Here is a 115,191-nt window from a genome sequence, read left to right on the forward strand (position 1 = left end):
GTGCGAAGGCGTAGGCCTCGTCGTAGCTGTTGCCGTGCTGGCGCACGGTGGCGCCCCAGTGGGCCACGCCTGCGATCTTGGTGGCCGGCGCGCCATGCGGCATCACCGTGATCGCCGGAATGTTCAGTCGGTAGGCCGCCCAGGCAACGCCCTGGGCATGGTTGCCGGCCGAGGCGCAGATCACCGGCCGATCATCGCCGCGTTCGCGCCCGGCCAGCAGTGCGTTCAATGCGCCGCGCACCTTGTAGGAACCAGTGCGCTGCAGGTTCTCCAGCTTCAGCCAGGTGCCGAAGCGCTCCGCGTAATGCAGCGGCGTGGGCGGCAGGAAACGGCGCAGCCGCGCCTGTGCGGCCAGCACGTCGGCGACGCTTACATCGCCTACCTCCGGTTCCTGCGCGGCGCGGCTAGCCGGCATGGCCGCTCCAACACGCGCCGGGTAGAGCCACGCCCTGCGTGGCTGCGCGGACCCACAGGCACGCCGGAAGAAGACCCCTCCGTACCGGCACCGGAACCACGGCGCGGGCGTTCATACGGTTACTCCAGCACCGGGCTCCAGCGCACTGATCCGCACCGAAACACAGTCGTAGATCTTCTCGATCTGCCGGCACAACGTCTCCGGCGGGCGGGTGCTGTCCACCACCAGCTGCAGGTGCCAGCGGCCCTCATCAGCGGCATTGGGTGCGCCGACGATCGCGCGCGGCGCGAAGCCGCGGCGTTCGGCCATGCCGATCACGCGCAGCAGCGCGCCCTCGGCGGGAACCAGCACCAGGTCAAGCCGGTATTGCATTGGGGAACTCCTGGGACTGATGGGCAGGGTTGCTTTCCAGCATGGTGCTGTTGGCGTTGTTGGGCGGCACCAGCGGCCACACGTTGGCGCGCGCGTCGATGGCCACGTGCAGCAGGGCCGGGCCGGGCTCGGCCAGCAGGGCGGCCAGGCCGCCCTCCACATCGTCGCGGGCGTCGATGCGCGTGGCCGGAATGCCGAACACCTTGGCCAGCGCGGCGAAGTCCGGGTTGTCGGACAGGTCGATCTCGCTGTAGCGCTCGGCAAAGAACAGTTCCTGCCACTGACGGACCATGCCCAGCGAGCTGTTGTCCAGCAGCACGATCTTCACCGGCAGGCGGCAGCGGGCGATGGTGACCAGCTCCTGCACGTTCATCATGAAGCTGCCATCACCCGAGACCAGCACCACGGTGCGGTCGGGGCAGGCGAACTGCGCGCCCATCGCGGCCGGCAGCCCGAAGCCCATGGTGCCCAGCGCGCCGCTGGTCAGGTGGTTGCGCGGGTGGTTGAACCGGCAATGCTGGGCCACCCACATCTGATGCTGGCCGACATCGCAGGCGATGATCGCGTCGGACGGGGCCAGTTCGCTCAGCCGCTTCAGCAGTGCCGGGGCGTAGATGTGCTTGCCCGGTGCGTCATAGCGCGCGGTGAAGCGTTCGCGATGGCCAGCGCAGCGCTTGCGCCAGGCAGCCTGGCTGGCGTGGGCACTCGCGGCGGCGGTCAGTGCACGCAGTGCGGTGCCCACGTTGCCGGGCACGGCGATGTCGGCGCTGCGCAGCTTGGAGATCTCATACGCGTCGGCATCGATGTGGATGACGCGCGCGAACGGCGCGAACTCGTTCAACTTGCCGGTGGCGCGGTCGTCGAAACGCGCGCCCACCACCACCAGCAGATCGCTTTCCTGCACGGCCATGTTGGCCGCGCGGGTGCCGTGCATGCCCAGCATGCCCAGGTAGTGCGGGTGCTGCGGCGGCAGTGCACCCAGCCCGCGCAGGGTCAGCACGGTGGGAATGGCACTGGCGTCGACGAAGGCGCGGAAGTCCTCCACCGCATCGCCCAGCGCCACGCCGCCACCGGCATAGATCACCGGCTTCTCGGCGTTGGCGATGGCCGCGATCGCGTCGGCCAGCGCGGCATCCTGCGGTGCCACCGGCGGATTCACCGCCTCGGGCACGTGCACCGGCAGGTGCGAGGCATCGGCCACCTGTACGTCCTTGGGCAGGTCGATCAGGACCGGTCCGGGACGGCCTTCGCGGGCGATACGGAAGGCTTCGCGCACCACGCGCGGCAGGTCATCGACCGAACGCACCAGCCAGCTGTGTTTCACGATGGGCAGGGTCAGCCCGAACACGTCCAGTTCCTGGAAGGCGTCGGTGCCCAGCAGCGGGGTGGCGACCTGGCCGGTGATGCAGACCATGGGCACCGAATCCAGCATCGCATCGGCGATGCCGGTCACCAGGTTGGAGGCGCCCGGGCCGGAGGTGGCCACGCAGACGCCGACCCGGCCGCTGGCGCGGGCATAGCCGTTGGCGGCCAGCGCGGCGCCCTGTTCGTGGCGTACCAGGATGTGCTTCAGCCCGGAATCCACCAGGGCGTCGTAGAAAGGCATGATGGTGCCGCCCGGATAGCCGAACAGCGTATCGACGCCCTCGGCTTCCAGGGCCTGCGTCAACCAGCGTGCGCCGTTGCGGGGCGCGGTGCTGTGTGCGGAGGTGTTCATGCGGTGACCTTTGCGAAAGCGGGTGGGGGAGCCGCGCGGTTACGCGGCTTGACCTTGCAACCAGACCATCTTGGCGCGCAGTTCCTTGCCTACCTTCTCGATCGGGTGCTCCAGGTCGGCCTGCTTGAACTTGTTGTAGTTCGGCAGGCCCGCTTCGTATTCGGCCACCCAGTTCTTGGTGAAGGTGCCGTCCTGGATGTCGGTCAGTACCGCCTTCATGCGCTCCTTGGTGCCGGCATCGATCACGCGCGGGCCGCTCACGTAGTCGCCGTACTGGGCGGTTTCGGAGATGAATTCCAGCATGCGGGTGATGCCGCCTTCGTAGAACAGGTCGACGATCAGCTTCAGTTCGTGCAGGACTTCGTAGTACGCGATCTCCGGCTGGTAACCGGCTTCCACCAGGGTTTCGAAGCCGGCCTGGACCAGCGCGGAGGCGCCGCCGCACAGCACGGCCTGCTCACCGAACAGGTCGGTTTCGGTTTCTTCCTTGAAGGTGGTCTCGATCAGGTTGGCACGCGCACCGCCCAGGCCGGTGGCGTAGGCCAGCGCATACTCGGCGGCCTTGCCGCTGCGGTCCTGGTAGACCGCCCAGATGCACGGCACGCCGCGGCCGATCTCGTACTCGCGGCGCACCAGTGCGCCCGGGCCCTTCGGCGCGACCAGCACCACGTCCAGGTCATCGCGCGGGGCGATCATGTTGAAGTGCACGTTCAGGCCGTGCGCGAACAGCAGCACCGCGCCCTGTTTCATGTTCGGTGCCAGCACGTCTTCGTAGAGCTTCTTCTGCACCATGTCCGGGGTCAGCACGGCGACCAGGTCGGCGTCCTTCACCGCGTCGGCCGGCGCTTTCACGGTGAAGCCGTCGGCCTGGGCCTTGACCTCGGTGGGACCGCCCGGACGCAGTCCGATGACGACGTCGAAGCCGGATTCACGCAGGTTGAGTGCGTGCGCGCGGCCCTGGCTGCCGTAGCCGACAACAGCGATCTTGATCTGGGGCAGGTCGTTGGTGCTCATGGGGGAGGTCCTTTGGAGGAAGAATCGGAGGGTTCTGAAACGAAAAAACCCGCACCTGGCGGGGTGCGGGTTTTGATGGATACCTGGCAGTTCTACTTACACGCCGGTCCGTCCCGCACCTGTTGGTTGGGTAATAAGTACGAGGACGAGAAGCGAATGGATGGAGGCCGCGCCGGGACCGGCGTGCTCGATGGATTCGCGAATGGGCGTGTGGCGCTGCAACATGTGATCGAGAAAACCACAGCGGTTTTGCCGCTGTCAACCGTCGCACCGCATTTTCCAACAGTTTCGCCTGTATCCAGCGCAAAGCCCCGTCGCACAACGATGGTTGCGGCTGAAATCGTTCGGGTGAACCCCGATTCAAGTTTTGAAGCAGGGTTTCTGCGCGGATTTCAGGGCGTTCTGCCTGTCGTGCATGACCATTGTCGGATGTGCACGGTGTAACGAAGGGGCGACCATCCACGGGCTACCACCCTCCAGGAAGACCCCGTGTCCCGACCCTTTGCCCGCGCCCTGCTGGCCACCGCCCTGCTGTGTGCCTTGCCCACGCTGTCCACCGCCGCCGACCGGGTGACCGGCCATGGCTTCGCCACCCGCTCGGAGGTGATCGCGCCGCACGCCATGGCGGCCACCTCGCAGCCGCTCGCCACGCAGATCGCGCTGGACGTGATGAAGGGCGGCGGCTCGGCCGTGGATGCGGCGATCGCCGCCAACGCGGCGCTGGGCCTGATGGAGCCCACCGGAAACGGGGTCGGGGGCGACCTGTTCGCGATCGTGTGGGACCCGAAGACGCAGAAGCTGTACGGCTACAACGGCTCGGGCCGTTCCCCGAAATCGCTGACGCTGGCCGAGTTCCAGCGCCGCGGCCTGAAGGAGATCCCGGCCACGGGGCCGCTGCCGGTGTCGGTACCGGGCGCGGTGGACGGCTGGTTCGCGCTGCACGACCGGTTCGGCCGCAAGCCGATGGCCGACAACCTGGCACCGGCGATCCGCTACGCCCGCGAGGGGCATCCGGTGGCGGAGGTGATCGCTTACTACTGGGATCGTTCGGTGCCGAAGCTGTCGCAGTACCCGGGTTTCAAGGAGCAGTTCACGGTCAACGGGCATGCGCCGCGCAAGGGCGAGCTGTGGAAGAACCCGAACCTGGCCAACACGCTGGAGCAGATCGCGCAGGGCGGTCGCGATGCGTTCTACAAGGGCGACATCGCGCGCACCATCGGCACGTATTTCAAGGCCAACGGCGGCTATCTGAGCTATGACGACATGGCCAGCCACCATGGGGAGTGGGTGGAGCCGGTCAGCAGCAACTACCGGGGCTACGATGTGTGGGAGCTGCCGCCGAACAGCCAGGGCATCGCGGCGCTGCAGATTCTCAATGTGCTGGAGGGCTACGATTTCTCGAAGATCGCCTTTGGCTCACCCGAGCACGTTCACCTGTTCGTGGAGGCCAAGAAGCTGGCCTTCGCCGACCGCGCGCGGTTCTACACCGACCCGGCCTTCCAGCCGGCACCGGTGGCGAAGCTGGTCTCGAAGGCGTACGCGGCGGAGCGTCGCAAGCTGATCTCGATGGACAAGGCGTTGCGCGAGGTGCAGCCGGGCACGCCGAAGCAGCTGGAGGAGGGCGACACGATCTACATGACCGTGGCCGACGCGGACGGGATGATGGTCTCGCTGATCCAGTCGAACTACCGTGGCATGGGCAGCGGCATGGCGCCGCCGGGGCTGGGCTTCATCCTGCAGGATCGGGGGGAGATGTTCGTGCTGCGCAAGGACCATCCCAACGGCTACGCGCCGGGCAAGCGTCCCTTCCAGACCATCATTCCGGGCTTCGTCACGAAGGACGGCAAGCCGTGGATGAGTTTTGGTGTGATGGGTGGTGCGATGCAGCCGCAGGGGCATGCGCAGATCGTGATGAACCTGGTGGACTTCGGCATGAACCTGCAGGAGGCCGGCGACGCGCCGCGCATCCAGCACGAGGGGTCGACCGAGCCGACCGGGCAGGCGACCGCGATGAGTGACGGTGGCGAGGTGAATCTGGAAACCGGCTACCCGTATGAAACGGTGCGCGCGTTGATGCGCAAGGGCCACCGCGTGGTGTTTGCCGACGGCCCCTACGGCGGCTACCAGGCGATCATGCGCGACCCGGAAACGGGCGTGTATTACGGCGCCTCGGAAAGCCGCAAGGACGGGCAGGCGGCGGGCTATTGATCACCGGCGATCCTGGATCGCCGCATCGCCGGACCATGCGCGGCTGCTTCATGCATCAACAGCGTAGAGCCGGGCCCTGCCCGGCTGCTTCACACATTTTGGCGAACAGCCGTTGGTTCAATCGTGCTCTGAGCTGGGCCGGCGGGTGCGGGTTTGCGGGACACGCCGTGAATCCATCCCTGGAGGCTTGTAGAAAACATCCATGTTTTCTACAGTCCCGCAAATCCGCCCCCGCCGACCCTCGACGGTGTATTGGTGGCCACGGGAAGATCAACGGCGGCGCCGTTCAATACCATGCGTTACCGGACGGTGGCGCGTTCCGTGCGTTCGTTCGGGAACCGAACCTACCAGCGACACCGCGTAGAGCCACGCCCTGCGTGGCTGCCTTTTGCCACCGCACGCGGCCATCTGTCGGGGGCGGGCGGCGGGTGGCCACCGGAGGGACTGTCAAAAACATGGATGTTTTTGCCAAGCCTACATGGACATACTTGCGGCGTGTCCCGGAGCGTGGCTACCCGCCGCCCGCCCCACTACGTAGCAACTGAAACGCTGCTTCTATGCGCTAACCATCCGCCCGCGACGCCTCGTCTCGCGTTTCTTCCTGCGCGGCAATCTCACGCTCGATCCAGGCATCCATCATCCGCCGCGCGCGTTGGGCGCGGCGGCGCTGCAACTGGTATTCCATGTCCAGCACGCGGTACAGCGACCACATCACCGCCAGCATCAACAGTGCGAAGGGCAGGGCGGCGATGGTGATCATGCCCTGCAGCGCGTCCAGGCCGCCGGCGAGCAGGAGTGCGCCCGCGATCAGGGCGATGGCCACGCCCCAGGTGATCTTCCGCGACAGCGGCGGGTCGCCGGCTTCGTCGGTGGACATGCTGGCGAGTACCAGCACGGCCGAGTCGGCCGAGGTCACGAAGAAGATCATCAGCAGCACCAGCGCCAGCACCGAGAGCACGGTGGGCATCGCCAGGCTGTCGAACATGGTGAACAGCACGGTCTCGTAGCCGTTGCCCAGGGCCTGCACCAGGTCGACATGGCCGAAGATCTGCGACCACAACGCGGTGCCGCCGAAGACGGAGAACCACAGGAAGCCCAGCACGCTCGGTGCGATCACCACGCCCAGCACGAACTCGCGGATGCTGCGGCCGCGCGACACGCGTGCGATGAACGAGCCCACGAACGGGGCCCAGGCAATCCACCAGGCCCAGTAGAAGATCGTCCAGTCGGCCACCCAGGTGCTGCCCGAGAACGGCGACATGCGCAGGCTCATGGTCACCAGCTGGTTGAGATAGGCGCCGATCGTGGTGGTGAACGTGTCGAAGATGAAGCCGGTGGGGCCCAGCACCAGCACCAGCGCCAGCAAGACGGCGGCCAGCCCGAGGTTGAAGTTGGACAGCCACTTGATGCCGCGGTGCACGCCGCTGGTGGTGGAGGCCATGTACAGCACGAAGGCCACCGCGATGATGGTCAGCTGCAAAGGGGCGCCCGCGTGCAGACCGAAGACGCGCTCCAGGCCGGCGGCGATCTGGATCGTGCCGAAGCCGAGCGTGGTGGCCACGCCGATCGCGGTGGCGACCACGGCGGCCACGTTCACGACTGTGCCGATCCAGCCGCGGTGGTGCGCGCCGATCAGCGGCTGCAGCAGGTCGCTGATCAGCCCGCGCCCGTTGCGGTTGAACTGGAACCATGCCATCGCCAGCCCGATCAGGGCGTAGATCGCCCACGGATGCAGGCCCCAATGGAAGAATGCGTACCGCATCGACGCGCGCGCGGCTTCCATGCTCTGCGGCGGCAGGCCTTCGGGTGGGGTGACGAAGTGCGAGACCGGTTCGGCCGCACCCCAGAACACCAGGCCGATGCCCATGCCGGCGGCGAACAGCATCGACATCCAGCTGGCGTTCGAGAACTCCGGCTCGGCGTCTTCACCGCCGATGCGCAGCGAGCCCAGCCGACCGAAGGCCAGATAGAGCAGGAACGACAGGGTGATGAACACCACCAGCAGGTACAGCCAGCCGGTGCTGCGGATGATGTGCACCAGGCCGCTCTGGACCACGGCATTGAAGGGGCCCGGCGCGACGCCGGCCACCAGCACGAGCAACAGGACCAGTGCAATCGAAAGTCGGAACACCATGCAGGCGTGTCTCCGTACGGGGGACGAGCCGGGGCTCGCGGTCTCCAGCGGCACGACGGCAACGACTGGCGTGATTCGGGCCGGTCGAGCCGGACACAGCGGACAGCGGAACAGCGGTGTCGCTGCGCGGCAGTCTAGCCAATGCGACATGACCACCCCGTTCACGTTACGCCATCGGCGGCGCGGGACGGCGCACATCGGCCGTGGGTGTGCTTTAATCCGCCCCGAAGCGGGGGTACCGCGGCCACATGGCCAAGGTTGAGACAGTCCCTTCGAACCTGATCCGGTTGATACCGGCGTAGGGAAGCTTCGCCGTTGCCGATGCATTGCGCCCCGGGCTCTCCGTGCCCGATCCACGTGCGCGATCCGTCTGCCGTGCGCCGCCGCTTCGTCCCTGCCCGTGAAATTAGGACGATGCCCGATGAACGCACAGCTCTCTGCCCTGCAGCAACAGGCCCAACAACTCTCCACGTCCGTCACCCGGCCGATTCCCGGGTCGCGCAAGATCCACGTGCAGGGCTCGCGCAGCGACCTGCAGGTGCCGATGCGCGAAATCGCGCTGACCCGCACCCCGACCCTGTTCGGCGGCGAGGAGAACGCACCGGTCACCGTCTATGACACCTCCGGCCCCTACACCGACCCGGAGGCCCGCATTGATCTGTCCAGCGGCCTGCCGGCCCTGCGTGCGGCATGGATCGCCGAGCGTGGTGATACCGAACTACTGGATGGGCTGAGCTCGGCGTTCGGCCGCTCGCGGGAAGATGACCCGCGCCTGGATGCGGTGCGTTTCCCGGCACGCCTGCAGCCGCGGCGCGCCGTCGGTGGCGCCAACGTGACCCAGATGCACTACGCGCGGCGCGGCATCATCACCCCCGAAATGGAGTTCGTGGCGATCCGCGAGAACCAGCGCCTGCAGGAGATCCGCGACACCGCGCTGCTGATGCAGCACCCCGGGCAATCGTTCGGCGCCGCCATTCCCACGCTGATCACGCCGGAATTCGTGCGCTCTGAAATCGCACGTGGGCGTGCGGTGCTGCCCAACAACATCAACCACCCGGAAAGTGAGCCGATGATCATCGGCCGCAACTTCCTGACCAAGATCAACGCCAACATCGGCAACAGCGCGGTTTCCTCCGGCATCGCCGAAGAGGTGGAGAAGCTTGTGTGGGCCATCCGCTGGGGCGGCGACACGGTGATGGACCTGTCCACGGGCAAGCACATCCATGAAACCCGCGAATGGATCGTGCGCAATTCGCCGGTGGCCATCGGCACGGTGCCGATCTACCAGGCACTGGAGAAAGTGGACGGCCGCGCCGAGGAGCTGAGCTGGGCGATCTTCCGCGACACCCTGATCGAACAGGCCGAACAGGGCGTGGACTACTTCACCATCCATGCCGGCGTGCTGCTGCGCCATGTGCCGCTGACCGCAAAGCGCGTCACCGGCATCGTCTCGCGCGGCGGCTCGATCATGGCCAAGTGGTGCCTGGCCCACCATCGCGAGAATTTCCTCTATACGCACTTCGAGGACATCTGCGAGATCATGAAGGCGTACGACGTGACCTTCTCGCTCGGCGACGGCCTTCGCCCGGGGTGCATCGCCGATGCCAACGATGCCGCCCAGTTCGGTGAGCTCGAAGCGCTGGGCGACTTGACGAAGATCGCCTGGAAGCACGATGTGCAGACCATGATCGAGGGTCCCGGCCATGTGCCGATGCAGCTCATCAAGGAGAACATGGACAAGCAGCTGCACGAATGCGGTGAAGCGCCGTTCTACACGCTGGGGCCGCTCACCACCGACATCGCGCCGGGCTACGACCACATCACCAGCGCGATCGGCGCGGCCATGATCGGCTGGTTCGGGACGGCCATGCTCTGCTACGTCACGCCCAAGGAGCACCTCGGCCTGCCCAACCGCCAGGATGTGCGCGACGGGATCATGGCCTACCGCATCGCCGCACATGCCGCCGACCTCGCCAAGGGCCATCCCGGCGCGCAGGTGCGCGACAACGCCTTGAGCAAGGCCCGCTTCGAGTTCCGCTGGGAAGACCAGTTCCACCTCGGGCTGGATCCAGAGAAGGCGAAGGAGTTCCATGATGAAACCCTGCCCAAGGACGCGCACAAGCTCGCCCACTTCTGCTCGATGTGCGGGCCGCACTTCTGTTCGATGAAGATCACCCAGGACGTGCGCGACTATGCGGCGGGGCAGGGGCTGGACGCGCAGGCGGCGCTGGCGGCCGGCATGGCCGAGAAGTCCACGCAGTTCCGCGAACTCGGCGCCGAGGTCTACCAACCGGGGTAGGTCACGACCGTTGGTCGCGACGCCACGGGTCGTGACTGGCCAAGCGCGGGTACCGGGGCGGCCGTCATGCCGCCTCGGTGCGGGCTCCGCTAAGCTTCGGCGCACCGATACAGGGACAGGGACTGGACGATGGCGATAGCACGCACCACCAAATGGCTGGCCATCGCCCGCCGGCATCCGTCGGCATGGCTGCTCGGCGTGCAGCTGCTGGGCGTGCTGCTGTACCCGGCCATGGACGAGGCCGGTGCCAGCCGCGCGCTGTTCGGTGCGTTCGGCATCGCCGTGCTCGGGTTGGCGCTGTGGGTGGTACGGCGCAGCCCGTTGGGCATGTGGGTGGCGCTGGTGCTGGCCATCCCCTCGGTGGTGTTCTCCATCACCGGGGCCGTGCTGGGCCGCCCGGCCCTGGTCACCACCGCACAGCTGCTCGAATGCCTGCTGTACTTCTACACCGCCGGCAGCCTGATCGCGTACATGCTCCAGGACCACAAGGTCACGCGCGACGAACTGTTCGCGGCCGGTGCCACCTTCACATTGCTGGCGTGGGCCTTCGCCTTCGCGTTCGCCGTCTGCCAGCAGTGGTATCCCGGCAGTTTCGTGGCGACCAGCGAGAACGAACTGCGCACCTGGATGGAGCTGCTTTATCTCAGCTTCAGCTTACTTTCGGGGGTAGGGCTGAGCGACGTCGTGCCGGTGCATCCGCAGGCACGCGCGCTGGTCATGCTGGAACAGTTCGCAGGCGTGATGTACGTGGCGCTGGTGGTGTCGCGACTGGTCGGACTGACGATGATCCGCAATGCGCGAAACTGAATCGAAGATAAAGTTATTCTGAATCGCAGATAAAAAATTCGCGCCAAAGGGCGCGAATAGTGAAGCAGTTTATGTGGATTCGTCGGCGAGAGAGGGCCTGATGTTGTCCCGGCGCACAGGCGCGGTTTAACCGCTATAGGCTAGGCTTATCAGCATTGGCAGAATTTGCGCGTTGCGCTGATGCTGTTTGCATAATTTGGCGGTTGGTTTGTCCAGCGGTTGGACGGATCCCGCGCACCTGAAGTTGCTGTTTCACCGGAATGTCCCTCATAGAAAGTGTGACACCCCTTGCTGACCGCCTCCGGATCGGAGAGTGCACCCTGACGCTGTCATCGCGTGAGGTAGCGGTGGACGGTGCGCGTCGTCCGCGTCGGCTTACTCCCAAGGCGTTGGGCGTGTTGAAGGTGTTGATGCGCGTCCCCGGCGCCGTGGTGACCCGCGACGAGTTGTTCGCCGAAGTCTGGCCGGACACGCTGCCCACCAACGATGTGCTCACCCAGGCCATCACGCAGCTGCGCAAGGCGTTCTCACGCGACGACGAGGCCGGTACGGCCTATATCGAAACCATCGCCAAGACCGGCTATCGATTGCTGCAGCCGGTAACCGGCGTGGTGGAGGCGGACGTCGATGTCGACGCGGCCCCGAACCAGGACGAACGCCATGCGCTGGCGGCAGAATTTGCGGCGGCCACACCTGCCCCGCGCCCACGCAGTCTCTGGCGGCGCATGCGCCGCTACGTTCTGCTGGCGATCGGGCTGGGCATGGTCATTGCGCTGCTGGTGATGACGGCGCTGCTGCTGCAACGCCCCGCCCAGGGCGCCGCAGGCAGTGGCGTGCTGGCCGACGGCAGCCGGGTGGTGGGCAGCCCGCAGCGCCCGTATCGTCTGATCACCGCTACCGCAGGGTTTGAAACCTATCCCACGGTGTCGCCGGATGGCTCGCAGGTTGCCTATGAGGCCGACGGCAATGGCCACGCCGGCAGCACCATCAAGGTCCAGACATCGGGCAACTCGCCGGCACGCGCGCTGGCCGATACCCCGCCGGGTCATTCGGATCGCTTTCCCAGCTGGTCGCCCAATGGCCGCGAGATCGCGTTCGCCCGCGTCGGCCCGGACGGCAGCTGCGAGGTGCTGATCGGCAGCGCCACGGGCGGCGCGGTCCGCCACGTGACGCGCTGCGACGGCACCGAGCTGCTCAGTTTCGATTGGACCCCTGACGGGCGTGGCCTGGTGTTCGGCTCCCTCGCCGGTCGCCACGCGTACCGGGGCATCCGGGTCCTGGACATCGCCAGCGGTCAGTGGCGCCCGGTGAACTATACGGTTGCCGAGGACAGTTTCGACTACGCCCCGCGGTTCTCGCCGGACGGGCGTTGGATCGTGTTCGTGCGCAATCCGCAGATCGGTGACCTGTGGCGCCTGCCGGCGCAGGGCGGGGTGCCCGAGCAGCTCACCAATGATTCGGCCGAGATCCGCGGCTGGGCCTGGCGCAGCGACAGCCGCCACATCGTGTTCGGCCGCCGCGTGGACAGCGAGGCGCGCCTGTACGAGCTGGATACCGACACCCGCACGCTGCGTGACGTGGGCATCGACGACGCGCAGTCGCCGGCGCTGTCGCGGCACAACAACATGCTGGCCTTCGTGCACCGCAAGGCGCAGTTCGGCCTGTTCCGGGTGCCGGTCACGGACGGACGCCCGGGCACACCGGAACGCCTGTTCCCGTCCAACGGCCGCGATGGCCAGCCGATGCTGGCGCCCGATGGGCAGCAACTGGTCTTCACCTCCGACCGTTCCGGCAACTACGGCCTGTGGTGGGCGGATCTGTCGCGCCCGGATTCGCTGCGCCCGGTCGAGGGCCTGCGTCCGGAAACCCGGCAGGCCGCAGACTGGTCGCCGGACAGCAAGCATCTGCTGGTCTCCGGCCGCGACGCGCAGGCGCAGCCGGTCATCTATGAGGTATCGCCGCGCGACGAGCAGGTGGTGGCGCTGCCGGTGCCGGTGGCACAACCGCTGCAGGCGCTGTACGCCGGCGACAACGACCACGTGCTGGTGGTCGAGCGTGACGAGGACGAGCGCATGCGCCTCTCATTGTTCGACCGGCGCAGCACGCCCTGGAAACTGCTGGCGCATATTGATGGCGTATCGCAGGCGCGATTCGACGCGGCGCACCAACGTGTCCTGTTCACCCGCCTGTCTGCGGGTGGACTCTGGTCAGCCGATGCGCGCCTGGATCCGTCCAGCATCCAGCAGGTCAGTGAGGATCGGCCGTCGCGCTGGCGCTACCGCACCTGGGCCGTGGCCCGCGACGGCAGCCTGGACTATCTTTCCACCCGCGCAGACTGCGCGACGGTCTTCGCGCGGATCAACACGCCGTCCGATGGCGCCGAGTACTGCCTGGATACCGATCGGCTCAGCGCCGGCAACGGATTCAGTGCGCAGCCCGATGGCAGCGCGCTGTACCTGGCCCTGGCCGTCGCCGACGGCGCCGACATCGGGGTGATGACGCTGCCGGAGCCGCCGCGGACGGTGTTTTCGGTCATCCCCAACCCGTTGTTCTGGAAGGGAAAGTAAGCATCGTGTTTCCTTCGTGTTGGTCTCGTGTCGAATTCGGATCAATCTCGTAGTTCGTTCCTGACGCTGCCCGCCTGATTTGGCAAAACGGTTGCCCTGTAATGGCAAACACCGGTGCACGTCATGCGTCAGCTTTCCCTGGCCGATCGCGGCCAATCGCTCTCCCTGGACAAGATCGTCGACGACGGTCCGCTGCCCACCTGCCTGGGCGTGGCCCGGCTGGGCAGCCTGCAGACCGCAGGCACCACCTTCACCGTGTGGATGCAGCTGCGCGGCAGCGCCTGGGTGGAGTCGAAGGAGGGCAGGTTCCGGCTGCGCCAGCGCGAATGGATCGCGTTCGAGAAGGAATCCAAGCCGATGATCCAGGCCGGCCGCGATGGCCTGTGCATCGGCCTGAGCCTGGCACCCGAAGCGCTGCGTGCGCTGGGTGAGCTGGCCGACTGCAGCCTGTATGCGGGCCGTGGCACCATGAGCCGCGGCGAACTGCGCGTGGCATTGCGGCTGTGGCGCGATGCGCTGGCCAGCGGTCAGCCGGCGCAGGCACTGCGCCCGGTGCTGCTGCACCTGGCGTCGCTTCAGCGCGTGCTGGCCACCGGCGTACAGCGTTGCCCGGGACGTTCGCGCATCCGCAAGCGCCAAGTGTTCGGGCGCATGCAGCGCGCGCGTCTGTTCCTGGAAGGCAACAGCCACCGCGTGGTACGTATCGGCGAGCTGGCGGAGCTGACCAACTTCTCCAGCTGGTACCTGTCCAAGACCTTCCAGAGCCTGTACGAAGAAAGCCCGCAGTCGCTGTCGGCGCGCCTGCGCCTGGAGCGCGCCGCCGATCTTCTGCGCGATACCGACATGATGATCGGCGAAGTCGCCGCGGCCAGCGGATTCGACAACTGCTGCAGCTTCGCGCGGGCATTTCGCGCACGTTATGGGCAGTCTGCGTCGGGCTTCCGCCAGGCCGGTGGAATGCTTCCGCCAAAGTCGGCAAAGAGTCCGGTGGCATCGCGCAAATAATTAACGGTAACGCAATCGTAACTTTCCGAGGCGGTTTAACACGCTACTAACGTACCTTGGAGAGATTGATGAATTTTCGTACTCCCGCAGTGCGGCTGGGTCTTCTGCCGGCCAGCATTGCGCTGGCGCTCGTGCCGAGCCTTGCCTCGGCACAGGAAGCAGCCTCCGGCACCACTGACCTGGATCGCATCTCGGTCACCGGCTCGCGCATCCGCCAGGCCAGCATGGAAACCGCTCAGCCGGTCATCGCGCTGACGCGTGCCGACATCGAGAAGCAGGGCTTCACCAGCGTTGCCGATATCGTGCAGAACCTGTCTGCCACCGGCTCCCCGGCCATCAGCCGCGCCGACGCACTGTCGTCGGGCGAAGAAGTGGGCGGCCAGTACGTCGACCTGCGCAACCTGGGTCCGGAACGTACCCTGGTACTGCTGGACGGCAAGCGCATGGGCGTCAGCTCGGGCGGCTACACCGACCTGGCGTCGATTCCGACCTCGGTGGTCGAGCGCATTGAAGTCCTGACCGACGGTGCTTCGGCCATCTACGGCTCGGACGCGATCGCCGGCGTGGTGAACATCATCACCCGCAAGAACTTCGACGGTCTGGAAGCCAGCTTCTACAAGGGCCAGTACGGCCAGGGCGACGGCGACAAGACCACCTACAACTTCGTCTATGGCCAGACTGGTGAGCGCGGTTCGCTGACCTTCGGCGCCGAGTACAGCGAAGAAGAGCCGGTCCTGGCCAAGGATCGCCGCTACAGCGCCTCCGCCAACGGTTACCGTCATCCGACTCCGACCGACGACAACTCCAACGGCTGGAGTGCCATCACCGAGAACGGCGTGCTGGTCACCCCGGGCGGCAACTACACCCTGAATCCGGGTGGCGATCCGACCAACTTTGCCGATTACCACGGGCTGACCAACGCCGACCTGTCGAATCCGTCGCAGCAGATGTTCCTGTCGACCGGTATCAAGCGTCGCTCGGTCTTCAGCAACGGTCAGTTCGACTTCACCGACAGCATCCGCGGTACCGCCAGCGTTCTGTACACCGAGCGCGAAGCACTGCAGCAGATCGCCGGTTATCCGTACCGTTCGGTCGCGTATGACACCCCGCTGTCGGCCGACAGCGTCTTCAACCCGCTGGATACCGACGTCAATTTCATGCGTCGTACCTGGGAAATGCCGCGCCAGACCAAGTCCGAGCTGAACACCTTCCGTTTCAGCGGTGGTCTGGAAGGGTCGTTCGAGTTCGCTGACAAGTACTTCGACTGGGATGTGGGCTACGTCTACAACCGGAACAAGGGCGTCAAGACCGGCACCGGCAACCTGTTCATTCCGAATGTGCAGAACGCCGTGGGTGCGTCGTACATCGATGCCAATGGCGTGGCTCAGTGCGGTTCGGCCGCCGCCCCGATCGCTGGCTGCACCCCGTGGAACCCGCTGCTGCCGTACGGCACCGCAGGCCAGGGTTCGCTGGACAACGAGGCACTGCGGAACTACCTGTTCCTGCCGAGCCACGACACCTCGGTTACCACCAGCAAGGTGTACAGCGCCAACCTGAGCGGCTCCATCGTGACCCTGCCGGCGGGCGACCTGTCGTTCGCAACCGGCTACGAGCACCGTGAAGAGGATGCCAACTACAGCCCGGACGCCCTTCTGCAGTCGGGTCTGAGCACCGATCTGGCCGGCGCGCCGACCACCGGCGGCTACAAGCTGGACGAGTACTACCTCGAACTGAACGTGCCGATCCTGGCTGACCTGCCGTTCGCCAAAGAACTGTCGGTCGACATGGCTGGCCGTTACTCGGACTACAACACCTTCGGCGACACGATCAACAGCAAGTTCGGCCTGAAGTGGAAGCCGATCGACGACCTGCTGGTCCGTGGCACCTACGCGACCGGCTTCCGTGCGCCGACCGTGGCTGATCTGTACGGCGGCACCTCGGAAACCTTCGACAAGTACACCGATCCGTGCGACACCACCTTCGGTGCAGCCGTGCGCAACGGCGACGTTGCGGCTCGTTGCGCGGCTGTCGTGCCGGCCAACTTCCGTCAGGAAGCGTCGGGCGGTGTTGACGCCTCGGGCGCCGGTGCGCAGTCGAACTACGCGTACCTGTCCGGCTCCAATGAAGAGCTGACCCCGGAAACCTCCAAGACCTGGACCGTCGGCCTGGTCTACAGCCCGAACTTCGTGCAGGGCCTGGATATCAGCCTCGACTGGTGGAAGATCCGGATCAACAACGTCATCGCGGCGGAGTCGGTCACCTCGATCCTCAACCAGTGCTACGTGCTGAACAACGCCAACGCCTGCAACCGCTTCGTGCGTGACGCCGATTCGGGCCAGGTTGTTGACGTGACCCGTACGCTGATCAACGGCGGCTACCAGGAAACCGCTGGCTACGACCTGGGCGTCAAGTACCGTCTGCCGGAACTGTCCTTCGGCAACATCCTCATCGACTGGAAGACCACCTATGTGGACTACCTCGAGTACAAGCGTGACAACGAAGACCAGACCGCCGTCGAGCAGCACACCGGCTGGGGCACGGGCGACTGGGGTGCGAACTTCCGCGTCCGCTCGAACCTGAATGTCGATTGGAGCTACGGCAACTTCGGCGTCAACTGGGGCGTGCGTTACTACTCCGGCCTGAAGGAAGAGTGCGCGTACGACATCGACGGCGGCCCGGAGTGCAACAACCCGAGCTTCCAGTCGGCGTACACGCTGGCCATTCCGGTGCGCAACACCGGTTCGAACACGTTCCACGACCTGCAGGTGCGTTACAACACCCCGTGGGATGCCACCATCTCGGCCGGCGCGAACAACGTGTTCAACCACGAAGGCCCGGTCATGTACAGCCAGCCGAACTCGAGCTTCTCGTACTACGGCGGCTTCGACATCGGTCGTTTCTACTACCTGAAGTACACCCAGAAGTTCTGATCCATCGAACTGCTGTAGCAACACCCGGAGGGCGGACCGCAAGGTCCGCCCTCTTTCTTTGCCCGACGGGCAAAAAAAAACCGACCTTCACGGTCGGCTTTTCCGGTAGCGCCGGCCGTTGGCCGGGCCGTTGATTTTCGCAGGACGCCTCAGGCGTCCGCAGTAGCCAACCCCATCAACCCGTTGGCGTGGTCGCGCCACTGCGGCAGCTTCGCCAGCACGCCGGCACGCTGCAGGTACTCTTCGTCCACCGGGTCGCCGTTGACCAGCGCCAATGCCACGTGCACCGCACCGGTCACCCAGAAGCTGCGCGTGTTGGAGCGCTGCGGCTGCAGGTGGAACGCCACCGCTTCGATGATCGGCATCGGCAGGCCCCACAGGCCGAGCAGGTAGGCACCGGCTTCGCTGTGGCCCGGGCGCAGGTCGTCGTTCTCAGCCTCGGTGCGTTCATTGCGCACACCCGGCAGCAGCAGGCCGATGTCGGCCAGCAGCGCGGCGGTGGCGCCCAGTTCGGCGCTGGATTCGGGCAACAGCTTGGCCGCCAGTCGTGACGCGAGCAGCGCACGCTGCTGCAGCGCATTGCGCTCGGCACCGGACAACGGCGAAGCCGAGAACACTTCGCTGGCCAGCACCAGGTCGCGCAGGGTCGCCAGACCCAGTCGGTTCACCGCGCTGCGCAGGTCGGAAATGGTGCGGCCGCTGTTGAAGAAGGCCGAATTGGACAGTTGCAGCACCTTCGCCGCGATGGCCGGGTCGGCCGAGACCAGCTTGGCTATATCGGCGGTGTCGGTGTCGTCGTCGTGCTCCAGGGCCTGGGTCAGGCTCAGGTACAGGTGCGGCGGCGAGGGCAGCTTCTCGATGCGGCCGATGGCGCTGCGCAGGCGCGCGCTGTCGAGCAGTTCGCGCAGCTCTTCCAGGCTGGTCAGTGCCTCAAGCAGCACTTCCGGTGCCAATGGCAACGGCAGGAAACGGTGGGCCACGCCAATCAGGCGGGCCGGCGGCGGGCGGTTGCCCTGGGCCGCATCCACCAGCGCGATGCGGATCGTCTCCGGACGCAGCGTCCGGATCTGGCCCAGCAGCGTGGTGGCCGTGAGATCGGCCAGAACAGGGCAGGCAATCACCGCATCGATCGGCGTGGACGCCACGATGGTCATGGCCGACTGGCCATCGGCCGCGGTCATCGGCTGCCACTCTTCCCCAAGATCGGCAATGAAATCCATCAGCTCAGCCGACAGGCTGGCTTCGTCCCCAACTAGCAGAATACGCACGACACAGTCCCCTGGGTGACCACGGTGAAACGCACCGTGGACGGTGTTGAAGTCGCAATGTACCCAATCCGGCACAAAGAGTGATGTGCCGCATTGTAGAAACGTGATGTCCATCGCTCCGGCGGCGGGCGCCGGAGCGTGGTGGTTCAGACTCAGGCGTTGCTGGAGAGGTAGCGCTGGTGCGCTTCGACCAGGATCTGCTTGGCTTCGGCGGCGCCGCCCCAGCCGTCCAGCTTGACCCACTTGCCCTTCTCGAGGTCCTTGTAGTGCTCGAAGAAGTGGCCGATGCGCTCCAGCCAGTGCTTGGACACCTGCTCGATGTCTTCCACGTGCGCGTAGCCGCTGAACACCTTGGAGATCGGCACGGCCAGGATCTTCTCGTCGCTGCCGGCTTCGTCGCTCATCTTCAGCACGCCCACCGGACGGCAGCGCACCACCGAACCCGGCACCAGCGGCAGCGGCAGCACCACCAGCACGTCGGCCGGATCGCCATCGCCGCACAGGGTGCTCGGCACGTAGCCGTAGTTGCACGGGTAGCGCATCGGGGTGGAGAGGATGCGGTCGACGAAGATCGCGCCGGTTTCCTTGTCCACTTCGTACTTGACCGGCTCCGAGTCCTTCGGGATCTCGATGATGACGTTGATTTCTTCCGGCGGGTTCTTGCCGGGCGAGACGAGTTCCAGACCCATGGTGTGCTCCGAGAGGGGGGATGGCGCGATAAGACCTCCCATTTTATGCGTTTGCCGCCCGCCGTGCTGGCCTGCCGCCACTGACCCCGTTCGGCGGCGCTTCCCGACCCTCCAGCGCGGTAGTGGCTGATCCTCACCGCCGTGGCCCAGGCGCACCGTGGAAGCCCCTGGAACCCCGAGGCCGTCCATGCCTGCTGCCCATTTCATGCTCCGCTGCCTGGTCGCCGGTGCCGCCGCGCTGTTGCCGCTCGCCGTGCAGGCCGCGCCGCCGCGCTACATCGACTTGGCCGACTGGCGGGGGCCCGGTGAGCCGATCGGCGATAGCCCATTTCATGGTTTCAATGGGTGGATCATCTATGAATTCAATGACATATGCCCGGACTTCTTCTGTGAGGGGGGCTACGATAACTACCGCCTCCTGCGCCTCAGCTGCGTCGTTGATACCCGCACCGACAGCATCCGGGAGTGCCGGCTGCCGGTCGCGGCCAGCCGCGACCACGTCCACCCCGGCACCGGCGCCCTGCGAACCGACATCCGCCACTGGCGTTGCCCGGTCCCGTTGCCGCGCGGGCTGCCGGTGACCACCTTCCTGGCCGCGATCGACTGGCAGCCGGGCAGCTCGGGCCACCTGTTCAACCCCCTCCCGGGATCGGGTCGTTCCATGTTCGACGCGTTGCAGGCCTGCCTGCCCTGATACCCGCTGTCCACCTTCAAGGAGTCATTCGATGATCAAGACGTCACTGCTGTTGCTGCCGGTACTGCTGGCCGCTGCGCTCACCCCGGCGCCGGCCGCTGCGGCACCCACCCACATCGACCTGGTCGATTTCCCCACGGTGCAGGCCAACTGGGACAGGTTCCATGACCTCCGTCGCCGGCTGGAACGCGGGTTCGACGATGTCTGTGCCGACACCTTCTGCGAAGGCGAGTTCAGCGACATCGAAGCCTTCCGGCTGCGCTGCGCGGTGGAGCGTGCCACCGGAACGGTCAGCGAGTGCCGCTGGGCGTTTGCCGCCAGCGAGGTCGAGGTGGACGAAGACACCGGCCGCATCGTGGCGCGGCAGCCCACCTGGCTGTGTCGGCTGCCGATTCCGGCAGGAACATCGATCGAGACATTGTTCAGCGCGTTGGCCGGACCGAACGCGATCTTCGCGCGCCTTCCCGGTGCCGATGCCAGTGTCTACGACGCAGTGGGCGACTGCCTCACCCTGCACCAGCCGCCGCGGACTCCTTAACGTGACTCATTCTCATTTGAGGGGTAACATGCCGCGGCTCCCTTCCCAGGCTTGACCGGCGCGGCCCGTCCCGCCGCAACCGCATGTCGTCCAACGCATCCCTCTTGACTGAACTGCTGATCCGCGAACGCCCGGCGCTGCTGCGCCTGGTGCAGCGCATCCTGGGCACCGATGGCAGTGCCGAAGATGTGATCCAGGCCATCTGGTTCAAGGCGCGCGGCGTGGAGGGCGGCGTGGCAATCGACAACCCGCGCGCCTATCTGTACCGTCTGGCCACCAACCTTGCCACCGATCATGGCCGGGAGCGCAGCCGCCGCGCGCGGCTGCTCGCCGACCACTACCTGTGGGGGCCGGATGAGGTGTTGTCTACGGAAGAGCAGGCGATGGCACAGGATGCGCTGCAGCGGGTACTGACCGCGGCCGATCATCTGCCCGAGCCCACCCGCACGATCTTCCGCCTCAACCGGCTCCAGGGGCTGACCCAGGCGGACATCGCCCGGCGTCAGGGGGTGTCGGTGACCACCGTGGAAAACCATGTACGTGCCGCGCTGCGACGACTGGCGTGGGCACGCAACGCCTGACGCCGCCCCTGCCACGCCAGCCATGAGCCCGCCGCACATCACAACGCCACCACCATCGCCGCCTCATTCCGACCTGCTCGCCGAACAAGCGCAGGCCTGGATCGCATGGCTTGCGTCCGGCGCGGTGGATGAGCCGCGCATGCAGGAATTCGAACGCTGGCTGTCGGCCCCCGGGCACCGGCGCGCCTTCGAATTCGAGCGCCAGCTATGGCGCGCCGTGGGTGAGGCGCCGGCACAACCGGTGCGGCCGCGTCGTCGTGTGGCGCGCATCGCCATGGCTGCAGCGGCGGCATTGGCGCTGGTCTGGGTCGCACCGGATGCCTGGCTGCGCCTGCGCGCCGACTACGTGACGACCACCGATGTGGCCACGGTTGCATTGCCCGATGGCAGCCGCGCGGTCCTGGATGCGGGGTCGGCGATTGCCGTGGATTACGACGACGCGCAGCGCAGCATCCGCCTGCTGCGCGGGCAGGCCTGGTTCGAGGTCGCGCCCGGCCACCCGCAGCCGTTCCGGGTCACCGCCCAGGGCGGCGTGGTGGAAGACATCGCGACCGCGTTCGTGGTGACCCGCACGGCTCACGGCGTCGACACCGAGGTCTCGCAGGGCCAAGTGCGGGTCGCGGCAACCGGCGACGGCGGCTGGACCTACCTGCTGGCCGGGCAACGCGCCGGTTTCTCGCCCGGCGGCACGGTCCTGCGGCGCAGTGATGTGGCGCCGGACCAGATCGCCGCCTGGCGCGAGGGGGAACTGCTGCTGGATGCCAGCCACGTGGACGCTGCCGTGGCGCAGATCGCGCGCTATCGCGCCGGCCCCACCTTCGTGCGTGGCGACCTGTCGGCGCTGCCGGCGGTCAATGCCGCGCTGCGGGTGGACCAGCCCGAGCAGGCGCTGGATGCCTTGGCCGTGTCTGCCGGGCTGCAGATCACGCGCCTGCCGATGGGCGTGGCGATCGTGGCGCCTGCGGCGCGCTGAAGTGGTCTTGGGGAAGCACCTTTTCCATCCGTCTTACCCCCGAACGTACCCGCCGCCGCCACGTACGTCGCAGCGCCCGCACCCCGTGCGGGGACGCCGTGTCCACGGCATCGCCTTTTCAACAGGTTTCATCATGCGACTTACTTCCCGACCGGGCCGGCTTCCGCGCCCGTCCCGTCTCTGCATCGCGCTGCTCGCCACCGGCCTGGCGTCGCTGACCGCGCTGCCGGCCCTGGCCCAGTCCGCTGACAGCGGCGTGATGGCCGCCGCGCATCGCTTCGACATTCCCGCCCAATCGCTGGCCGACGCGCTGCGCAGCTACATGCGCCAGTCGGGCGTGCAGGTCGCCTATCCGGCGTCCCTCGCCGCAGGCGTGAACTCCACGGCGGTGAGCGGCTCGCTCGATGACCACGCCGCGCTGGCGCAGTTGCTGCAGGGCAGTGGGCTGGTGGTGCGGCAGGTGGGTCCCGGCGCGGTGACGCTGGAGCGTGCGCCGCCCGTCGCGCAGGCCGATGGCGTGATCTTCACCGACACACTGCGCGTGGCCGGCGACTTGATGGATGCCGGCAGCGATGCCGAACGCGCCTTGGATGTTTACCGCACCACCGGCTCGAGCGTGTTCGTGCCGCGCGCCACCATCGAGCGCTTCCGCGGCACCTCCACGGCCGACATCGTCAAGGGTGTGGTGGGTGTCACCGCAGGCGACCCGCGCAGCGCCAACGCCCTGGACCTCAACATCCGCGGCATCCAGGGCCAGAGCCGCATACCGGTGATCATCGACGGCGGCCAGTCCACGATGGATACCTATCGCGGGTATGCCGGGCAGTCGCAGCGCACCTACCTGGACCCGGACCTGATCTCCAGCCTCACCGTCACCAAGGGCCCGAGCCTGGGCGCCAACGCGTCCGGCGGCATCGGCGGCGTGGTGGACATGGAGACGCTCAAGGCCGGCGACGTGCTGCGCGACGGGCAGGACAGCGGCGTGCGCGTGCGCAGCGGCGTGTCCAACGGCAGCGCGCGTGACCTGCCGGCCTACGGCGGTACGCCGGGAACCCACCGCAACAGCCTGGGCGGGCAGTTTTTCAACATTGCCGGTGCCAAGCATTGGGACCGGTTCGACCTGGTCGCCGCCTACGCCTGGCGCGACACCGGCAACTACTACGCGGGCAAACACGGTTACGACGATTTCCCGCAGACCCGGCGCACGCTGGCACCGCTGAATCCGCCCAATACCGAGGTCTTCAACACCTCGTCCAAGTCCAACTCGGTGCTGCTCAAGGGCACCTGGCGGATCGATGACAGCCAGACCCTGGAAGCCGGCTACCGCCGTTACAGCGGCCGCCAGGGCGAGATCATGGCGTCGCAGATCATCCGTGTGGACCGCGACCGGGTGCCGCAGTGGGAGCCGGGCAGGGTGGACATGGATGCCTACAGCCTGCGCTACCGCTTCAATCCGGACAATGACGCTGTCGATCTGAAGGCCAACCTCTGGTACACCGACGCCAACAGCCTGATGTACAACGGGCTGACCGGCATCACTCCGTGGTATTTCGACCGCCGCACGGAGTGGTATGACGGCCCGACCTTCAATACCGACCCGGGCTACAAGGACGCCTACCGCAACGACATGACGCAGGAGCGGTTCGGCCTGGACGTGTCCAACACCACCCACGTGGCCACCGACAGCGCCGGTCTGTTCACCTTCGACTACGGCGTGTCCTACAGCGACGAGGACGTCGGCCCGGGCCGCAACGCGCCGATCATGCATGACGACCTGATCAACAACCGGTTCCTGCGCAACGCCGGGCGCAAGGAATACAGCGCGGTGGCCTCGATGAAGTGGCTGCCCGACGCGCATTGGGAACTGCTGGTGGGCGGGCGCTTCAACCGCGTCAGCATCCATGACCGCAACCGGCTGGCCACGCCGGACGGCGAGGAGGTGATCGGCCAGTACCGCTACACCCAGCTGCTCAACGGCAACCCGGCGCTGCCGGCGTGGCGTGCGCAGCGCATCGCCATGCTCAACTGGTACCCGGATGCGAACGGCCAGTTCACCGAAGCCTCGCTGCTGGCCTCGCCGTACAAGAAGGGCACCGTGGCCGACATCAGCGGCTGGAACTTCCACGATGTGACCGCCACCGAAGACCTGATCGTGCCCACCCGCTGGACCTGGTCGCAGCCGATCCGGCGCACCGACACCGCGTTCATGCCCACGGCCAGCGTCACCTACCGTTTCAATGACGAGACGATGGTCTACGTGAAGTACGCCGAAGGCGTGAAGCTGCCCAGTCTGTTCGAAAGCACGCTGGGCCTGTTCACCGCCGCCAAGCCGGTCGGCGACGAGCTCAAGCCGGAGCGCGCGGGCACCTGGGAAGTGGGCGTGAGCACGGTCAGGAATGATCTGTTCGGTGCCGGCGACCAGGCGGCGTTCAAGCTGGCGTACTTCAACACCCGCATCGACGACCTGATCACCCGCGACTACCGCACGCTGTCGGCGGGGTACATCCGCAACATCGACCGGTTCAAGGTGTCCGGCCTGGAATTCCAGTCCAGCTATGACGGCGGCAAGGTATTCGCCGACCTGTCGGCGCATTACTACTTCGAGGCCAAGACCTGCGCCCCGGACATCGCCGCCGAGCGTCGCGCGTACGGCGTGCAGCGCAGGATCGAGGAGCTGGCCAACACACCGGACTGCGTGGATGGTGGCTTCGAAGGCTCGTACAGCAACACGCAGAACCCGCCGCGCTACACCGCGAACCTGACGCTGGGCGCGCGCGTGATCGACCAGCGGCTGAGCTTCGGCACCCGCGTCATCCACAACGGCGGCCCGATCAGCACCCTGGACAAGGAATGGAACGTGGGCCTGTCGGCGATCCAGCAGCTCTACCGCCCGGCCACCATCGTCGATGTGTTCGCCAGCTGGCAGGCCAGCGAGAGGCTCGCGCTGGACGTCAACGTGGACAACCTGACCGATCGCTACTACCTGGACCCGCTGGCGCTGGGCGTGATGCCGGCACCGGGCCGGATCATGCGGTTGGCCGTCACCTGGCGTTACTGAGGGCGTAGGGCCACGCCCTGCGTGGCCGCATCAACAACAGGGCGTGGCACGGCAGCGACCGTGCCCCGCCCTTGACCCGCGTCAGTGGCCGGTCTGGGCCGCCACGGCATCGACATGCAGGGCTTCGTTGAGCTCGTCGACGACGATGGCCCACTCGGCATCCGCCTTGAGCTGCTCGTTGAGGAACTGGCGCTGGCTGTCGCTCCAGAACGCCGCCTCATGCACCCGCACATCGGCCGCCAGCTGGTGCTGCTCGATGAACGCGGCAATGGCCGCCTCGCTCTCGTCCAGGCCCAACTGCTGGAACAGGGTCGTCATGCGCGTCTCGGTGGTGTCCATCATGGCAATCCTCGTAGGCGTGGGTAGGCGCCATTATCCGCATTGCCAGGTGACGAGCGCATCGCCGGAATGGGGGAGCGGGCATTCCGTCTTGGGGCTGCGGCTCTGGCGCACGTCTTATCCGCGTGTGCACACTGTCGGGGCATCCCCGGCGGCGTGCGGCGCGGCCGATCCCTTCCAGCATGAATGCCATGATTGCCACCGATACCGTAGAAGCCACCCGCAGCCAGCGCCTGAAGGCTGCCACCCGCGACAGCCATGGCGCGCTGGACAAGCGGATCATGGCAGGCGACATCTTTGCCGACCGCGCGAACTTCGCGCGGTTCCTGCGCGTGCAGTTCCGCTTCCACCGCGACATCGACGCGCTGTACGCAAACGCGGCGCTGGATGCGCTGCTGCCCGACCTTGCCGAACGCCGGCGCCTGCCGCAGGTCACCCGCGACCTGCGCGACCTTGAGCAGAGCCTGCCCGGACCGGTGCCGCTGCGGCTGGCCCCGGACCTGCCGCTGGCCTCGGCGCTGGGCTGGCTGTACGTCGCCGAAGGCTCCAACCTCGGCGGCACCATCCTCTACAAGATGGCGGCGCGGCTGGGCCTGGATGCCGATTTCGGCGCGCGCCATCTGGCCGCGCACCCGGACGGCGCCGCGCGTCACTGGCGCGCGTTCACCGCCGCGTTGGATGGCGTGGTCCTCAGCGAGGCGGAGGAACAGCAGGTGATCGACGCGGCCGACGCGGCGTTTCGCAGCGTCCACGACCACGTCGAGCTGGAATTCGCATGACCGCGCGCCGCCGCTTCGCCTCACGCTGATGCGCTGGCTCTGGTTCTGCCTGGGGGGGTTGATGGTGGCGCTGGGCGTCATCGGCGCGCTGCTGCCGGTGATGCCCACCACCATCTTCCTGATCCTGGCGGTGGGGTGCTTCGCGCGCAGCTCACCGCGCTTTGAACGCAGGCTGTTGGAGCATCCGCGCTACGGTCCGTCGCTGCGGGCCTGGCGCGAGCAGGGCGCGGTGAGCCGCAAAGGCAAGGCATTTGCCGCCGGCGGCATGGCCTTCGGCTTTGCGATGTTCTGCTGGGGGGCAAGGCCATCGTGGCCGTTGCTGCTGGGGGTGGGCGTGTTCTTCGCCGCAAGCGCGGCGTATGTGCTCTCACGCCCGACCCCGCTACCGTAGAGCCACGCCCTGCGTGGCTGCTCTCCGCTCCGGCACTGCGCAGCCACGCAGGGCGTGGCTCTACCGGGCTCGGGCACTGCGCAGCCACGCAGGGCGTGGCTCTACCGGGTTCGGGCACTGCGCAGCCACGCAGGGCGTGGCTCTACCGGGTTCCGGCGCCGCGCAGGGTAGCCCCCGACCGTGGGTCGGGGGCCCCGGAACCTTCTACAACAACGGCACCAGCAACAGCGCCACGATGTTGATGATCTTGATCAGCGGATTGATCGCCGGGCCGGCGGTGTCCTTGTAGGGATCGCCGACGGTATCGCCGGTGACCGCCGCCTTGTGCGCCTCGCTGCCCTTGCCGCCGAAGTGGCCGTCCTCGATGTACTTCTTGGCGTTGTCCCAGGCACCGCCGCCGGTGGTCATCGAAATCGCCACGAACAGGCCGGTGACGATGGTGCCGATCAGCAGCCCACCCAGCGCGCGCGGCCCGAGCAGCAGGCCGACCACCACCGGTACTGCCACGGGCAGCAGCGAGGGCACGATCATTTCGCGGATAGCCGAGCGGGTCAGCATGTCCACCGCGCGGTCGTACTGCGGCTTGCCGGTGCCCTCCATGATGCCGGGGATCTCGCGGAACTGTCGGCGTACTTCTTCCACCACCGCACCGGCCGCCCGGCCCACGGCCTCCATCGCCATCGCGCCGAACAGGTACGGAATCAGGCCGCCGATCAGCAGGCCGATGATCACCGTGTGGTCGGAAAGGTCGAAGGCGAAGACCTCTCCGGGATTGGCCGCCTGCAGGTTGTGGGTGTAGTCGGCGAACAGCACCAGCGCGGCCAGTGCGGCCGAACCGATCGCGTAACCCTTCGTCACTGCCTTGGTGGTGTTGCCTACGGCATCAAGCGGATCGGTGATCTCGCGGATCTCCGGGGGCAGCTCGGCCATTTCGGCAATGCCGCCGGCGTTGTCGGTGATCGGCCCGTACGCGTCCAGCGCCACGATCATGCCGGCCATCGACAGCATCGCGGTGGCGGCGATGGCGATGCCATACAACCCGCCGTGGAAGTGTGCCAGCCAGATCGCCGCGCACACCGCGATCACCGGCAGCGCGGTGGACTTCATCGACACGCCCAGGCCGGCGATGATGTTGGTGCCGTGCCCGGTGGTGGAGGCCTGCGCCACGTGCTGCACCGGCTTGTACTGCGTGCCGGTGTAGTACTCGGTGATCCACACGATCAACCCCGTCAGGACCAGCCCGATCAGCGCGCAGATGTACAGGTTCAAGGCGCCATGCGCATTGTCCGGCATGAGCTGCAGGGTGATCGGATAGAACGCGATCGCGGCCAGCACGCCCGAGACGATCACGCCCTTGTACAGCGCGCCCATGATGGACCCGCCGGGCTTCACCTTGACGAACAGCGCGCCGATGATCGAGGCGATGATCGATACGCCGCCCAGCACCAGCGGGTACAGGATCGCGTTGCGGCCCGCTTCGGCGATCATCAGGCTGCCGAGCAGCATCGTGGCGATCACCGTCACCGCGTAGGTCTCGAACAGGTCGGCGGCCATGCCGGCGCAGTCACCGACGTTGTCGCCCACGTTGTCGGCAATCACCGCCGGGTTGCGCGGGTCATCCTCGGGAATGCCGGCTTCGACCTTGCCCACCAGGTCGGCACCCACGTCGGCGCCCTTGGTGAAGATGCCGCCGCCCAGGCGCGCGAAGATCGAGATCAGCGACGAACCGAACGCCAGCCCGACCAGGGCGTGCAGCGCCTCCGCCGTCTCCAGGCCCAGCCGCAGCAGCAGCGCGTAGTAACCGGCCACCCCGAGCAGGCCCAGCCCGACCACCAGCATGCCGGTGATCGCGCCGCCGCGGAACGCCACGTCCATGGCCGCACTCAGGCCACGGCGTGCGGCCTCGGCGGTGCGCACGTTGGCGCGCACCGACACGTTCATGCCGATGTACCCGGCCGCGCCGGACAGCACCGCACCGATGGCGAAACCGATCGCCGTGTACCAGCTCAGGAAGATGCCGACGAGCACGAACAGCACCACGCCGGCGATGCCGATGGTGAGGTATTGACGGTTGAGGTAGGCGCGCGCGCCTTCCTGGATGGCGGCGGCGATTTCCTGCATGCGGGCATTGCCAGCCGGTTGCCGGAGGATCCAGCGTGCCGACACGATGCCGTAGAGAATCGCGAGAATGGCGCAGAACAGCGCCAGAGAAAGCCCATAACGTTCCAGCATGTCCCCTCCCGGGTGATGGATGGCATCCAGTTGACGGATGAACCTCACCACGCGGGGCACAACGGGCTGCAACTGTGGACCAACCCGTTCAGACCGTGCCCGGTCATCAAGCGTGTGGCTTTGTTCAGCAATCCCTGGTGGCCCGAGTATGCAGTGAAATGGAGCGAAACGACCATCTCACGTCGCCAGACAACCCACCCCGCGCCAAAGGCAACACGCGCGAGGGGTAGTGCCAGCTCATGGCGGGCAACCAGACACGTCCCACCCGGCGCGACGCCTTGCCACACCGTTCATCCACCCAATGCCAGCCTCCCAGCACCCAAACGGAGACTTATCCATGTCCCCACGCCACCTCATCCTGCTGGCCCTGCTGCCCACCCTCACCGCCACCGCGGCCGAGACCCCCGAGCTGCAGCGCGCGGTCGGTGCCCCCCAGGCCGTCAACGCCGCCCACACCCTGCGCCAGATCCCCGAGGCCTGCGCCCGCCTGGAAGGTGTGTTTACCGGTGACGCCGCGCAGCCCTACAGATTTGCCGTGGTGCGCACCAGCGAGCAGTGCCAGCCGCGCGCCCGCTTTGTCGATTACGACAAGGCACAGCCCAGTGAAGCCAAGGGCTGGAAACTCAACGACGTGATCCGGGTCCCCAGCGCTGCGTGTCCCGCGCAACAGGCCGTGGTCCGGGTCTGGCGGATGCCGGTCGCGCAGAAGACTGAACTCGACGGCCAGGGCCAGTCGCGCATCTACCTGGAAGACGCCAAGAAGCAGGCCGCCGCCGGCAAGATCGCGCAGGTACCGATGTTCGCGGCGAAGCTGACGGTGGAAGGGAAGGCGTGCCGGTGAATGGAATCCCCTGTGCGTAGGGACACCCCACGCGTGTCTGCTCTTCGTTCCGGGGTCATGAACGCCTGACGCACGGCTTCGGGAGGTCTGAACGTCGGTGGGGTGGAGGTTCACCGACGTTTGACCCGCGCGTCCCTCAGGCCTCGAACGCAGGCAGTTTTTTCTTCACCGCCACGTTCTTCAGCGTCACGTACTTCGGCAAGCCATCGCTGCCATAGGGCAACGGTGCCTCGCCCTTGATCAACGGCGACAGGTAGGCGCGCGCCTTGTCGGTGATGCCGAAGCCATCGCGGCGGATGAAGCCGGCCGGCATCTTCTTCTCATGGTTGGCCACCTTGTGCAGCGGCGCCGGTTCGATCTTCCAGCGATACGGCGCGTCGCTGCTGCGCACGATCACCGGCATCACCGCGTTCTGGCCCTTCAGCGCGTACTGCACGGCCGCCTTGCCGACCGCCTGCGCCTGTTCCCAGTCGGTCTTCGAGGCGATATGGCGTGCCGAGCGCTGCAGGTAGTCGGGCAGGGTCCAGTGCACCTTGTAGCCCAGCGCGTCCTTGACCCGGGCGGCCAGTTGCGAGGCCACGCCGCCAAGCTGGGTATGCCCGAACGAATCGGTGCCGCCGCCGGCATCGGCGACGAAGCGGCCATCGGCGGTCTGGATGCCTTCGGACGCCACCACCACGCAGTGGCCCACGCGGTCGACCACCTGCTTCACCTTGGCCAGGAACGCGGCCTCGTCATAGGCGCGCTCGGGCAGCAGGATGATGTGCGGGGCCTCGTCGGGGCCGTTCCCGGCCAACCCGGCGGCCGCGGCCAGCCAGCCGGCGTGGCGGCCCATGGCCTCGTAGACGAAGACCTTGGTGGAGGTTTCCGCCATGGCGGCCACGTCCAGGGCTGCCTCGCGCACCGACACCGCCGTGTACTTGGCCGCCGAACCGAAGCCGGGGCAGGTGTCGGTCACCGCCAGGTCGTTGTCGATGGTCTTGGGGACGCCGATGCAGGTCAGGTCGTAATCGAAGGCCTTGGCCAGCTGGGACACCTTCCACGCGGTGTCGGCCGAATCGTTGCCGCCGTTGTAGAGGAACCAGCGCACATCGTGGGCCCGCAGCACCGCGAGCAGGCGCTCGTAGCGGGCACGGTCGGCCTCCAGCGATTTGAGCTTGTAGCGGCAGGACCCGAAGGCGCCGCCGGGGGTGTGGGCCAGGGCCGCGATGGCGGCGGCCGACTCCTTCGAGGTGTCGATCAGCTCTTCCCGGAGCGCTCCCAGGATGCCGTTGCGCGCGGCCAAGACCTTGATTCCCTTGGCCCTGGCGGTACTGATCACCGCCGACGCGGTGGCATTGATGACGGCGGTGACGCCGCCTGACTGGGCGTAGAGGAGGGTACCTTTGGACATGGTGTGGCCTTGGTCTGGGGGAAGGACATTGCAGCGACATTACCGGTATGAGGTAAAGTGCGTGTATTGCGGTGCAGCGTGATTGTGGACAATCCCGGGGCGCGCGCCCTTCCGTTTTTTACCAAGTTGGAGTCAGGTTGATGCGATTGGTTCTGTTGGGACCGCCCGGTTCGGGCAAGGGGACGCAGGCGACGCGCCTGAAGGAACACTTCTCCATTGCGCACATTTCCACCGGTGACCTGCTGCGGGCCGAAGTGGCCGCCGGCACCGAGCTGGGCAAGCAGGCCAAGGCCGTGATGGACGCCGGCAACCTGGTGTCCGACGACATCCTGCTGGGCATGCTCGAGTCGCGCCTGGGCCAGGCCGACGTGGCCAAGGGCTTCATCCTCGATGGTTACCCGCGCAACGTGGCCCAGGCCAACGCGCTGGATACCGTGCTGGCCAAGATCGGCCAGCCGCTGGACGCCGTGGTGCAGCTGGATGTGCCGAGCGACCTGCTGGTCGAGCGCATTGCCGGCCGTGCGGCCGAGCAGGGCCGCGCCGATGACAGTCCCGAATCCGTGCGCCAGCGCCTGCAGGTCTACACCGACCAGACGGCGCCGGTGGTGGATTTCTATGCGGGTCGCGGCACCCTGGCACGCGTCAATGGCGTGGGCGGGCTGGAAGAAGTGGAAGCGCGCATCCACGCGGCGATCAAGGGCTGAAGTCCTTCAACCTACACACGCACGCCCGGTCCTGTTGGATCCGGGCGTGCGGTGTAAGGCGCCAGCGATCGGGCTTGCTCAGAGCCCCACAATATGAGCCCCCCTGGGGATGGCCTCTTGGGGAGTAGGACCGTCGGGGGTATTGCGGCTGGCGCTGTGAATTGTGTCCGTCTTCACAGTACATCGCTATCGGGGATTCCCTGACAGGGGAGCGCCATCGCATGCGCGCTGTCGCCCCACGGTTCGCTGCGCAAACCATGGGCCCCTTCTTATCAGCCTCCAGACCCCGCCGCTTCGCGGCGGCCCCCTGACTCAGGGGGCACGGTGCGCTACAGCCTCATCTCCCCAACGTGGTGGGCTTTGGGCGACAATCGGGTATGAGCACGATCCACATTCTTGGTATTGCCGGCACCTTCATGGGCGGCGTGGCCGCGTTGGCGCGGGAACTTGGGCATACGGTCCGCGGCAGCGACCAGGCGATCTATCCGCCGATGTCCACCCAGCTTGAACAGCTGGGGATTGCACTGGACCCGGGCTATCGGGCGGACAGCGTTGGCCGCGACTGCGACGAGGTGGTGGTCGGCAATGCGCTGTCGCGCGGCAATCCCGCCGTGGAAGCGGTGCTGGACGCTGGCCAGCGCTACATCTCCGGTGCGCAGTGGCTGTCCGAGCAGGTACTGCCCGGCCGCGACACGCTGGCCGTGGCCGGAACGCACGGCAAGACCACCACCACCACCATCCTCACCTGGCTGCTGCAGGCGGCCGGCCGTGAGCCTGGCTTCCTGATTGGCGGCGTCGCCGAGGATTTCGGCGTGTCCGCGCGGGTCGGGCAGGGCCGCGAATTCGTGGTCGAGGCCGACGAGTACGACACCGCCTTCTTCGACAAGCGCAGCAAGTTCGTGCACTACCGCCCATTGGTGGCGATCCTCAACAATCTTGAGTACGACCACGCCGACATCTTCCCGGACGTGGCCGCGATCCAGCGCCAGTTCCACCATCTGGTGCGCACCGTGCCCGCGCGCGGTCGCCTGATCGTCAACGGCGAAGACGCGTACCTGGCCGAGGTGCTGGCCATGGGCTGCTGGACGCCGGTGGAACGGTTCGGCTTCGATCCGTCGCTGGAATGGCACGCCGAACTGGTGAATGCCGATGGCAGTGCCTTCATCGTGCATCACCGCGGCGTGGCCCTGGGCGAAGTGCGCTGGTCGCTGCTGGGCCGCCACAACGTGCTCAATGGCCTGGCCGCGCTGGCGGCGGCGCATGCGGTGGGCGTGGACCCGGCCACGGTGATGCCGGCACTGGCCACCTTCCGCAGCGTCAAACGCCGGCTGGAGGTGATCGGTACCGCCGCCGACATCACCGTGTACGACGACTTCGCCCATCACCCCACCGCGATCCGCACCACGCTGGAAGGCCTGCGCGCGAAGGTGGGGGCGCGTCGTATCGTGGTGGCGATGGAGCCGCGCAGCAACTCGATGCGGCTGGGCGCGCATGCCGACGCGCTTGCGCCGTCGCTGGCGCTGGCCGACGCGGTGGTGTTCCTGCACCGCCCCGAGCTGGCCTGGGATGCGGCCGGCGTGATTGCCGCGGTGCGCGGGCAGGCGCATGCCGTCCCCGATACCGACGCGCTGCTTGCACAGCTGGGGCAGGTCGCACAGCCGGGCGACCAGGTGGTGTTCATGTCCAACGGTGGCTTCGACGGCGCGCCGCGTCGCTTCTTGGCCCAGCTGCAGCAGGCCTGATGGCCATGACCGATTCCACCTTCACCCTGCCGTTGTTCCCGCTGCACGCGGTGCTGCTGCCCGGTGCCGCGCTCGGCCTGCGGGTGTTTGAACGCCGCTACCTGGACATGCTGCGCGAGTGCAGCCGGCAGGACATCCCGTTCGGGGTCTGCCTGATCCTGGAAGGCAATGAGGTGGGCGCGCCGGCGACACCGGCGGCGCACGGGGTGGAGGCGCGCATCGATGATTTCGACATGGGCGCCGATGGCGTGCTGGTGCTGCGGCTGCGCGGCCACCGCCGTTTCCATGTACGCCAGGTGCGGGTCCGCGACAACGGCCTGATCATGGCCGAGGTCGAATGGGCGCTGCCGGACCCTGACGACGAGCTGCGGCCGGAGCATGCGTTGCTGGCCACCGTGCTGAGCCACATCATCGAACAGGCGGGCAGTGCATTCGCCCCGACCCATCCGGCGCAGCTGGACGAGGCGGCGTGGGTGGGCTGGCGGTTGGCCGAGCTGCTGCCGCTGGAAGAATCGCAGCGGCTGCAGCTGCTGCAGCACGACGACCCGCACCAGCGTCTGGACGACCTGCTGCGCTGGATCCCGGCAAACTCGACCCGCATCGACGAAAACTGGTGATGCGCCACCCGGTCGATCACGACCGGGTCGACCATACCTGCTAAATCACAACCGAGTCGCCCCCCGGTAGATCACGGCCGTTGGTCGTGATGCCTCAATATGTCCTGACCCGCAACACCGGCATGCCGGTTTCCGGATGCGTTTCCACCTGCTGCGGCAGCCCCTCCAGCGCATCGCGCACCGCCTTCAGCGACGGATCGATGCCGCGCATAGGCCGCCACATGCCAATCAGGTGGAAGTGCTGCTGGTAGTGCAATGTCTGTGCGCTGCCCAGCCACAGCGGTTGGTCGCCGGGCTGCAGCTGCGCGGGCGCAGGCCACAGGCGCAACGCGAAGATCTCGTTGGGGGCGTTGCCCGCGCGCAGCAACAGCATCGATTCGACCTGGGTATCCAGCGTAGCGGGCAGTACCGGCACTTCGTCCGGCGTGGCCGACTTGTCCAGCATCAGCAGCGCCTGCTCCCAGCCGGCCTGCGGCTGCACGCGCCAGCCCTGGCTTTCCAGGCGCTGCCGCAGTGGCTCGAGCGGCCCGGCCACCTGCACATCCAGCGGCCAGCGCTGGTCATCGTCGAATTCATTGCGGCGCGACGGCAGCTCGCGCCACTGCTCGCCCCACCACGCCTGCGCGGCTACATTGACCGGCGCCGGCTGGGCCGGCTCGAACCGCTCCAGCTTCACGGCGATGTTGCGCGGCGCATACCACAGCGCCGCCACGGCGAACGTGCCGTAGAACAGCCACGACACTGGCTTGACCCAGAACGAGCGGTTGAAGCGGCGGCGGTAGGCGATGCCCAGCACCAGCAGCCAGAAGATGCCGAACAGCATGCCGCCGATCACATCGCTCAGCCAGTGCGCGCCGAGGTACAGGCGGGCAAAGCCGATCAGGCTGACGATGATGCCCGACAGCAGGTACGGCCAGACGCGCGTACGGCCGGGCAGCTCGCGGGCGATCAGCACCGCGAAGAAGCCGAACGTGATGGTGGCCATGGTCACCGACACCGACGGGAAGCCGAAGCCGCTGCTCGCATCCGGCGGGCGCACCACGTGCACGGTGGCACCCAGCAGCTTGGTCAGCGCCAGCCCGAAGGCCAGCGCGGCCAGCCAGTGTGCGGCCGCCATCCAGCGCCGGCGCCAGATCAGGTAGCCCATGGTCACCGCAGTGGCCGGCATCAGCACCTGCCAGGCCCCCAGCGAGGCCAGCGCGGCCATCGGGTAGTCGGCCAGCGGATTGCGCAGCGCCAGCATCGCGTCATGTACGGCCAGGTCCAGCGTCAGCGGCTCGCCGTGCGCGACCACCGCCATCAGCAGCGCGAACCAGCACCAGCCGAGCAACAGCAGCATCAGTGCCAGCATCGCCAGCGGCACCGACTCGCGGCGCTGCGGATCGAAGACGGAGACCGAATAGCGGCCCAGGGTGGGATGGCGCTGCGACCAGCGCAGCAGGCTGGCCAGCCAGCTGTCCATGCGTGCGGCCGACCAGCGGTAGCCGTACAGCACGATGGCCCAGACCACGCCCATGACCACGCCGACCAGGGCCAGCACCATCACCAGCCGCCCGGCCACCGCCGCCACGGCGTCGTAGGCCTCGCCGAGCACCCAGCCCGGGGCCAGGAACAGCACGGCCCAGGACAGGCTGGCAATGGCGCTGGCCTGCACGTAGCGCATCGCAGGCATGTCCATCATGCCGGCGATGGCGGGCACGAACGGGCGGATCGCGCCGACGTAACGGGCCACCAGGATGCTCTTGAAGGCATTGCGGCGGAACATCGTCTCGCCACGGTCGAGCAGTTGCGGGTAGCGGCTGAAGGGCCACACCCCGCGCAGCCGGTCACCCCAGCGGCGGCCGATCCAGTAGCTGATGCCGTCGCCGGCGAAGGCGCCCAGCGCCGCGCACGCCACCGCATACGGCCCTGAGATCTGGCCCAGGCCGATGAATACGCCCACTGCGAACAACAGGGGCAGGGCAGGCACGATGGCACCCAGCACGATCACCGCATCGCAGAAGGCGATGAGGAAGATGACCGCGCCGGCAAGCACCGGGTGAGCTGAGATCCACGCAAGCGTGGCATCGATCCATGACGAGTCCATCGGTCGATTATAGGGGGAGCAAAGTGACTGACTGCCGGCCAGCAGCGGTCAATGTGCGGCATCTGTCGTCAATGAACGTGATCTGCCGCCTAGAATGGCGACCATGAATCGCCCGCTCCCGCCCGCCGCACACGCCCTGAAGGCCGACAGCTTCGGCCGCATCCTGTTGATGGAGCAGGACGGCCAGCGCTTCGTCCGCCGCGATCTGGGCGCCACGCCGTGGTGGTTGCGGCTGCCGGCGTGGTGGCTGGCCCGGCGCGAAGCGCGCGCGCTGGCGCATCTGGATGGCATGGCCGACACCCCTTCGCTGTTGGCCTGGAACGGCCGCTGGCTGGACCGCAGCTACATGGCCGGCGACGCCATGTACCAGCGCCCGCCGCGCGGCGACCTGGCCTACTTCCGCGCCGCGCGCCGCCTGCTGCAACGCGTGCACCGCCACGGCATCGCGCACAACGACCTGGCCAAGGAGGCCAACTGGCTGGTTCGCGAGGACGGCTCACCGGCGCTGATCGATTTCCAGCTGGCGGTGATCGGCAACCCGCGCTCGCGCTGGATGCGCCTGCTGGCACGGGAAGACCTGCGCCACCTGCTCAAGCACAAGCGCATGTACTGCCGCGAGTCGCTGACCCCGGTCGAGAAGCGCCTGCTCAAGCGGCATTCGTGGGTGCGCGACCTGTGGTTCCGTACGGGCAAGCCGGTGTACCGGTTCGTGACCCGGAAGATCCTGCATTGGGAAGACAACGAGGGGCAGGGGCCGAAGCCGTGATCGGGTGGATCAACCAGCCGGCAGCGCTTCGTTCGGGGGCATGAACGCCTGACGGGCGCGGCATAATGCGTTCCTACGTCCCGAGGAATTCCAGATGGCCAGTCTGCAAGGCAAGACCCTGTTCATTACCGGCGCTTCGCGCGGGATCGGTCTGGCCATCGCCCTGCGCGCGGCGCGCGATGGCGCCAACGTGGCCATCGCGGCGAAGTCATCGGTGCCCAATCCCAAACTGCCAGGCACCATCCACAGCGCGGCTGAGGCCGTCACCGCTGCGGGCGGCCAGGCGCTGGCGCTGAAGTGCGACATCCGCGAGGAAGACCAGGTACGCGCGGCCGTGTCCGCTGCGGTGGATACCTTTGGTGGCATCGACATCCTGGTCAACAACGCCAGCGCGATCTGGCTGCGCGGCACGCTGGATACGCCGATGAAACGCTTCGACCTGATGCAGCAGGTCAATTCGCGCGGCAGCTTCCTGTGCGCGCAGGCCTGCCTGCCGCACCTGCTGCAGGCGCCCAACCCGCACATCCTGACCCTGGCGCCGCCGCCGAGCCTGGACCCGAAGTGGTGGGCGCCGCACACCGGTTACACGCTGGCCAAGATGGGCATGAGCTTCGTTACGCTGGGCCTGGCCGCGGAATTCGGGCCGCAGGGCGTGGCGGTCAATGCGCTGTGGCCGCGTACGGTCATCGCTACTGACGCCATCAACATGATTCCAGGCGTGGATATCGGCGGCTGCCGCACGCCGGAGATCCTAGCCGACGCCGCGCACGCCGTGCTCACGCGGGATGCGGCCGGTTTCAGCGGGCAGTTCCTGCTCGATGACGAGGTATTGGCGCAGGCCGGTATCACCGACCTCAGCGGCTATGCGGTGGATCCGTCGCGCCCGTTGATGCCCGACCTGTTCCTGTGACCTGCGCGCGGCGACCGGCATCGCCGTGGGCTGCTAGAATCACGTCTCTGGAAACGTTTTCAACACGGAGATGTTGATGAAGCACGTGGTATCTGCGGCCGTGCTGGCCGCTTCGATCGCCCTGGCCCTGGCGGCCTGCGGCGACAAATCCCCGGCCAAGGCCGATCCTGCCGCCGAGGCGGCTGCCGGGCAGTTGGACGCGCAGCAGTCGTTGACGGTCAAGCTCAACGACTACATCGACTGCTACAACAGCATGGATGCCAACCTGCATCGCGGCATCGCGCTGTATACCGATTGGATCAAGGACGTGAACGTCGGTCCGACCGGGCGCGAATCGCGCGGGTACGGCCCGACGGTGGTGGACGACTTCCGGCTGAAGCAGTGCGACGAAAGCATCGCGCGCGCGCTGGCTGCCGAGCCGAAGCTGCCGGCACTGGATGCCGCCGCCAAGGACTACCTGGCACAACTGCACGCGATGGCGCCGTTGGCCAAGGACGCGCACGACTATTACGACCGTGAGGATTTCCAGGACGACGGCTTCGCCAAGGGCAAGCAGATGCATGCGCCGCTGATGGCCGCGCTGACCGCCTTCGTCACGGCGAGCGAGACCTTCAGCGACGCGCTGGAGAAGCAGAACGACCAGGCCCAGCGCGAGCAGTTGGCCGCGTTGGAGAAGGCCGAAGGGCGCACGATGGAGTTCTATCGCCTGTCGATGATGCTCGAAGCCAAGACGCTGGTGGAGACGATGGGCGAGGATGGCTTCGACGTGGCCGAAGGCGCCGAGCGGGTTGCGGCGTTCAACGCGATCTCCGACGAGGCGCATGCCAAGGTCAAGCCGGCGCAGAACGACACCAAGTGGTCCACGTTCGAGATGTCGGCCGAGCAGTTCCGTCGCGAGAGCAAGGAACGGCTGGCGCGCGTGCGTGACAAGACCCCGTACAGCAAGCTGGAAACCCAGTGGCTGGATCACCCGACCCTGGCCCCCAGCGGCTCGCCGCTGAGGCTGTTGAACAGGTACAACGACCTCGTCCAACGCAGCAACCTGCTGTAAGCCTATCGGGCAGACACGCATGGCGTGTCCCTACGTGTTGAACGTCTCCGGCAACCCATGCCCACACCGCCGGCAATGCTTCGCATCCGGCTCATGCCCTTCCAGGCCGCACTTCGGGCAGCCGCGCGCATCGCGGCGCGCGGCCAGATCGGCATCGCGCATGGTGCTGGCCAGCTCGGCGGTATAGATGCCGGTCGGCACGGCGATGATGCTGTAGCCGATCAGGATCAGCACCGAGGTGACGAAACGGCCCAGCACGGTCTGCGGCACGATGTCGCCGAAGCCCACCGTGGCCATGGTCACCACGGCCCAGTACATGCTGCTGGGAATGCTGGTGAAGCCGTGGTTGGGACCCTCGATCACGTACATCAGGGTGCCGGCGATGATCGTGATGGTGATCACCGTGAACAGGAACAGCAGGATCTTGCGCCGGCTGCGCCACAGCGACTCCATCAGCACGCCGCTTTCTTCGATGTAGCGGGTCAGCTTGAGGATGCGGAACACACGCAGGATGCGCAGCGCGCGCACCACCAGCAGGCTCTGCGCGCCGGGAATGAACAGCGACAGGTAGGTGGGCAGGATCGAGGCCACGTCGATGATGCCCCAGATGCTGAACGCATACCGGAGCGGGCGCTTGACCACCGCCAGGCGCAGCACGTATTCGGCGGTGAACAGCAGCGTGAAGCCCCACTCGACCACGTACAGCCAGTCGGCATGTTCGATGTGGAAGCGCTGAACGCTGTCGAACATCACCACCAGCACGCTGGCGATGATGGCGTAGACCAGCAGCAGGTCGAAATTGCGCGACGGCCGGGTGTCGTGGCGGTAGATGATGTCGAACCAGGTCCGGCGCCAGCCGGTCTCGGTGGCGGGATTGAGCTGGGGGGCACGGAAGGGTTGCATGGGCCGCATTGTGCCCCAGCCGGTGGAGGGGGAGAATGGACGCTTTCCCGGACCCCTGACCGCCATGACCGCCGCTGCCGCCGACCCGCTCCTGTCCTTGTCGCATTACTACCTGCCGGTCTACAAGCCGCGCCAGGTGGTGCTCGAACGCGGCCAGGGCGCCCGCGTCTGGGACAACCAGGGGCGCGAGTTCATCGACCTGGCCGCCGGCATCGCGGTGTGTGGCCTGGGCCACAACGATCCGGATCTGACGGCGGCGCTGATCGAGCAGGCCGGCAAGCTGTGGCACACCAGCAATGTGTTCTACAGCGAACCGCCGCTGCGCCTGGCCGAAGAGCTGGTGACCAGCTCGCGTTTCGCCGAGCGCGTGTTCCTGTGCAATTCCGGCGCCGAAGCCAATGAAGTGGCGATCAAGCTGGTGCGCAAGTGGGCATCCTCGCAGGGGCGCCCGGCGCACCAGCGCGTGATCGTCACCTTCCGCGGCAGCTTCCACGGCCGCACCCTGGCGGCGGTGACGGCCACTGCCCAGCCGAAATACCAGGAAGGCTACGAGCCGCTGCCCGGTGGCTTCCGCTACGTGGACTTCAACGACGAGGTGCAGCTGGAAACGGCGATGGCCGCCGGCGATGTGGCCGCGGTGATGCTGGAGCCGATCCAGGGCGAGGGCGGGGTGATGCCGGCCAAGCCGGGCTTCATGAAGCGCATCCGCGAGCTGTGCGACCAGCACAACGCGCTGATGGTGCTCGACGAGATCCAGGTCGGCATGGGCCGCACCGGCACGCTGTTCGCGCACTGGCAGGATGAGATCAAGCCGGACATCGTGACCCTGGCCAAGGCACTGGGCGGCGGCTTCCCGATCGGCGCGATGCTGGCCGGCCCCAAGGTCGCCGAGACCATGCAGTTCGGCGCGCACGGCACCACCTTCGGCGGCAACCCCCTGGCGGCCGCGGTGGCCCGGGTGGCGCTGCGCAAGCTGTCCTCGCCGGAGATCGCGCGCAACGTGAGCCGCCAGTCGCAGGCGTTGCGCGATGGGCTGGCGAAGATCAATGACGAGTTCAAGGTGTTCAGCCAGGTCCGCGGTCGTGGCCTGATGCTGGGCGCGGTGCTGGACAAGGATTTCGCCGGGCAGGCCGGCGCGATCCTGGATCATGCTGCCGAGCAGGGTCTGCTGACGTTGCAGGCGGGCCCGGATGTACTGCGCTTCGTGCCTGCGTTGAACATCACCGATGAAGAGATCGCGGAAGGGCTGAAGCGGCTTCGCGCGGCGGTGCAGTCGTTTATTGCGTCTCGCTGAGAAGGGCGTGGCGGTTGCGCAGGCGGGGTACCACCCACCCTCACGCCAACGCGTAGCGCCGCAGCACCTTCCCCACGCTGCGGCTGTCGCGCGCGGTTTCGGCGTGCAGGCCTGCCTGCCGTGCGCCGCGCACGTTGACGAACAAGTCATCCACGAACAGGGTATGGCCAGGCCGTGCGCCCAGCCGTTCAATCGCCTGCAGGTAGATCGCTGGATCGGGCTTGCGCCCACCCAGCTCGCCGCTGCACAGGATACGTCCCGCCAGCATCGGGGCCAGGCTGGGCAGGATGCGCGGTATCGTCTGCGCCATCAGTCCGCCATTGTTGGTGAGGATCGCGATCGGCAGGGTGCGTGCGATCTGCTGCACGCGCTCGATCACGCCTTCCTGCGGTGGTGACGCTGCAATCCGCGCCTGCTGCCACTGCGCCACGCTGACCGGCACGCCCAGGGCGTCGCCCAGCCGCTGCAGGTACACCGCGCTGTCCAGCCCGGCGTCGTGCTCCTGCTCCAGGCCACTGTCGAACAACGCGGCGTGCACCTCCGCCGGCGTGCGCCCGCAGGCAGCGGCCAGATGGCGCACGCGCAGGTGCCGGGCGTAGTTGACCAGCACGCCATCGAAATCCAGCAGCAGGCAGTCCAGGGCGACCGGCATTGATGAGCTCACGGGCAGCGCGATGGTCTACGGTAACGCAGTGCTGCCCTGCGCTGCGACATCCCGTCGCACCTCACCTGCGCCGACGCTGTCTAGAATCGCTGCGACCGCTTGATGGAGAACGCTGTGAAACTGCTTGCCCCCGTGTTGCTCGCCGGCCTGATGCTTGCCCCTGTCGCGCATGCCCGTGTGTGTGCGGTCAGCGTCGACAGCACCGACCAGATGCGCTTCAGCCAGAAGGAGATCAAGGTCGCGGCCGACTGCAGCCAGGTGAAGCTGACCCTGCGCCATACCGGCACGCTGGCGGCCACGGCGATGGGCCACAACTGGGTGCTGACGAAGACCACGGACTACCCACCGGTGGCGATGGCCGGCATGCGCATGACGCTGGCCGACAGCTACCTGCCGAAGAAGGACGCGCGCGTCCTGGCCCACACCGCCGTGATCGGTGGCGGCCAGAGCACCAGCGTGACCTTCGCGACGGCCGCGCTGCGCAAGGGCGGCGACTACACCTTCTTCTGCTCGTTCCCCGGCCATTTCGCATTGATGAAAGGCCGCTTTGTCTTCGGGTGAACCCCGGAGACAAAGCGGCCGGTAGGTAGCGACCGCAAACCCGCCTGCCGTTACCCCTTGGCCACCTTGAACGCTTCGCGTGCGGCTTCAAGGGTCGCGTCGATCACGCTGTCGTCGTGTGCGTTGGACAGGAAGCCGGCCTCGTACGCGGACGGCGCCAGGAACACGCCGCGCTCCAGCATCGCGTGGAAGAAGCGGTTGAACGCGGTGGTGTCGCAGGCGATGGCCTGCGCGTAGGTGTCCACCTTCTGGTCGGTGAAGAACAGCCCGAACATCGCGCCGACCTGGTTGGTGGTCACCGCCACGCCCGCCTCGGCGGCAGCGGCTTCCAGCCCGGCGCACAGGCGCGCGGCGGCGGCCGACAGCCGGTCGTGGAACCCCGGTTCCTGCACCAGTTCCAGCATCGCCAGGCCCGCGGCCATCGCCACGGGGTTGCCGCTGAGCGTGCCGGCCTGGTAGATCGGGCCGGCCGGGGAGATCTGCGCCATCAGATCGCGGCGCCCGCCATAGGCACCCACCGGCATGCCGCCGCCGATGATCTTGCCGAAGGTGGTCAGGTCCGGGGTGATGCCGTAGTGGGCCTGCGCACCGCCCAGGGCAACGCGGAAGCCGGTCATCACTTCATCGAAGATCAGCAGCGTGCCGTGCTGGGTGCACAGCGCGCGCAGGTGCTGCAGGTAGCCCTCGCGCGGCGGAATGCAGTTGGCGTTGCCCACCACCGGCTCGATGATCAGGCCGGCAATGTCCGCGCCCTGTTCGGCGAACAGCGCGGTGGCCGCGTCGAAGTCGTTGTAGGGCAGGGTCAGGGTGAGCTCGCTCAGGCCGACCGGTACGCCCGGCGAGGTGGGCACGCCCAGGGTCAGCATGCCGCTGCCGGCCTTGACCAGGAACGAATCGCCGTGGCCGTGGTAGCAGCCCTCGAACTTGACGATGCGGCTGCGGCCGGTGGCGCCGCGCGCGAGCCGGATGGCCGACAGGGTGGCCTCGGTGCCGGAGTTCACCATGCGCACCATCTCGCACGACGGGACCAGCCGGGTGAGGGTCTCGGCCATGGTCACTTCGGCCGCGCACGGCGCACCGAACGACAGCCCGTTGTTGATCGCATGCTTGACCGCCTGGCGCACGGTCGGGTGGTTGTGGCCGACGATCATCGGGCCCCAGGAGCCGACGTAGTCGATGTAGCGGTTGCCGTCGACGTCATACAGGTACGCACCGTCGGCGCGCTCGACGAAGAAGGGCTCGCCGCCCACCGACTTGAACGCGCGCACCGGCGAATTGACGCCGCCGGGCAGCAGCGCCTGGGCGCGGGTGAACAGGGCGTGGGACTGGTCGTGGTTCATGCGGAAGGATCCTGGAAACAAGCGAGATAGGCGCGCTGGGCGGCGAGCGGGTCGGCAGCGGCGAAGACGCCGCTGACCACGGCCACCAGATCGGCGCCAGCGGCGATGATCGGGCCTGCATTGTCCGGCGTCAGGCCACCGATCGCCACCCGCGGTACGCCCAGTGCGGCGCTGTGCCGCAGCAGGTCCGGCGTGGCACGGCTGCGGGTGACCTTGGTGGTGGTGGGGAAGAAGGCGCCGAACGCCACATAGCTGGCTCCGGCGGCGATGGCCCGCTCGGCGTTGGCCAGCTGGTCATAGCAGGACGCACCGATGATGGCGGTCGGGCCGAGCAGGGCACGCGCGTCGCCGATGTCGCCATCGGTTCCGCCCAGATGCACGCCGGCAGCGCCGACGGCCTGGGCCAGCACGGCATCGTCGTTGATGATCAACGGCACGCCATGCCCGGCGCACAGCGCCTGCAGGGCGATGGCCTGCTCGCGGCGCAGGTCGGCGTCGGCGGTCTTGTTGCGGTACTGCAGCCACGTCGTTCCGGCCAGCAGCGGGGCCACGCGGGCCAGCAGGCGGGCGGTGTCCGCGTCGTCGGGGGTGAGCAGGTACAGGCCGCGCGGGCGGGCGGCGGGGGAAGCGGGGGCATTCATGGATGGCTACCGGTAGGGCGGCGGGAGTGGGACAATGACCATTCACCGTACTGTCCAGCCGCTGATTATCCGATGACCGACGCCACCGCCACCACCTTCCGCACCTGGATGTGCGTTGTCTGCGGCTTCATCTACCACGAGGTGGATGGCTTGCCCGAAGAGGGCATCGCGCCGGGCACCCGCTGGGAAGACGTCCCGGAGACCTGGACCTGCCCGGACTGCGGCGTGACCAAGGACGATTTCGAGATGGTCGAGATCTGAAGCGCCGCCGGCGATCCCCGCTCAATGCAGACGCGGCAGGCGCCCGCCCAGTTCCACCAGTTTTTCGCGTACCCACTGCGCGTCGGTGGCCTGCCCATTGCGCTGCAGGTACAGGCGCAGGTCGCGGTGCGCGCCGGCCTGGTAGTCCAGTTGCAGGTAGGCCAGGCCGCGGTCACGCAGGGCGTCGTCCTGTTCGGGGGCGAGCTTGAGCAGGCGGTCGGCGCTGCGTGCGGCGCGGTCCCATTCGCCGCGCTCCACGTACACGCCGTGCAGGTTGCGCAGCATCCGCATCAGGATCGCGCGGGCCGGGGCGGCATCCAGGATCTGTGCCAGCACCTGGTCGTCAGGCACCTCGCCACCCAGGTGCGAACGCGCACGCTCGCGCAGTTCCTCCACGTCCAGCGGGCGCCCGCCGTTGAACGGGTCCATCACCAGCATCCCGTCGTCGACCGGCAGCCGCACCAGGAAATGGCCGGGGAATGACACACCGTCCAGCGGAATGCCCAGCCGCCGGGCCACTTCCATCTGCACCATCGCCAGCGAGATCGGGTTGCCCAGGCGGCGCTCGAAGACCTGGTTGAGGTAGCTGTTGCGCGGGTCGTAGTACTCGCCGTGGTCGCCGCCGTAGCCCAGTTCGTCGAACAGGTGGCGGTTGACGGCGGCAATCTTCAGCGGCCAGGGCTCGATCGTGTCCACCTCCGTGCGGAGGTGGTCGGCATGGCTCTGGACCAGCGCGTCATACACCTGCGGGTCCAGGTCGGGGTACTCGTCCTGCGCGATCAGCAGCGCGGTCGGCAACAGCGGCAGCGCCTCGTCGTCCAGTTCGGCCAGGGAGTCCCACGCCGGCAATGTCATTCGCGCCTGCATGGGCACAGACTGGCGACAAATGCGCCGCGATTCAAGCGTCGTCGTGTGAAGCCGGCTCAGGGCCGATCGGCGATCCCCGGGCCGAAGGTGACAACGGCGCCGTCCTGCAGGCCCAGCTTCTCGGCCTGCCCGGCATTGAGCTCCAGCACGTACCGCGCCGGGCCACTGCTGGGGTAGGGCGGGCAGCGATCGCCGGCCGAGCACGGCGGCACGTCGCGCTGCTGGCTGACCAGGCGGCGCTGGTCGTCGAAATACAGGATGTCCAGCGCGATCTTGGTGTTCTTCATCCAGTACGCCTGCAGTTCCTGGCGGTCGTGCAGGAACAGCATGCCGTGGTCGGCCGGCATCTCGTCGCGGAACATCAGCCCGCGCGCGCGGGTTTCGTCATTGGTGGCCAGTTCGACCTGGTAGCGGGCACCGCCCAGTTCCACCCAATGGCTGGCGCCGGCACTGGCGCAGCCGGACAGGGTGAGCAGCAACAGCAGCGGCAGCAGCAGACGCATGAAGGGCATACGTAATCCTCGCGGTTGGGCCGGCACGGGCGTGCCGGCCAGGGCAATCAGAACACCTGGGGCGGTTCGCCGCCCACAATCACCACATCGGCCGGGCGCCGCGCGAACAGGCCCACGCAGACCACGCCGGGCAGCTGGTTGAGCTCACGCTCCAGCGCGACCGGATCGGTGATCTGCAGGTGGTGGATATCCAGGATGGCGTTGCCGTTGTCGGTCACCACGCCTTCGCGCCAGGCCGGCTGGCCGCCGGTCATGTCCATGATGCGGCGGGCGACCAAGCTGCGTGCCATCGGAATGACTTCCACCGGCAGCGGGAAGCGGCCCAGCACCGGCACGCGCTTGCTCGGGTCGATGATGCACACGAAGCGCTCGCTGGCCTCGGCGATGATCTTCTCGCGGGTGAGCGCGGCGCCGCCGCCCTTGATCAGGCACTTGTTGCCGTCGCACTCATCAGCACCGTCCACATACAGCGACAGGTTGCCGGTGTGGTTCAGTTCAAGCACCTCGATGCCGTGCTGCTTCAGCCGCGCGGTGCTCTGTTCCGAGCTGGACACGGCGCCCTTGATGCGGTGCTGGATGCGGGCCAAGCCGTCGATGAAGTAGGCCACGGTGGACCCGGTGCCGACGCCGACGATCATGCCGTCTTCAACGTATTCCAGGGCTTTTTCTGCGGCCAGGCGCTTGGCTTCGGACATGGCGGGACACTCTCTATGGCAATGGTGAAGAGAAAGGGGTCAGTGCTTTTCCAGCGACAGCAGCAGCTTCCACTGCGCCGCGGTCACCGGCAGGATCGACAGCCGGTTGCCGCGCGCGATCAAGGGGAAGCCCTCGCCCAGCGCGTCGGCATGCAGCTTGATTTCGTCCAGCGAAATGGTGTGGCGCAGCTTGCGCTCGAAGGCCACGTCCACCAGCAGCCAGCGCGGCGTTTCGCGGGTGGCCTTGGGGTCGTGGTAGTCGGAGGTGGGGTCGAACTGGGTTTCGTCCGGATAGGCCTCGGTGGCTACCGTGGCCACGCCGACGATGCCCGGCACCTTGGTGTTGGAGTGGTAGAACAACACGCCGTCGCCGACCTTCATGCCGTCGCGCATGAAGTTGCGCGCCTGGTAGTTGCGCACGCCGTTCCAGGGCTCCTGGCCTACGCGCTTCAGGTCATCGATGGAAAAGGCGTCCGGTTCGGACTTCATCAGCCAGTAACGCTTGCGTGCGGTCATGCGGGATCTGTCGTGGTGGGTACCGGCCGTGGGCCGGTACGCGGAAACTGGGTGAACGTCTCGGTGCAGATCGCATCCACACCCACGTCCCACGGTTGCACCGGCAGGTCGTCGACCTGCTGCAGTGCGAAGCCGGCCCCCACCAGCCACGGTGGCGCCGGGCGCTGGTGGCGGAAGGCGAAGCTGCGATCATACCAGCCGCCTCCCATGCCCAGCCGCCGGCACTGCGCGTCGAAGCCCACCAGCGGTGCCACCACCAGCGCCATCTGCTCGGGCGACAGGGTGTCGTCCAGCGCAAGGTCGGGTTCGGGAATGCCGAAGCGGTTGGCGGTCAGCGGCTGGCCCGGGCGCCACGGCGCAAAGCGCAGCGTGTCGCCGGCCAGCACGGGCAGGCAGTAGGTGGCGGTGTCGGGCAGGCGCATCTGCCAGCGGTGCAGGGCGATCTCGCCATCCAGCGCCCAATACCCGGCCACGTGGCCGTGCGATGGCGCGAATGGCAGTGCAAGCAGTGCATCGGCGAGCTGTTCGGCGGCGGCCAGGCGCTGCGCGGCGGGAATGTCTCGGCGGCGTTGGCGCAGCTGCTGTCGCAGTGCGGAGCGCGGGTCGGTCATGCCTGGGTCCGTTGGGGCCGGATAAAACAAGAGCGACGTCCCGATGGAACGTCGCTCTTGCAGGAATACTGCATTCTCCGCGGTGACGATGCGTGCGAAACGACCTTGAACCCGGGGTTCAAGTGGGTACGCTGGGCCTCCATTGGGCTTCCCGCTACAAGGCGGACTTGCACTCCCGGCGACGTCGCGCACCCGTGGTCGTAATTAAGGGACAAGGCGAATGTTTGCACACGCCGTCGTTCACAGCAGAGAACGCACGGCCATTATAGCCAACCGAGTCCCGAGCGATAGGCCGTTCGTCGGTCGGATTGCAGGTGAATTCAGATCAATGAAGACTGCGTATGCAGTGCCGGCGCGTCACGCGCCATCAATGGCACGATCCAGCCGCCGGTTCAGGTCGGTCAGCGTCTGCTGCAGGGCCACCGCCTGGCGCGCGTGTTCATCGCGCAGCTGCTGCAGTTCGTGTGCCAGGTTCAGCGCGGCCAGCACGGCCACGCGGTCCACGGCCGCCATGCGGTTGTTTCCGCGGATCTCGCGCATCTTGGCGTCGAGCAGGCGGGCGGCGGCGGTCAGGCTTTCGCGTTCCTCGGCGCCTACGCCCACGGTGTACTCACGATCCAGGATACGGACACTGACCGGTTCGGTCTGGCTCATGTGTGCTGCTCCAGGGATTTGAGCCGGGTGATCATCGCTTCCACCCGGGAGCGGGCCTGTTCGTTCTTGGCCAGCAGCTGTGAGCGCTCGGCGACCAGCTGCTCCTGCTGATGGCGCAGGCTGCGGTTCTCCTCGGCCAGGCGCTGGTTCCGGTCCAGCAACGCCTCCACCCGGGCGGCGAAGGCCTGCAATTGGGTAATGGCGTCGAGGGGTTCCATGTCCGGCACGATAGGCAAGGGCGGTGGAGGCGGTCAAGCGAATAATAAGCAGGGGCGTCCGCCATCCGGCTGCCACCAGCGGATTGGTACACTGTGACGCTGCCAACCCGGGGTCGCCGGCTGCGCTGGCGCCCCACCTGATCGAGCCCAAGATGACCGAACTTCCCAGTGTTGACGACGTAAACCAGGCCAGCCAGGCATCGGGCCTGGGCGCCAATGCCGCTGAGCTCCACGGCGGCCTGTGCGGCTGGCTGTCCGCCGGCGGCGCGCCGGTGCGTGAATGGCCGGCACGGGTGCTGGCCGATGACAACCTGCCCACGCCCGTCGAAGGCGATGCGCTGGACCGCCTGCTGCATGCCAGCGTGGCACAGCTGGAAGACCGCGACTTCGCCTTCGAACTCCTGCTGACCGATGCCGGCGATACCGCTGCGCAGGCCGATGCGCTGTTCACCTGGGCGCGCGCGTTCCTGGGCGGTTTCGGCCTGGGCGCGGGTCAGCAGCGTCCGACGCTGTCCGAGGAAGGCGACGAAGCCCTGAACGACCTGGCCAAGCTGGCCCAGGCGTCGAGCGAGGACTTCGAAAGCGGCAACGATGACGACGAGGATGCGCTGGCCGAGATCGAGGAGTTCATCCGCGTGGCCGTGCTGATCCTGCACGGTGACGGCGTGATGGCGGCGCGTCATCGTCAACGCCTGAATTGAAATGGATATCCAGCCGCTGACCGGCATTTCGGCTGCCGAGTACGCGCGTCGTCGCCAGCAGTTGATGGAGATGGCCGGCGATGACGCCATCCTGGTGCTGCCGGCCGCCTCCGAGCGTGTGCGCAGCCTGGATACGCACTATCCGTTCCGCCAGGACTCGGACTTCTGGTACCTGAGCGGCTTTCCGGAGCCGGATGCGGTGCTGGTGCTGATCCCGGGCCGCCGGCATGGCGAGGTGATCCTGTTCTGCCGCGAGCGCGATGCCGACCGCGAAGCCTGGGACGGTGCGCGCGCGGGCCAGGAAGGGGCGGTGGCGCGGTACGGAATGGATGATGCCTACCCGATCGACGACCTGGACGACATCCTGCCCGGGCTGCTGGAAGGCCGGTCGCGGGTGTACTACCACTTCGGTCGTGACGCGGACTTCGACCTCAAGCTGATTGGCTGGGTCAACCGGGTGCGCGCGCAGGTTCGCCATGGGGCGCAGCCACCGCATGAGTTCCTGGAGCTGGGCCACCTGCTGCACGAGCAGCGGCTGTTCAAGTCCGAGGCGGAAATCGCGTTGATGCAGCGTGCGGCGGACATCACCGTGCAGGCGCACCGCGTGGCGATGCGGGTGGCGCGGCCGGGTATCCACGAATACGAGCTGCAGGCCGACCTGGAGCGCGAATTCCGCGCCAACGATGCGTGGGCCGCGTACGGCAGCATTGTCGGCTCGGGCGCCAACGGCTGCATCCTGCATTACCGCGACAACAACGCACGCAGCCGTGATGGCGACCTGGTGCTGATCGACGCCGGTGCGGAATACCGCGGTTACGCCAGCGACATCACCCGCACGTTCCCGGTCAACGGCCGCTTCACCGCCGAGCAGCGCATCCTGCACGATCTGGTTGGCGCGGCGCAGGCGGCCGCGCTGGCGCAGGCGCGCCCGGGCGTACCGTACGAGGCCGGGCACCTGGCAGCGGTGCAGACGCTTACCGAAGGGCTGCTGCAGCTGGGCCTGCTCAAGGGCAGCCTGGAGGAAAACATCGCCGAGGCGCATTACCAGCGCTTCTACCGGCACAAAACCGGCCATTGGCTGGGCCTGGACGTGCACGACGTAGGCGACTACCGCTTGGCCGGCGACTCGCGCCTGCTGGAGCCGGGCATGGTGTTCACCATTGAACCGGGCCTGTACATCAGCGCCGACGACCGCAGCGTGGAAGCGCGTTGGCGCGGCATCGGCATCCGCACCGAAGACGACGTGGTGATCACCGACAGCGGCCACCACGTGCTGACGGCTGCGCTGGCACGAAGTGCCGACGAAATCGAAGAAGACATGGCGAGCCGCTGAGCGCCGTGCCGGCCGCTGGCCGGCTCCACGCAATGTTCGATTCCATGGCGTAGTGCCGGCCGCTGGCCGGCTCCACGCAATGTTCGATTCCATGGCGTAGTGCCGGCCGCTGGCCGGCTCCACGCAATGTTCGATCCCGTAGCGTAGTGCCGGCCGCTGGCCGGCTCCACGCAATGTTCGATTCCATGAAGAGCCGGCCAGCGGCCGGCACTACCGCGGCATGTTCGATTCCATGGGGAGCCGGCCAGCGGCCGGCACTACGGGGGTCATCTGGCAAATTCCGGGCGGGTCAGGTTGTCGGCGTCGCCGTCGGTGCACAGCACTTCGTCTTCGATGCGGATGCCGCCGTAGGGGCGGAAGAAGTCCACGCGGCTCCAGTCGATGCTCTCGGCCTGGCCACGCTGCTTCACTTCGTCCAGCAGCATGTCGATGAAGTAGAGGCCCGGCTCGATGGTGACCACCATGCCCGGCTCCAGCACGCGGGTCAGGCGCAGGTAGGGGTGGCCCTGCGGGCGCTCGACCCGGCCGCCGCGGTCGCTGGCGGCGAAGCCGGCCACGTCGTGCACCTGCAGGCCGATCAGATGGCCCAGGCCGTGCGGGAAGAACGCCGCGCTGACGCCGGTGGCCACTGCGGCCTCGGGCGAAACCCTGAGCACGCCGACGTCCTTCAGGATGCCCATCAGCGACAGGTGCGCGTCGACGTGCAGCTGCTTGTAGTCCACGCCCGCGCGCACGCCTGCGCCCATCTGCTGCTGGGCGGCATCCACCGCGTCGATCATCGCCTGGAATTCGTCATGTCCGGCGGCGGCATAGGTACGCGTGATGTCGCTGGCATAGCCCAGCGCGCTGGCGCCCGCATCGATCAGGAAGCTGCGCAGCGGCTGCGGCGCCGTGCGGCCCAGGTCGGTGTAGTGCAGCACGGCCGCGTGTTCGTTGAGCCCGATGATGTTGCCGTACGGCAGCTCATTGGCATCCTGGCCGACCGCGCTGCAGTAGGCCATGTGGATCTCGAACTCACTGGCCCCGGCGCGGAACGCCGCTTCGGCCGCACGGTGGCCGCGCACGCCCAGGCGCTGGGCCTGGCGCATCAGCGCGATCTCGTATGGCGTCTTGTACGCGCGGTGCCAATCCAGGTAATGCAGGACCGGCTCGGGATTGTTGGGGATGAACGCGCCCAGCGCGCTCTGCGGCTCACCCAGGATCGCGCACCGCGCAGCGTCGGCCGGCAGCAGTGCCAGCGCCTGGTCCGGCGTGCGGATGATCTCGATGTCGACGTGCTCCACCCACCAGCCATTGGGCGCGTCGGGCACCACGTGCCAGTAGTCGAACGGCTGGTGGAAGATCACCTTCGGGCGCTGGCCCGGGGTGTATACCAGCCAGCTGTTGGGCACCTTGGTCAGCGGCAGCCAGGCCTTGAAGTTGGGATTCACCGCGTACGGGTAATCGCGGTCGTCGAAGGCCTGGTAGTGCAGGGTGCCGCTCGGAATGACCAGGTGGTCGAATCCGCCGCGCGCCAGCGCCTCGTCGGCGCGCTGGCAGAGCACGCTGAGATGGTGGGAATACAGGGCGGCGAGGTCGGGCTGGTTCATCGCGTGGACTCGTTCAACGGTGCGGATTGCAGCCCCTGATTCTGCCGCAATCGGCCCGCGCGCGCTGTGCCGGAACCGGCACTCAGACCGCCGATGATTCCTGCGCGATCCAGCTCCGCAGCTGTTCACGGTGCTCGCGCGCCAAGGTCAGGAAGCGGAAGCCCACCCAGGCCTGGCCCGGCGCGTGGGTCTGCTCGCACCACAGCAGGTGGGCACCCACGTCCAGCAGCAGTGGCTGACCTTGTGGCCCAGGAATGGCGAAGCGCAGCTGGTACAGCGCGTCCTCGTTCATCGGTACCGAGGCCAGCATCAACATGCCGGTCTCGGACACGTTGCCCAGCCGGCCAACCACCGCCTCGGCCATCATGTCGGTGACCGGCACCAGTTCGGCGACCTGGCGACGTGGAGCGCGGCGGGTATCGGTGCTCATGGTGCGGCCTCCGCAGGGGTGCTGTTGCCCGCCAGTGATCGCAGGGTGCGCAGCGTGGCCTGCCAGGCGCGGTCGATCAGGCGGCTCTTGTCTTCACTGACGAGGCGCACCTGGCCGTGGGCCATGAGCCGCGCCAGCGCGTCCAGCGAATGCTCGCCGACCTTCTGCCCGCGCGGATTGACGAACAGCGCGTTGTCGGTGATCAGGCTGTACCAGGACAGGCGCTGGCGGCGCAGGTCGCCCTGCTGGTTGGTGGTGAATTCAAACCAGGTCCCGAACGGCAGGGTGCGCAGCTGGCGGTAGCAGTCTTCCTCGGCCGGCGTACGGGCCAGAGGCGCGACGCGACGGGTCTCGCCACCCTCGCTCTGTTCGCCCAGCCGGGTCCGCGCGCGGATGCGTGCGGTCAGCTCGGTGCGCGAACTGCTGTCGTCCTCCCCGCCCGGGGTGGACAGCCGGCGCGAGATCGCCGCGGCTTCGTCCTGGTGATACCCCACCTGCAGCAGCGCCGCTTCGACCTGCTGGCCGAGTTCGGCATCGCTGTCGGCGCTGCCGGGCGGCTGGCAGGTGACGTCGGCGATGCGCGCGGTCTCCTGTTCGCGCAGGTGCCACTGCTCCGAGCCCTCGCCGTTGCGCAGCAGGGTCAGGGTCAGCACGTCCGACCAGGCCTGCTTCAGCAGCGACTGCACGAAACGCGGCGGCGCGGTCTGCGCGCACAGCTGTTCAATGCTGGCGCCGGCCTGCTGCTTGGCGGATTCCAGCCGTTCCTTGCCGCGCGCGGCTTCCACGTGCCGGCGCTCGGCCAGCTCGGCCTTGTGTGCCAAGGCGCGGAAGTGGTGTTGGATCTCATCGTTGGCCGCTTCGAAGACCGCAGCGTCGCCCTCGTAGTCGCTGACCACCTTGTCGACGGCCCGGTCCAGCTTCTGCACCAGCTGCGGGTCGACGTCGTCCTCACCCAGCCAGTTGGCGCCGGCCTCGGCGACTGCATTGAGCAGCTCGCGTGCGGGGTGCTGGTCGCGGACGAAGAACGCCGGGTCCGACAACGCCGCGCGGGCGACCGGCACCTGCAGGCGCGTGAGCAGGTCGACGGCGGCCGCATCGGGCCGCACCTCGCGCTGGATCTGCCCGTACAGCATGTCGAGCAGGTCGAAGGTGTCGTTGTCCTTCACCGTCAGCGTCGCCTGCGGGCCGTGGTCGGCACGCATCTGGGCGAGCAGCGCGTTGTGCAGGTCGGCCATGCTGCGGCGGACGGTGCCGGCGCTGGCCGACTGCGCCTGCAGCTTGGCCAGGGTGGCATGCAGGGTGGTGCTGGAGATCGCCACCGGGGCCGGCTGTTCCGCCGCCGCAGGCGTCGCGGACGGCGCGCTGTCCGTCCCGGTGCCGTGCTGCGCTGTCGCGGACGTGCCGCCGGACGCAACCGGTGCCGTGCCGGACGCGGCTGCTCCCGGGGCGCCACCGGTTGTCTGGAGGGGCGCAAGGGCATTGGCGGCGCCTGCGTTGCCTGCGCCGCCCGTGCCGGCCTGGGCATGGCGTGCAGCGTCGAGCAGCTGGTGCAGCGCCGACAGCGCCGGCGCGTTCATGTCCGGGGTGGCACCCGTGTGCGCCGGCGCGGTGTCCGCGGCCGCGCCGCTCCCGACCGTGGCACCGCCCGATGCGGACGCAGGCGAGGAGGGCGGCGCACCCATCGCCTCGCTGGTCATCGCCGCCCAGTTGCCGGCGCTGGCCGAACCACTCCAGCCCGTGAGCGGTCGGCCGCCGGTGCCCGGCTCGCGGGCAGGGCTGGTCGTACTGGCCCGATCGGCGCCCGGGCCGGTGACGATCCGTCGGGTCGTGGCCGAGCGTGCCAGGTAGGGGGTGTAGACCAGGCCGGGCAGGATGCCTTCATGCGCCAGCAGGATGTTGGCGCGTTCCAGCAGTTCGCTCAGCCGCTCGATCAACTGGCGGTCGAACACCCGGTACAGGGCCAGCTGGGCTTCCAGGCCGAGTCCGAACTGTTCACCCAGTTCGCGGGTGATGCGGCACATCACAACGGGCCCGAACGGCAGGTCCTCGACATCGAACTCGGGGCCCGCAGCGAGTACCCCGAAACGCTGGCCGAGCAGCTGCAGCGCGCTTGCGGAGCGTTGGGCCTCGCGGCGGGTGATGTCGGCCAGCACGATGTCGCGGTCGATGTCGGTATCGGTCACCAGGGTCAGCGTGGTCGCCAGCACCGGTGCGTTGGCGACCGGCAGGTGGCTCACGCGCGGTTCGCGCAGTCCGGCCAGGGCGGCGGCCAGTGCGTCCAGGAAGCGCACGGCAAACTGCGCGTTGACCTCCTGCAGGCGCCGGGTCTGGGCGAGGATATCGGCCTGGATCTGGCTGTTGCGCGCGCGCTCGGCGTCGCGGAACAGCTCGCGTTCGAGCTCGACAATGGTCAGCTTGAGCGGGTTGCCCAGGGTCTGCGCGGCCAATGCATGCAGCGTGGCCAGCAGGCGGCGCACGCGCGGCGGTGCGTTGACGCCGGCGAAGCGGGCCATGTCGGGCGGTGTTGAAGGTGCGGACGCAGACATCCGTTGTAGTTCCGGCTCCCCTGAGACCCCGGAATCTACCGTTTTCACACGATTCCCGGTAGTGCCGGCCGCTGGCCGGCCGCCCGGGCCAGACCTACGGCAGGAACAGCTCCACCACGTCATTGGTGAACCGACGCCCCAGCTCCGTGGGCTGCGCGTGTCCGCCTTCCAGAGTCATCCAGCCGCGTGCGATGGCCGTCTGCAACGGTGCGGCGATCTGCGCGCGGTCCAGCCCGGTGCGCGACTCGAAGTCCTTCAGCGCGAACCCTTCATGCAGGCGCAGCAGGTTGAGCATGTACTCGAACGGCAGCCGGTCCGCGCTGATCACATCATCGCCCCCGATCGCCGCCGCCGTGCCGGCGGTGTCCATGAACGTCTGCGGGTGCTTGTGCTTCCAGCGGCGCAGCACGTGCTGTTCGGCGCCGGAACTGATCTTGCCGTGCGCGCCGGCACCGATGCCCAGGTAGTCGCCGAAGCGCCAGTAATTCAGGTTGTGCTGGCTCTGCCGTCCGGGCCGCGCGTAGGCGCTGACTTCGTACTGCGCATACCCCGCCTCGGCCAGCAGACGCTGGCAATGCTCCTGCATGTCCCAGGCCGAGTCGTCGTCGGGAATGCCCTGGGGCGGCCGTGCGAAGAACACCGTGTTGGGCTCCAGCGTGAGCTGGTAGTGCGACAGGTGGGTGGGCTGCAGGGCGAACGCGCGCTCCAGGTCGTACTCGGCCTGCGCCAGCGTCTGCTCCGGCAACGCGTACATCAGGTCGATGTTGAAGTTGTCGTAACCGGCATCCTGGGCCAGCTTCACCGCGCGCTCGGCTTCGCCACTGTCGTGGATGCGGCCCAGCCGCTGCAGTGCCGCGTCGTTGAAGGTCTGGATGCCGAAGCTGATCCGGTTCACCCCGGCCGCACGGTAACGGTCGAAACGGCCATGTTCGGCGGTGCCCGGGTTGGTTTCCAGGGTCACTTCCAGGTTCGGCGCGAAGCGCAGGCGTGCCGCGGCCGCCTGCAGGAAGCGGTCGATCGCCTCGGGCGGGAACAGGCTGGGCGTGCCGCCGCCGAAGAACACGCTGCTGACCACCCGTCCCCACACCAGCGGCAGGTCCTGGTCCAGGTCGCGGATCAGCGCATCGATGTAGGCCTCGAACGGCAGCTCGCCCTTGGCCGCATGCGAATTGAAATCGCAATACGGACACTTGCGCACGCACCAGGGCAGGTGCACGTACAGCGACAGCGGCGGGGTCACCAGCGACACACCATGGTCGTGGTCGCAGTGTTCGCCTGGGGGGCAATGGTCGTGTGCGGTGTTCACGGGTCGTGCCGGCCGCTGGCCGGCTTCCAGGAAAAGGTCAGCATTCCAGTCACATCAGGGCCGGCAGCTTCTGCTTCAGCAACTGCAGCGCCTTGGCGCGGTGGCTCATGGCGTTCTTCAGGTCCGGTGCCATCTCGGCCGCGGTCTGCTGCAGCACCGGGTCGAGGAACAGCGGGTTGTAGCCGAAGCCGTGGCTGCCGCGCAGCGCATCCAGGATTTCGCCTTCCCAGGTGCCTTCACAGATCAGCGGTTGCGGATCCTCGGCATGGCGCAGCAGCACGATCACTGCATAGAAGCGCGCGGTACGGCGCTCGGGCGGCACGTCGCGCAATGCCTCCAGCAGCTTGGCGTTGTTGGCGGCGTCGTTGGTGGGGCTGCCGGCGTAGCGCGCGCTGTACAGGCCCGGCGCGCCGTCGAGCGCGTCCACGATCAGGCCCGAGTCGTCGGCCAGTGCCGGCAGGCCGGTGCTGGCACTGGCGTGGCGGGCCTTGATCAGCGCGTTCTCGACGAAGGTCAGGCCGGTCTCCGGCACATCGCTCACGCCCAGGTCGCCCTGCGCCACGATCTCCAGCGGCAGGCCGCCGAGCATGGCTTGAAGTTCCTTCAGCTTGCCAGCGTTGCCGCTGGCCAGGACCAGTTTCATGGCTTGGGCTCCAGCAGGTCCCACGTGTTGCCGTACAGGTCGCGGAACACCGCAACCGTCGCGTAGGGCTCTTCGCGCGGGGGTTCGAGGAACGCCACGCCGCGGGTGGTCATCGCGGCATGGTCGCGGTGGAAGTCATCGGTATGCAGGAAGAAGGCAACCCGCCCACCGGTCTGGTTGCCGATCCGGCTGCGTTGTTCATCGTTGCTGGCGCGCGCCAGCAGCAGCGCGGCGGCGCTGCCGTCGGTCGGGCCGACCACCACCCAGCGCTTGCTGCCCTGGTCGATGTCCTCGATCAGGCTGAAACCGAGCATGCCGGTGTACCAGGCGATCGCCTCGTCGTACTCGGCGACCACCACGGTGGTCAGGGCAATGCGCCGGCTCACGACTGGGCCAGGGCAGCCTGCTGGGCCGCGAACAGGTCGGTGATGCCCTTTTCGGCCAGGGCCAGCAGCGCGTCCAGCTCGTCGCGGCGGAACGCGTGGCCTTCAGCGGTGCCCTGCAGTTCGATGAAGCCGCCGCCGTCGTTCATCACCACGTTCATGTCGGTATCGCAGTCGCTGTCCTCGGCGTAATCCAGGTCCAGCACCGGGGTGCCGCGGTAGATGCCGACCGACACCGCCGCGACCGCGCCGAAGATCGGGTTGCGCTTGATGTCGCCGCGCTTGAGCAGGAAGTTGACCGCATCCACCAGGGCCACGTAAGCGCCGGTGATGGCGGCGGTGCGGGTGCCGCCATCGGCCTGCAGCACATCGCAGTCCAGGGTAATGGTGCGCTCGCCCAGGGCGCCACGGTCCACGCAGGCACGCAGCGTGCGGCCGATCAGGCGCTGGATCTCCAGCGTGCGGCCGCCCTGCTTGCCACGGGCCGCTTCACGGTCGTTGCGGGTGTGGGTGGAGCGCGGCAGCATGCCGTATTCGGCCGTCACCCAGCCTTCGCCCTTGCCGCGCAGGAAGCCCGGCACGCGGTTCTCCACGCTGGCGGTGCACAGCACGCGGGTTTCACCGAAGCTGACCAGCACCGAGCCTTCGGCATGGCGGGTGAAGGCGCGTTCGATGCGCACTTCGCGCAACTGGTCGGCCTGGCGGCCGCTGGGACGGGGATCGGACATGGATGGCTTCCGGTATGACGGGGGATGCGGGACCGCGCCCGGACCGGTGACCGGCAGGCGAGGAGGCTCCAAAGGAACCGCTAGGGTACCATTTGCACTTTGAGAGCACCGGAAACCCCCCATGATTCGAAGCATGACCGCCTATGCCGGCGGCGAGCGCGCCACCCCGTGGGGCACGCTTGCCTGTGAGCTGCGCTCGGTCAACCACCGGTTCCTGGAGGTGGGCGTGCGCCTGCCCGAGGAGCTGCGTGCGCTGGAGCCGCAGCTGCGCGAACGTGTCGCGAACCGCTGCAGCCGCGGCAAGATCGATCTGGTCATGCGCCTGCGTGCGCCCGAGGTCACCGGCGCGCTGGTGGTCAACGACGCGCTGCTGGCCCAGCTCGGTGAGCTGGCCACCCGCCTGGCCTCGGGTTTCCCCAGCCTGCAGGTGAGCTTCACCGAACTGCTGCAGGTGCCGGGCGTGATGCAGGGCGAGGCGGTCGATGCCGCCGCGCTGCATGCCGAAGCGCTGGCGCTGCTCGATGCGGCCCTGGACGGCTTCGTCGCCGCGCGCGAACGCGAAGGCGACAAGCTGGCCACGGCGATCCAGGAACGGGTCGACGGTGTCGAGCGCATCGCCGCCGAGGTCACCACGCTGATTCCGCTGATCCGCGAGGGCCAGCGCAGCAAGCTGGCCGCGCGCTTGGCCGATCTGCCGCATCCGGTCGACCCCGGTCGTGCCGAGCAGGAGCTGGTGATGTGGCTGCAGAAGCTGGACGTGGATGAGGAGCTGGACCGCCTGCGCAGCCACATCGTCGAGATCCGCCGGGTGTTCACGCAGCGCGAGCCGGTCGGTCGCCGCCTGGACTTCCTGCTGCAGGAGTTCAACCGCGAGGCCAACACGCTGGGCTCCAAGTCGGTGGACAGCCGTACGTCCAACGCGGCCGTCGAGCTCAAGGTGCTGATCGACCAGATCCGCGAACAGGTGCAGAACATCGAATGAGCAGCCAGCCCATCCAGAGCCCGGAAACGGCCCGCGGCACGCTGTACATCGTGGCCGCGCCCTCCGGGGCCGGCAAGAGCAGCATCGTCAACGCGACTCTCGCGCGCGATCCGCAGATCGCCTTGTCGATCTCGTTCACCTCGCGGGCGATGCGGCCGGGCGAGGTCAATGGTGAGCACTACCACTTCGTCAGCGCCCAGGAGTTCGAACGGATGATCGCCGCCGGCGACTTCTTCGAGCATGCCTGGGTGCATGGGGACTGGAAGGGCACCGCGCGGCAGTCGGTGGAACCGCAGCTGGCCGCGGGCCAGGACGTGCTGCTGGAGATCGACTGGCAGGGTGCCCAGCAGGTGCGCCAGCTGGTGCCCGGCACGGTGACGGTGTTCATCCTGCCGCCGTCCAGGCAGGCCCTGCAGGACCGCATGCGCAAGCGCGGGCAGGACAGCGAGGCGGTGATCGCCCAGCGGCTGTCGGCGGCGCGCGAGGAGATGCTGCATTTCAACGACTTCGACTACGTCATCGTCAACGAGGTGTTCGAGACCGCCGTGGACGAGCTGTGCGCCATCTTCACGGCCAGCCGCCTGCGCCGGGAGGCCCAGAAGGTCCGCCACGCGGGCCTGATCCAGGCCTTGCTGACCCAGGATTCGGCGACAACTGACTGATTCATAAGGGGCGGGTAGCGGGTCGGCTTGATTTTGTCCAGCCCCCGCCGGTACAATCCGTCCCCTTTCCCTCATTCGATTGCGCAGCCCTTACCGGCTGCCGGGAGCCCGCATGGCCCGCATCACCGTAGAAGATTGTCTGGAAGTCGTGAACAACCGTTTCGAACTGGTCATGATGGCGTCCAAGCGCGCCCGTCAGCTGGCCAATGGCGTCCAGGCCACCCTGGACAACAGCGAAACCGACGACAAGCCGACCGTGCTGGCGCTGCGCGAAATTGCCGCCCGCAAGATCGACAACGCCCTGATCGACGAAGTCGAGAAGGCCGAGCGCGAGCGTGCCGAGCGTGAAGCGCTGGAGTGGGCTGCGGCGGAAGTCGTTGCCGACGAAGACATGTCCAAGAACGACGACTGATCGCTCACGCGATGGTTCGCTGGTATTCCAGACAGCCCGCCCTCGGCGGGCTGTCTGCGTTTCGTCTCGCGATTGACAACGCTTCTGCCCATCGCTCATGACGCAATAATTTGCCGATATCCCGTGGCTGGAATAGTCTTCCAGCCATGAACCCAGGCCCCTCTGCCAAGGTCGCCGCCTCGCCCGGCGCGGCTGTACCCGACTACGTCCTCCAGCTCGAGCGCGCGGCACACTACCTGCCGCCCGATCAGTTGCCGCTGCTGCGCCGTGCCTGGGAAGTGGGTGCGTCGGCGCATGCCGGCCAGACCCGCAAGTCCGGTGAGCCTTACATCACCCACCCGGTGGCGGTGGCGCAGGTGCTGGCCGAACTGGGCCTGGACGTGGAAGCGCTGATCGCGGCCATCCTCCACGACACCATCGAAGACACCCCGCTGACCCGCGAGGAGCTGGCCGCCGAGTTCGGCGAAGCGGTGGCCGAGCTGGTCGACGGCGTCACCAAGCTGGACAAGCTGAAGTTCCGCGACCGCCAGGAAGCGGCCGCCGAGAGCTTCCGCAAGATGCTGCTGGCGATGTCGCGCGACCTGCGCGTGATCATGATCAAGCTCGCCGACCGCCTGCACAACATGCGCACGCTGGGCGCGCAGAGCCGCGAGGCGCGCGGCCGCATCGCCCGCGAAACGCTGGAAATCTACGCCCCGATCGCGCAGCGGCTGGGCATGAGCCTGGTCAAGAGCGAGCTGCAGAACCTGGGCTTCAAGGCCCTGTATCCGTGGCGCCACGCCATCCTGGAAAAGCACATCCGCAGCCAGCCGGTGGTACGCCGCGAGGCCATGGCGCAGGTGGAGGTGCAGCTCTCGCAGCGGCTGGCCAAGGAAGGTCTGGAGCACCGTCTGGTGAGTCGGATCAAGACCCCGTGGAGCATCTACAACAAGATGCGCGACGAGAACAAATCCTTCGACCAGGTCATGGACGTGTTCGGCTTCCGGCTGGTGGTGCGCAGCGTGCCCAACGCCTACCACGCGCTCGGCTCGGTGCACGCCACGTTCAAGCCGCTGGACGGGCGCTTCCGCGATTTCATCGCCATTCCCAAGGCCAACGGCTATCAGTCGCTGCACACGGTGCTGTTCGGGCCCTACGGCTCGCCGATCGAAGTACAGATCCGCACCGAGGAAATGGACCTGATCGCCGAGCGCGGCGTGGCCGCGCACTGGACCTACAAGTTCGGCGGCGACAGTCCCAACAGTGCGCAGAGCCGCGCGCATGCCTGGATCGTGGAGCTGATCGATTCGCAGCGGGCCGCCGGCTCGTCGCTGGAATTCCTCGACAACGTGAAGGTCGACCTCTTCCCGGACGAGGTGTACCTGTTCACCCCGAAGGGAAAGATCCTGGCGTTGCCGCGCAACTCCACCGCGCTGGATTTCGCCTACGCGGTGCATACCGACGTTGGCAACATGGCGGTCGCCTCACGCGTGGACAAGAAGCTGGTACCGCTGCGCACCAAGCTGGTCAGTGGCCAGACCGTGGAAGTGATCACCGCGCGTTCGGCCACGCCCAAGCCGCAGTGGCTGGAATTCGTGGTGAGCTCCAAGGCCCGCACCGCCATCCGCCACCAGCTCAAACAGCTGGAACACGAAGATGCCGTGCAGCTGGGCCATCGCATGCTGGACCGCGCGCTGGAAGCGATGGACAGTTCGCTGGAGCGCCTGCCCAAGGGCCGGTTGGATGCGTTCCTGGCCGAGCACCGCTATCCGCGCCTGGAAGCCCTGCTGGCCGAAGTGGCGCTGGGCAACTGGATGCCCAACCAGGCCGCGCAGGCGCTCATGGCCTATGCGGAGCTGCGCGGTGGCGCGCATTCCAAGCATTCGCAGGAGAAGATCCTGATCAATGGCAGCGAGCGCGGCGTGGTCAGCTTCGCCAACTGCTGCCAGCCGATTCCCGGCGACGACATCATGGGCTACCACACTGCCGGCAAGGGCATCGTGGTGCATCGCCTGGATTGCCCGAACCTGGCCGAGCTGCGCAAGTCGCCCGAGCGCTGGGTGCCGATCGGCTGGGACACCACCGTGTCCGGCGATTACGACACCTCGCTGGTGGTGGAAGTGGAGAACGGTACGGGCGTGCTGGCGCAGCTGGCCGCGGCGATCGCGCAGAGCCACTCCAACATCGAGCGGGTGGACTACCTGGACCGCGACTTCAATGCCGCCGTGCTCTGCTTCAACGTGCAGGTCCGCGACCGCAACCACCTGGCCGAAGTGATGCGGCGCCTGCGCCGCCTGTCGGTCGTGCAGTCGGTAAGGCGCCAATAGGCGCGTTACCGACGGGGAGAGCCACGCCCTGCGTGGCTGGCCGCGCGAGGCGCGGCAATGATCGAAACCGATACAATGGCCACCATTGTTCGACATATCGAGGCACCCCATGTCCCGCCAGATCATCAACACCGAAAACGCCCCGGCCGCCATCGGTCCGTACTCGCAGGCCGTGCGCGCCGGCAACACCGTGTATTTCTCCGGCCAGATTCCGCTCGATCCGGCCACCGGCGACATCGTCGGTGCCGGTGACATCGAGGCGCAGGCACGTCGGGCCTTCGACAACCTCAAGGCCGTGGCCGAAGCCGCCGGCGGCTCGCTGGACAAGGTGGTCCGTCTGGGTCTGTACCTCACCGACCTGGCCGAATTCGCCAAGGTCAACGCGGTCATGCAGGACTACTTCCAGGCACCGTTCCCGGCCCGTTCCACCATCGAAGTCTCCGGTCTGCCGAAGGGCGCCAACTTCGAGGTTGACGCGGTGATGGTCATCGACTGACCTGCCACGTGGCGCGCAAGTCGGTCGCGACCCCGGCACTGGCGCCGGCCGGTGAAGCCACTTTGGCGATGCTGGTTGGGGTCGGCCCGGCCGTGGCCGGCAAGCTGCAGGCGCGGGGGCTGGTCACGCTGCAGGACCTGTGGCTGCACCTGCCGCTGCGCTATGAGGACCGCACCGCGCTGACCCGCATCCAGGACCTGCGCAACGGTGTGCCGGCCCAGATCGAAGGGCGGGTAGTGGCCGTCGAGCGCGGCATGCGCTACCGGCCGATACTCAAGGTGGCGGTGGAGGATGAAGGGCAGGGCACGTTGCTGCTGCGCTTCTTCCACTTCCGCCAGCAGCAGGTCGGGCAGTTCGCGGTCGGTACCCGGCTGCGCTGCTTCGGTACGCCCAAGCCGGGCCAGCTCGGGCTGGAAATCGTCCACCCCAGCTACCAGATCCTCGGCCGCACGGATGACCCGGCGCTGGGCGACAGCCTGGACCCGGTATACCCCACGGTGGAGGGCATGGGCCCGGCCACGATGCGCAAGCTGATCGGCCAGGCGCTGGACCGGTTGCCGGAAGAGAGCACGCTGGAACTTCTGCCGTCGGGCTGGCTCGACGGGCTGGCGCTGCCGTCGCTGCGCAGCGCGCTGTTGACCGTGCACCGGCCGCCGCCGGACGCCAACCTGGGCGCGTTGGCGGCCGGCATCCATCCGGCCCAGCGCCGGCTCGCGCTGGAAGAACTGCTGGCCCATCACCTGAGCCTGCGCCGTCAGCGCATCGCGTTGCAGGCGCACCACGCGCCGCCGCTGGCCGGGCCGGGGCGGCTGGCCAAGGCACTGCTCAAGCAGCTGCCGTTTGCCCTGACCGGCGCGCAGCAGCGCGTGTTCAAGCAGATCCGCGACGACCTCGCCCGGCCCAGTCCGATGCTGCGGCTGGTGCAGGGCGATGTCGGCTCGGGCAAGACCGTCGTTGCCGCGCTGGCGGCCATGCTGGCGGTGGAGCAGGGCAAGCAGGTGGCCCTGGCCGCACCAACCGAACTGCTGGCCGAACAGCATCTCAACAACCTGCGTGGCTGGCTGGAGCCGCTGGGCGTGCGCGTGGCCTGGCTGGCCGGGAAGGTCACCGGCAAGGCACGCACCAAGGTGCTCGAACAGGTGGCCAACGGCGACGCGCAGGTGGTGGTGGGTACCCATGCGCTGATGCAGGAAGCGGTGGTGTTCCAGGACCTGGCGCTGGCGATCGTCGACGAACAGCACCGCTTCGGCGTGCACCAGCGGCTGGCGCTGCGCGACAAGGGCGCTGGTGGGCGCAGCGTGCCGCACCAGCTGGTGATGACCGCGACCCCGATCCCGCGCACGCTGGCGATGTCCGAATACGCCGACCTGGATGTGTCGGCCATCGATGAACTGCCGCCGGGCCGCACCCCGGTGCAGACGGTGGCGCTCAACAATGATCGTCGTCCCGAGCTGATCGAGCGCATCGCGCTGGCCTGTCGCGAGGGTCGCCAGGTGTACTGGGTGTGCACCCTGATCGAGGAGAGCGAGGAGCTCGACGCCACCCCGGCCCAGGCCACGTTCGAATCGCTGCAGGCGCTGCTGCCCGGCGTGCGCGTGGGGCTGGTGCATGGGCGGCTGAAGGCGAGCGAAAAGCTGGCCACCATGGTCGCGTTCAAGGCCGGCGACATCGACCTGCTGGTGGCCACCACGGTGATCGAAGTCGGCGTGGACGTGCCCAACGCCTCGCTGATGGTGATCGAGAACGCCGAGCGCCTCGGGCTGGCGCAGCTGCACCAGCTGCGCGGACGCGTCGGTCGCGGGTCGGCGGTGTCGCGCTGCGTGATGCTGTACCAGGCCCCGTTGTCGTCCATGGCGCGTGAGCGGTTGGAAACCATGCGCCAGACCAACGATGGCTTCGTGATTGCCGAGAAGGACCTGGAGCTGCGCGGCCCCGGTGAACTGCTGGGAACGCGGCAGACCGGGCTGGCCGGCTTCCGCATGGCCGACCTGGCGCGTGATGCCGACCTGCTGCCGGGGGTGCATGCGCTGGCCGAGCGCATGCTGGCCGATGCGCCGGAAGCAGCCGACAGAATCGTCCATAGATGGATTGGCAGCGCTGTTCGATACGCGGGCGCGTAGAGCCGCGCCCTGCGTGGCCGCACCTGGACAGGGTCCGGATTTCTGATGCACTTCTTCGTTCTGGTCCAAACGTCGGCGAGTGGCCGTTTGCCTTGGTCTGCTGGCTCCGGAGGCGTGTGCCGCTGCGCGCGGTCTCCACGCAGGGCGTGGATCTACACCCGTTGTTCCGTGCCTGGCAGGCAGCATCAGCCGTCCGGGGCTTGCGCCCGGCTACATGGCCGGGGCTGGCCTTGTATTTGTCATGTAGGGGTGAGACATTCCGTTGCCGCTAATGAAGACGGCACGCATGACCAAGAAGATCCCGCTGTTGATCGACACCGATCCGGGCGTCGATGATGCCCTGGCCTTGTTGATGGCCTTTGCCGATGAACGCCACGACGTCGTCGGCCTCACCATTGCCGCCGGCAATGTCGGCCTGGACCACACCGTCCGCAATGCGTTGAAGCTGTGCGAAGTAGCCGGTCGTGACGACGTGCCCGTGTTCGCCGGCACCGCCGACCCGCTGCTGCACCCCTCCGTCGATGCCGCCCACGTGCACGGCGCGGACGGCTTCGGCGACGTCAACCTGCCGGCCGCAACGCGCCAGGCGGAAGCCGAACATGCCGCGCTGGCCATCCTGCGCCTGTCCCACCAGTACGCCGGCGAGCTGTTCCTGGTGGCGCTGGGCCCGCTGACCAACCTGGCCCTGGCACTCAAGCTCGACCCGACCCTGCCGCAGCGCGTGAAGCGCTTCCTGGTCATGGGCGGTGCGGTGACCTGCCACGGCAACATCACCCCGGCCGCGGAGTTCAACATCGCCTTCGACCCGGAGGCGGCGCACGTGGTGTTCACCGGCTTCCCGCATATCGAAGTGGCCGACTGGGAAGCCACCGTCGCCCACGGCCTGCTGCACGCGGACGTCGAGCAGTGGCTGGCCGCCGACAGCGACAAGGCGCGCTTCTATGAGCTGATCTCGCGCCAGACCCGCCTGTGGTCCGAAGACAGCCGGGGCGAGCGCTGGTTCGCCGCCGATGCCCTGGCCATGGCCTGGGCGCTGCAGCCCGAGGGCGCGCTGCGGGTCGAGTCGCGGCCGCTGAACGTGGAACTGGCCGGCGTCCACAGCCGCGGTGCTACCATTGTCGACTGGAACCGCCAGACCGGGCAGCCGGACAACACCCAGCTGCTGATGGCGTACGACCAGGGGCGCTTCGAAGCCCAGGTCCGTGCCGCCCTCGGGGTCCAGTAAGGCCGCCACGGCGCGCCTGTTCATGTAGCGGACATCCCGGCTTGCCCTTGCAGGGCGCTGGGACTATAATGCCGCGCTTACGTTTTTCATACTCTCTACGGTGTGTCCATGAAGGCCGATATCCATCCGAACTACCGTGACGTCGTGTTTCAGGACGTTACCTCCGATTTCAAGATCCTGACCCGTTCCACCATGGCGTCGAAAGAAACCGTGCAGTGGGAAGACGGCAAAGAGTACCCGCTCGTCAAGATCGAAATCTCCTCCGCTTCGCACCCGTTCTACACGGGCAAGCACAAGGTGATCGACACCAGCGGCCGTATCGACAAGTTCCAGAAGCGTTTCGGCAAGCCGGCTGCGGCTGCTGCTGCCGAGTAAGCTGTCGACGCTGCTGCATGAGAACAACGGTCGCCTTGGCGGCCGTTGTTTTTTTATGCCTGCGGTAAACCCTGCTGGCGGATGAACGGCGATTCATAAATTGTCCGGGCCTGCGCAACGCAGTGTCCATATCAGCCCGGCTGGAGGGCCGCCAGGCTTGCGCGGACAGGGTGGGGCGGCCCTTCGTCTACGACTTCCGTCCTAGGGCGTGGCAAATGTTGCTGTGCGATAATGGCGTGATCCACAGCACAGGCTGTGGACTTCTTTCACGTGCCTGCCCCATGCGCTTGGGTGGGCGCCTTCCCCTGAGGAGCGCACACAGTGTCCGATCTTGATCAGGTCACGCTCAACGCCGGCGAAAAGTCGGTTGTTCTGCCTGTCATCAAACCCACGCTCGGCAACGATTGCGTCGATATTTCGAAGCTGACCAAGGAAACCGGTCTCTTCACCTACGACTCCGGCTTCACCGCCACCGCCAGCTGCAAGTCCGCCATCACCTATATCGACGGTGACAAGGGCGTGCTGCTGTATCGCGGCTATCCCATCGAGCAGCTGTCGGAAAAGTCCAGCTACGTCGAAGTGGCCTACCTGCTGATCAACGGCGAGCGTCCGAGCGCCGAGCAGCTGAAGGCCTTCACCGACGAGCTGGCTGCCGAAGCCAACGTCGATGCGTCGATCAACACCCTGATCGGCAGCTTCGCCAAGGATGCCCATCCGATGGCCATCCTGACCGCCGCCATCGCGCAGCTGTCGGGTATCTACCATGCCTCGCTGGACCTGTCCGACGCCGAGCAGCGCCGCCAGGCCGCCGTGCGCCTGATCGCCAAGGTGCCGACCCTGTCGGCCCTGATCTACCGCCATGGCAAGGGCCTGCCGGCCAACACGCCGGACACCTCGCTGGACTACGTCAGCCGCTTCCTGAAGCAGACCTTCGAGTCGGCCGACGGCCAGTATGAGCTGAACCAGGATGTGGTGAAGGCGCTGGACCTGCTGTTCATCCTGCACGCCGACCACGAGCAGAACGCTTCGACCTCGACCGTGCGCCTGGTGGGCTCGACCGGTGCCAACCCGTACGCCTCGGTCGCCGCTGGCGTCACCGCGCTGTGGGGTCCGGCCCACGGCGGTGCCAACGAAGCCGTGCTGAAGATGCTCGAAGAAATCGGTTCGGCCGACAACGTCGAATCGGCCGTGCTCAAGGCGAAGGACAAGACCTCGGGCTTCCGCCTGATGGGCTTCGGCCACCGCGTGTACAAGAACTTCGATCCGCGCGCCAAGGTCATCGGCGAGATGACCGGCAAGGTGCTCAAGCAGCTGGGCGTGCAGGATCCGCTGCTCGACGTGGCCGTCAAGCTTGAGCAGGCCGCGCTGCAGGACGATTACTTCGTCGCCCGCAAGCTGTACCCGAACGTCGACTTCTACAGCGGCATCATCTACAAGGCGCTGCAGATCCCGACCGAGATGTTCACCGTCATGTTCGCCCTGGGCCGCACCTCCGGCTGGGTCGCGCATTGGCTGGAACAGCAGGTCGATCCGGAAATGAAGATCGGCCGCCCGCGCCAGGTCTACACCGGCAGCGACGTACGCGATTACAAGAGCTGATAAGCCCTCTGTAGTGCAGTAAAGAACGCCTCCGCACGGAGGCGTTTTTTTTGGGTAAAAGAAATTGCAGTGGCGCCACGATCGATTTGAGAATGATTGCATGGGTCGCTTCGGTGGCAATGACTACTCTGGTTTCGCTGCCGGTGAGGCATGCCTGCTCCGGCGGTGCTTTCGCAATGAAAGCTCCCATGTACATTTCGAGAGAGAAACCATGTCGCAACTCCTGAAGAAGGCTGCCTTGACGGTAGCGCTTGCCGCTGCCTCGTTGTCGGCCCACGCCGCCGTGGAAGCCAACATCACTGTCTGGGCGAATGTCGATCCGACGCTGTCACTGCTGAAGGCCGACGGCACCGCACTGCCGGACGCCGTTCAACTCGTCTACCGCGCAGGCGGGGCCGGTCTGGCGCCGTGGAGCGAGAACGTGCGCATCTTCAGCAATGATGTGGAAAAGAACGTCAGCGTGCGCCTGGCCGCCGCTGCCGTGCTCAGCCCGGACCTGGCTGCGCCCGGTGCCATCAACGTGCCGCTGACCGTGAGCCTCAATGGCCGCGCCCTGGATACCACCGCCATCGAGTTCAATGCGGACGACCTGTTCGAAAGCGCGATTCCGGGCGCGTCGATCGCCATGCCGCTGAAGGTGGCACAGACCACGTCCGGCGAAATCAATTTCGCTGGTCTGTACAGCGGCACCGTTGCGCTGGTCGTCGCCCAGGACGCCAGCAACCCGTAAGTCCCCCGTGCCGGCCCGTTCGCGGGCCGGCCGGCCATCGGTAATGCCCCCTGTGATGTCCCCATCTGCACCTGCCCTCACCCGGCTGGCGATGGCGCTTGCCCTGACGTTGGCCATACCGGCCGTCGCGGCGCGCCCGGCGCCTGCTGGTTTCGAAGACCTCGCCAGCGGCCAGTCCGAGCGCGTGGAGGTCCGCCTGTTCGGCCGCTCGGCGGGGCTCTGGTCGGCCTGGGTCACCCTCGACTCGGTCCAGCTGGACCAGCCCGTGCAGGTGATGGATGCCCTGCAGCTCTCTGCCGACGCGCAGCAGGCGCTGCGTGCGGCACTGTCGTCCCCGCTGCCGCGCAACAGCCACCTTGCATGTCCGTACGGGCAGCCCCAGCCGGGCTGCGGCTGGATCGACGCCGATGACGATCCGAACCAGCTGCGCGCCATCTTCGACGAGAGCGAAGGCGTGCTGATGTTGTTTCCTGCACGCCAATGGGTGCCGCAGGACGCTGCGGTGCGCTCCCCGTTCCACCAGGTCAGCGAGAACGCGCAGAACGCCTTGCTGCACCAGCAGACCCTCAATGTGAGTGGCGGCGATGGCTACCGTGCCCTGAATGTGCAGGGCAACGGCGCGCTCGGCGTGCTGCGCAGTGGCCACGTCGCGGGCAGCTGGAACTTCAGCCGCCAGGAACGCAGCGGCCACCTCGCACACGACCGCTTCCATCTGGATGACCTCTACTACCGTCACGACCTGGCCCAGCGTCACTACCTGCAGCTGGGGCGCATGGACCGGCGCAACCTGTCCAGCCAGCAGGGCGGCACCTTCAGCTTCGGCATGCTGCCGCTGGACCGCTTCGAAGGCCTGCGCGTGGGCACCACCCAGGCCTATGTCGACGCCGACGCCAGCATCGCCTCCACGCCGCTCACGGTGCTGCTCGGTCGCGACGCACGCGTCGACGCCTTCGATGGCGACCGCCTGCTGCAGACCTTCTACCTCCAGGCCGGCATCAACGACCTGGACACCCGCCGTTTTCCCGGCGGCACCTACACCATCACCCTGCGCATCTACGAGGATGGCCGCTTCGTGCGCAGTGAAGAAGCACCGTTCAGCCGCGGCGGCGACTGGTCCGACCGCAGCATGCAGTGGTTCGTGCAGGGCGGGCGGCGGCGCGCGCACAGTGCACGCGACGGCGACCCGGCCGCCTCCCATACCGCCGTGCAGGCCGGGCTGCGCATCCCGTTCGCGCGCGACTACGGCATGACTCTCGGCGTGGCCCGGCTGGCCGACACCGGTTACGGCGAAGTGCGGCTGGAAGCCCGGCAGCGGCTGCGCGATCATGACCTGCAGGCCACGGTCAGCGCGCTCAGTGGCGGCGATGGCAGCCACGGCACCCAGCAGCAGCTGAGTTACCGTCACTACGCCTCGTGGAACCTCTACCGCCAGCGCCTGCGCGGCGGCGCGTGCCGTGCCACCACGCCGGTGCGGGCGGACCGCTTCGGCTGCACCGATTCGCTCAGCGCGTCCGTGTCGCTGCCGTTGCTCGGCGGCAGCCTGTATCTGGGCCACACCCGGCGGCGCAGCTACACCCCGGAGTGGGCGCCTCCCGACGGCGCTGACGATGCCTGGAGCGGCCTGCCGCCGCCGTCGGTGCCGACGCTGCGGCCGGCGCAGACCGCGCGCAGCGTGCAGGCAGGCTACAGCCGGACCCACCCATGGCGTGGCCTGATTCTGGGCAGCCGGCTGGGCGTGTGGCAGCAGGACAACGACACCGGCAACGGCGTGGGGGCAAGCCGCGACCGCGGCATCTACCTCAACCTGGCCGTGTCGCGGCTGCGGCGGGCCGAGAGTGGCAGCCTGCAGCAGCGCATCGGGCTGGACATGCGGCGCCCGCAGCACGGCGCGGCGGACAGCCGCCTGAGCCTGTCGCAGTCGCTGCGGCAGGAGCACGACGGCGACAACCGCGAGCTGGGCGGTGAACTGAGCGGACGCAATGAAGACCGCTACAACGCCCTGCTCACCGCGCGCGTCGACAACGCGATGGGGCAGACCAGCGCCGCGGTGTCCTACTACCGGCAGCCCGGTGACGGCGAGATGTCCTACAGCATCAGCCACACCTCCGGCGTGGCGCTGTCCGCGCGCGGTCTTTACTGGGGTGGCGCGCACGGCGCCGATGCCGGGGTGGCGATCAGCGTCGGCGATGCGCAGGACCTGGACCTGCGCGGCGCTGCCGCCGACGTCCGCGCCGGCAGCCAGCGCAGGCGCACCCTGCGCTTCGGCGAGCGCCGCCTGCTGCCGCTCGGCGGCTACCAGCGCCATCGTGTCGAAGTGCAGGACATCAGCGCGCATGACAGTGACGCAGCCGTGCGCGTGGCGCGGCTGGGCGCGGCGCAGCATGCGTTCCTGCCGCCCGGCAAGGTGATCGCGCTGCCGATCGAACTGGAGGTGACCTACACCTTCATCGGCAACGCGCGTGATATCGCCGGCGCACCGTTGGAGGGCGCCCGCATTCTCAATGCGCCGGTGCCTTCACTGGGCAGCGACGGCGGCTTCATCGCCGAATTCCCGCAGCGGGAACAGGTGCTGTACCTGCTGCAGGCCGAACGCCTGCTGCAGTGCCCGCTGACCGTGCGCGACCGCCGCAGCGTGATGCTGCTGGTCGGTGAGGTGCAGTGCGAACCGCTGGCGCTGGACCGGTTGCCGGTGCCGATCCGCAGCCAGGCGCGGGTGCAGCGGCTGTTGAACGAACACACCCCGGTGGCGAGCCGGAACGATGGCAGTGCAATGGGAGAGGTGCGATGAAGACGTGGGTGCTGGCGACGGTGCTGGTGTGGAGTGTGTTGTCCAGCGCGGTGGCACACGCGCAGCGCCCGCCGCTCACCACCCCGGCAACGGGGGTGATTACCACCGAGGTGACGCGCACCTTCGACCGTTCCGCGCCGGAAGCGCTGGAGCTGTGGGCGCGGCGCACGATGCTGGGGTACGGCGAAACGAGTCTGAACTACGGAAAGCTCCATCTGACCTGTGGGTCGGATCCTTCGTTGGGACGATGCCCTACGCGGGATACGGGAGGACCTCCGTCCAGAAGCACGATTCCTCTTCAGTTCCGTGAACAACGAAGCGGTCAGCACACAGATGTCAACGTTACTGGCTGGCTGGAGCGTGCCGAATGGCAGCGCTACTGCAGCGCCGACTTCTGGGACCCGCGCGAGTACCCACTTTGGACATCGTTCAATGTCGATTGCCTGGTGCCACCAAGCGGTACTGCAGCAGCGCTTGGCGTGCAGCAAGAGGATCTCCATAAGCTGGTGGCAGGCCGCTGGCTGGCAGAACTGCACCTGCATCTGCGCATGGACCCGGATGGCCCGGTCATCGCCACCCATGTCTTCAAGTTCGACCTGACCATCACCGACCGCGACCGGGTAATGATCTACCTGCCCGAGTTCGGCATGGCGGCGCCGGTGGTCGGCCTCCAGCTCGACTATCGCCCGGTGCCGTACCCGGCCACGATCGGCGGCAGCACCGTGCTGGACATGTGCCTGTATGACGGCATGGGCTCGCAGAGCGAGTTCCTGGGCATCACCGCACGCGACATGGGCCCGGCCGCTCCCGGCCGCCCGGAGACGCAGTACTCGGTCTGGCATCGCGATGGCGGCCGTGAGCTGCACGACCGCGTGGACTACCAGCTCACCCTCGCCCACAACGGACAGCGCATCGCCCTGCGCAACAACGAGGAAGTCCTGCTGCGCGGGATCGACACCGCCGAACTGCGCCTGGTGATGCTGCCCGACATGAACCAGTGGGTGTACTGCGTGCCCACCCCGTTGACCCTCGACACGCCCCGGGTGCCCGCCGCCGACAAGCGCGAGGGCTACTACGAGGGCCGGCTCACCCTCGAGATGCGCCTGCCCACCGCCCGCCTGTGACCCCCCGACTGGAACCCCGTCCGATGATCAAGATCTGCCTTGCCGGCGCGCTTCTGCTCGCCCTGTTGCCCGCTGCCCCCGCGCTGGCCAACCTCAACGTCCACCCGATGCGCGTGCATGTCGAAGCCGGCAAGACCGCCACTGTGCGCGTGCATTCGCAATCACCGCAGCCGCAGTACGTGCAGGCCACGGTGAAACGCATCCTGGACCCGGCCACCGACCACGAACAGGAAGTCGATGAAGCCGTCGGCGCGGTCACGGTGATGGCGGTAACTCCCGGCAAGTTTGGTCTTGCCGGGGGCGGCAACCGTCTGGTGCGGATCATTCCGCTGCGCGCGGTGGAGGAGGAAACGGCGTTCCGCGTGTACTTCGAAGGCGTGCGCGGATCCGACGACAGCGACCCGGGGGTGACCGTACAGGGGGCCAACGCGACGCTGGGCGTCAGCCTGGTCTGGGGCGTGCTGGTCAACGTGCTGCCTGCCGATGGGCGTGTGGAGATGCAGCTGGAGGGCGACCGCCTGGTCAACCGCGGCAGCCTGCGGCTGGGCATCAACCAGGTCCAGGACTGCGACGCGGACGGTGCCTGCATCACGCACGAGGTGAAGCGCAGCCTGTATCCCGGTGCTGCCATGACGCTGCCGTTCGTGCCGCAGTCCGGTGGGCGCGTGGACATCGACTACCGGCTCAGTCGCGCCGGCTACCGCGATCACCGCCACACCCTCACACCCTGATCCCTTCCTTCTTCCATCACAGGAGCACATCGCGATGAATCGCATTTTCCGTCTGATCTGGAGCGCTGCCAGGCAAGGTTGGGTTGTCGCCAGCGAACTGGGCGCGCGGCGTGGCAAGGCACCGCAGCGGCTTGCGCTGGCCTGCGCACTGGTCTGCGCGTTGCCGTACGCCGTGGCTGCAGACGACACTGTGCCCGACGATGAATTCCACTCGTCCTTGCCGCCCGTGGCGCTGCCGTGGCACTCGCTGGCCCCGGTGTTTGGCGCACGCGCCGGTGCCATCATTGCCCAGAACACGGTGTATCAGTCCGCCATCGTCACCGACCTCGAGTACCGCAATGCGACCGCCAGTGGCGATCGCCTGATGGTGCTGGGCTCCCGTGCCAGCATCTCCGGCAGCCGCAGCGTGCTGTATGGCAACCATGCCAGCGTCAGCGGTTCGCGCTCGGTGGGCGTGGGCGACGGCGTGAGGGTGCAGGCTACCTCCGCAACGGCAGTCGGCCATGCGGCGCAGGCGCTGGGGGGGCACGGCGCTACCGCGCTGGGCAATGACACCATTGCCGATGGCGGCAACGCACTGGCCTTGGGCAGCGGCGCGCAGGTCAGCACCGGTGGCGGGCTCAACGGCATCGCCATTGGCGGCAACGCACGGGCAGGCAGCTACGGCTGGACCGGCGCCGTTGCGCTGGGCGGAGAATCCCTGGCCGGCCATGACAGCGTCGCGCTCGGCTATGCCTCCCAGGCGACCCACAAAAGCTCGGTGGCGTTGGGGCGCGACTCGGTCACCACGGGCGATCGACAGATCTCCGTCGGCAACGCCAGCACAAAGCGCAGGATCGTCAACGTCGCGGATGGCGCGCTGAGCACCAGCAGCAGCGAGGCGGTCACCGGCAAGCAGCTGCACGCCACCAACCAGAGCGTCAGCACGGCGACCAACGCGGCCAACACGGCCCGCACCCATGCCGATCGCGCATTGACCGCCTTGGCCAGTGCGAAGACGGCCATCGGCCAGAGCGCCACGGCCGCAGGCAGCAATGCGGTGGCCGTCGGTTTCGCCGCCAAGGCCGAGGGAACCCACAGCAACGCACTCGGTTACCAGGCCAGCTCAGCGGGTTCCAACGCGGTTGGCCTGGGGACGCTGGCGACTGCCGCCGGCAGCGCCTCCGTGGCACTGGGTAACCGAAGTGGAGTCGATACCGGCGCTGGCGGCGGCGTCGCCCTGGGTGACCGGGCCCAGGTGGGGGCACAGGCAGGCAACAGTGTGGCGCTTGGTGCAGGATCGGTGGCGACCGCAGCCAATCAGGTCTCCGTGGGTAGTGCCACCCTCAAGCGGAAGATCGTCAATGTGGCCGACGCGACCCTGAGCACCACCAGCGCGGAAGTGGTCACGGGCAAGCAGCTGCACGCGACCAACCAGAACGTCACCACCGCCACCACCACCGCCAGTACGGCGCGCACCACTGCCACCGATGCGCTGGCCAAGGCCAACGTGCTGGGCGGGCTGCTCAGCCAGAGCGCTGGCAACGGCGACGTGCGGGTGGGTGCCAGCAACACCGGTGGTGTCGTGGACATGCGCAATCAATCCAATGCCAACCGTCGGGTCACCGGCGTGGCCGATGCGGTACTGAGCACCAGCAGCACCGACGCGGTGAGTGGCCGCCAGCTCAACACCACCAACCTGAAGGTCAGCGCTGCCACCACGTTGGCCAATACGGCGCACACGGTGGCCAACCTCGCACAGACCACCGCCAACGACGCGCAGTCCAAGGCCATTGTGCTGGGGGGCCTGATCAGCCAGGTGGCGGCCAATGGCGATGTACGTCTGGGCGCCGGCAACGCGGGCGCGGTACTGGATGTTCGCAACCAGAACAACCAGAACCGTCGCATCCGCGGCGTCGCCGAGGGCGTGCTGGCTGCGACCAGCAACGAGGCCGTCAGCGGCCGCCAGCTGTTCGCCAGCAACGTGCAGATCGCGCTCAACCGGGAGGATATTGACAGCCTGCGCAGCGACTTCGCCGACTTCGATCCGGATCTCAGCGGTGTCGTGCGCTTCGACGAGGAGGGCAGTGTGAGTCTCGACGGTGGGCGTCTGGTCGCGCTTGCCGAGGGTGACCTCAGTGACGGCAGCCGCGAGGCCGTCACAGGTGGCCAGTTGTTCGTGACCAATGAGCGGGTCTCGGTGCTGGAAGACGCCAGCAAGTACGCCGTTGTGGGGCACGACGAATACAGTGAGGGCGCACAGGCCGGTCTCCTGGCCATTGCGATGGGCAGCGATACCATGGCAATGGAAGAGGGGGCTACTGCAATCGGTAGCTATGCCAGGGCATTGGGCAAGAACTCTGTTTCGTTGGGCCGTGCCGCATTGGTAAACGAAGGCGCTGAAGATGGGTTCGCATTGGGTGCGCGCGCCCAGGTGCACATTCGCAATGGCGTTGCCCTGGGCGGAGGCAGTCAGGTGCAACCGGGGGCTGCAAACAGTGTCGCACTCGGACACGATTCGATTGCCTACGGCGCCAATGAGGTATCGATCGGACATTCGGATCTCAAGCGTCGCATTACCAATGCAGCCAACGGCATCCAGCGGCACGATCTCACCACCGTCGATCAGCTCTCCGGCGTGGTCAACGCCCTCGGCGGTGGCGCGGGCTTTGCGGCCGACGGCAACGTGATCGCACCGTCCTACAGCGTGCAGGGCGTGGCACACGGCAGCGTCGGCGCGGCGCTGAGCGCGCTCGATGTGGAAGTGAACAGCACCCAGAACGGGCTCGACGCGGTGGGCGAACGCCTGCACGCACTGGACCAGGCGCGTGCAGCGACCGACGCCACCGCCGTGCGTTTCGACGCCGACCGAAGCACGGTCGATTTCGGCGGAGCACACTTGGGCAACGTGGCCAACGGCATGATCGCGGCGGGCAGCCGCGATGCGGTCAACGGTGGGCAGCTGCATGCGGTGCAGGAGCAGATCAACGGTCGCATCGACGGCTTGCGGTCGCAGATCGAGGGCCCCGCGGCGGCCGGCAGCCGGCACGCGGCGGTGGACAGTGCGGCTGCAGGCGATGCACCGGCCGGTGCGCAGGCCGCCACCGACGCGGAGGCGCCCACCGATGCACAGGCGCCCGCAAGCCCGGTCAAGGGGGTGCCAGCCGTGGCCTCCGCTGATGCGCCCACGCCGGCCCCGCAAGCCGATGACCCGCTGCCGGCGGTGGACTCGCGTGCGGTGGATGAAGCGGTCAACCAGGCCAACGCGTATACCGACCAGGCGATGGCCAGCGTGGACCGCAAGCTGGACCGCATGGACAAGCGCCTGAACCGGATGGCCGCGATGGGCAGTGCGCAGGCGGCGATGGCGATGAACACCGCCGGCCTGCAGACCTACAACCGCCTCGGCGCGGGTGTGGGCCATGCCGACGGCGAGTCGGCGCTGGCGGTGGGCTACCAGCGCGTGCTCAATGAGCGCGGCTTGGCCACCTTCAGCCTCAACGGCGCGTTCACCAACAGCGGCGAACGCACGATGGGGGTGGGCTTCGGCGTGGGCTGGTAAGTCCTGCAGGGGCGGCGTCGGCTGGCCGCCCCGGATCAATCGACGCCCCGTGCGGTCCGCCGCACCGGGCGTTTTCGTTTACGCGTCTCGGCCCGGTCGGCGATCACGCGTCGCCAAGGTAACCGGCGATCTCGCCCTCGCTGAGCAGCTCACGCAGCTGGGTCTGCGAGGCACGGCGCATCGGGCGTTCGTCGATGGCCGACAAGGGAGGCTGGCGCAATGCGTCATACGGCAGCACGGCGATGTCGAAGGTCAGGTCTTCGGCGCTGAACACCCAGACCGGCACGTCCAGGCTGCGCTCGCGGTCCAGGCGCAGGCGGCGCGAGCGCGACTCGGCCGGAATGCGGTGGTCTTCCAAGAAGCGCTGTACCGCATCGGCGTCGTCACTGTGCACCTGCAGCTGGACGGGGCTGTTCGCATCGGCGGTGCCGTCCAGTACCGGTCCACACAGCCGTGGCGCGAAGCCATGCAGGAACTCCATCGCGCGCAGGGCCGCTTCGCGGCGCTGGCGCAGCTGCGTGCCGTGGCCGGCGCCGGCAAACAGGCGCTGGTACTCACGCAGGGCGTCTTCGATTTCGCTGTTGCGCGGCAGCGAGGCATCGTCGTGGATGCCCAGCCGCCCGGCGGCCTTCAGCTTGGCCTGGTGGTAGTCGCGGATGCCGCCTTCGGCCATCAGCCGGGCGGCTTCGTGGGCCAGACGGTGGCGGCGTTCGCGGGTCTGGCTCTCAGCGTGCTGTCGTGCCCGATGCATGCGCATTTCTCCCCATCAGACCTGCCACCGAATGTACACCGATCATGTGACGGCCAGGACACGCATGGCGTGTCCCTACGCGACGGGTGCCTGCGTTCAGAAAATATCGAACGCCGCGTCGTCAGCCTGCGGGGTCTGCGTGTTGAAATCGTACTCCGCCAGCTTCTCCATATCCTCGACCTTGACCCATTCGGTGGCCCCGTTGAGGGTGGCCTGGACCATCCCCGACGGCGGTTCGTTCTGCGCCACCGGGGTGTCCTTCAACGCCACGCGCATGTAGTCGATCCAGATCGGCAATGCGGCGCGACCGCCGTATTCGCGGTAGCCGAGCGAGCGGAAGTCGTCGCGGCCCACCCACACCGTGGTGGCGTAGGTTCCGCCAAAGCCCGAGAACCAGGCGTCGCGGTGGTCGTTGGTGGAGCCGGTCTTGCCGCCCACGTCCTCGCGGCCGAGCACCTTGGCTGCGGTGCCGGTGCCGCGCTGGACCACGTCGCGCATCATGGAGACCAGCTGGTAGGCGGTGCGCGCATCGATCGCACGCGGTGCCACGCGGGCATCCGGATTGACCGGACGCGCCGGTTCCGGCGCCTGCTCCGGCTTGGCCGGACCCGTGGCGGCCGTGGCGGCCGGCGCGGCGGCCGCGCCGAAGTTGAACCCGTCGACCACCTGGCTCACCGGAGCGCCGCCACTGGTACCGGCACAATCGCGGCAGGCCAGCGCCGGGTTCTCCTTGAACACCAGGTTGCCATCGCGGTCGGTGACCTGGTCGATCAGCCAGGTGTCCACGCGCGACCCGCCATTGGCGAACACGGCGTAGCCGCGCGCGACCGACAGCGGCGTCAGCGACGCGGTGCCGAGCGACATCGACAGGTTCGGCGGCAGTTCCGCCTCGGCGAAGCCAAATTCGCTGATGTACTTGCGCGCGTAGTCCACGCCCATGCCGTCGAGCAGGCGCACCGAGACCAGGTTGCGCGACTGCACCAGCGCCTCGCGCAGGCGCATCGGACCGCGGAACCCGCCACCGTCGTTCTGCGGCTGCCAGGTCTTGCCGCGGCGGTCACGGAACACCACCGGGGCATCCAGCACGATCGAGGCCGGGTTGAAGCCCTTGTCGAACGCCGCCGCGTAGATGAAGGGCTTGAAGCTTGAGCCCGGCTGGCGGCGCGCCTGGGTGGCACGGTTGAACTTGTTGCCCGAGAAGCTGAAGCCACCCACCAGCGCCTTCAGTGCACCGCTTTCGGCGTCCAGCGAGACCAGCGCCGACTGCCCGCGCGGGATCTGGTCCAGCAGCCACTGGCCTTCCTTGTCCCCGGCGCGCACGCGCACGATATCGCCGCGCTGCACCAGCTTGGCCGGGGTCTTGTTGGTCCACTTGGCCGCCGACGCCGGCAGCACGATCTCGCTGCGGTTGGCCAGCACCACGGTGGCGCTGCCGTCGGCCGCCGTGCCGGCGACAATCGCCGGCAGCAGCCCGGTCTGCGCGGTAATGCCACGCAGATGGGCGGCGAGGGCGGCGCTGTCATCGCCCGCGCCCAGCGCCACCTGCTGCTCCACCCCGTGCCAGCCATGGCGGTGGTCGTAGGCCAGCAGGCCATCGCGCACGGCCAGGTTGGCTGCCGTCTGCAGGTCGCCGTTGATGGTGGTGGTGACGTGGTAGCCCTTGTTGAGGACGTCGCCGCCGAAGCGGGCGATCATCTCCTGGCGGACCAGTTCGGCCACGTAGGGGGCCTCCACCTGGACCGGCGGCTCATGCGCGCTGGCGTGCATGGGCACGGCCTTGGCCGCATCGGCCTCGGCCTGGGTGATGAAGCCCAGGCTGGCCATGCGCTGCAGCACGTAGTAGTCGCGGCGTTCGCGCGCCCGTTCCGGGTTGCTGATCGGGTTGCCGCTGGACGGGAACTTGGGGATGCCGGCCAGCGAGGCCATTTCGTCCAGGTCCAGCTCGCCCAGCTTCTTGCCGTAGTAGAACTCGGCCGCAGCGGCCACGCCGTAGGCGCGATTGCCGAAGAAGCTCTTGTTCAGGTACAGCTCGAAGATCTCGTCTTTGCTCAGTTCCTGCTCGATTTTGCGCGCCAGCAGGATTTCGGCCAGCTTGCGGGTGTAGCTGTACTCCGAACTCAGGAAGAACTGGCGGGCGACCTGCTGGGTGATGGTGGACCCACCCGGCACCCGCTTGTCGTTGGTCGTGGCCAGCAGCCACACCGCGCGCCCGATGCCCTTGTAGTCGACCCCCCCATGCTCGTAGAAGCGGGCGTCCTCGGTGGCCAGGAAGGCCTGCTTGAGGCGCTCCGGGACCTCCTTCATGGTGATCGGGGTGCGCCGGGACTCGCCGAAGACCGCCATCAGCTTGCCGTCGGCGGCATAGACGTACATGGGCTCCTGCATCTCGATGTCGCGCAGGGTCTGGACGTCCGGGAGACGGGAGGAAACGGCGTAGTACAGGCCCCCGGCGACCGCGGCGCCGATCAGTGCCAGGACCAGGAAGGCGACCAGCAACCAGCGCAGCCAGCGGCGAAGGCGAGTCATCAGTGTCAGATTCCGATTGCGAATTTCGTGGCCGCAGAGTATAGATTACGCAAGGGAACGGCTGGGGTTGTTCCCGGGGAGCGCATTTCGATCACCGTCAGGGGACGTGTGAAACGTGCCGCAGTGCACGCTTTGCATGTTGATGGTTGCGATTTGCAAAAAAAACGTTATTAATGCGCGGGCGCAGGTTATGCGTCCAAGTGCCCGTCGGCAGGGGAGAAACCGTGGGGCTTATCCCAAAAAGCCAGTCGCCGCTTATTGGCGTCGATATCAGTTCGACTGCAGTAAAGCTCTTGCAGCTTTCCCGCAGCGGCAATCGTTTCCGTGTGGAACACTATGCTGTGGAACCACTTCCGCCCAATGCGGTCGTGGAGAAGAACATCGTGGAAGTGGAGGCCGTGGGTGAGGCCATCCGCCGCGCGGTGAACCGTTCAGGCACCAAGGCCCGGCATGCTGCCGCGGCCGTGGCTGGCTCGGCGGTCATCACCAAGCTCATCCCGATGCCGGCCGACCTGGACGAGAACGACATGGAAGCCCAGGTCGAGCTCGAGGCGGTCAACTACATCCCGTATCCGATCGAGGAAGTGAACCTCGATTTCGAGGTGCTGGGCGCCATTCCCAACAACCCGGAGATGGTCCAGGTGTTGCTGGCGGCCTCGCGCTCGGAGAACGTGGAGCTGCGCCAATCGGCGCTGGAGCTGGGCGGACTGACCGCCAGGGTGATGGACGTGGAGGCCTTCGCGGTCGAAAACGCCTTCGCGCTGGTCGCCAGCGAACTGCCGATCGCCAGTGATGGCGTGGTCGCGCTGGTGGACATCGGTGCCACCATGACCACCCTGAACGTCCTCCGCGGCGGGCGCAGCCTGTACAGCCGTGAGCAGGTGTTCGGCGGCAAGCAGCTGACCGACGAGGTCATGCGCCGCTACGGGCTGACCTACGAGGAAGCCGGTCTGGCCAAGCGCCAGGGCGGGCTGCCGGAAAGCTACGAGATGGAAGTGCTCGAGCCGTTCAAGGAAGCCACGGTCCAGCAGATCAGCCGCCTGTTGCAGTTCTTCTATGCAGGCAGTGAGTTCAACCGGGTCGACCACATCGTGCTGGCCGGCGGTTGCGCGGCGCTGGCCGGTCTGCCGGAGATGGTGGAGGAGCAGCTGGGTGTGGCCACTGTGGTGGCCAATCCGCTGGCACAGATGACGCTGGGTCCGAAGGTACAGGCACACGCCCTGGCCCAGGACGCCCCGGCGCTGATGATCGCCACCGGTCTGGCGCTGAGGAGCTTTGACTGATGGCAAGAATCAATCTATTGCCCTGGCGCGCCGAGCGGCGCAAGCAACGCCAGCGCGAGTTCATGACCATGCTTGGCTTTGCGGCCATCGCGGGCGTCGTGCTGTCCGCGCTGATCTGGTTCTATTACGACCGCCAGGTCAGCGGGCAGGGGGATCGCAATACCTTCCTGCAGGCCGAGATCGACCGGGTCAAGGAACAGAACAAGGAAATCGACCGCCTGGATCGCCAGAAGGACCGCCTGCTGGCGCGCAAGAAGGTGATCGAGCAGCTGCAGGCCAAGCGTTCGCAGATGGTGCACCTGTTTGACGCCCTGGTCCGCACCATTCCGGATGGTCTGGTGCTGACCGGCATCAAGCAGGAAGGCGACATCCTGACCCTGGAAGGTCGTACCCAGTCCAATGCCCGGGTCAGCGCGTACATGCGCAACCTGGAGAATTCGGGTTGGATGACCAAGCCGGAACTGTCGGTGATCGAAGCCAAGAAGCCTGACGAGGACAAGGACAAGCCGATCGGCCCGGTCTCGGACATCTCGGCCCTGCCGTATATGTTCGTGGTCAAGGTGACCCTGCCGGCGCAGAGCGAAGCCGTTGACGGCATTGCGCCGGATGGCAGCGTGGTGGCACCGGGTACCGATCCGGCCGCCGCACCGCCTGCTGCGCCCGGTGTAGCGCCGCTGGCACCTGCACCGGCTGATGGCAGTGCGCCCGCAGGCCCGCCGCCGGCACCGCCGGCGCCATCGGGCAGCCGCATCGTCCCCGCCCCGACCGCACAACCGGCCGCGTCGAGCACGCCGCAGAAGGGGGCCGCATGAGCCAGAAGAAAGTCAATCTGAAGGACCTGGATTTCAACAACATCGGCAGCTGGCCGCAGCAGGCGAAGATCGTCTTCTGTGCCTTGCTGGCCCTGCTGATCATTGTTGCCTCCTGGTTCGTGCTGATCAGTGGCAAGCGCGACGAGCTGGCCTCGCTGGAACAGACCGAGGTCGGCCTGCGCGCGGACTTCGAGAAGGAGCAGGGGCGTGCAGTCAACCTGGAGCCGCTCAAGCAGCAGCTGGCCCAGATGGAGCAGGTGCTGCAGCAGATGCTGCGCCAGCTGCCCAGCAAGACCGAAATGCCGGACCTGATCATCGACATCTCGCAGACCGCGTTGTCCAGCGGCCTGGTCAACGAGCTGTTCCAGCCGGGTGAAGAAGTGCCGAAGGAGTTCTACGCCGAGAAGCCGATCGCTCTGCGCATGGTGGGCAGCTACCACCAGTTCGGTGCGTTCGTCAGCGGCGTGGCCTCGCTGCCGCGCGTGGTCATCCTGACCATGCACGACATCAACCTGAAGCCCAAGGACCCCAAGACCGGCATCACTGCCCGCAGCGGTGCGCTGGAGCTTTCCGGCACGGTCAAGACCTACCGCTACCTGGACGACGTGGAAATGGAAGCGCAGGAGAAAGCCGCCGCACAGGCAGCAGGCCCGAACGGAGGCAAGCCATGAACCTGGTTAGCACCGCGCGCATCTGCGGCCTGCTGATGCTGGTCCTGCTGGCGGGCTGCGCACGCAGCACCACCAGCACCCCGGGCGACGCGCCGAACCTGGAAAAGTGGGTCGCCGACGTGCGCGCCCGCCCGGCGCCGCCGCTGGAACCGCTGCCGGTAATGCAGCAGTTCGAGACGTTCGAGTATTCCGCGCAGGGCATGCGCGATCCGTTCACCGACGCCTGGGCCAACCCCCAGGCCGGTGGCTCGGGCCTGCGCCCGGATCCGAACCGCCGCAAGGAGCCGCTGGAAGCCTTCCCGCTGGACGCCTTGGACATGGTCGGTTCGATTGGCAAGGGCGGCGCACTCGTCGCGCTGGTGATGGCGCCGGACAAGGTCACCTATCGGGTGCGTCCGGGCGTCTATCTGGGGCAGAGCGACGGCCGGGTGACCGGGGTCTTCGAAGACCGGATCGAACTGATTGAACTGGTGCCGGATGGCGCGGGCGGCTGGCTGGAACGGCCTGCATCGCTTGCGCTTGAAGATCAATGAATGATTATGGGGATAGCACGATGACCTTTTCCAACGCCATGCTGCAGCGTCCCGCCCGGCGCCCGAAGCTGATCCACCTGTGCGCGCTGGGAGTCGCGCTCATGGTGGCCAATGGCACGCTGATGGCGGCAACGCCGGCGGCACCTGCCACCACTCCGGCGGCTGGCGCTGCGCCGGCCACCGCACCGGCTTCGCTGGCGGTGTCCAAGATCGACTTCAAGCGTGGTGAAGACGGCGCGGGCCGGCTGATCCTGCAGTTCGACGGCAAGGGCGCCAATCCGGACCTGCGCAACCAGGGCAACAGCGTCGTGATCGACGTTGGCAACGCGACCCTGCCGGAGAACCTGCAGAAGTCGATCAACGTGACCGACTTCGCCACCCCGGTGCAGCGCATCGAGCCCAAGCCCTATGGCGGCGGCACGCAGCTGGTGCTGAACACCAACACCGCGTTCGACTCGCTGGCCTACCAGACCGGCAATGAGTACGTGGTCGAGATCACCCCGCGCAAGAGTGCTCCGGCCTCCGGCGCGATGAACGCGACCACCGTGACCCAGGCCGCGGCAGCAGTGGCCCAGCGCGGCTACAGCGGCAAGCCGGTGACCTTCAACTTCCAGGACGTGCCGGTACGCACCGTGCTGCAGTTGATCGCCGAGGAGTCCAACCTGAACGTGGTGGCCTCCGACAGCGTCGAAGGCAATGTCACCCTGCGTCTTGTCAACGTGCCGTGGGACCAGGCGCTGGACATCGTGCTGCGCGCCAAGGGCCTGGACAAGCGTCGCGAAGGCGGCGTGATCTGGGTGGCTCCGCAGCCGGAGCTGGCCAAGTTCGAGCAGGACAAGGAAGACGCCCGCATCGCGATTGAAAACCGCGAAGACCTGATCACCGACTACATCCAGATCAACTACCACAACGCGGCGGCGATCTTCAAAGCGCTGACCGAGGCCAAGGGTATCGGCGGTGGCGGTGGTGGCGGTGGCGGCAGCGGTGGTGGTGGTGGTGGTTCGTCGCAGGAAGACAGTGGTTTCCTGTCCTCGCGCGGCCGTATCGTCGCCGACGAGCGCACCAACACGCTCATGATCAGCGACATCCCGAAGAAGATCGCGCGCATGCGTGAGCTGATCAACGTGATCGATCGTCCGGTCGACCAGGTGCTGATCGAAAGCCGCATCGTCATCGCCACCGATACGTTTGCGCGTGAGCTGGGTGCCAAGTTCGGCATCTCCGGCAGTCGCAACAACGTGTGGTTCGGCGGCAATACCGATCAGAACCACAAGAACATCAATGACAACTCCGAGGCCAATGCCGAGTACCAGGAAGCACTGGCCGAATACAATGCCAATGGCGGTCCGATTCCGGTGGCACCGGGCCGGGTCTTCAACACCCCGAACCTGAACTGGAACCTGCCGGTTGCGGCGGCCAGCAACCCGGGTTCGCTGGCGCTGTCGATCCTCAACGCGGGCTACCTGCTGGACGTCGAACTGTCGGCCATGCAGCAGGAATCGCGCGGCGAAGTGATCTCCAACCCGCGTGTGGTCACCACCAACCAGCGTGAGGCGGTGATCAAGCAGGGTAAGGAAATTGGCTACGTGACCATCACCGGCGGTACCGGTGGCCAGGCTGCCACGCCGAACGTGCAGTTCAAGGAAGTGCTGCTCGAACTGAAGGTCACCCCGACCATCACCAACGACAACCGCGTGTTCCTGAACATGTCGGTCAAGAAGGATGAAGTCGAGAGCTACATCGTGCTGGACGGCTACGGCCAGGTCCCGTCGATCAACCGCCGCGAAGTGAACACCGCCGTGCTGGTGGATGACGGCCAGACGGTTGTGATCGGTGGCGTGTACGAGTTCACCGACCGCAACAGCGTCAACAAGGTGCCGTTCCTGGGCGACGTGCCGTTCCTCGGCAACCTGTTCAAGAAGCGCAGCCGCAACAAGGACAAGGCCGAACTGCTGGTCTTCGTCACCCCGAAGGTGCTGCGCGTGGCCAAGACCAACTAAACCACTTCAGCGCAGTTTCTGATTGTCAGAGAATCCGATGCGGCTGTTGCTGCATCGGATTTTTTTTTAGCCATTGGCAGCCAAACCGGGCATGTGATGAAGGCTGGCTGGTGACCGCTTGCTCGGTTTGGCAGTGGCGGGTGGTTTCCCTACACGCTCGGAGGGCAAAGCCTTAGGAGAGCAAGTCGTCGTCATCAATAGCATCTCTGGATAGCACGCCGGAGATCCACATGATGAAGTCATCTTTGATCGCAGCGGCCGCTGCAGCTGTTTTGGTGGCATTGGTTCCAAACAATTCAGCCTCTGCGCAGTCTGCTGAGATCAGGGCTGCAGCGCTCAGCTGCGGTGCCGCCCAGTTCACGTCCATGTCGAGTCTTTCCGCAACACTCGCCACGCGATCCTGTAATGGTGCCCAGGTGTACGGCATTGGGGTGTCGCATGAGGAGGCCCTGCAGAATCTTGCAGGCTTCCTGGCGGTCAGGGAGGCCGGCCTCAACTGCTCGGCGAATACGGGCAGCGTTTCTACGGGAAGCTACGGAGTCGGTGTCTACGCAAATTTCTCGTGCGGCGGGCGTCCGATCACGGCAGTAGGCAGCTCCCCGACGATCGCAGCGAACAATGCGTTGGCGATCGCGACTGAAATGGCAGCAACGGGTGCCTATTGCAGTGCCCCCGCGCAGGGCGCGTATTACCCCGAGCTACATGGATTTCGATTCACCTACAGCTGCGGGAAGTCAGGAGGGGGCAGCTGGTCCGTCGCTGGCTTGGGGTCGAGTATTGATGATGCAAACGCCGCTGTGGTTCGCATGCTTCCGTCCAGTGCAGGAACCCGGCGTACGTGTCGGTTTGAGCCTGCAGAACTCAATGGAGTCATCTTCCGCGCTCGGCTTAACTGCAACAGCAACGCCAACAGCGGATACGGAAGTTCGATTACGTCTGCCGTGAATGACGCATTGGCGCAGGCCGGGGTCCCCTGATTCGACGTTCCTGATCGTTCGTGGCCGTGCGCCCGACCTGGTCGGGCGTACCCTTCGTGCCCACTCAGGGCCGTTCGTCCTCACCCGCGTGGCGGAACCGCGGGGAGGAAGTGCATGGATATGGCGGCAACTGCCTTGGGAAACCTCCGCGCAGCTCCTGAAATGTTGCCGAAAGTTGGTTGCTCCAACCCTCGAATACCTAAGGAAGTGAGAAGCCTGTCGTTTTCAACCTTGACCAGACAGCCCTTCGATTCATACCTTGCCGGCACTCGTCGCCGCCCAGCCGGAAAGCTGCGCACGTCGACTCAAACGCCCATCTCAATCAACGAGCAGTTCCCCTCCAGGAAGGAGCACCGGAATGTCCCGTTTCGTGCAGCACACCCGGCGCCAGCGCGCACTCGTGGCTCTCATCGCCCTCTCGTCCGCCCCACTTGCCCATGCGCAGGAGGTGGAGAAGAAATGGGAGACCATCGCAGCCTTCGGCCAGACGCTCACCACCGAGCGCCAGGCCCAGCAGGCCATCGAGAACAACTTCTCCCCGTTCGAGGAAGCGGGTCCTATCACTTGGCACGTTGCCGGTTCCAAGGTGGGAAAGGATAAGGTCTCTTACGACTACCAGATAAAGCCCGCCAAGCTGGTGATCACGGACTGGGAGTACACGTTCAAGAGCCAGGCGTATGCCACCGAGCAGGCGGTCGTCGCCGCCATCAAGGCGGACAGGGTTTCGGCGCCGGGTTGCCCAGCCACCGAGGTCATTCCCGGCCCGTGGTCCGGTATCCCCGGCGGCGGCGACGGCGATGGAGCAGATGGCAGCAACACCGGCGAGTCTGCAAGCTACGCGACACCGTACTACATGGCCAATCCCGCAACAGGTGGCTGCGATCCGGTTCAAGGGAGCGTCTCACTGTCGCGTCACCGCACCGTACAGTGCCCCAATACCATGCTGATGGCCTGGCGACCAGAATTGAACGCCTGCGGCATGGAGCCGATGCAGGAACAAGCGGCGCAGATGCTGCTCAACTACTCCAGCACGCCGCTCACCCAGCAATGCCCGGTAGGCAATCCCTGCGAGCCGACCACCGGCAACAAGACGCAAGCCGAGCCTGACCTGGACCTGGGCTGGATCCAGTTTGTGCGCCACTTCAACTCCATGACCTCCGCACCCGCGGGGGGCTTCGGGCCCAACTGGACCCACTCGCACAACATCCGCCTCGCCATCGGCGTGGACAGCGGCGGATTCCCGCCCAGCAACACGCTGCTGGTGGGCATGGTGGATATTGACGGCACGCATACCGCGTTCAACCAGGTCGGCACCAGCTATGAAGCCATCAATGGCAGCGGTGATCGCCTCGTTCAGCAGGGCACCACGTGGACGCTCTACCACGCCGACGAGGTAATGATGTTCGATGCCGACGGCCGCCTGCAACAGCGTGCCCGCGAAGACGGCACCACCCTGGCATACCTCTACGATCCGCGCGGCCGCCTGCTGTCCATTACCCATTCCAGCGGGCGTGCCTTGTTGTTCCACTACGAAGTGGCAGGCGACGAAGCCCTGGTCAGTGCGCTTTCTGTGGGCGGCCAGTTGGTCGCCAGCTACACCTACAACGCCAATGGCCAGGTAGCCAGCGTGGCATACGCCGGCGCGTCGTCCCGCGTGTACCACTACGAAAACACCAAATTCCCGCGCTACCTCACCGGCATCACTGCGGAAGACTCGCGCCGCTATAGCTGGTACGACTACGATTCCAAGGGCCGCGCCATCTGCAGCCGTCACTCGGGCGACTGCACTCAGGCCGATGTGGGCATCGACGGCACGCGGCTGGTCTACACGCCGGCCGGCACCACCATCGTCACCGACGCCCTTGGTCATGTCACCACCTACGGCCTCAGTGGCACGGCTGGCGAAGGCTATCCGCGCAAGGTGACCGGCCTGACCGACACCGAAGGCGCCGTGAGCCGTACCTACTATCCGGCCGCGCAGGACTTCCGTCGCAGGCTCAACACCGTCACAGACCGCCGTGGCATCCAGACCAAGTACGTGTATGGCACCGGTACCGACACGGTAAGCGGGCAACCGGTGAGCGTGCAGACTGCCACCGAGGCTGTTGGCCTGCCCGAACAGCGCGTCATCGAAACCCAGACCGTCGTGGCCAGCAACCGTGTGGCGCTCAGCCGCATTGGCAACCGCGAGACGCACATTACCCGTAACGCACGCCTGCAGCCGGCCACCATCGCCGTACGCGACACCACTACCAATCAAGTACGTACCACCACGCTGAGCTACTGCGAGGCGGCCGATGTGACTGCTGGCGGTACCTGCCCGGTGCTGGGCCTGCTCAAGCAGGTGGACGGTCCACGCACCGACGTGAGCGACGTGGTGACCTACAGCTACTACGCCGCCGACGATGCCGGATGCGCGACTGGCAGCACGGGCACCTGCAACTTCCGCAAGGGCGATCTGCTCAGCGTGAGCAACGCGCTGGCCCAGACCGTGCAGACGCTTGCCTACGACACCGTCGGCCGCCCGCTGTCGGTCGTGGACAGCAACGGCGTCATCACCGATTACACCTACCATCCGCGCGGCTGGCCCACCTCGGTCAGCGTGCGCGGCGATACGCCGGCCAGTAACCGCACCACCCAGATCAGTTACTGGCCCACCGGGCAGGTGCAGGAAGTCACCGAGCCCGACGGCAGCACGGTCACCTACGTCTACGATGCTGCCCAGCGCCTCACCGACATTGCCGACAGCGCGGGCAATACCGTCCACTACAGCCTGGACAACGCCGGCAACCGCCTCAAGGAGGATACGGTAGACACCGCCGGCACGCTGCGCCGCACGCTGGCCCGTATCTACAACACGCTGGGCCAGCTGACCACGTTGAAGGACGCCGGCAATCACGCCACCGCCTTCACCTACGACGCAGAGGGCAACCCGGCCAGCGTGACCGACGCCTTGCAGCGGGTGACCACCCAGCAGCACGACCCGCTGAATCGCCTCGCGCGCAACCTGCAGGACGTAGGCGGCATCGAGGCCGAGATCAAATCCAGCTACAACGCGCTGGACCAGGTCACCCAGGTCACCGACCCCAAGGGCCTGCACACCAGCTATGCCTACAATGGCTTCGGCGACCTCACCGGGCAGGCCAGCCCGGACAGCGGCGGTACCGGCTTCACCGTGGATGCGGCGGGCAACCGCAAGACCCGCACCGATGCACGTGGCATCACGGCCACCTACTATTACGACGCGCTCAACCGCCTGACCGGCGTCGCCTACCCCGACCCGAATCTAGGCATCGGTTACACCTATGACACGGCCCCGGCCGCATGCGCAGCGAGCGAGCGCTTCGCCAAAGGTCGCTTGGCGCAGGTGCTGCACGCAGGCGGCAGCACGGCTTACTGCTACGACCGCTTCGGGCAGGTCACCCGCAAAGTGCAGACCGTCAACGGCGTGAGCAGCACCCTGCGTTACGCCTATACGGCGGGTGGGCGCCTCGCGCAGCTGACCTACCCGGATGGCAGCATTGCCGACTACGTGCGTGACAGCCTCGGCCGCATCAGCCAGATCAGTCTGACCCGCCCGGGGCAGACGCGCCAGCTGGTGGTGAGCAACGTCACCCACGCACCCTTCGGCCCGGCGACGGGCTGGACGTACGGCAACGGCCGGCAGTTGCAGCGCCCGGTGGACACCGACTACCGCCCGCAGGCGGTGCATGACCCCGCCGCCGGTGGCTTGTCGCTGGGCTTCGGCTACGACCCGGTGGGCAGCATCACCGAGTTGAAGAGCGGTACCGGCGCAACCGTAGAGGCCAAATATGCCTACGACGCGCTGGGTCGCCTAACCCAGACCCAGGACGGCCCCACCAGCACGCCGATCGAGACCTACGGCTACGACGCCACCGGCAACCGCACCTCGCTGACCACCGCCAGCGGCACCGCAAACTACATCTACCCGGCTGACAGCCATCGCCTGCTGGCGGTAGACGGGGAGGCACGCAACCACGATGCGGCAGGCAACACCCTCAGCATCGGCGGCAAGGAGTACGTCTACAACGACGCCAACCGCATGAGCCAGGTGAAGCAGGCCGGTGCGGTCTTGGAGGCCTACACCTACAACCACCGTGGCGAGCGGGTGCTGCGCGCGCCGACGACGGGCGACGCGCAGGTCACGCTATATGACGAGGCCGGCCAGTGGCTGGGCAACTACAGCGCCAGCGGCTCACCGGTGCAGCAGGCGATCTGGCTGGACAATTATCCGATCGCGCTGATCAGCGCGGCAACCACCGGCGTACCGGAGCTGGCTTACATCCAGCCAGATCACCTGGGCACACCGCGCGTAGTGATTGATCCGGCGCGTGACGTCGCAATCTGGGAGTGGAGCAACAAGAGCGAAGTGTTCGGCAACCAGGCGCCGAGCGTGGACCCTGATGGTGATGGGGCAGCGTTTGAGCTGGCGCTGCGGTTCCCGGGTCAGCAGGCGACCGCTCCAAGTGGGCTGTTCTATAACTATCAAAGGGAGTATGACCAGTCCGTAGGGCGCTACTCGCAGAGTGACCCGATCGGACTGCGCGGAGGGATCAATAGTTACGGGTACGTTGCGGCAAACCCGCTGTTTGCAACTGATGCGCTGGGGTTGGAAACCTGCTTGCTGACAACAGTGGCTACAGGAAATATAAGAGATCACGCAGCCGTGTTCTCGTCTCAGGGTGACGGACAGGGCGGGCCAATTCTGTATGATCCTGCCGGCAGCTACGGCGAGTCAAATGGTGGCGGTAGCAGCGGCATTGTTACAGGGGAGGCTGCGAGCATGAGCCAGTTCATTAAGTTCCACTCGCCACAGAAGGTTGAGAAGAACTGCAAGGGTACGACTCGCGCAGAGGAAGAGAGCATAATTGATAAGGCAAGCACCCTTCCTTCTGCTGGTCCATTTCAATGCTCTATGATGGCCTCGTCCGCACTTCAGGGTCAGCCTTCATTTCCACACGTTGAAGCTGGGACATTCTGGCCTGGAAATCTACGAAAGCAGGTAAGGAAAGAGCCATGAAAGAGCTTTCTGTGGATCTCGCCCTGTACTTACTCGGTGGGGTTGGCCTACTGGCAATCGGAATAATTCCTTTTCGAGTGGTGCAGATGGTGCGTAGCGGGTTCATCTTCGCTAAACGGAAGGGGTCCTCGCGATACTTGAGCTTGCTGATTGCAGTAGCTCTACTTGCACTTTTGTGTCTGGACGCGTTCGTGTTCGCGCGGGTTGCCCACTGCCTGACTTCTGTGCATTGCGGCCCCGGCGTTGCTTCGGGTTGGCTGGCTGTGGCATTGCTGGGTGCCGCATACATTTTCATGGAGCTTGTAGCTCTATTGGCTAGTCTCATGTGGCGTCACGCCGCGTCTCGCTGACGCAGCTGGGTCCATCTTCGTCGGCTAAGTTCCAAGGTTCCTGGGTTGAGGTAAGTATGCGTAACCACTCTGTTCTCATTCTTATCGCGCTTCTATGTTCTTCGTGCGCTGAAGGTCAACGGGGGGCTTCAGCGAATCCACTGGAAGATGAGCAAATCGAATGCGCCAAGCCCGCTCGTCTGAAGATAGAGCCATGGGGAAAGGGCGGCGCATCAAAGGCGTGCGAAATCGCTGACGGGCCTTTTGTAGCTGCAGAGGATGGATACATTCATTTGCGGGGGCAGTTCGAGTCTGGACAAAAGACTGGGGTATGGCGGTGGTATGACCGAAATGGAGTGGTGACAAGGACGATTGACTACTCGGAGCACGCTCCCAACGCGGAATGACGAGACGGTCCATCTTTTTGGCTTTGCTGTGGCATGGCTTTCCCGCAGGCCCGCAAAGAATGGTTCGCCAAGGTGTCCGTCTGATAGTGTCCGGATCAACGAAGATGATGGAGGGCTAGTCATGGTCACTTCGAGGTCTATGACTGGGCTTTTGAACTCGGCAGCCACGGCGGAGAGTGCTCTTGTGCATGGAAGAGCTGTCTGAGAACGGGTTGCCTGGTGCAGAATGAAGTTCAGTTGAATTGCTTTAATCCACCGGTTTAGCGCCAGAGATCGGAGCCATTCTTGACGACCACCGTGGCGAGCGGGTGCTGCGCGCGCCGACGGCAGGTGACGCGCAGCTCACTCTGTATGACGAGGCCGGCCAGTGGCTGGGCAACTACGCCGCTACCGGCGCACCGCTGCAGCAGGCGATCTGGCTGGACAACTATCCGGTGGCGCTGCTCAACACCGCGGCCACTGGTGTGCCGGAGCTGTCCTACATCCAGTCCGATCACCTGGGCACCCCGCGCGTGGTCATCGACCCGGTGCGTGACGTGGCGATCTGGGAGTGGAGCAACAAGAGCGAGGTGTTCGGGAACCAGATCCCGAGCAGCGATCCGGATGGGGATGGAGTGGCATTCGATCTGGCGCTGCGGTTCCCTGGGTAGCAGGCGACCGATGCAAGTGGGATGTTCTACAACTACCAGCGGGACTATGATCCGGTGGCGGGTCGGTATTCGCAGAGTGATCCCATAGGTCTGATTGGCGGGCTGAATACCTATGGCTACGTGTCGGGAAATCCAGTTGATCGGATTGATCCTTGGGGCTTGAAAGACTACAGCGCTTGCGAGACGCGAGCGATCCTTGATGAGGCGAAACAAGACATGTCTGCTCCGTTGCCGCAGCGAACAGCCAACGCACTCAGTAATCACGGGGGATTTGGCAAGTTTGATTTCAAGATGAATCAGTCGAACAGCACTTTTGTGGCGCCATTGGTCGGGAAGCTATCTGCTGCTGAGTTTGGCAACTTCATAGCCGGCTATTCTGGAATTCACTACGGTGGCCGTACAGGTCTAGCGTTGGTGATCGCTGGTGGCATCTATTTCGACGCTACAGATGCGATGGGCGGGAGCGGAAAGTTCGATTTTGATGCGGACAGCCTTAAGGATATTCACAATGGTGCAGTCATCGCCAATATGGAAGTCAATGGCTCGCCGATCGCATTGTGCGGGTGCCCGAAATGATGAGTGCTACTGTCGCGTTGATATCACTGGCAGGCGTTGCGACCGTCGTGGGAGTGTTTGCCTCCCGACCATGGTTGCGACAGGTGGCCGTTGCCTTCTTGGCTTCTATAGCCATTTTTACGGTCGTCTTCACTATGAACGACATGCGAGCGCATGGCTCTGAAGCCAAGGGAGCGGGGCGCTCGCCAGACTTTATTGCTGGAATGGTAGAGAGGGATCAAAAGACCATTCCTCGCCGCGCCGTCATCTTCTTCAGCGTGGTTGGCTTGGCTCTGCTTGCGTCATCCGGAACGAGAGGAAAGCGGTGATCTCGGTGTATGGCAGCATTTTCCGGACACGTCCGCGTCGCGCTTGGGGACCTTGCTTCTGTTGTAGCCCGCTTCCCCGAAGCCGCGTTTCAAGGTGAGTGGCGTGAAAGCTGGAGCGGACATCCACGATTTTGAGAGCACGGCAATACGTAACCCGGGAATGCACGAGATCTACCAGGTTGCTGCCTGCAAAACGATCAGCATCGGCTGTGTTTGTTTTGGGTCTCGTTCGAGCTTCAGGCCGTCCGCGTGCGGCCCTCCGTTCAGGCCTGCGGGTTCGTGCTTCACGCTGCATTCCGGGACCGGCGGGCATCGTGCCGGTCGTGCCGATCCAAGCAGGTGATCCACATGGCGGCAGCAAGCTGCTCCAAATGCACCGCCCAGTGCTGTCGATTGACCGTCGTGCTGGATGCATCCTCCGGGCACATTCCACCGCATCTCACCACCACGCTGTCAGACGGCGTGCGCGTGATGGCCAAGGCAGCGGATGGCTGGTGCGTGGCGCTGGATCGCGTCAACAGGAACTGTGGGATCTACGACAGCCGCCCGACGGTGTGCCGTAAGTTTGTGATGGGCGGAGCGTATTGCAGGGCCATCTTCACCGACCGCGGTGCCGAGGCTGCCTCCGAACCGCGCTAGGTGCCGGCTCGCAGGTGAGGTCGAGGCGCTTGCGTTCAGGCAATCTTGATACCGGCCCGGCTCCCAGCCTGCCATCATGTAGGCGGAACCTTACGCCTGTTGCGTGGGTCAGATGGACGCCATGAACCTGCCACCCCCCATGCCCGGACTCGACGCCCCTCCTTCCTCCTCCACCGCTGTGGACCACGACCGGCTGCATGACGGCTTCCGTGCCCTGCGCGACGGCCTGTCGGCCGAGATCGTCGGCCAGGCGGAACTGGTCGAGCGCCTGCTGACCGCATTGCTGGCCGATGGCCACCTGCTGGTCGAGGGCGCGCCGGGCCTGGCCAAGACCACGGCCATCCGCGCCCTGGCGGCGCGGCTGGAAGCAGACTTCTCGCGTGTGCAGTTCACCCCCGACCTGCTGCCGTCCGACCTGACCGGTACCGAGATCTGGCGCCAGCAGGAAGGGCGCTTCGAGTTCGTGCCCGGCCCGATCTTCCATCCCATCCTGCTCGCCGACGAGATCAACCGTGCCCCGGCCAAGGTGCAATCGGCACTGCTGGAGGCGATGGGCGAACGCCAGGTCACCGTGGGGCGACACACCTACGCGCTGCCACCGCTGTTCCTGGTGATGGCCACCCAGAATCCGATCGAACAGGAAGGAACCTTCCCGCTGCCCGAAGCGCAGCTGGACCGGTTCCTGATGCACGTGCGCATCGGCTATCCCGATTCGGACGCCGAGGCGGAGATCCTGCGCCTGGCCCGCGAACGCGCCCGCGATGCGCTGGGCACGGCCGCGCCGGCGCCAACGCGGATGCCGCTGGACGACGTGTTCGCCGCGCGCAAGGCGGTGTTGTCGCTGCACATGGCCCCGGCGCTGGAGCGCTACCTGATCGAACTGGTGCTGGCCACGCGCGACCCGGCCCGCTACGACCCGGCCCTGGCACGACGCATAGCCTGGGGCGCCAGCCCGCGTGGCTCGATTGCATTGGAACGCTGCGCCCGGGCGCGCGCCTGGCTTGCCGGCCGCGACTTCGTCACGCCCGACGATGTCCGCAGCGTGGCCCCTGACGTGCTGCGCCACCGCGTGCTGCCCAGCTACGAAGCCACTGCCGAAGGCTGGGATGGTGAGCGGCTGGTGGCCGAACTGATTGCCCGCGTACCGGTGCCCTGAGTCGTCGATGACGTCTCCTGATGACAATGGCGCGGCGGCGCTGCTTGGCCATGGCGTGCAGCCCAGCCTGGCCGAGCTGGTCGCGCTGCGGCGCAGTGCACACCGGCTGGCGCCGGCCCGACGCGGTCGCATGGCGCACGCCGGGCAGGCGCCTTCGCCGATGCGTGGGCGTGGCATGGAGTATGCCGAGTCGCGCGAATACGTGGCCGGTGACGATGCGCGCCACATCGACTGGCGCGTGACCGCACGCACCGGTCGTGCGCACACCAAACTGTTCCAGGCCGAGCGCGAGCGGCTCACGCTGCTGGTGGCCGACACCGACCCGGTGCTCTATTTCGGTACCCGGGTCCGCTTCAAATCGGTCCAGGCCGCGCGGGTGGGCGCCGTGGCGGCCTGGCTGGCGCAGCGCCAAGGCGACCGCCTGGCCGCGCTGCGCGGCAGTCGCAATGAAGCGCCACTCAGCCCGGCGGGCGGCACCCGCGGCGTGCTGCGCGTGCTGGACGCGTTGACCCGCTGGTATGCCGCGCCGCCGCCCGACGATGCCGGCTTGGACCACGCCCTGCAGCAGGCGGCCCGCCTGCTGCGGCCCGGCGCACGCGTCGTGGTGCTGGCCGATCCTGCACGTGCGGCCGCCATCGACGCGGCCCGATGGTCGGCATTGGCGCTGCACCATGAAGTACAGCTGATGCTGTTCGTCGACCCGCTTGAGCTGGAGCCGCCCGACGCGCTGCTGCCGTTCCTGTCGCAGGGGCGACGGGTGGTGCTGGACCTGGACAGCCCCACCGTACGCCAGCACTGGCATGACCGCTTCGTTGCCCCGCTGGACGCACTGCAGCAGACCCTTGGCGCGCGCCGCGTGCAGGTGCACGTGGTCAGCAGCGACGATGCCAGCGATGGGTGGCTCGGTCCGTTGCCGTCGGCGGTGGTCGCATGAGTGCCGCCACCTCGCTGCCGCTGCGCGACGTGCATCTGCCGGCCGTGCCATCGTGGTGGCCGCTGCCCCTGGGCTGGTGGGCCGTGCTCGGCGTGGTGGTGTTGTGTGCGGCCATTGGATGGGCGTGGCACGCGCATCGCCGTCGCCAGTACCGGCGTTGGTCGGGCATCTTCGACACCGCACTGGCCGCCGCCGCAACACCGGTTGAAGAAGTGGCCGCGATCGCCGAACTGCTGCGCCGCGCCGCACGCCAGCGCCAGCCGGGCGCCGAACTGCTGCAGGGCCAGGCGTGGCTCGAGTTCCTGGATGCGCCGGGCAGCCGCGCGTTTTCCGATGGCGAGGGTCGGCTGCTGCTCGATGGCGGGTATCGTCGCGCCCTCGACGCTGAGTCCGTACAGCGCCTGCGGCCGCTGGCGCGCGAGCGCTTCCTGCACCTCACGCTCGGGCGCGCGGCATGATGGCCGTGGCACTCCCCACCTGGCTGCCCTGGTTCGATGCCCTGGCCTGGCCGTGGGCGCTGCTGGCGCTGCCGCTGCCCCTGCTGATGCACCTGTTGCCTGCACGCGCGGGTACGGCCCCGGCACTGCGCGTGCCCTACGCCGCTGAACCGCTGGCCTCGCTTGGTACGGCGGGTGCGGCGGTGGCCCTCCGCGCCGGACGACTGCTGCTGTGGCTGGCCTGGATCAGCCTGTGCATCGCGCTGGCGCGACCGCAGCAGCTGGGCGAGCCGGTCACGCCGCCCCAGCAGGGTCGGCAGATGATGCTGGCCGTTGATGTATCCGGCAGCATGAGCGAGACCGACATGATGCTCGGCAACCAGGTGGTGCAGCGCCTGTCCGCCGCCAAGGCGGTCCTGGCCGACTTCCTGGATCGGCGTGTCGGCGATCGGGTCGGCCTGCTGATCTTCGGCGAGCGCGCCTACACACTGACCCCGATCACCGGCGACCTGACCACGGTGCGCAACCAGCTCAACGACAGCGAGGTCGGCCTGGCCGGCCGCGATACCGCGATCGGCGACGCCATTGCGCTGGCGGTCAAACGCCTGCGCGAACAGCCCGAGGGCCAGCGCGTCCTGATCCTGCTCACCGACGGGGTGAGCAATGCCGGCGTGCTGCAGCCACTGCGCGCGGCCGAGCTGGCCCAGGCCGAAGGCGTCCGTGTGTACACCGTGGCCTTTGGCGGCGATGGCAGCTACCGGCTGTTCGGCATGCAGATCCCTGGCGGCGACGACCCGGTGGATGAAGCGACGTTGCGCCGGATCGCCGACCTCACCGGTGGGCGTTCGTTCCGGGCGCGCAACACCGATGAGCTGGCCGGCATCTACGCCGAGCTGGAACGCCTGGAGCCGGTCGCCGCGGCAGGCGCCGCCGTGCGCCCGCGGATCGAACGCTATGCCTGGCCCCTGGCGCTGGCCATGTTGTTTGGCGGCCTGGCGTGGTTGCTGCCGAGGCGCTGGGCATGAACCTGTCGCTCGCTGCCGTGCATTTCGCCCGACCGGAGGCGCTCTGGGCGCTGCTGGCGCTGCCGCTGATCGCACTGCTGTGGCGCTGGCGGCGTCGGCGCAGCAGCGTCTGGCGGCAGAACGTGGACGCACACCTGCTGCCGCACCTGCTGGTGGCCGGCAATGGCCGGGGCCGTGGCTGGGCTGGCCTGTTCCTGCTGCTGGGCGGGTGGGTACTGGCGGTGCTGGCGCTGGCCGGGCCCGGATGGCGCCAGCTGGCCCAGCCGCTCTGGCAGTCGCCGGCACCGCTGGTGGCGGTTCTGGACCTGTCCTCGCGGGTGACCGCGACCGATCTTCCGCCGTCGCGCCTGCTTCAGGCACGGGCCAAGCTGGCCACCCTGCTGCGTGAGCGCAAGGGCGGCGAGCTGGCCCTGCTGGTGTATGCCGACGATGCCTTCACCGTGGCACCGTTGACCCAGGACCATGCCAACGTCGCGCTCTACCTGGACGCGCTGGCGCCGGAGGTGATGCCGCGCGACGGCCAGCGTGCCGACCGGGCGATCGAGGCGGCGGTGTTGCTGCTGCAGCAGTCCGGTGCCAAAGGCGGCGATATCCTGCTGCTCACCGACCAGGCCGATGACGCCGCTCGCGCAGCAGCAGCGGCGGCGGCGGCGCAGAACATGCAGGTGTCCGTGCTCGGCCTGGGCAGCCAGGCCGGTGCCGCCTATCGCGCCGGCGATGGCCAGATCGCCCGGGCGCAGCTGGATCCAGACAGCCTGCGCGCACTGGCCGATGCCGGTGGCGGTCGCTATGCAGGTATCGCCGACGATGATTCGGATCTGCGGGGCCTGGGCGTGCTGACCCCGCGCAGCGGCACCGGCACCGGCGAGAGCCGGCAGGGGCAGGGCATGGCGTGGCGCGATGAAGGCTTCTGGCTGCTGCCGCCGTTGATGCTGCTGTCGCTGTGGGCCTTCCGGCGGCGCGGACTGACCGCGCTGGCCGTGCTCTGCGTGATGCTGCCCTTGGCCGCACCGGTCCCGGCGCAGGCCGCGGAGCGCTCCTGGTGGCAGCGCGATGACCAGCGTGACCAGGCCACCCAGTCCGGTGGCGTGGAGGCCTACCGCCGTGGCGATTTCCAGTCGGCGCAACGCCGGTTTGAGAACGTGCACGACGCCGAAGGCCGCTACAACCTGGGGAATGCGCTGGCCCGCCAGGGTCAATACGACGCGGCCATCGCCGCCTACGACGAAGCGCTGAAGCTTCGCCCGGGCATGCCCGATGCAGTCGCCAACCGCGCTGCGGTGGACGCGGCGCGCAAGCGCACGCCACCGCCGGGCGCGGGCCAACAGCAGCAGTCGCAGCAGCAGTCGCAGCCGCCATCGAAGCAGCCATCCCAACAGAATCCCCCGCAGCAGGGCGAGCAGGGCCAGCCGCAGCAAGGGAAGGGCCCGCCACCGCAGCAACGGGATCCCGGCAAGCCCGATCCAGCCGAGCAGGCCCGTGCCGACGCCGCTCAGCGGCAGCAGATGCGCGAGGCGTTGCAGCGACAGCAGGGCGAGGCAGGAAAATCGCCGGCGCAGCGCCGCGAGGCCACCGAAACGCCCCAGCAGCGCGAACAGCGCCAGGCGGTCGAGGCGTGGATGCGGCGGGTCCCGGACGATCCTGGCAGCCTGTTGCGCAGCAAGTTCCAGCTGGAAAACGAACGCAGGAAACGGGAAGGAAAATGAACGCAGCGATCTCCACGCGACGTTGGTGGCGCGCCTGCGTCTGGCTGCTGCTGGGCGTGAGCGGCGTGTCCAACGCGCAGACCCGGGCCTGGCTGGACCGCGATGCGATCAGCGACACCGACACCGTCACCCTCACCATCGAGACCGATGCCGGCGCGCCGGACTATGCGCCGCTCCAGGCCGACTTCGAGCTGAGTGGGCAGACCAGCAGCCGGCAGGTGCAGTGGAGCCAGGGCGCGATGAGCGCGCGCTCGCGTTACGGCATCGTGCTCAGCCCCCGGCGCAGCGGCGTGCTGACCGTTCCCGCGCTGCAGGTGGGCGCGATGCGCACCACGGCCCTGCCGTTGACGGTGTCCGCCAGCACGTCGGCCTCGGCTGCCGTACCGGGCAACGCCACCGCGTTCGTCGAGACCGAGGTGGACGATGCCAATCCCTATGTGCAGCAGAGCGTGGGCGTGGTGGTGCGGCTGTACTACGCCTCGCAGCTGCTGTCCGGCGAACTGGGCCTGGATACGCCGGAGGGGGCCTCGCTCCAGCGCGTCGGCGAGGACCGCAGCCTGGTCCGCGAGGTCAACGGGCGCCGCTACAACCTGGTGGAGCGCCGCTACCTGCTGATTCCCGAGCGCAGCGGCCCCTTGCTGCTTGCAGGCGCGCGCTTCAACGGGCGCAGCGTCGGCGGCTTCTTTGACGACATGTTCGGGGGGGATGGGCGGCTGCGCGCCAACGCGCCGGACCGTACCCTGCAGGTGCGTGCGCAGCCCGATGCGGCGCCGCAGCCGTGGCTGCCGCTGCATGACCTGCGCCTGCGCTATACGGCGGCGCCGACCCGCGCCCGTGCCGGCGAGGCGGCCACGGTGGTGGTCGAGGCGGTGGCCGACGGCGCCACCCGCGCGCAGTTCCCGGAGCTGCCGTCCCTGGACGTGGGCCCGGGCGCGCAGGTGTTCGCCGAGCCGGCGCAGTACGACGAGACCTTCAACGGCAGCACGCCGCGGCTGACCCTGACCCGGCGCTATTCGGTGGTGCCGCGGCAGGCAGGCACCCTGGTGATACCCGGCCCGCGCATGGCCTGGTGGGACGTGAAGGCAGGACAGCCGCGCACGGCGACACTGCCCGACCTGACCCTGGCGGTCGTCGCCGGGGTCCCCGGCAGCACCCCGGCGCCCGTCGCCGTCGACACCACGGCGGCACTGCCCGGGACCCGGCAGACCCCGTCCGATGCGGTCGCTGTCACCGCCGTGCATGGCCGTCCCTGGGGTTGGATCGCCGCTGCGGCCGGGTTCGCCGTGCTGTGGCTGCTCACCCTGATCTGGGGCTGGCGACGTCGCCGCAGGGGCGCGCCGGCCGCCACGGCGGGCACCGCGACCCCGCTGCCGGCGGCGCCGTCGCGCGCGGACCTGCGGCGCGCGCTGGACACCGGCGGGCTGGACGAGATCGTGTCCCTCCTCGGTGCGATGGGCGGCGTACGCGGCCTGGATGCGCTGCTCGCGCGCCTGGCCGACGAGGCACAGCGCGACGCGTTGCGGGCCATGCAGGCGGCCCGCTGGAGCCGCGACGGGGGCGATGTGGCGCCGGCCCGCCAGGCGCTGCGCCGGGCCTTCCATGACGGACCACACTGGCGCCCGGTGGCCGGCACGGAGAAGACTGGGCTCGAACCGCTGTATCCCCCGGGCCGCTGAGGCCCACGCCGGGCCTGGGTCCGGCTTTGCTAAGCTGATCGATCTTCAAAGGAACACCGCCCATGACTGAGGCCGCAACCCCCCGGCAGAAGCTGCCATTGCATTGGAAAATGGCCATCGGCTTCGGGCTCGGTCTGATCCTTGGCCTGATCGTGCACGCCGTCGGGGGCAGCATCCCGTGGTTGCCCGATGCCGCCCGTGCGGTGATGACCTACCTGACCACGCCGCTCTCCGGCCTGTTCCTCAACCTGATCTTCATGCTGATCGTGCCGCTGATCTTCTCGGCGCTGGTGATGGGCGTGTCCGAAATGGGCGACATCCGCTCGCTCGGCCGGATCGGCTGGAAGACCCTGGCCTACACCGTGCTGCTGTCGGGCATCGCGGTGGGCCTGGGCCTGCTGCTGGTCAACCTGCTCAAGCCCGGCGTAGGCGTGGACCCGGCCATGGCCGCGCAGCTGCTGCACGAAAACGTCGAACGCAGCCGCGAGATCGTGGCCAACATCGGCGAGCAGCCCAAGGGCATGGACATGCTCCTGTCGATCGTGCCCAGCAATGTGCTGGCGGCGGCCTCGAGCAATGGCGCGATCCTGTCGCTGATGTTCTTCGCGCTGATGTTCGGCATCGGCATGGTGCTCTCGCCCGACGAGAAGACCGCGCCGCTGCGCAAGGTGATTGAAGGGGTGTTCGAGGTCTCGATGACCCTGATCAACCTGGTCATCCGCCTGGCGCCGTACGCCGTGGCCTGCTTCATGTTCAACCTGGCGGCGATCTTCGGCTTCGACCTGCTGGTGCGCCTGGGCGCCTACGTGGGTGTGGTGGTCCTGGCGCTGGGCCTGCACATGGTGGTGACCTACGGCGCGGCGGTGTGGCTGTCCGGGCGTTCGCCGATCGCGTTCTTCCGCGATACCCAGGAGGCCACCGTGATGGCCTTCTCCACCGCGTCCAGCAACGCCACGCTGCCCACCGCGCTGCGCGTGGCCGACCAGATGGGGCTGCCGCAGAAGGTATCGCGCTTCGTCCTGACCGTGGGCGCCACCGCCAACCAGAACGGCACCGCGTTGTTCGAAGGCGTGACGGTAATCTTCCTTGCGCAGTTCTTCGGCGTGGACCTGAGCATCACCCAGCAGCTGATGGTGATGGCGGTCTGCATCCTGGGTGGCATCGGTACCGCCGGCGTGCCGTCGGGTTCGCTGCCGGTGGTGGCGATGATCTGCGCCATGGTCGGGGTCGACCCGATGGGCATCGGCCTGATCCTGGGCGTGAACCACTTCCTCGACATGTGCCGTACCGCACTCAATGTCACAGGCGATCTTGCCCTGACCACCCTGGTGGCGAAGGGTGAGAGTGATGAAAGTCACATTCCTGGACCTGTCGCTTCCCGCGATTGAATGCGCAATCGATGCCATGGATACTGACCCCGCGCATGGAAGGCGCCGGGGTTGGCGTCGTGCGGGGAAAGGAGCAAGTCAATGAGGAAGATGTACCTGATCGTGGCCGTACTGGGCATGCTGGCGTTTGACGTCAGCGCGAAATCGGACTGCGCGAACTACCAGGTGGAAGGCAGCTATCTGGCCGGCCGCCGGTTCAGCAACTGGGACGTGGTCCCGGTAAGCGCGGACGTGGCCTACAAGCGCATCAAGGTCGAGGCGGTGACGTCGGGCCTGTCGGTGAAGTCGGAAGACAAGGAAGCGGGGCTGCTGATGTTCGAGCAGACCGTGTCCGGCGGCAAAGGCAGCCAGATCACGCTTCCCTGGAACGTGGTGATCTCGCCGGAAGGCAAGACCTCGTCCAAGGTCAAGATCGTCAAGACCACCCCGTCGGGCTACATGACCGGCGAAAAGTTCCAGCGCGAATCCATGTGCGCGGTGATCAACGCGGCCACCGGCGAAAGCTGATCGGCCATGTTGGACCCGAAACGCCCCGCCCAGCGGGGCGTTTTTTTGTTTCTGAAGCGGACAGGGTTTGTTTACAAATGTGAAGGTTGGGCGCGATTCGTCGGGTGGCACAGCCCCCTTCTGAAAAGGGGGCGCGCCGACAGGCGCGGGGATAGGAGGCATGCCCGGGGGCCCGCGTTTCGCCTGGCGAAACGTGGGCAGATGTTGTTGCAGCGCAAGCGCGTGAGCGCTGGAGCTGCGACAATATCTAGCCCGCAGCTCCGCGGGAGCCTCCCGACCCGACAGAACCATGACGCAGCCTACCCGCCGCCAGTTGGCCAACGCCATCCGCTTCCTTGCCGCTGATGCGGTCGAAACCGCCAAGTCCGGGCATCCCGGCATGCCGATGGGCATGGCCGATATCGCCGAAGTCCTCTGGAACGATTATCTCCGTCACAACCCGAACAACCCGAAGTGGTTCAACCGCGACCGCTTCGTGCTGTCCAATGGCCACGGCTCGATGCTGCAGTACGCGCTGCTGCACCTGAGCGGTTATGACCTGCCGTTGGAGCAGCTCAAGCAGTTCCGCCAGCTGGGCAGCAAGACCGCCGGCCACCCGGAACACCATGAAACCCCCGGGGTGGAAACCACCACCGGTCCGCTCGGCCAGGGCCTGGCCAATGCGGTCGGCTTCGCGCTGGCGGAAAAGCTGCTGGCCCAGCGCTACAACCGCCCCGAGCACGCGATCGTCGACCACCGCACCTGGGTATTCCTGGGCGACGGCTGCCTGATGGAGGGCGTGTCCCACGAAGCCGCCTCGCTGGCCGGCACCTGGGGCCTGGGCAAGCTGGTCTGCTTCTGGGATGACAACCACATCTCCATCGACGGCAACACCGCCGGCTGGTTCACCGACAACACCCCCGAGCGTTTCGAGGCCTATGGCTGGAACGTGGTGCGCGGCGTCGATGGCCACGATCCGGAGAGCATCAAGGCCGCCATCGACAGCGCGCTGGCGCAGTCGGACAAGCCCAGCCTGATCTGCTGCCGCACCACGATCGGTTTCGGTTCGCCGGGCAAGGCCGGCAAGGAATCCAGCCACGGCGCGCCGCTGGGCAAGGATGAGCTGGAAGCCACCCGCAAGCAGCTGGGCTGGAACTACGGTCCGTTCGAGATTCCGGAAGAGATCTACGCCGGCTGGCGTGCGGGCGGTACGGGCACGCTGCGCCAGGCCGAATGGGAGCAGCAGTTCGACAAGTACGCGGCGCAGTTCCCGGCCGAAGCCGACGAGCTGACCCGCCGTTCGCACGGCGAGCTGCCGGCCGACTTCATCGCCAAGGCCGACGCGTACATCGCGCAGGTGCAGGCCGATGGCCAGACCATCGCGTCGCGCAAGGCGTCGCAGCTGGCGATCGAGGCGTTCGCGCCGCTGCTGCCGGAGCTGGTGGGCGGTTCGGCCGATCTGGCGCACTCGAACCTGACGCTGTGGAAGGCGAGCAAGTCGGTCGCCACTGACGATCCGAACGCGAACTACGTGTACTACGGCGTGCGCGAGTTCGGCATGACCGCCATCGCCAACGGCCTGGCCCTGCACGGTGGTTTCATCCCGTTCGACGCGACCTTCCTGGTGTTCAGCGATTACGCGCGCAACGGCGTGCGCATGAGCGCGCTGATCCCGGCCCACGCGATCCACGTCTACACCCATGACTCGATCGGTCTGGGCGAAGACGGCCCGACCCACCAGCCGGTGGAGCACCTGGCGTCGCTGCGCTACATCCCGAACAACGATGTGTGGCGCCCGTGCGATGCGGTCGAATCGGCCGTCAGCTGGAAGTCGGCGATCACCCGCCAGGACGGTCCAAGCTGCCTGGTGTTCAGCCGCCAGAACCTGCCGCACCAGCCGCGCAGCGCCGGGCAGGTCGCGCAGATCGCGCGCGGCGGCTACGTGCTGGCCGACGCCGAAGGCGGCACGCCGGACGTGATCCTGATCGGTACGGGTTCGGAAGTGGGCCTGGCCGTGGCGGCGAAGGCGGAGCTTGATGCGGCGGGGATCAAGACCCGCGTGGTCTCGATGCCGTCCACCGACGTCTTCGAACGCCAGGACGCGGCCTACCGCGAGTCGGTGCTGCCGAACGCCGTGCGCAACCGCGTGGCAGTGGAAGCCGGTGTCACCGGTTTCTGGCGCCAGTACGTGGGCCTGGACGGCGCCGTCATCGGCATCGACACCTTCGGTGCCTCGGCACCGGCCGAAGCGCTGTACAAGCACTTCGGCATCACCACCGACCACGTGGTGGCTGCAGCCAAGGCACAGCTGGCGAACTGATCGCCACCGCGTGATGCAACACCAACGGCGCTTCCCGCAATGGAAGCGCCTTTTTTTATGTGGTGTGGGATGGTTTTTCGGGTTGCATGCGTTCGCGTGGCGCCGCGCTTCGCCCGGCTTCATGCATGTGGGCGAACAGCCCTTGGCTTGATGCATGACCTGAGCTGGGCCGGCGGGTGTGGGTTGGCGGGACACGCCGTGAATCCGTCCATGGAGGCTTGTAGAAAACTTGCTCGTGTACGCAATCCTGCGTACACGGCAAGGCCTGGGTTGGGCGTCCTGCCCAACCCGCCCGGCGCATGCGCCGAGCCCATGTTTTCTACAGTCCCGCCAACCCACCCCCGCCGTCCCTTGATAGTTTGCAGGTGGCCACGGAACAAGCTAAAGCGAGCATGCATATCGCCGGTCGGGTCGGTTCCCAAACGACTGCCGTGGACTCCTCAACGCCCGGTAACGCGCGACATTCGGCGAGAACGCGAGGGCCGGCCAACGGCCGGCGCTACCGCTCTTTCCATGCCGACCCAGCTCAGAACACGCCTCAGCCAAAGGCTGTTCGCCCCAATGCATGAAGCTGCCGGGCGCAGCCCGGCACTCCAGCATCGCCTGCAAGCAGGATGCGCCTTACGCCGTCCGCGCCAACCCCAACCGCACCAACCGCGCTTCGATACGCTCGCCGAACGTTGTCGGTGCCTCCAGCCCCATGCGCTGCAGGTACACCACATCGCCGTCGCCTGCGGGCTGGGTCAACGCGGAAAGTACTGTGCGCAGCTTCGCGCCGCGGGTCTGGGTGTTCTGCTTGAGCCAGCCCAGCGCCTTGACCAGGTGCTGCTCCACGTCGGTGAAGTCGCTGCCCAGCGGGTAGTCGGGCAGGGCGCCCGACTGGCGGAACGACGCCAGCGACGCGCTTACCGCGCGCGCGGTATTGCGGCGCGCCCAGTGCTCGGGCGGCACGAAATCGGTGGCCAGCTTCTTCGACGATGTCGCGGTCTGCAGCAGCTGGGGCTGGAACGCCGCGTCGGTGATGCCCGCCATGCCGATCACGCAGTCCTCGTCTGTGAGGTTGCGCAGGTCGGCGATGCCGTATTCGTTGATGTAGATATCGCGCAGATGGCGCGGAATGGTGGTGTGGCCGTAGTTCCAGCGCACGTTCGACTGCAGCGCGCCCTTGTCCTCGCGCACCGCCCGGAACATCAGCGCGCTGCGCGCCTCCGGCAGCGCGTGCGCCATCGCCACGAAGTTGTACTGCCCGCCCACCCCGGACACCACGCGGCCATCTTCCAGCGCATCGGAGACCGCCGCGCCCAGCGCCGTGGCCATCATGCAGGAATTGAAGAATCGCGCATGCCGGCGCTGCAGCCGCTCCAGTGTTTCGTTGCCGCCGTACAACTGGTTGATCTCGCTGATGCGACGCATGCCGATCGCACGGCGCTCGTCCTCCGGCAGCTCGCGCAGCCATTGGTAGAACTCCGGCGAACCCAAATAGAACGCCCCATGCAGGTACTCGCCTTCCGCATCGAGCGTGGCGTGGTCGATGGTCAGCGTGCTGCCGCTCTCGATCCGCTCCATCAGCGCCAGGTCATCGTGCACCTTGCGCCGGATCACACCCGTCTGCACCAGCCGGCGGAAGCCCTCGTTGAGCATCTCGCTGCACCCGTACAGGCCGATCTCGAACGGCTCCAGCCCGCCGCATTCCAGCACCGTTGGATGGCTGGCCAACGTCGGGTCCAGTGCGTGCAGGATCTGCCGGTAGCGCGCGTTGTCGGTATGGCGGAGCACCAGTGCGTGGCTGATCGCATCGGCGAGCGTGCCGATGCCGATCTGCAGCGTGCCGCCGTCGCGCACCAGCGCACTGGCATACAGACCGATGGCGTAGTCGGCATCGCTGACCGGCTGGCGCGGCAACCCGAACAGGTCCGGGTAGGGGCCGGGCGGCGTGATGACCAGATCGAAGAACGACACGTCCACCGTCGCCGTGCCGCCGAGGTAGGGCAGGTTCGGGTCGATTTCGGCGATCAGCAGCGGGCGCGGCAGCCCGCGCGCGGTCATGGCATCCAGCGTGTCCTGGGTGATGTCGTTGTTGCACGACAGCGACAGGCGGCGGTCGTCGGGACGCATCGCCACCTTCTGAACGATCGCATTGGGCGCGCGCTGCGCCACCGCGTCGGCGGCATGGGTGTAGTTGAGGCTGGTGTAGCCCCGCTGCGCCTGCGACGAACCCAGCAGCGCGCCGGACTGCATGTAGAACTCTTCCACCTGCACGTGGGCAGGCAGGCGGTCGCGCGCCACCGCATCGGCATAGGCCAGGCGCGGGAAGTCCGCACCGAAATGGCGTTCGGCAAACGGTGCCATGAAACGCCCTTCAAGCCCGCCGGGCGCGGGGCGGGGCGGGTTCAACGACAGCGCCGTGTACAACTGCAATGGCCGCGACGGGTCATTCTCCACCCGCGCATACAGCGCGTTGAGGAGCCGGTGCGGCTTGCCCAGCGCCAAGGGCGCGCCAATGCGCAACGGGCCGTCGACCCGCTGCAGCAGCCAGTCGATCGCCGCGTCGAGGTCGGTGAGGTGCTCGGTCATCCAGCGCCATCCTGCAGATTCATTCGCACCATTACAGCATTTCCGTCTTGAACAGACCGCGACGCGACCGTTCCCTGCTGGACACCATGAGCGCGCGCTCTCCGCGCGGGTGCCCTGTATGCGACAGGGCGTGCGATGCATCGGATGCGCCGACGGGGGGTTGACACGCGAATTGATTACGTGCGTAATCGGACTGTCGATTACGGATGTAAATGATGAGCCAGATCAGCGAAGCCGAAGCCGTGGTGATGGAAGTACTGTGGGGGCGCCACCCCTTGGGCGCCGATGAGGTGGTGGCGGCGCTGGCCGGGCGCGACTGGGCCGAGCCCACCATCAAGACCCTGCTCAACCGCCTGCTGACCAAGGGCGCGATCAGCGCCGCCCGCGACGGCCGCCGCTACCTGTACTCACCGGTGCTGCAGCGCCAACGCTGGGTGGCCGAACAGAGCAGCGGGCTGCTGGACAAACTGTTCGACGGCCGGGTGGCCCCGCTGGTGGCGCATTTCAGCCAGCGCGGCGAGCTGAGCGCACAGGACATCGCCGAACTGAGGACGCTGATCGAGGCGCTGGACCATGACTGACCTGCTCGCGTCCCTGATGTTGGCCAGCGTCTGGCTGGCGATCGCCGTGCTCCTGCTGGCTGCGCTTCGCCCTGTGCTGCGCCGCCTGGGCGGCGCGCCCCTGGTGTACCGCAGCTGGTGGCTGCTGCCGCTGGTCCTGGTGGCACCGCTGCTGCCGGTGCCGCGCCTGCCGCTGGCCGACAGCGCCCCGGTGCTGGCACTGGGGGCGGTGCTGCGGGCGCCGGCGCTGCCGGCCGATGCATCGGCGTGGCCGGTCGTGCTGGCGGCTCTCTGGATGGCGGGCGCGGCGCTGCTGGCCGCTCGCTACTGGCGGGCACAGCGGCGTTTCGAGCGCCAGCTGGGCGTGCTGCAGCCGCGGCAGGATGGCAGCTGGCAGGCCAGCGCAGATCCGGGGCTGCCTGCCCTGGTGGGCGTCTGGTCGCCCCGCATCGTGGTCGGGCCCGACTTCGACGCCCGCTTCACCGTGGCCGAGCGCGACCTGATCCTGCAGCACGAACGCAGTCATCGCCGGCATGGCGACCCTATCGCCAATGCCGCCCTCGCGGTGCTGCGCTGCCTGTTCTGGTTCCATCCGCTGCTGCCGTGGGCGGCGCGCCGCTTCCTGTGCGACCAGGAGCTGGCCTGCGACGCGCGCACGGTTGAACCGTATCCGGCATTGCGCCGGCTCTATGCCAACGCGCTGCTGAAGGCGCAGTTGGTCCACCCGGTTGCGCCGATGGCCTGCCACTGGCGCAGCCAACCGCTGTTGAAGGAGCGTATTGCCATGTTGAAGGAACACAGGACGAAGGCGTTGCCGTGGCTGTCGGGCCAGGTGCTGGTGCTGGGAATGTGCGTTGGCGTGGGAACGGTGGCGTGGGCCAGCCAGGGGAGCGCGGGTGGTAGCCCGCCGATCAGCACCCATTCGTTCCAGTCCACGCAGGACGATACCTCCGGCGCGGCGCTGGAACGGCCGGTGACGGTCGAAAACATGCCGCCGCCGAGCTACCCGCGCAGTGCGTTCGAAAACAGCCAGACCGGCCAGGTGATGCTGCGCGTGGACGTCGATGCACAGGGGAAGGTCAGCGACGTGCGCGTGCTCAGCGCGACCAATCCGGGCGTGTTCGAGGAGGTGTCGATCGCTGCGGCACGGCAGTGGACCTATCGGCCGGCGCTGAAGGATGGCAAGCCGGTCGCAGCGGCGGTACGCATTCCGGTGACGTTCGCCATGGATGAAACGGTGACCGAACAGTGAGGCACTGTCTGCCGGCGGTTGCGTTGCTGGTGGGGGTGGCCGGCTGTGCCGGTCACGACCGGCTCCGTACGGTCGATACGCGTGCGGAGACGGTCGATCTGCAGCAGCTCAGGCCTGAAGGGGGCGGCGGTGCAGGGCGGGTCGAGGCGTATGTACTCAATGCCGGGGAGGGCTACCGCATGCCGCAACTGTATGCGGCACCCGACCCGGTCCTGGGCGATCGCGATCCACGCCGCGAACTGGCGCCGACCAAGGTGTGCCTGCAGGTGGTGGTCGATGCGGAGGGCAACGTGCAGCGCAGCCTGCCGTTGACCGATCGCGACGACTGCGCCGCAGGCAAGGCGCCGGAGAACGCAGCGCTTGTGCAGGCCGCGCAGGACGCGGTGGCGATGTGGCGGTACACACCGGCGGCCGTCTGCCGGTTCGCAGCGGGCACGGGGCCGGCATCGAACGGCGGCTGTACCGGTGCGGCACAGGTTGAGCCGGTGCCGGTGAGCCTGTTCTACGCGTTCACCTTCGAAATCGTGAAGGGCACGCAGACCGTCACGACCCGGTAGAACCACGCCATGCGTGGCGTGTTGCTTCGCCAGACGCCGCGCAGCCACGCATGGCGTGGCGCTACGGTTCTGGGCCGCCCTGCAGGTTGGCCTTCACCGACGCGTGCATCAGCGTCGGCTCGGCCAGGGTCGCATCGCGGGCCTGGCGGGTCGCGACGAACTCCGCTTCGCTCACCCCTGCATGCAGGTGGATGTTGCGCGCGCGCTGCTCGCCGATGGTGGTTTCGTTGGCGACCTCGCGACCGCCCGGGCCGTAGTCGTGGCAGATGAACACCCGCGTGGCATCCGGCAGCGCCAGCAGGCGCTGGATGGAGCGGTACAGCAGGGCCGGGTCGCCGCCCGGGAAATCGCAGCGTGCCGTGCCGCCGTCGGGCATGAACAGCGAGTCGCCGGTAAAGACCGCATCACCGATGCGGTAGGCAACGCTGTCGCTGGTATGTCCGGGCACCGCGATGACCTCGGCCTCCAGGGTGCCCAGCGCGAAGCGTTCGCCGTCGGCGAACAGCCGGTCGAACTGCGAGCCATCGGTGGGCACGTCCAGCGCGTAGCGCGGCGCGAACGTCTTCTGCACCTCCACGATGCCACGGCCCATCGCCAGCATGGCGTGCGGCCATTGCGCCTTCAGCCAGCGCCCCGCACTGACGTGGTCGGCATGCGCGTGGGTCTCCAGCAGCCAGCGTACGTCCAGCGCGTGCTGGCGCACATACGCCAGCAGCGGCTGCAGCGGCCCGCCACCCAGCACGTCGGTGTCCGGGTCGTAATCCAGCACCGGGTCGATCACCGCCGCCTGCCGCGTGGCCGGGTCATGCACTACGTAACTGAAGGTGTGGCTGTCCGGATGGAAGAAACTGGCGACGAGCAGTGGCATGGTGAAACCTCAGCGTTTACCCAACGTGTCGTTGAGCAGCACCGCCAGGCGTTCCCCGGCCAGGCGCAGCTCGGCTTCGGCCACGGGTAGGTAAGTCGCGGTGTACTCGGGTGCCAGCGTACGCTGGGCCGGGTAAACGCCAGGTGCAATGGCGATACGGCAGCTGGCTTGGGCCCACTGCACCGCATCGGTGGCAATGACCGAGCGCTTGGCTAGCCTGGGTGCCTTCAGGGCGGAGAGTCGCTTGGTGTAGGCGTCGTCGTCCAGCTTGAGGGTGTTGAGCATGCCGCTGTCCCACAGTGAATGCAGGTTGGTGCCGCGCCCGTTGAACTGCACCTGGAAGTCGTTGCCCCCCTTGTCATGCCCATAACCGGCGTGCATGGGTTGATGGATGTCGCCGACGAAATGCACGACGAACTTCAACGCCTGCGCGCGTTCGGCGTCGGAGCGGCTGCGGTCGCCGAGGATGGCCGTCTGCGTCTTCAGTGCTTCCACCACGCAGTTGCCATTGCGGCAGTTGCGTTCGACCTCGTAGTGGCAGTCGTCCTCGCCGATATTCACGTAGTGCCAGCTGGCCGAACGCTTGCCCAGGCCAGGGTCCTTGGCGCGCAGTTCATCGGCCCAGGGCGCGATCGCGGCCAGGGTGGGGGTGGGCTCGTTGGCCAGCAGCCGGGCGACTTCGGCACGGGTCTGCGGGGTCAGGCGCGGCTCGGCGACGCGGGCGACCAGGCGGTGGCCTTGGGCGCCCCAGGCGAGCGCATCGGTGGAAACCAGGGTGAGTGCCAGGGCGAGGGCGCCGGCATGAAGCAGGGGAGCAATGTTCATCGTCTGCATTCTAGCGGGCCGACCGCGGCGGGTCCTTGCCAGGATCTGGCCGGATGGCCGCTGATGGCGTCGCTATGCGGGCGGCTTGACGCGGCGGCGGCAACGCCCGCCGGCGCAGCACAAAAAAAAATCCCCGGCCGGAGCCGGGGAAATGCGTTGCTGCGAGCGGTGTTGCTTCGCTGGTTCAGATCCGCCGATCAGAACTTGAACACGTATGCCACGCCGTAGGCGAGCGGGTCGATCTTGACGGTGCCCAGCTTGGTGCCGTCCAGCGAGACGTCGCTGTCGATGTCGATCCAGCGCACGTCCACGCGCAGCGAACCTTTCTCGCTGATCGCGCAGTCCACGCCCGCATGCGCGGCCAGGCCCCACGAATCGTCCAGCTTGAGCGTGCTGCCGGCCAGCGCGCCCGTGGTGTCTTCGCTGAAGAAGGTGGTGTAGTTCAGGCCGGCACCAATGAAGGGAGAGACCTTGCCCTTGCTGTTGAAGTGATACTGCAGCGAGACCACCGGCGGCAGGTGCTTGGTGCTGCCGACGCGGCCGAGGCCGTCGATGTTGATGTCGTGCTTGAACGGCAGCGCGGCCAGGATCTCGATGCCGAGGTTGTCGGCGATGAAGTATTCGCCGGTGATGGTGGGCTTGATGTCGCTGTCCACGTCGACCTTGAGGCCGCCGGCGAGGGTGCCGTTGTTGGACGTGGGGGCCACCTGGTGCACGCCGGCGGCGATCGTCCAGTCGCCCTTGGACTGGGCCATGGCGGGGCTGGCGGCCAGGACCAGGGCGGCGGCGAGGCTGGCGGGCAGGAGGGGGGAGGTCGTGCGCATGTGGCGGTCTCGTGGCGGGGTGGAATGGGGCCAGTTTTCCCGGGCCGGGCCCGCGGCGCCTTGATCCGGATCAATCCTGGGGTTTTCGGCATGTAACCGCTTCCCGGGGCGATGCCGGGGGCCGGGCAGGGTCCGGCTTTGATAGAATGGCGGCCCTTTCCATCGGCGCCGCACTGTCGCGGCTGCAGGAGCTTGTGAACATGGCAATCAAGGTTGGCATCAACGGTTTCGGTCGCATCGGGCGCAACGTGCTGCGTTCGGCGGTGCTGAATTTCGGCAATGACATCGAAATCGTCGCCATCAACGATCTGCTGGAGCCGGATTACCTGGCGTACATGCTGAAGTACGACTCGGTGCATGGCCGCTTCAAGGCCGACGTGGAAGTGTCGGGCAGCGACCTGCTGGTCAACGGCAGGAAGATCCGCCTGACCCAGGAGCGCGATCCGGCCAACCTCAAGTGGGACGAGGTCGGTGTGGACGTGGTGATCGAGTCCACCGGTCTGTTCCTGACCAAGGAAACGGCGCAGAAGCACATCGATGCGGGCGCGAAGAAGGTCATCCTGTCGGCGCCGTCGAAGGACGACACGCCGATGTTCGTGTTCGGTGTGAACGACAAGACCTATGCCGGTGAGGCGATCATCTCCAATGCGTCGTGCACCACCAACTGCCTGGCCCCGTTGGCCAAGGTCATCAACGACAAGTGGGGCATCAAGCGTGGCCTGATGACGACGGTGCATGCGGCCACTGCGACGCAGAAGACCGTCGATGGTCCGTCCAACAAGGACTGGCGCGGTGGCCGTGGCATCCTGGAAAACATCATTCCGTCCTCGACCGGTGCGGCCAAGGCCGTTGGCGTGGTGATTCCGGAACTGAACAAGAAGCTGACGGGCATGAGCTTCCGCGTGCCGACGTCGGACGTGTCGGTGGTCGACCTGACCGTCGAGCTGGAAAAGGAAGCGACCTACGCCGAGATCTGCGCTGAAGTGAAGGCGCAGAGCGAGGGCGCGCTGAAGGGCATCCTGGGCTACACGGAAGACAAGGTCGTGGCGACCGACTTCCGCGGTGAAACCCACACCTCGGTGTTCGATGCCGACGCCGGTATCGCGCTGGACAGCACCTTCGTGAAGCTGGTGTCCTGGTACGACAACGAGTGGGGCTACTCCAACAAGTGCCTGGAAATGGCCAAGGTCGTTGCCGCGAAGTAATCGCGGCTCTGTGATCTTGAAGAACGGCGGACCTTGGGTCCGCCGTTTTTTTTGGGGGGCGCACGGTCTTCGATTGGAGCTGCCGCGAGCGTTGAGGGCCCCGTCGCGGCCGGCAGGCCCCTATGCAAATGTCCCCCGGCGTCGGCCTGCGCCGCCGCCTCCTCCTTTACTTTGCCAGGGACCTACCGCCCGCGACGGGGCTCGGCTTGCGGTTCGCAATGGAAAAGCGGATGCACGGTGCCAACGCCGGTGGGGCGAGTGCGGGGCCGCCATGCCCTTGCGGCGAAG

97 protein-coding genes, 1 other RNA gene, 1 pseudogene and 1 riboswitch are annotated in these 115,191 nt (G+C 67.1%); of the genes and pseudogenes, 62 read left to right on the forward strand and 37 right to left on the reverse strand.

Annotated features, from left to right (window positions below):
- The 4 genes from RT456_RS09700 to ilvC all read right to left on the reverse strand — a co-directional run.
- The coding region (locus RT456_RS09700) for a pyridoxal-phosphate dependent enzyme (RefSeq protein WP_313345723.1) at positions 1-415 on the reverse strand (415 nt) is incomplete at its 3' end.
- Positions 416-526: 111 nt separating this feature from the next.
- Positions 527-787 (reverse strand): ACT domain-containing protein, encoded by a 261-nt coding sequence (locus RT456_RS09705; RefSeq protein WP_313345725.1) that lies wholly within the window; start codon positions 785-787, stop codon positions 527-529.
- Positions 771-2,504 carry an acetolactate synthase 2 catalytic subunit gene (ilvG, locus tag RT456_RS09710; RefSeq protein WP_313345727.1) on the reverse strand — a complete coding sequence of 578 codons (1,734 nt, stop codon included), beginning with the start codon at positions 2,502-2,504 and terminating at the stop codon, positions 771-773. The genes RT456_RS09705 and ilvG overlap by 17 nt, the downstream gene beginning before the upstream one ends.
- Before the next feature lie 39 nt (positions 2,505-2,543).
- Complete coding sequence (gene ilvC, locus RT456_RS09715; protein WP_313345730.1) at positions 2,544-3,518, reverse strand: ketol-acid reductoisomerase; 975 nt, start codon at positions 3,516-3,518, stop codon at positions 2,544-2,546.
- A gap of 75 nt (positions 3,519-3,593) precedes the next feature.
- Between ilvC and RT456_RS09720 the strand changes: the two genes are divergently transcribed.
- Together RT456_RS09720 and ggt are read left to right on the forward strand one after the other, a co-directional pair.
- Positions 3,594-3,962 carry a hypothetical protein gene (locus RT456_RS09720; RefSeq protein ID WP_313345733.1) on the forward strand — a complete coding sequence of 123 codons (369 nt, stop codon included), beginning with the start codon at positions 3,594-3,596 and terminating at the stop codon, positions 3,960-3,962.
- Between the two features lie 45 nt (positions 3,963-4,007).
- Positions 4,008-5,726: a gamma-glutamyltransferase gene (ggt, locus tag RT456_RS09725; RefSeq protein ID WP_313345736.1), complete on the forward strand. Its 1,719-nt coding sequence runs from the start codon at positions 4,008-4,010 to the stop codon at positions 5,724-5,726.
- A 562-nt stretch (positions 5,727-6,288) separates the two neighbouring features.
- Here the strand turns inward: ggt and RT456_RS09730 are convergent.
- Positions 6,289-7,860, reverse strand: a complete 1,572-nt coding sequence (locus RT456_RS09730; RefSeq protein ID WP_313345739.1) for a BCCT family transporter — start codon at positions 7,858-7,860, stop codon at positions 6,289-6,291.
- Between the two features lie 221 nt (positions 7,861-8,081).
- Positions 8,082-8,183, forward strand: a riboswitch (TPP riboswitch).
- Positions 8,184-8,281: 98 nt separating this feature from the next.
- On the opposite strand from RT456_RS09730, the gene thiC reads away from it, so the two are divergent.
- From thiC to RT456_RS09755, 5 genes are all read left to right on the forward strand, one after another.
- On the forward strand, positions 8,282-10,159 hold the full coding sequence (thiC, locus tag RT456_RS09735) for a phosphomethylpyrimidine synthase ThiC (RefSeq protein WP_313345741.1): 1,878 nt from the start codon (positions 8,282-8,284) through the stop codon (positions 10,157-10,159).
- 129 nt (positions 10,160-10,288) lie between these two features.
- Positions 10,289-10,966 carry an ion channel gene (locus RT456_RS09740; protein ID WP_313345744.1) on the forward strand — a complete coding sequence of 226 codons (678 nt, stop codon included), beginning with the start codon at positions 10,289-10,291 and terminating at the stop codon, positions 10,964-10,966.
- Between the two features lie 260 nt (positions 10,967-11,226).
- The gene (locus RT456_RS09745; protein ID WP_313345746.1) at positions 11,227-13,533 is read left to right on the forward strand and encodes a winged helix-turn-helix domain-containing protein; all 2,307 of its coding nucleotides are present in this window, start codon (positions 11,227-11,229) and stop codon (positions 13,531-13,533) included.
- A 123-nt stretch (positions 13,534-13,656) separates the two neighbouring features.
- On the forward strand, positions 13,657-14,538 hold the full coding sequence (locus RT456_RS09750) for a helix-turn-helix transcriptional regulator (protein WP_313345749.1): 882 nt from the start codon (positions 13,657-13,659) through the stop codon (positions 14,536-14,538).
- A 68-nt stretch (positions 14,539-14,606) separates the two neighbouring features.
- A complete protein-coding gene (locus RT456_RS09755; protein ID WP_313345752.1) occupies positions 14,607-17,468 on the forward strand; it encodes a TonB-dependent receptor in 2,862 nt (953 codons plus the stop codon).
- Positions 17,469-17,617: 149 nt separating this feature from the next.
- On the opposite strand, the gene RT456_RS09760 is transcribed toward RT456_RS09755, so the two are convergent.
- The gene (locus RT456_RS09760; protein WP_313345755.1) at positions 17,618-18,736 is read right to left on the reverse strand and encodes an HDOD domain-containing protein; all 1,119 of its coding nucleotides are present in this window, start codon (positions 18,734-18,736) and stop codon (positions 17,618-17,620) included.
- A 152-nt stretch (positions 18,737-18,888) separates the two neighbouring features.
- Positions 18,889-19,425 (reverse strand): inorganic diphosphatase, encoded by a 537-nt coding sequence (gene ppa, locus RT456_RS09765; RefSeq protein ID WP_313345758.1) that lies wholly within the window; start codon positions 19,423-19,425, stop codon positions 18,889-18,891.
- Between the two features lie 187 nt (positions 19,426-19,612).
- Between ppa and RT456_RS09770 the strand changes: the two genes are divergently transcribed.
- The 5 genes from RT456_RS09770 to RT456_RS09790 all read left to right on the forward strand — a co-directional run bounded on the left by RT456_RS09770 (position 19,613) and on the right by RT456_RS09790 (position 25,269).
- Positions 19,613-20,119: a hypothetical protein gene (locus RT456_RS09770; RefSeq protein WP_313345760.1), complete on the forward strand. Its 507-nt coding sequence runs from the start codon at positions 19,613-19,615 to the stop codon at positions 20,117-20,119.
- 31 nt (positions 20,120-20,150) lie between these two features.
- A complete protein-coding gene (locus RT456_RS09775; protein ID WP_313345763.1) occupies positions 20,151-20,657 on the forward strand; it encodes a hypothetical protein in 507 nt (168 codons plus the stop codon).
- 83 nt (positions 20,658-20,740) lie between these two features.
- On the forward strand, positions 20,741-21,238 hold the full coding sequence (locus RT456_RS09780) for an RNA polymerase sigma factor (RefSeq protein WP_313345765.1): 498 nt from the start codon (positions 20,741-20,743) through the stop codon (positions 21,236-21,238).
- Positions 21,239-21,260: 22 nt separating this feature from the next.
- A complete protein-coding gene (locus RT456_RS09785) occupies positions 21,261-22,211 on the forward strand; it encodes a FecR domain-containing protein (protein ID WP_313345767.1) in 951 nt (316 codons plus the stop codon).
- 133 nt (positions 22,212-22,344) lie between these two features.
- The gene (locus RT456_RS09790) at positions 22,345-25,269 is read left to right on the forward strand and encodes a TonB-dependent receptor (protein WP_313345770.1); all 2,925 of its coding nucleotides are present in this window, start codon (positions 22,345-22,347) and stop codon (positions 25,267-25,269) included.
- Between the two features lie 81 nt (positions 25,270-25,350).
- Here RT456_RS09790 and RT456_RS09795 read toward each other — a convergent pair whose 3' ends face one another.
- Positions 25,351-25,608, reverse strand: coding sequence for a DUF2789 domain-containing protein (locus tag RT456_RS09795; RefSeq protein WP_313345772.1), 258 nt, complete (start codon positions 25,606-25,608; stop codon positions 25,351-25,353).
- Between the two features lie 182 nt (positions 25,609-25,790).
- On the opposite strand from RT456_RS09795, the gene RT456_RS09800 reads away from it, so the two are divergent.
- A complete protein-coding gene (locus tag RT456_RS09800) occupies positions 25,791-26,387 on the forward strand; it encodes a biliverdin-producing heme oxygenase (protein WP_313345775.1) in 597 nt (198 codons plus the stop codon).
- Between the two features lie 28 nt (positions 26,388-26,415).
- Positions 26,416-26,778: a YbaN family protein gene (locus tag RT456_RS09805; RefSeq protein WP_313345778.1), complete on the forward strand. Its 363-nt coding sequence runs from the start codon at positions 26,416-26,418 to the stop codon at positions 26,776-26,778.
- A 204-nt stretch (positions 26,779-26,982) separates the two neighbouring features.
- On the opposite strand, the gene RT456_RS09810 is transcribed toward RT456_RS09805, so the two are convergent.
- Entirely contained in the window at positions 26,983-29,010 is a 2,028-nt protein-coding gene (locus tag RT456_RS09810; RefSeq protein ID WP_313345781.1) for a sodium-translocating pyrophosphatase, read from the reverse strand.
- A gap of 301 nt (positions 29,011-29,311) precedes the next feature.
- On the opposite strand from RT456_RS09810, the gene RT456_RS09815 reads away from it, so the two are divergent.
- Positions 29,312-29,851 (forward strand): hypothetical protein, encoded by a 540-nt coding sequence (locus RT456_RS09815; protein WP_313345784.1) that lies wholly within the window; start codon positions 29,312-29,314, stop codon positions 29,849-29,851.
- 136 nt (positions 29,852-29,987) lie between these two features.
- On the opposite strand, the gene RT456_RS09820 is transcribed toward RT456_RS09815, so the two are convergent.
- A complete protein-coding gene (locus RT456_RS09820) occupies positions 29,988-31,244 on the reverse strand; it encodes a 6-phosphofructokinase (RefSeq protein ID WP_313345786.1) in 1,257 nt (418 codons plus the stop codon).
- 140 nt (positions 31,245-31,384) lie between these two features.
- Here RT456_RS09820 and RT456_RS09825 point away from each other — a divergent pair, with 140 nt between their 5' ends.
- The 3 genes from RT456_RS09825 (at position 31,385) to RT456_RS09835 (ending at position 34,307) form a co-directional block, all read left to right on the forward strand.
- Positions 31,385-31,948 (forward strand): adenylate kinase, encoded by a 564-nt coding sequence (locus tag RT456_RS09825; RefSeq protein ID WP_313345788.1) that lies wholly within the window; start codon positions 31,385-31,387, stop codon positions 31,946-31,948.
- A 377-nt stretch (positions 31,949-32,325) separates the two neighbouring features.
- Entirely contained in the window at positions 32,326-33,690 is a 1,365-nt protein-coding gene (gene mpl / locus RT456_RS09830; RefSeq protein ID WP_313345791.1) for a UDP-N-acetylmuramate:L-alanyl-gamma-D-glutamyl-meso-diaminopimelate ligase, read from the forward strand.
- Positions 33,690-34,307 (forward strand): LON peptidase substrate-binding domain-containing protein, encoded by a 618-nt coding sequence (locus RT456_RS09835; RefSeq protein WP_313345793.1) that lies wholly within the window; start codon positions 33,690-33,692, stop codon positions 34,305-34,307. Before mpl ends, RT456_RS09835 begins: the two co-directional genes overlap by 1 nt.
- Before the next feature lie 94 nt (positions 34,308-34,401).
- Here RT456_RS09835 and RT456_RS09840 read toward each other — a convergent pair whose 3' ends face one another.
- Complete coding sequence (locus RT456_RS09840) at positions 34,402-36,393, reverse strand: VTT domain-containing protein (protein ID WP_313345795.1); 1,992 nt, start codon at positions 36,391-36,393, stop codon at positions 34,402-34,404.
- A 103-nt stretch (positions 36,394-36,496) separates the two neighbouring features.
- On the opposite strand from RT456_RS09840, the gene RT456_RS09845 reads away from it, so the two are divergent.
- The 3 genes from RT456_RS09845 (at position 36,497) to RT456_RS09855 (ending at position 39,120) form a co-directional block, all read left to right on the forward strand.
- A complete protein-coding gene (locus tag RT456_RS09845; protein WP_313345797.1) occupies positions 36,497-37,159 on the forward strand; it encodes a serine/threonine protein kinase in 663 nt (220 codons plus the stop codon).
- 94 nt (positions 37,160-37,253) lie between these two features.
- Positions 37,254-38,069, forward strand: coding sequence for an NAD(P)-dependent oxidoreductase (locus tag RT456_RS09850; protein WP_313345799.1), 816 nt, complete (start codon positions 37,254-37,256; stop codon positions 38,067-38,069).
- 76 nt (positions 38,070-38,145) lie between these two features.
- Positions 38,146-39,120: a YiiG family protein gene (locus RT456_RS09855; protein ID WP_313345802.1), complete on the forward strand. Its 975-nt coding sequence runs from the start codon at positions 38,146-38,148 to the stop codon at positions 39,118-39,120.
- 30 nt (positions 39,121-39,150) lie between these two features.
- Here the strand turns inward: RT456_RS09855 and RT456_RS09860 are convergent, their stop codons facing one another.
- The gene (locus tag RT456_RS09860) at positions 39,151-40,023 is read right to left on the reverse strand and encodes an ion transporter (RefSeq protein ID WP_313345804.1); all 873 of its coding nucleotides are present in this window, start codon (positions 40,021-40,023) and stop codon (positions 39,151-39,153) included.
- Between the two features lie 64 nt (positions 40,024-40,087).
- Between RT456_RS09860 and RT456_RS09865 the strand changes: the two genes are divergently transcribed.
- Positions 40,088-41,317 (forward strand): acetylornithine transaminase, encoded by a 1,230-nt coding sequence (locus RT456_RS09865; protein ID WP_313345807.1) that lies wholly within the window; start codon positions 40,088-40,090, stop codon positions 41,315-41,317.
- A gap of 40 nt (positions 41,318-41,357) precedes the next feature.
- Here RT456_RS09865 and RT456_RS09870 read toward each other — a convergent pair whose 3' ends face one another.
- A complete protein-coding gene (locus tag RT456_RS09870) occupies positions 41,358-41,969 on the reverse strand; it encodes an HAD-IA family hydrolase (protein WP_313345809.1) in 612 nt (203 codons plus the stop codon).
- 114 nt (positions 41,970-42,083) lie between these two features.
- Here RT456_RS09870 and azu point away from each other — a divergent pair, with 114 nt between their 5' ends.
- Entirely contained in the window at positions 42,084-42,542 is a 459-nt protein-coding gene (gene azu, locus RT456_RS09875; protein ID WP_313345812.1) for an azurin, read from the forward strand.
- Between the two features lie 50 nt (positions 42,543-42,592).
- Here the strand turns inward: azu and hemL are convergent, their stop codons facing one another.
- On the reverse strand, positions 42,593-43,882 hold the full coding sequence (gene hemL / locus RT456_RS09880) for a glutamate-1-semialdehyde 2,1-aminomutase (RefSeq protein ID WP_313345815.1): 1,290 nt from the start codon (positions 43,880-43,882) through the stop codon (positions 42,593-42,595).
- Positions 43,879-44,523 carry a thiamine phosphate synthase gene (thiE, locus tag RT456_RS09885; protein ID WP_313345818.1) on the reverse strand — a complete coding sequence of 215 codons (645 nt, stop codon included), beginning with the start codon at positions 44,521-44,523 and terminating at the stop codon, positions 43,879-43,881. Before thiE ends, hemL begins: the two co-directional genes overlap by 4 nt.
- Before the next feature lie 72 nt (positions 44,524-44,595).
- Between thiE and RT456_RS09890 the strand changes: the two genes are divergently transcribed.
- Positions 44,596-44,784, forward strand: a complete 189-nt coding sequence (locus tag RT456_RS09890) for a rubredoxin (RefSeq protein ID WP_313345821.1) — start codon at positions 44,596-44,598, stop codon at positions 44,782-44,784.
- A gap of 21 nt (positions 44,785-44,805) precedes the next feature.
- On the opposite strand, the gene RT456_RS09895 is transcribed toward RT456_RS09890, so the two are convergent.
- The 8 genes from RT456_RS09895 to RT456_RS09930 all read right to left on the reverse strand — a co-directional run bounded on the left by RT456_RS09895 (position 44,806) and on the right by RT456_RS09930 (position 48,857).
- Complete coding sequence (locus tag RT456_RS09895; protein ID WP_313345824.1) at positions 44,806-45,651, reverse strand: SirB1 family protein; 846 nt, start codon at positions 45,649-45,651, stop codon at positions 44,806-44,808.
- Between the two features lie 56 nt (positions 45,652-45,707).
- Positions 45,708-46,163: a DUF192 domain-containing protein gene (locus RT456_RS09900; protein ID WP_313345826.1), complete on the reverse strand. Its 456-nt coding sequence runs from the start codon at positions 46,161-46,163 to the stop codon at positions 45,708-45,710.
- Between the two features lie 47 nt (positions 46,164-46,210).
- Positions 46,211-46,858 carry a ribose-5-phosphate isomerase RpiA gene (gene rpiA / locus RT456_RS09905; RefSeq protein WP_313345829.1) on the reverse strand — a complete coding sequence of 216 codons (648 nt, stop codon included), beginning with the start codon at positions 46,856-46,858 and terminating at the stop codon, positions 46,211-46,213.
- A gap of 39 nt (positions 46,859-46,897) precedes the next feature.
- Positions 46,898-47,374: an EVE domain-containing protein gene (locus RT456_RS09910; protein WP_313345832.1), complete on the reverse strand. Its 477-nt coding sequence runs from the start codon at positions 47,372-47,374 to the stop codon at positions 46,898-46,900.
- Positions 47,371-47,985: a 5-formyltetrahydrofolate cyclo-ligase gene (locus RT456_RS09915; RefSeq protein WP_313345835.1), complete on the reverse strand. Its 615-nt coding sequence runs from the start codon at positions 47,983-47,985 to the stop codon at positions 47,371-47,373. Before RT456_RS09915 ends, RT456_RS09910 begins: the two co-directional genes overlap by 4 nt.
- A gap of 70 nt (positions 47,986-48,055) precedes the next feature.
- A non-coding RNA gene (gene ssrS / locus RT456_RS09920) (6S RNA) lies at positions 48,056-48,240 on the reverse strand.
- 102 nt (positions 48,241-48,342) lie between these two features.
- Positions 48,343-48,639 (reverse strand): cell division protein ZapA, encoded by a 297-nt coding sequence (locus RT456_RS09925; RefSeq protein ID WP_313345838.1) that lies wholly within the window; start codon positions 48,637-48,639, stop codon positions 48,343-48,345.
- Entirely contained in the window at positions 48,636-48,857 is a 222-nt protein-coding gene (locus RT456_RS09930) for a TIGR02449 family protein (RefSeq protein WP_313345841.1), read from the reverse strand. The genes RT456_RS09925 and RT456_RS09930 overlap by 4 nt, the downstream gene beginning before the upstream one ends.
- A 152-nt stretch (positions 48,858-49,009) precedes the next feature.
- Between RT456_RS09930 and RT456_RS09935 the strand changes: the two genes are divergently transcribed.
- A complete protein-coding gene (locus tag RT456_RS09935) occupies positions 49,010-49,558 on the forward strand; it encodes a UPF0149 family protein (RefSeq protein WP_313345843.1) in 549 nt (182 codons plus the stop codon).
- 7 nt (positions 49,559-49,565) lie between these two features.
- Entirely contained in the window at positions 49,566-50,891 is a 1,326-nt protein-coding gene (locus RT456_RS09940) for an aminopeptidase P N-terminal domain-containing protein (protein ID WP_313345964.1), read from the forward strand.
- Positions 50,892-51,157: 266 nt separating this feature from the next.
- Here the strand turns inward: RT456_RS09940 and pepQ are convergent, their stop codons facing one another.
- The 7 genes from pepQ to rph all read right to left on the reverse strand — a co-directional run bounded on the left by pepQ (position 51,158) and on the right by rph (position 58,516).
- Positions 51,158-52,480: a Xaa-Pro dipeptidase gene (pepQ, locus tag RT456_RS09945; RefSeq protein ID WP_313345846.1), complete on the reverse strand. Its 1,323-nt coding sequence runs from the start codon at positions 52,478-52,480 to the stop codon at positions 51,158-51,160.
- An 82-nt stretch (positions 52,481-52,562) separates the two neighbouring features.
- A complete protein-coding gene (locus RT456_RS09950; protein WP_313345849.1) occupies positions 52,563-52,910 on the reverse strand; it encodes a PilZ domain-containing protein in 348 nt (115 codons plus the stop codon).
- A complete protein-coding gene (locus RT456_RS09955) occupies positions 52,907-55,423 on the reverse strand; it encodes a DUF1631 family protein (RefSeq protein WP_313345966.1) in 2,517 nt (838 codons plus the stop codon). Before RT456_RS09955 ends, RT456_RS09950 begins: the two co-directional genes overlap by 4 nt.
- A gap of 127 nt (positions 55,424-55,550) precedes the next feature.
- On the reverse strand, positions 55,551-56,705 hold the full coding sequence (hemW, locus tag RT456_RS09960; protein WP_313345969.1) for a radical SAM family heme chaperone HemW: 1,155 nt from the start codon (positions 56,703-56,705) through the stop codon (positions 55,551-55,553).
- Between the two features lie 106 nt (positions 56,706-56,811).
- Positions 56,812-57,405 carry an RdgB/HAM1 family non-canonical purine NTP pyrophosphatase gene (rdgB, locus tag RT456_RS09965; RefSeq protein WP_313345852.1) on the reverse strand — a complete coding sequence of 198 codons (594 nt, stop codon included), beginning with the start codon at positions 57,403-57,405 and terminating at the stop codon, positions 56,812-56,814.
- Positions 57,402-57,791 carry a VOC family protein gene (locus RT456_RS09970; RefSeq protein ID WP_313345855.1) on the reverse strand — a complete coding sequence of 130 codons (390 nt, stop codon included), beginning with the start codon at positions 57,789-57,791 and terminating at the stop codon, positions 57,402-57,404. Before RT456_RS09970 ends, rdgB begins: the two co-directional genes overlap by 4 nt.
- Entirely contained in the window at positions 57,788-58,516 is a 729-nt protein-coding gene (gene rph, locus RT456_RS09975) for a ribonuclease PH (RefSeq protein ID WP_313345857.1), read from the reverse strand. The genes RT456_RS09970 and rph overlap by 4 nt, the downstream gene beginning before the upstream one ends.
- Before the next feature lie 121 nt (positions 58,517-58,637).
- On the opposite strand from rph, the gene RT456_RS09980 reads away from it, so the two are divergent.
- From RT456_RS09980 to RT456_RS10045, 14 genes are all read left to right on the forward strand, one after another.
- Entirely contained in the window at positions 58,638-59,498 is an 861-nt protein-coding gene (locus RT456_RS09980) for a YicC/YloC family endoribonuclease (RefSeq protein ID WP_313345860.1), read from the forward strand.
- Positions 59,495-60,160 carry a guanylate kinase gene (gmk, locus tag RT456_RS09985; RefSeq protein ID WP_313345863.1) on the forward strand — a complete coding sequence of 222 codons (666 nt, stop codon included), beginning with the start codon at positions 59,495-59,497 and terminating at the stop codon, positions 60,158-60,160. The genes RT456_RS09980 and gmk overlap by 4 nt, the downstream gene beginning before the upstream one ends.
- 112 nt (positions 60,161-60,272) lie before the next feature.
- Positions 60,273-60,572 carry a DNA-directed RNA polymerase subunit omega gene (gene rpoZ, locus RT456_RS09990; protein ID WP_017357259.1) on the forward strand — a complete coding sequence of 100 codons (300 nt, stop codon included), beginning with the start codon at positions 60,273-60,275 and terminating at the stop codon, positions 60,570-60,572.
- Positions 60,573-60,718: 146 nt separating this feature from the next.
- Positions 60,719-62,878 (forward strand): bifunctional (p)ppGpp synthetase/guanosine-3',5'-bis(diphosphate) 3'-pyrophosphohydrolase, encoded by a 2,160-nt coding sequence (locus tag RT456_RS09995; protein WP_313345865.1) that lies wholly within the window; start codon positions 60,719-60,721, stop codon positions 62,876-62,878.
- 109 nt (positions 62,879-62,987) lie between these two features.
- Positions 62,988-63,374: a RidA family protein gene (locus tag RT456_RS10000; RefSeq protein WP_313345868.1), complete on the forward strand. Its 387-nt coding sequence runs from the start codon at positions 62,988-62,990 to the stop codon at positions 63,372-63,374.
- Positions 63,375-63,382: 8 nt separating this feature from the next.
- On the forward strand, positions 63,383-65,494 hold the full coding sequence (gene recG / locus RT456_RS10005) for an ATP-dependent DNA helicase RecG (RefSeq protein ID WP_313345871.1): 2,112 nt from the start codon (positions 63,383-63,385) through the stop codon (positions 65,492-65,494).
- A 286-nt stretch (positions 65,495-65,780) separates the two neighbouring features.
- Complete coding sequence (locus RT456_RS10010) at positions 65,781-66,719, forward strand: nucleoside hydrolase (protein ID WP_313345874.1); 939 nt, start codon at positions 65,781-65,783, stop codon at positions 66,717-66,719.
- 108 nt (positions 66,720-66,827) lie between these two features.
- Positions 66,828-67,094, forward strand: a complete 267-nt coding sequence (locus RT456_RS10015; protein WP_313345876.1) for a type B 50S ribosomal protein L31 — start codon at positions 66,828-66,830, stop codon at positions 67,092-67,094.
- A gap of 321 nt (positions 67,095-67,415) precedes the next feature.
- On the forward strand, positions 67,416-68,693 hold the full coding sequence (locus RT456_RS10020) for a citrate synthase (RefSeq protein ID WP_313345879.1): 1,278 nt from the start codon (positions 67,416-67,418) through the stop codon (positions 68,691-68,693).
- A 211-nt stretch (positions 68,694-68,904) separates the two neighbouring features.
- Positions 68,905-69,423 carry a CS1 type fimbrial major subunit gene (locus RT456_RS10025; RefSeq protein ID WP_313345882.1) on the forward strand — a complete coding sequence of 173 codons (519 nt, stop codon included), beginning with the start codon at positions 68,905-68,907 and terminating at the stop codon, positions 69,421-69,423.
- Positions 69,424-69,478: 55 nt separating this feature from the next.
- Positions 69,479-72,211 (forward strand): TcfC E-set like domain-containing protein, encoded by a 2,733-nt coding sequence (locus RT456_RS10030; RefSeq protein ID WP_313345885.1) that lies wholly within the window; start codon positions 69,479-69,481, stop codon positions 72,209-72,211.
- A complete protein-coding gene (locus tag RT456_RS10035) occupies positions 72,208-73,335 on the forward strand; it encodes a CfaE/CblD family pilus tip adhesin (protein WP_313345888.1) in 1,128 nt (375 codons plus the stop codon). The genes RT456_RS10030 and RT456_RS10035 overlap by 4 nt, the downstream gene beginning before the upstream one ends.
- A 23-nt stretch (positions 73,336-73,358) precedes the next feature.
- Complete coding sequence (locus tag RT456_RS10040; protein WP_313345891.1) at positions 73,359-74,066, forward strand: pilus assembly protein; 708 nt, start codon at positions 73,359-73,361, stop codon at positions 74,064-74,066.
- Positions 74,067-74,100: 34 nt separating this feature from the next.
- Positions 74,101-77,607, forward strand: a complete 3,507-nt coding sequence (locus RT456_RS10045; RefSeq protein WP_313345894.1) for an ESPR-type extended signal peptide-containing protein — start codon at positions 74,101-74,103, stop codon at positions 77,605-77,607.
- A gap of 103 nt (positions 77,608-77,710) precedes the next feature.
- Here RT456_RS10045 and RT456_RS10050 read toward each other — a convergent pair whose 3' ends face one another.
- Together RT456_RS10050 and RT456_RS10055 are read right to left on the reverse strand one after the other, a co-directional pair.
- Positions 77,711-78,358, reverse strand: a complete 648-nt coding sequence (locus tag RT456_RS10050; protein WP_313345897.1) for a hypothetical protein — start codon at positions 78,356-78,358, stop codon at positions 77,711-77,713.
- A gap of 96 nt (positions 78,359-78,454) precedes the next feature.
- Positions 78,455-80,884 carry a penicillin-binding protein 1A gene (locus RT456_RS10055; RefSeq protein WP_313345900.1) on the reverse strand — a complete coding sequence of 810 codons (2,430 nt, stop codon included), beginning with the start codon at positions 80,882-80,884 and terminating at the stop codon, positions 78,455-78,457.
- A 224-nt stretch (positions 80,885-81,108) separates the two neighbouring features.
- Here RT456_RS10055 and RT456_RS10060 point away from each other — a divergent pair, with 224 nt between their 5' ends.
- From RT456_RS10060 to RT456_RS10080, 5 genes are read left to right on the forward strand one after another with little or no spacing between them, the layout of a single operon-like run.
- Positions 81,109-82,167, forward strand: coding sequence for a pilus assembly protein PilM (locus RT456_RS10060; protein ID WP_038686523.1), 1,059 nt, complete (start codon positions 81,109-81,111; stop codon positions 82,165-82,167).
- Positions 82,167-82,979 (forward strand): PilN domain-containing protein, encoded by an 813-nt coding sequence (locus RT456_RS10065; RefSeq protein ID WP_313345903.1) that lies wholly within the window; start codon positions 82,167-82,169, stop codon positions 82,977-82,979. The genes RT456_RS10060 and RT456_RS10065 overlap by 1 nt, the downstream gene beginning before the upstream one ends.
- The gene (locus tag RT456_RS10070; RefSeq protein WP_313345906.1) at positions 82,976-83,650 is read left to right on the forward strand and encodes a type 4a pilus biogenesis protein PilO; all 675 of its coding nucleotides are present in this window, start codon (positions 82,976-82,978) and stop codon (positions 83,648-83,650) included. The genes RT456_RS10065 and RT456_RS10070 overlap by 4 nt, the downstream gene beginning before the upstream one ends.
- 35 nt (positions 83,651-83,685) lie before the next feature.
- Positions 83,686-84,183, forward strand: a complete 498-nt coding sequence (locus RT456_RS10075; RefSeq protein WP_313345972.1) for a pilus assembly protein PilP — start codon at positions 83,686-83,688, stop codon at positions 84,181-84,183.
- A gap of 20 nt (positions 84,184-84,203) precedes the next feature.
- Positions 84,204-86,183: a type IV pilus secretin PilQ family protein gene (locus RT456_RS10080; protein ID WP_313345908.1), complete on the forward strand. Its 1,980-nt coding sequence runs from the start codon at positions 84,204-84,206 to the stop codon at positions 86,181-86,183.
- A 172-nt stretch (positions 86,184-86,355) separates the two neighbouring features.
- Here RT456_RS10080 and RT456_RS10085 read toward each other — a convergent pair whose 3' ends face one another.
- A complete protein-coding gene (locus tag RT456_RS10085) occupies positions 86,356-86,550 on the reverse strand; it encodes a hypothetical protein (protein ID WP_313345910.1) in 195 nt (64 codons plus the stop codon).
- Between the two features lie 968 nt (positions 86,551-87,518).
- On the opposite strand from RT456_RS10085, the gene RT456_RS10090 reads away from it, so the two are divergent.
- The 13 genes and pseudogenes from RT456_RS10090 to tkt all read left to right on the forward strand — a co-directional run bounded on the left by RT456_RS10090 (position 87,519) and on the right by tkt (position 106,238).
- Positions 87,519-92,201, forward strand: coding sequence for an RHS repeat-associated core domain-containing protein (locus tag RT456_RS10090; protein ID WP_313345913.1), 4,683 nt, complete (start codon positions 87,519-87,521; stop codon positions 92,199-92,201).
- Positions 92,198-92,551, forward strand: coding sequence for a hypothetical protein (locus RT456_RS10095; protein WP_313345915.1), 354 nt, complete (start codon positions 92,198-92,200; stop codon positions 92,549-92,551). Before RT456_RS10090 ends, RT456_RS10095 begins: the two co-directional genes overlap by 4 nt.
- Positions 92,552-93,215: 664 nt before the next feature.
- A pseudogene (locus RT456_RS10100) lies at positions 93,216-93,752 on the forward strand (RHS repeat-associated core domain-containing protein); the annotation flags it as partial.
- A gap of 1,067 nt (positions 93,753-94,819) precedes the next feature.
- Entirely contained in the window at positions 94,820-95,110 is a 291-nt protein-coding gene (locus tag RT456_RS10105; RefSeq protein ID WP_313345917.1) for a YkgJ family cysteine cluster protein, read from the forward strand.
- A 139-nt stretch (positions 95,111-95,249) separates the two neighbouring features.
- Positions 95,250-96,266 (forward strand): MoxR family ATPase, encoded by a 1,017-nt coding sequence (locus tag RT456_RS10110; protein ID WP_313345975.1) that lies wholly within the window; start codon positions 95,250-95,252, stop codon positions 96,264-96,266.
- Between the two features lie 7 nt (positions 96,267-96,273).
- Positions 96,274-97,200 carry a DUF58 domain-containing protein gene (locus RT456_RS10115; RefSeq protein WP_313345920.1) on the forward strand — a complete coding sequence of 309 codons (927 nt, stop codon included), beginning with the start codon at positions 96,274-96,276 and terminating at the stop codon, positions 97,198-97,200.
- Positions 97,197-97,658, forward strand: coding sequence for a DUF4381 domain-containing protein (locus tag RT456_RS10120; protein WP_313345923.1), 462 nt, complete (start codon positions 97,197-97,199; stop codon positions 97,656-97,658). Before RT456_RS10115 ends, RT456_RS10120 begins: the two co-directional genes overlap by 4 nt.
- On the forward strand, positions 97,658-98,662 hold the full coding sequence (locus RT456_RS10125; RefSeq protein WP_313345926.1) for a VWA domain-containing protein: 1,005 nt from the start codon (positions 97,658-97,660) through the stop codon (positions 98,660-98,662). The genes RT456_RS10120 and RT456_RS10125 overlap by 1 nt, the downstream gene beginning before the upstream one ends.
- Positions 98,659-100,368, forward strand: coding sequence for a VWA domain-containing protein (locus RT456_RS10130; RefSeq protein ID WP_313345929.1), 1,710 nt, complete (start codon positions 98,659-98,661; stop codon positions 100,366-100,368). The genes RT456_RS10125 and RT456_RS10130 overlap by 4 nt, the downstream gene beginning before the upstream one ends.
- Positions 100,365-102,044, forward strand: a complete 1,680-nt coding sequence (locus RT456_RS10135; protein ID WP_313345932.1) for a BatD family protein — start codon at positions 100,365-100,367, stop codon at positions 102,042-102,044. The genes RT456_RS10130 and RT456_RS10135 overlap by 4 nt, the downstream gene beginning before the upstream one ends.
- 62 nt (positions 102,045-102,106) lie before the next feature.
- Positions 102,107-103,432, forward strand: coding sequence for a dicarboxylate/amino acid:cation symporter (locus RT456_RS10140; protein WP_313345934.1), 1,326 nt, complete (start codon positions 102,107-102,109; stop codon positions 103,430-103,432).
- An 81-nt stretch (positions 103,433-103,513) separates the two neighbouring features.
- Positions 103,514-103,939: a hypothetical protein gene (locus RT456_RS10145; RefSeq protein WP_313345936.1), complete on the forward strand. Its 426-nt coding sequence runs from the start codon at positions 103,514-103,516 to the stop codon at positions 103,937-103,939.
- Positions 103,940-104,228: 289 nt separating this feature from the next.
- Complete coding sequence (gene tkt / locus RT456_RS10150; protein WP_313345938.1) at positions 104,229-106,238, forward strand: transketolase; 2,010 nt, start codon at positions 104,229-104,231, stop codon at positions 106,236-106,238.
- A 621-nt stretch (positions 106,239-106,859) separates the two neighbouring features.
- Here tkt and RT456_RS10155 read toward each other — a convergent pair.
- Positions 106,860-108,812 (reverse strand): acetyl-CoA hydrolase/transferase C-terminal domain-containing protein, encoded by a 1,953-nt coding sequence (locus tag RT456_RS10155; protein ID WP_313345940.1) that lies wholly within the window; start codon positions 108,810-108,812, stop codon positions 106,860-106,862.
- Positions 108,813-109,027: 215 nt separating this feature from the next.
- Here RT456_RS10155 and RT456_RS10160 point away from each other — a divergent pair, with 215 nt between their 5' ends.
- From RT456_RS10160 to RT456_RS10170, 3 genes are read left to right on the forward strand one after another with little or no spacing between them, the layout of a single operon-like run.
- A complete protein-coding gene (locus RT456_RS10160; RefSeq protein ID WP_313345943.1) occupies positions 109,028-109,393 on the forward strand; it encodes a BlaI/MecI/CopY family transcriptional regulator in 366 nt (121 codons plus the stop codon).
- On the forward strand, positions 109,386-110,624 hold the full coding sequence (locus RT456_RS10165) for a TonB family protein (protein ID WP_313345945.1): 1,239 nt from the start codon (positions 109,386-109,388) through the stop codon (positions 110,622-110,624). Before RT456_RS10160 ends, RT456_RS10165 begins: the two co-directional genes overlap by 8 nt.
- Positions 110,621-111,181, forward strand: a complete 561-nt coding sequence (locus RT456_RS10170; RefSeq protein WP_313345947.1) for a hypothetical protein — start codon at positions 110,621-110,623, stop codon at positions 111,179-111,181. Before RT456_RS10165 ends, RT456_RS10170 begins: the two co-directional genes overlap by 4 nt.
- 61 nt (positions 111,182-111,242) lie before the next feature.
- On the opposite strand, the gene RT456_RS10175 is transcribed toward RT456_RS10170, so the two are convergent.
- The 3 genes from RT456_RS10175 to RT456_RS10185 form a co-directional block, all read right to left on the reverse strand.
- On the reverse strand, positions 111,243-112,049 hold the full coding sequence (locus tag RT456_RS10175) for an MBL fold metallo-hydrolase (protein ID WP_313345949.1): 807 nt from the start codon (positions 112,047-112,049) through the stop codon (positions 111,243-111,245).
- 9 nt (positions 112,050-112,058) lie between these two features.
- Positions 112,059-112,883 carry a S1/P1 nuclease gene (locus RT456_RS10180; protein WP_313345952.1) on the reverse strand — a complete coding sequence of 275 codons (825 nt, stop codon included), beginning with the start codon at positions 112,881-112,883 and terminating at the stop codon, positions 112,059-112,061.
- Between the two features lie 188 nt (positions 112,884-113,071).
- Positions 113,072-113,698, reverse strand: a complete 627-nt coding sequence (locus RT456_RS10185; protein WP_313345954.1) for an OmpW family outer membrane protein — start codon at positions 113,696-113,698, stop codon at positions 113,072-113,074.
- A 200-nt stretch (positions 113,699-113,898) separates the two neighbouring features.
- Here RT456_RS10185 and gap point away from each other — a divergent pair, with 200 nt between their 5' ends.
- A complete protein-coding gene (gap, locus tag RT456_RS10190; RefSeq protein WP_313345957.1) occupies positions 113,899-114,903 on the forward strand; it encodes a type I glyceraldehyde-3-phosphate dehydrogenase in 1,005 nt (334 codons plus the stop codon).
- Positions 114,904-115,191 lie beyond the last annotated feature (288 nt).

The organism is Stenotrophomonas sp. (assembly GCF_032099025.1).
Classification (GTDB): domain Bacteria; phylum Pseudomonadota; class Gammaproteobacteria; order Xanthomonadales; family Xanthomonadaceae; genus Stenotrophomonas.

Coding starts and splice junctions, on each gene's coding strand:
- RT456_RS09705 (WP_313345725.1), bottom strand. CDS start 787: ATGCAATACCGGCTTGACCTGGTGCTGGTTCCCGCCGAGGGCGCGCTG.
- ilvG (WP_313345727.1), bottom strand. CDS start 2,504: ATGAACACCTCCGCACACAGCACCGCGCCCCGCAACGGCGCACGCTGG.
- ilvC (WP_313345730.1), bottom strand. CDS start 3,518: ATGAGCACCAACGACCTGCCCCAGATCAAGATCGCTGTTGTCGGCTAC.
- RT456_RS09720 (WP_313345733.1), top strand. CDS start 3,594: ATGGATACCTGGCAGTTCTACTTACACGCCGGTCCGTCCCGCACCTGT.
- RT456_RS09730 (WP_313345739.1), bottom strand. CDS start 7,860: ATGGTGTTCCGACTTTCGATTGCACTGGTCCTGTTGCTCGTGCTGGTG.
- thiC (WP_313345741.1), top strand. CDS start 8,282: ATGAACGCACAGCTCTCTGCCCTGCAGCAACAGGCCCAACAACTCTCC.
- RT456_RS09740 (WP_313345744.1), top strand. CDS start 10,289: ATGGCGATAGCACGCACCACCAAATGGCTGGCCATCGCCCGCCGGCAT.
- RT456_RS09745 (WP_313345746.1), top strand. CDS start 11,227: ATGTCCCTCATAGAAAGTGTGACACCCCTTGCTGACCGCCTCCGGATC.
- RT456_RS09750 (WP_313345749.1), top strand. CDS start 13,657: ATGCGTCAGCTTTCCCTGGCCGATCGCGGCCAATCGCTCTCCCTGGAC.
- RT456_RS09755 (WP_313345752.1), top strand. CDS start 14,607: ATGAATTTTCGTACTCCCGCAGTGCGGCTGGGTCTTCTGCCGGCCAGC.
- ppa (WP_313345758.1), bottom strand. CDS start 19,425: ATGGGTCTGGAACTCGTCTCGCCCGGCAAGAACCCGCCGGAAGAAATC.
- RT456_RS09770 (WP_313345760.1), top strand. CDS start 19,613: ATGCCTGCTGCCCATTTCATGCTCCGCTGCCTGGTCGCCGGTGCCGCC.
- RT456_RS09775 (WP_313345763.1), top strand. CDS start 20,151: ATGATCAAGACGTCACTGCTGTTGCTGCCGGTACTGCTGGCCGCTGCG.
- RT456_RS09780 (WP_313345765.1), top strand. CDS start 20,741: ATGTCGTCCAACGCATCCCTCTTGACTGAACTGCTGATCCGCGAACGC.
- RT456_RS09785 (WP_313345767.1), top strand. CDS start 21,261: ATGAGCCCGCCGCACATCACAACGCCACCACCATCGCCGCCTCATTCC.
- RT456_RS09790 (WP_313345770.1), top strand. CDS start 22,345: ATGCGACTTACTTCCCGACCGGGCCGGCTTCCGCGCCCGTCCCGTCTC.
- RT456_RS09795 (WP_313345772.1), bottom strand. CDS start 25,608: ATGGACACCACCGAGACGCGCATGACGACCCTGTTCCAGCAGTTGGGC.
- RT456_RS09800 (WP_313345775.1), top strand. CDS start 25,791: ATGAATGCCATGATTGCCACCGATACCGTAGAAGCCACCCGCAGCCAG.
- RT456_RS09805 (WP_313345778.1), top strand. CDS start 26,416: ATGCGCTGGCTCTGGTTCTGCCTGGGGGGGTTGATGGTGGCGCTGGGC.
- RT456_RS09810 (WP_313345781.1), bottom strand. CDS start 29,010: ATGCTGGAACGTTATGGGCTTTCTCTGGCGCTGTTCTGCGCCATTCTC.
- RT456_RS09815 (WP_313345784.1), top strand. CDS start 29,312: ATGCCAGCCTCCCAGCACCCAAACGGAGACTTATCCATGTCCCCACGC.
- RT456_RS09820 (WP_313345786.1), bottom strand. CDS start 31,244: ATGTCCAAAGGTACCCTCCTCTACGCCCAGTCAGGCGGCGTCACCGCC.
- RT456_RS09825 (WP_313345788.1), top strand. CDS start 31,385: ATGCGATTGGTTCTGTTGGGACCGCCCGGTTCGGGCAAGGGGACGCAG.
- mpl (WP_313345791.1), top strand. CDS start 32,326: ATGAGCACGATCCACATTCTTGGTATTGCCGGCACCTTCATGGGCGGC.
- RT456_RS09835 (WP_313345793.1), top strand. CDS start 33,690: ATGGCCATGACCGATTCCACCTTCACCCTGCCGTTGTTCCCGCTGCAC.
- RT456_RS09840 (WP_313345795.1), bottom strand. CDS start 36,393: ATGGACTCGTCATGGATCGATGCCACGCTTGCGTGGATCTCAGCTCAC.
- RT456_RS09845 (WP_313345797.1), top strand. CDS start 36,497: ATGAATCGCCCGCTCCCGCCCGCCGCACACGCCCTGAAGGCCGACAGC.
- RT456_RS09850 (WP_313345799.1), top strand. CDS start 37,254: ATGGCCAGTCTGCAAGGCAAGACCCTGTTCATTACCGGCGCTTCGCGC.
- RT456_RS09855 (WP_313345802.1), top strand. CDS start 38,146: ATGAAGCACGTGGTATCTGCGGCCGTGCTGGCCGCTTCGATCGCCCTG.
- RT456_RS09860 (WP_313345804.1), bottom strand. CDS start 40,023: ATGCAACCCTTCCGTGCCCCCCAGCTCAATCCCGCCACCGAGACCGGC.
- RT456_RS09865 (WP_313345807.1), top strand. CDS start 40,088: ATGACCGCCGCTGCCGCCGACCCGCTCCTGTCCTTGTCGCATTACTAC.
- RT456_RS09870 (WP_313345809.1), bottom strand. CDS start 41,969: ATGCCGGTCGCCCTGGACTGCCTGCTGCTGGATTTCGATGGCGTGCTG.
- azu (WP_313345812.1), top strand. CDS start 42,084: ATGGAGAACGCTGTGAAACTGCTTGCCCCCGTGTTGCTCGCCGGCCTG.
- hemL (WP_313345815.1), bottom strand. CDS start 43,882: ATGAACCACGACCAGTCCCACGCCCTGTTCACCCGCGCCCAGGCGCTG.
- thiE (WP_313345818.1), bottom strand. CDS start 44,523: ATGAATGCCCCCGCTTCCCCCGCCGCCCGCCCGCGCGGCCTGTACCTG.
- RT456_RS09890 (WP_313345821.1), top strand. CDS start 44,596: ATGACCGACGCCACCGCCACCACCTTCCGCACCTGGATGTGCGTTGTC.
- RT456_RS09895 (WP_313345824.1), bottom strand. CDS start 45,651: ATGCAGGCGCGAATGACATTGCCGGCGTGGGACTCCCTGGCCGAACTG.
- RT456_RS09900 (WP_313345826.1), bottom strand. CDS start 46,163: ATGCCCTTCATGCGTCTGCTGCTGCCGCTGCTGTTGCTGCTCACCCTG.
- rpiA (WP_313345829.1), bottom strand. CDS start 46,858: ATGTCCGAAGCCAAGCGCCTGGCCGCAGAAAAAGCCCTGGAATACGTT.
- RT456_RS09910 (WP_313345832.1), bottom strand. CDS start 47,374: ATGACCGCACGCAAGCGTTACTGGCTGATGAAGTCCGAACCGGACGCC.
- RT456_RS09915 (WP_313345835.1), bottom strand. CDS start 47,985: ATGACCGACCCGCGCTCCGCACTGCGACAGCAGCTGCGCCAACGCCGC.
- RT456_RS09925 (WP_313345838.1), bottom strand. CDS start 48,639: ATGAGCCAGACCGAACCGGTCAGTGTCCGTATCCTGGATCGTGAGTAC.
- RT456_RS09930 (WP_313345841.1), bottom strand. CDS start 48,857: ATGGAACCCCTCGACGCCATTACCCAATTGCAGGCCTTCGCCGCCCGG.
- RT456_RS09935 (WP_313345843.1), top strand. CDS start 49,010: ATGACCGAACTTCCCAGTGTTGACGACGTAAACCAGGCCAGCCAGGCA.
- pepQ (WP_313345846.1), bottom strand. CDS start 52,480: ATGAACCAGCCCGACCTCGCCGCCCTGTATTCCCACCATCTCAGCGTG.
- RT456_RS09950 (WP_313345849.1), bottom strand. CDS start 52,910: ATGAGCACCGATACCCGCCGCGCTCCACGTCGCCAGGTCGCCGAACTG.
- RT456_RS09955 (WP_313345966.1), bottom strand. CDS start 55,423: ATGGCCCGCTTCGCCGGCGTCAACGCACCGCCGCGCGTGCGCCGCCTG.
- rdgB (WP_313345852.1), bottom strand. CDS start 57,405: ATGAAACTGGTCCTGGCCAGCGGCAACGCTGGCAAGCTGAAGGAACTT.
- rph (WP_313345857.1), bottom strand. CDS start 58,516: ATGTCCGATCCCCGTCCCAGCGGCCGCCAGGCCGACCAGTTGCGCGAA.
- RT456_RS09980 (WP_313345860.1), top strand. CDS start 58,638: ATGATTCGAAGCATGACCGCCTATGCCGGCGGCGAGCGCGCCACCCCG.
- gmk (WP_313345863.1), top strand. CDS start 59,495: ATGAGCAGCCAGCCCATCCAGAGCCCGGAAACGGCCCGCGGCACGCTG.
- rpoZ (WP_017357259.1), top strand. CDS start 60,273: ATGGCCCGCATCACCGTAGAAGATTGTCTGGAAGTCGTGAACAACCGT.
- RT456_RS09995 (WP_313345865.1), top strand. CDS start 60,719: ATGAACCCAGGCCCCTCTGCCAAGGTCGCCGCCTCGCCCGGCGCGGCT.
- RT456_RS10000 (WP_313345868.1), top strand. CDS start 62,988: ATGTCCCGCCAGATCATCAACACCGAAAACGCCCCGGCCGCCATCGGT.
- RT456_RS10010 (WP_313345874.1), top strand. CDS start 65,781: ATGACCAAGAAGATCCCGCTGTTGATCGACACCGATCCGGGCGTCGAT.
- RT456_RS10015 (WP_313345876.1), top strand. CDS start 66,828: ATGAAGGCCGATATCCATCCGAACTACCGTGACGTCGTGTTTCAGGAC.
- RT456_RS10025 (WP_313345882.1), top strand. CDS start 68,905: ATGTCGCAACTCCTGAAGAAGGCTGCCTTGACGGTAGCGCTTGCCGCT.
- RT456_RS10030 (WP_313345885.1), top strand. CDS start 69,479: ATGTCCCCATCTGCACCTGCCCTCACCCGGCTGGCGATGGCGCTTGCC.
- RT456_RS10035 (WP_313345888.1), top strand. CDS start 72,208: ATGAAGACGTGGGTGCTGGCGACGGTGCTGGTGTGGAGTGTGTTGTCC.
- RT456_RS10040 (WP_313345891.1), top strand. CDS start 73,359: ATGATCAAGATCTGCCTTGCCGGCGCGCTTCTGCTCGCCCTGTTGCCC.
- RT456_RS10045 (WP_313345894.1), top strand. CDS start 74,101: ATGAATCGCATTTTCCGTCTGATCTGGAGCGCTGCCAGGCAAGGTTGG.
- RT456_RS10050 (WP_313345897.1), bottom strand. CDS start 78,358: ATGCATCGGGCACGACAGCACGCTGAGAGCCAGACCCGCGAACGCCGC.
- RT456_RS10055 (WP_313345900.1), bottom strand. CDS start 80,884: ATGACTCGCCTTCGCCGCTGGCTGCGCTGGTTGCTGGTCGCCTTCCTG.
- RT456_RS10065 (WP_313345903.1), top strand. CDS start 82,167: ATGGCAAGAATCAATCTATTGCCCTGGCGCGCCGAGCGGCGCAAGCAA.
- RT456_RS10070 (WP_313345906.1), top strand. CDS start 82,976: ATGAGCCAGAAGAAAGTCAATCTGAAGGACCTGGATTTCAACAACATC.
- RT456_RS10075 (WP_313345972.1), top strand. CDS start 83,686: ATGCTGGTCCTGCTGGCGGGCTGCGCACGCAGCACCACCAGCACCCCG.
- RT456_RS10080 (WP_313345908.1), top strand. CDS start 84,204: ATGACCTTTTCCAACGCCATGCTGCAGCGTCCCGCCCGGCGCCCGAAG.
- RT456_RS10085 (WP_313345910.1), bottom strand. CDS start 86,550: ATGGACGTGAACTGGGCGGCACCGCAGCTGAGCGCTGCAGCCCTGATC.
- RT456_RS10090 (WP_313345913.1), top strand. CDS start 87,519: ATGTCCCGTTTCGTGCAGCACACCCGGCGCCAGCGCGCACTCGTGGCT.
- RT456_RS10095 (WP_313345915.1), top strand. CDS start 92,198: ATGAAAGAGCTTTCTGTGGATCTCGCCCTGTACTTACTCGGTGGGGTT.
- RT456_RS10105 (WP_313345917.1), top strand. CDS start 94,820: ATGGCGGCAGCAAGCTGCTCCAAATGCACCGCCCAGTGCTGTCGATTG.
- RT456_RS10110 (WP_313345975.1), top strand. CDS start 95,250: ATGCCCGGACTCGACGCCCCTCCTTCCTCCTCCACCGCTGTGGACCAC.
- RT456_RS10115 (WP_313345920.1), top strand. CDS start 96,274: ATGACGTCTCCTGATGACAATGGCGCGGCGGCGCTGCTTGGCCATGGC.
- RT456_RS10120 (WP_313345923.1), top strand. CDS start 97,197: ATGAGTGCCGCCACCTCGCTGCCGCTGCGCGACGTGCATCTGCCGGCC.
- RT456_RS10125 (WP_313345926.1), top strand. CDS start 97,658: ATGGCCGTGGCACTCCCCACCTGGCTGCCCTGGTTCGATGCCCTGGCC.
- RT456_RS10130 (WP_313345929.1), top strand. CDS start 98,659: ATGAACCTGTCGCTCGCTGCCGTGCATTTCGCCCGACCGGAGGCGCTC.
- RT456_RS10135 (WP_313345932.1), top strand. CDS start 100,365: ATGAACGCAGCGATCTCCACGCGACGTTGGTGGCGCGCCTGCGTCTGG.
- RT456_RS10140 (WP_313345934.1), top strand. CDS start 102,107: ATGACTGAGGCCGCAACCCCCCGGCAGAAGCTGCCATTGCATTGGAAA.
- RT456_RS10145 (WP_313345936.1), top strand. CDS start 103,514: ATGAGGAAGATGTACCTGATCGTGGCCGTACTGGGCATGCTGGCGTTT.
- tkt (WP_313345938.1), top strand. CDS start 104,229: ATGACGCAGCCTACCCGCCGCCAGTTGGCCAACGCCATCCGCTTCCTT.
- RT456_RS10155 (WP_313345940.1), bottom strand. CDS start 108,812: ATGACCGAGCACCTCACCGACCTCGACGCGGCGATCGACTGGCTGCTG.
- RT456_RS10160 (WP_313345943.1), top strand. CDS start 109,028: ATGAGCCAGATCAGCGAAGCCGAAGCCGTGGTGATGGAAGTACTGTGG.
- RT456_RS10165 (WP_313345945.1), top strand. CDS start 109,386: ATGACTGACCTGCTCGCGTCCCTGATGTTGGCCAGCGTCTGGCTGGCG.
- RT456_RS10175 (WP_313345949.1), bottom strand. CDS start 112,049: ATGCCACTGCTCGTCGCCAGTTTCTTCCATCCGGACAGCCACACCTTC.
- RT456_RS10180 (WP_313345952.1), bottom strand. CDS start 112,883: ATGCAGACGATGAACATTGCTCCCCTGCTTCATGCCGGCGCCCTCGCC.
- RT456_RS10185 (WP_313345954.1), bottom strand. CDS start 113,698: ATGCGCACGACCTCCCCCCTCCTGCCCGCCAGCCTCGCCGCCGCCCTG.
- gap (WP_313345957.1), top strand. CDS start 113,899: ATGGCAATCAAGGTTGGCATCAACGGTTTCGGTCGCATCGGGCGCAAC.